This is a genomic window from Sphingopyxis sp. Soil_C_28 (assembly GCF_057657055.1).
Genome location: NZ_JBDGJE010000002.1, coordinates 590,257 through 701,464, shown reverse-complemented (window position 1 = coordinate 701,464; position 111,208 = coordinate 590,257). Strand labels below are relative to the sequence as shown.

Here is a 111,208-nt window from a genome sequence, read left to right as displayed (position 1 = left end):
GGCCTTCTGGGCCGGCGAGTTTGTGAACTCCTACGTCCTCGCGCGGATGAAAATGGCGACGGGCGGCCGCTTCCTGTGGATGCGCACGATCGGATCGACGATCGTCGGACAAGGCATCGACAGCCTGATCTTCTATCCCATCGCCTTTCTCGGCATCTGGGAAACCGATCAGGTTCTGCTCGTCCTGACGACAAACTGGGCCATGAAGGTCGCATGGGAAGCGGCGCTGACGCCGGCAACCTATCTGGCGGTGGGGGCGTTAAAGCGGCGCGAAGGTGTCGATGTGTTCGACGAAGGCACCGATTTCAACCCGTTCGGCGCCAAGGTCTGATCGATGAAGCTGATAGAAATCGCCTCGTTGTTCGAGGCCCGAAAAATGTCGCTCATCGACGCCACCGGGCTCGATAAGGATGCGCTGCACATCTATTTCGGCCTTACGCTGTTCCTGCTCATCCGACTGACCTGGCGACGGCGCGGTGGATGGGTCTTGGCGTGGCTTGCCGTGCTGGCCATGGCGTGCGGCGGCGAGTGGCTGGATATGGCAGCGGAAATGAGCCGGTCGGCGATCCAGCCCGACGCGGCGCATTGGCACGATATCTGGAACACGATGTTCTGGCCGACGATACTGCTTCTGGTCGGCCGATGGTTACAACCCGGAGCCGACGCCCGCGCAACAGCGACTGACGCCAGAGCACCGGTGTCCCCCGACGCCGACCCGCCCACAGCCTCAATCAACGAAGCGTCCGCGTTGCGCTCAGACGAGTACGCCGAGCGCCGCCTCGAACAGGCGTAGCCCGTCGGTGCCGCCGTGCGCGCGATCGATCGCGCGTTCTGGGTGCGGCATCATGCCAAGCACATTGCCCGCGGCGCTCAGCACACCCGCGATATCGCGCGCCGATCCGTTGACGGCATCGGCATAACGGAACGCTACGCGCCCCTCGCCCTCGATCCGGTCAAGCGTCGCCGCCTCGGCGAAATAATTGCCGTCGTGATGCGCGACCGGGACGTTGATCGTCTCGCCGGCCTTATAAGCGGCCGTAAACAACGACTGGCTGTTCTCGACCTTCAGCGGCACGGTGCGGCAGACGAAGTTGAGCCCCGCGTTGCGCATCAATGCACCGGGCAGCAATTGCGCCTCGGTCAGCACCTGGAAGCCGTTGCAGACGCCGAGCACCGGAACGCCGCGCCCGGCGGCATCGGCGACGCTGCGCAGGATCGGCGAACGCGCCGCCATCGCGCCCGAGCGCAGATAATCGCCATAGGAAAAGCCGCCGGGCAGCGCGATGAAGTCGATGCCATCGGGCAATTCAGTCTCGCGGTGCCACACCATCGCCGGTGCGCGGCCGGTGACCTGTTCCAGCGCGACCGCCATGTCGCGGTCGCAGTTGGAGCCCGGAAAGACGATGACGGCGGTCTGCATGGCTCGGGTTCCCTTTACGGACGTTCGATGCGGTAGTTTTCGATCACCGTGTTGGCGAGCAGCTTGGCGCACATCGCGTCGAGGTCGGCATCGGCGACATCGTCGGCAACGTCGAGTTCGATGAAGCGGCCCGCGCGCACATCGGCGACCCCTGCAAAACCCAGTCCTTCGAGCGCATGATGGATCGCCTTGCCCTGCGGGTCGAGGACCCCCGGCTTGAGCGTCACATAGACATTCACTTTCATGGGGCGGACCTTCTTTTTGGACAGGCGGGTGGATGGGCGCGCCTATGCCCTCGAATCACTGTGGGGGCAAGGGGCGCACGCGCGTCGAACCAGCGAAAAATGCCGTTGTTCGGACTGCGAACCAGTCGCATCTTAACTGTTGCGAATCTCTCGCACTATCCCTACATCATTCTTGTTGAGAAGGATTCGCACATGGTCGTCTGTGTCTGCAACGCAATAAGAGAAAGCCAGCTGCGCGATGTCGCACGCGATGGCCAATTGCGGTGCGCGAAGGCCGCCTATGCGCAACTGGGTCGCAAACCCAAGTGCGGGCAGTGTCTGCCTTTCGCTCGCAATATCATCAGCGACGTCGCAGCGACCGCCTGATTTTTGTTGGTTTTCCGCCATTTTTGACCTTGGCCTGATGGGGCCGGCGCGCCTATAATGCGCCCATCCCATTTCAAGACAAAATGACAGGACTGACACCATGAAGGGCGACGAAAAGGTCATCGATTTTCTGAACGAGGCGCTCAAGAACGAGCTGACCGCGATCAATCAATATTGGCTGCATTATCGCATGCTCGACAATTGGGGAGTCGCACGCCTCGCCAAGTTCGAGCGCGAAGAGTCGATCGACGAGATGAAGCATGCCGACCAGCTCGCCGATCGCATCCTCTTCCTCGGGGGCCTCCCCAATTTCCAGATGCTCGGACGCCTGCGCGTCGGCGAGACCGTCGAGGAAGTGCTGAAAGCCGACCTCGCGCTGGAGGAAGAAGCGATCCCGCTGCTCAAGGACGCGATGGCGCACAGCGAAAGCGTGCGCGACTATGTCAGCCGCGACCTGTTCGGATCGATCCTCGAAAGCGAAGAGCATCATGTCGACGAGCTGGAAAAGCAGTTCGAGATGATCGAACGCATGGGCATCGAAAATTACATCCAGCTCCAGTCGAGGCCCGCCAGCGACGATTGATATCTGATTCGACGGCAGACCGGGCAACGCCCTAAACCGTTGATAAAAGAGGTGCTTTCGGGCGCCTCTTTTTTTGCTTGCATTTGCAAATGGTTCTCAATAGCAAGATTGGGCAGTCCCCTCCTGCCGGCCGCTGCAACTTAAAGCTGCGTTTTAAAGCGGCCGGCATCTTTTTTCGGAAACGAGGAAGCGGACAGACGGACTGCCTGGGCCGGGAGACGAGACAATCATGCAAAGCAGCGAGCTGATCCGCCAATTGACCGAACAGCCACTAGTGCGCGATTTGTCGGTCGAAGCGGCGCAGGCGGTCCTCGCATTACGCTATTGCATCCTTTGCCGCCGCGGCGAGCGCGACCCGATGCCCGAACTCGAACGACGCTGGAGCAATATCCTCGCCGCGCGGCGCTATCGCCTGGTGGTGGAGGCGATCGGCCATGTCTGGCCTGACCCCTTTGCCGTCGCGCCGCCCTGCTGCCCGCGCGTCAGCTTCGACGAGGCGCTGCTCGCTGCGGTCGTCGGCGCCGCCTCGCGCCGCGACCGCGTACATTTCGACTGGCTGACCGCCGAAATGCTCGGCGGCGACGCGCGCGAAATGCTGTTCATCGCTCTGGAGAATTTCATTCGTGCCCGGGCGCCGGGACGGGTCTAGCGCAAGGAGGCGGGTGAGCTAGTCGTCCACAACGGGCTCGGCGGTCAGAAAGCCCTGCTTGCACACCGGGCTGTCATCGCCCGCGAGGCAGTCGGACCAGCGATAGAGTCTCTCGATGCCGATCGTGGGGCCATCGGACCCGCCGCCGCCCATGCCGACATATTGCTTGCCCGTGACCTCTCCGATGATCGTGACATTGGTTTGCGTTTCCACCAGTTTTGGGTCGTAGACGCCCGATCCACAGGCGACGAAGGTCTGATAGGTCGGATCGGAGGTCCAGCGTGGTTCGCCATAATCGCCGCTCCGCGCAAAAAGGATCGTCAAGCAGCGCCCATCGATCCCGTAGACGCCGCCCGCCCAGCGCACGCGCGTGCCGATGTGCCGCGGATCGAGCGCCGCTTCGGGCGTGAGCGCCGCGACGTCGGCCGCCTTCAGCGTTTCGAGTTCCTGTAAGAGCATGGCGCGATCCTGATCGACGGTCGCCGTATCCTGTTCGCCAGCGACCGCAACCCCCGGCGCCATCGCCAAGACGAGGAACAGCAGCCCTCTATCCACGCGCGACATCCCGGTGCCCGCTCTATTTGCCCGCCTTGTCGCTGACCGCCTTGATCACCAGCGCCTTGTCATCGACCAGATAGCGCTTGGCGAGGGCCTGCAATTCAGCCGGCGTCGCCGCCTCGACCTGGCCGATCCCTTTGCGGCTGCGGTCGAGGCGATCGGCGTGGCTCGCGGCTTCTGCTACATAGTTCAGCCAATAGGCGTTCTCGCGCCGCGACTTCACCATCGCTTCGAGCAGCGGACGCCGCGCGCGATCGAGCAGGTCGGCGTCGATGGGCTTGTCGCGCAATTCCTTCGCGATCGCGAAGATCGCGCTGCGGGTCGTCGCGAGATCCTTATAATCGGCATTGCTCGCGGCGAAGAGGTGACCATATCCCGGAAACTCGTCCGACAGGCTCGCCGCCGCACCCGGGCTATAGCTTTCACCCAGCTTCTCGCGCAGTTCCTCGGTCAGCATCAACTGCATCACCCGCGACAACAGCGTGAGCTGCATCGCCTCGGCAAGGTCGCTGTCGTCGCGCGCTGGCCAATAGACGCGCAGTTCTGCCTGTTCTGCCGGACCCTTGTGGATCAACGTACGTTCGCTGCGGTCGGTCGCATACTGGCGGATGCGGGCATCGGTGCGCGGATCGAACGCGGCGCGGCGTTCGGGCAGTGCGCCGAACGTGGCCGCGATCGCATCGATTGCCGCCTGTTCGTCGATGTCGCCGACGACGCCGATCTCGATCGCACCATGCGCAAAGCTGTCGGCGATCACGGGCTTTAGCTGTGCCCAATCGAGCGCCATCATCTTTTCGAGCGGTGGGGTCTGCGAGCGCGGGTCGTTGTTGGCAAGAATGCCGCCGACATCGCGGCCGAGCACCGCCGCCGGGGTCGCATCATTCGCGGCATATTGCTGTGGCAGGACGCGGCGGATCAGCGCCAGACCATCGGGGCGATAGCCAGGGTGCGTCAGATAGGCCGCCATCAGCTTGGCCTGCAGCGCGAAATCCTCAGGCGAGGTCAGCGCGCTGCCCCCGAACGCGTCGGTGGCGTTGCCAAAGGTCGGGCTGATCGTCTTGCCCGCAAGGATCGAGCGCAAGTCGTCGAGGCTGTGCGCTTCGAGCCCGCCGAGCATCAGCGAGCCCGCAAGCGACACCTTCGTGGGGTCGTCGCGGGTCGCGAGCAGGTTGCCGCCGTCGACGCGGAGCGACAGCATGACCTTGTCCTTCTGGAAATCGGTCATCTTGATGTTGAGCATGACATTGTTGGCGAACCGGATGCGGCGAATGCCCAAATCCTCGACGCGTTCGTCGCTGATGATTTTGCCCGGTGTCCCGAAGCTGTCGTAGGCAAAGGCGGCATTCGCAGCCTCGGTCGGCGCGGCGACGGCGACCTGTGTCGACTCGCGCAGCGCCGCGAGGATCGCGTCGGTGCCACCATCGACAGGTTTTTTCGCGGTGACACGCGCAAGCGGCGCACTGAAACCCTCCATACGCTTGCGGAATGCGGCGGTCACCGCGGCGGCGGTCAGCGAGGGCGCCGTCGTCTCGAACAAAGCCTGTGAGGTTTCAGGGCGGACAAATACGAAATCGCCGTCAGCGGCCGCGATCAGCGTATCGGCAAGACCGTCGCTGCGCCGCGTCGTGACCCCGGCAACAGCATTTTTCAGCGCGGTGCGGCGGTTCGCCAACTGCTCGTCGACCTCGGCCTGGGTAAAGCCGTGCAGCGCCGCGCGGCGCTGTTCCTGTTCGACGAGTGCGAGCGCGTCCTTCCACGCCCCCTCCTTCGCCACCGCGCCAACCGTGATCTGGTCGAACTTCTTCCAGCCCTCCGCATCGCTGAAATAGCCGGTCAGGATCGGCGAATCTTCATTGAGTGCAATCTTTGCGAGCCGGCGGCTGACGATCGCCTCGCCGATATCCTCGGCGAGACTCCGGGCCCGTTTCGCCTTGGTATCGGGTTCGAGAGTCCATGGCTTGAAGCTCGCGATCGTCACCGAATCCTGAATCGCCGGATCGACGAAATCGTCGGCAGCGGCCGCGCGCTTGTAATCGACATCGCCGATTTCGGGGTCGGCGCCCGCTGGGCCGCGGCCCTTCCAGTCCGCAAAGCGCGCCTTGATCTTCGCCTCGATCGCCGCGGGGTCGAAATCGCCGACCATCACCAGCGTCGCGCGCTCGGGACGGTAATAGCGATCGTAAAGGTCGCGCAGGCGCGCCGCGGGCGCGGTCTTGATCACTTCTTCGGTGCCGACCGGGATGCGGTTCGCGACATTCATCCCCTTCATCTGGAAATCGAGCTGGTCGATCAGGCTGCGCAATTGATAGGTATCGCGCGCGCGGCGTTCGGACAGGATGATACCGCGCTCGCGGTCGACCGCAGCGGGAGCGATCATCAGCTCGCCGCCCGTCTCGCGCATCAGCATCAACCCGGTGTCGATCAAATCATCCGATGCGTTCGGCAGATCGAGCTTGTAGATCGTCTCGTCGAACCCGGTCGACGCATTGGTATCGGCGCCGAACGCCAGCCCCTTGCGCTCGAGCAGCTTGATCATCTCGCCCTCGGGCACATTGGTCGATCCGTTGAACGCCATATGTTCGAGGAAATGCGCCAGGCCGCGCTGGTCTTCGGCTTCAGCAAAGCTGCCGACCGCGAAGCGCATGCGCAGGACGACGCTGTCCTTCGGCGTGCTGTTTTTCAGCAGCGCATATTTCATCCCGTTGGGTAGCACGCCAAAAATGATGTTCGGATCGACCGGCACGTCGCTGGGCGCGAAGTTCCATGCCTTGGCCGCTTCGCTCTGCGGATTGACGGCGGCGGTCGCGGTCGCCGCGACCTTGGCAGGTGCTTCTTTGGCGTAGGCAGGCGCGGCGCTGACGGCGAGGAGGATCAAGGGCGACAGCGCGGTCGAAGCACGCCGGACAAAGGATTTGGTCATTCTCAACGATGTGGCCACCGCCCTTCGGGCGGTCAAGCCATCTTCACGCGACCCGGCCGATGCTTTCGACAGACGACGTCTGGCCGCGCTCGGCCGCTTTTGCGGCGTAGAGCGCGCGGTCGGCGACTTCGAGGAGATCGCGCGCGCTGTCGCCATGCTCGGGCCAGGTGGCAGTGCCGATGCCCGCCCCGACCGCAATCGACCGCCCGTCGATGCGATAGGGCGCGGCGAGCGAGGCGAGAACATGGTCGGCGAGCGCGGTTTCGAGCAGCGGCGAGCGGGCAGGCACGAGGATCGCAAATTCGTCGCCGCCCTGGCGCGCGACGACGGCATGGTCGCCGCATGCACGGCGCAGCCGCTTGGCAAGTTCGCACAGCACACCATCGCCGATCGCGTGGCCGTGCTGGTCGTTGACCGGCTTGAACCCGTTGAGGTCGAGCAGCGCGATGGCGAACGGGCTGGTGCTGTCGGCCTTGGCAATCTCTTCGTCGAGCCGCATGTCGAACTCACGGCGATTGGCAAGGCCAGTCAGCGGATCGGTGTGTGCCAGGTCGCGCATCTGGTGCTGGAGCTGGAGCAGGTCGATCAGTTGGTCATGCTGTTGCAGGATCATGCGCAGCAGAAAGATCGTCGCGACGACAAGGCTGGTGCCCGCGGCAATTTCGGGGGCGATGCCCGATGTCAGCATAAGGATCGATATCGGCATCAGTCCGATGAGCAGGTTCACAAAGGTCGCAAAGCGGATCGACGACAGGCAGTAGGCGGTCGCGAGCGAGCCCATCGCCATGATCATCGCGTAATAGCTGTGCGTCGCAGTCGGCGCCGCGAGCCAGTTGACCACCGTCCAGACGCTGCACATCGCGCCAGTGACGCCCGAAAGCCAGGTCGATTCGACGATCATCCGCCGCGCGCGACGCACGCTCATCCGCCGTCCGCGGTTGTGGATCAGGAAGGCGAACCCAAGCAGGCCGATAACGGCGAGCGTCAGCGGGAAGCCGATGCGGATCACCGGATGCACCGACGGCACCCCGGCGTAAATCGCGGTCGGCGTGGTCGCCGCCAGCATCAGGAACAGCATCGGGGTCAGCGTTTCGACGCGATTTGCGCGCAGCAAGGCAACATCATCCCGAATCGCGTCCGGAATCGGCGGAAAAAAGCGCGTGCGCAGCCAGTGATAGACCCCCGTCATAGAGGGGGGATAGCAAGCGCGGGTAAAGCAGGGGTTAAGGATCGAAACCTTGCCTTATCACCCACCTAAGGGCTGCTCACAGGCGGATGGCTTGCGAAATATTAACCATGTTCAGGAACAAGCACAGCCGAATTTCATGTGCCCGACAGGAGCCACGCCATGTCCTATCCGATGCCGCCACCGACCTCGCCCACCGCTGCGCACACCGCGCCGATGCCGTCGGCCGATCCGACCCTGCCGCAGAACGATACGCCCGCGGTGCAGGCCGCACGCACGGCGCAGCTCATCGCGACGCAGGCGGTTTATACTTGGGACACCGACGTGCCCTCGCTGCCCGGCGTGCCGCTCGCGACCGACGTGCCAAAGAATGACGAGCCGACGATCGCCTGGTTCGTGATCCTGATCGGCGTCGGGCTCGACATTGTACGCAACGCGCTGACCGTGAAGCTCGGCGGGGTCGACAAGGGCGAACTCGACAGCCCGCGCGCGCAATATGAAGCCGCGCTGGTCGAGTGCGATGCGATCGAAGCCGCGGCGGCAAAGATCGCGTCCGAGCATGGCGTTCACACCGGCGGCAACATCTTCGAACGCATGATCGGCGACGTCGAAAATGCCGTTGCCGCCGCCGAGCGGGATGCACATGTCGCGTTGCTCAAGCGCTACAAAGACCGCCTCGAACAGCTGATGAAGGTCGAGGACGCCGACGGGCTCGGCAGCAAGACACCGCGCAGCATCGAGGCGTATCGCGCCCTGTTTGCGACGCTGCCGGTTCCGGGCATCAGCTATATGTTTCAGGACGACAGCGAATTTGCGCGACTGCGTGTGCAGGGTCCGAACTGCATGCTGATTACCGCGGTCGGCGACACGCTGCCCGCCAACTTCCCGCTGAGCCCCGCGAAATACAGCGCCGTCGTCAATGGCGACACACTGGCCGCCGCGCTCGCCGACGGGCGCCTTTTCCTGCTCGATTACAAGCCGCTCGAGGTCCTCGATCCCGGCACCTATGGCACGATGGCGAAATATGTCTGGCAGCCGATGGCGCTTTTCGCGGTCCCGCCGGGAGGATCGTCGCTGATTCCTGTTGCGATCCAGTGCGGACAGGACCCGATCGACTATGCGATCTTCACCCCCTCGCCTGTCGCTGACAAGATATGGGGATGGGAAATGGCGAAGTTCGTCGTGCAGGTCGCCGACGGCAATTTTCACGAGCTGTTCGCCCACCTCGCGCGCACGCATCTGGTGATCGAGGCCTTCGCCGTCGCGACGCATCGTCATCTGGCCGAGGTGCATCCGATCTGGGCGCTGCTCGTTCCGCATTTCGAGGGCACCCTGTTCATCAACGAGCAGGCGGCGACCTCGCTGATCGCCGCAGGCGGTCCGATCGACCATATTTTCGCGGGCACGATCACATCGAGCCAGCTCGCCGCAGTCGATGCCCGGCTGGCGTTCGATTTCCATGGCAAGATGCTGCCGGCCGATCTCGCGGCGCGCGGCGTCGGCGTCGATTCAACGCTCGAAGATTATCCGTACCGCGACGATGCGCTGCTCGTGTGGAACGTGATCCACGAATGGGCGCGGCAATATGTCGACCTTTATTACGCGCACGATGCCGATGTCGTCGCCGATACCGAGCTTGCCGCATGGGCGACGTGCCTTGCGGGCGAAGCGAAGATCAAAGGTTTTGGGCCCGTCACGACGCGCGCGCAGCTCACCGAAATCTGCACGATGGTGATATTCACCGCGAGCGCGCAGCATGCCGCGGTGAACTTTCCGCAAAAGGATATCATGGCGTTCGCGCCCGCCGTCACCGGCGCGGGCTGGCAGGCGGCACCCAACGGACAGCGCGGCCACGACAAGACGGGCTGGCTCGCGATGATGCCGCCGATGGCGCTCGCACTCGAACAGCTCAATGTGCTCGAACTGCTGGGATCGGTGCATTACCGGCCGCTCGGAGATTACCGCAGCAACGCCTTTCCCTATCCTTTGTGGTTCCAGGACCCGCGCGTGACCGAGACCGAAGGACCGCTGGCGTGGTTTCAGGCGGCCCTTGCCGACGTCGAGGCAGAAATCGCGGCACGCAATGCCGAGCGGATGCAGCCTTATCCGTATCTGCAGCCGAGTCTGATCCCGACCAGCATCAATATTTGAGGCGTCAAAAATGAGAACCCCGGCAAAAGCCGGGGTTCGTTTTTCGAGAGGCTGGTCCGGCGCGCGCCGGGATCAGCTGCCCTTTTTCTTCCGGTGGCTTTCGAGATCGAGCACGGCATTCTCGCCGCCCTCGGGCAGCAGGCCCAGACGGCGCGCGACTTCCTGATAGGCTTCGACTTCACCGCCGAGATCGCGGCGGAAACGATCCTTGTCGAGCTTTTCATTCGTCGTCATGTCCCACAAACGGCAGCCGTCGGGGCTGATCTCGTCGGCGAGGATGATGCGGCTGAAGTCGCCTTCATAGAGTCGGCCGAATTCGAGCTTGAAATCGACCAGACGAATGCCGACCGCGGCGAACATGCCCGACATGAAGTCGTTGATGCGGATCGCCATGTCCTGAATGTCGTGCAGCTCATCCTGACTGCACCAGCTGAAGCAGGCAATATGCTCTTCTGCGACGAGCGGATCGCCGAGCGCGTCATCCTTGTAGCAATATTCGATGAGCGTGCGGGGAAGCTGCGTTCCCTCTTCGATGCCGAGGCGCTTCGACAGCGTGCCCGCGGCAACATTACGCACGATGACTTCGATCGGCACGATCTCGACCTGGCGGATCAACTGCTCGCGCATGTTGAGACGGCGGATGAAATGGTGCGGCACGCCGATATTGCCGAGCAGCGTGAATACATGCTCCGAAATCCGGTTGTTGAGTACGCCCTTGCCGCTGATCGTGCCCTTTTTCTGGGCGTTGAACGCGGTCGCATCATCCTTGAAATACTGGATCAGCGTGCCCGGTTCGGGGCCTTCGTACAGGATCTTCGCTTTGCCTTCGTAAATCTGGCGGCGACGGGACATGGCGTGCAAACTTTCTGTCGGAACCAAATGAATGACCCCGGCAAAGCGACTCAGACGGAGGCGCAGCGCCGGGGCGATGGGGCGCCTATAGCGGCAAAGGTCGGGCGCGTCATCCCTGCCGTCGCCACCACATGCCTTACGTTTACGTCAACTAGAGCTTGCGCTCCCGCGAATCGCTTGCGACGATGGACGCAACCAAGGGAGAGACAGATGAGCTTCGACCAGATTCGCCTCGACAAGCATGAAAGCATAGCGCTGCTGACGCTGCACCGCCCCGACCGGATGAACGCCTTTACCACCCAGATGATGATCGAGATCGTCGCCGCGCTCGACGAGTGCGACGCCGACGACGGCGTGCGCGCGGTGATCTTTACCGGATCGGGCGACCGCGCCTATTGCGCCGGCGCCGACCTCGGTCAGGGCGCCGCGACCTTCGATTATGACAAGCGGACCGACAAGGCGGCGCTCCTGCCCGGCGGCATGGCGGCAAGCCCAGTCGCCGAGGACGGCACAATCGACTGGTCGCACCCGCTGATCCGCGATTCGGGCGGGCGCGTGTCGATGCGCATCTTCGACTGCAAAAAACCCGTATTGGGAGCGATCAACGGCGCCGCGGTCGGGATCGGCGCGACGATGACGCTGTCGATGGACGCGCGGCTGGCGAGCGAGACCGCGCGTTACGGCTTCGTCTTCGCGCGGCGCGGGATCGTGCCCGAGGCGGCGTCGAGCTGGTTCCTGCCGCGGCTGGTCGGCATCCAGAATGCCGTTGACTGGTGCTATTCGGGGCGGCTGATCGATGCCGCCGAAGCGCATGAAAAGGGGCTGGTGCAGTCGGTCCACAAACCCGGCGAACTGGTCGATGCCGCGATCGCGAAAGCGCGCGAGCTGACCGATCACAGCGCGCCGGTGTCGGTCGCGCTGACCCGCCATATGCTGTGGCGGATGCTCGGCGCGCCGCACCCGATGAGCGCGCACCGCTGGGACAGCCGCGCGATCTTCGCGCGCGGGCGCAGCGCCGATGCCGCCGAGGGCGTGTCGAGCTTTCTCGAAAAGCGCCCCGCGAACTTCACCGTCAGCGTCGCGAACGACTATCCCTGGTTCGCCGAGTTCGAGGACACGCCGCCCTATTGATCAGGCGGCGTCATATTTCCGCCGCCCGCGCGCCGCGCCCATGCTGTGCGTTTCCTTGAGCGCCGGGGTGTGGGTGCGGATCGTTTCGAGATTGTGCCAGTTCGCGGTCACCCGCTCGCGCGTCAGCTGCACCGATACATAGCCGCGGTCCTGCGTGTTCGCCCACACAAGCTGCGGCGAGGATGCGCGCAGCGCCGATACGCGCGCCGCGTCGGAAATGCCCGTCGTATAGGCTTCATACCCCGGCGAGGTGACGCTGTGCCCGCCAACCTCGATCCCGGCCGGGCGACCATCATGCGACAGGTCGAACGCCCAGGCATTGTGGCTGTCGCCCGACAGCGTGACGAGATCGGCGTCGGCCTTTTGCGCCGCCGCGAGCAGGCGCGAACGCGCGGCGGGATAGCCATCCCAGCTGTCCATGTTCAGCGGCAGGCCGGCTTCTGACGCGAGCTGCGACACCTCGACGCGGCGTTTTACATATTCGGGCTGATCGGCGCCGAACCAATTGCGCGATTCGGGCGGAGTGAACAGCGACCCCATCACGATCTGCTGCGCGCAAACCTGCCAGCGGGTGCCTGTCTTCACCGAATGGCCGAGGCCGTCGAACAGCCATTTTTCCTGTTCGGCACCCATCAGCTGCCGCGCGGGGTCGCGATAATCAGTCTCGGCAAATTGCTTCAGCATCGCGGCGACGTCGCGCTTGCCTTCCAGTATCTCTCCCAGCTCGAACGGCCGGTCGCGCGCGGTGATCCGCGTTTCGGGCAGGAATATCGTCGCCAGGTCCCCCGCCTGGTACTGGCGCCAGCGCGCGTCGGCGACGGGCATCCATTCGCCATGCGCGCGCTCGGCCGCCGCTTCGCGCGCGCGCCATTCGCCCTCGCCTTCATCGTGATTTTCGGCGCCGCCTTTCCAGACGTCGTTCGCGAACTCATGATCATCCCATTGCGCGATCACCGGGAACAGCTGGTGCAGCCGCTGCAGATCGGGGTCGCTGCGATAGGCGGCATAGCGCAGGCGGTAATCGGCGAGCGCGACAATCTCCTGCGTCGGCTGGATATCGCGGCCGGGCAGCGCGTCCTTCAGCGCGGGATAGTCGCCGACTTTATATTCGTAGAGATAGTCGCCGACGTGCGCCACGAGGTCGATGTCGTTCCGCGCCGCGGCATGGGCATAAGCGTTGAACCAGCCGAACGGCAGGTTCGAGCAGGAAAAAAGCGCGATCGTGAAGGCGCTGGTCGGGCCAGCGGGCAGCGTGCGGGTGCGCCCCGTGACCGACTTTGTCCCGTCGGGCGCAACAAAACGATAGAAATACCAGCGACCTGATTTGAGCCCGTCGACTGTGATCTTTGCCGTATGATCGCGCTCGCCTTTGGCGGTGACACTACCGCCACCGGCGATGCGTCCAAAGTCGGCGCTTTCGGATAGTTCGACAGTCAGCGCGCTTTCGTTCGCTGCGGCATAGCGCGTCCACAGCAGCACCGAATTCGCGCTGGGTTCGCCGCTCGCGACGCCGTGGGTAAAGCCCTGCGCCATGTTCGCCAGCGCCGCGCCGGGCAGCGACAAGGCCGCCAGCCCCGCCGTGCCGAGCTTAATCAGCAGACGTCGGTCCATTTCGCCCCAAAGCTGGTGCATCGCGTCTTCTCCCTCTTCGTCCGGCCGCGTCTTTGCCCGGCCTTTGTTACGATTCGGCGCGGCTATCCCATCACGCCAAGCGCGAGCAGCAGCAGCATGAACATGACGACCGCATACAGGCTGAAAAAGAGCAGCAATGTCGCGCGAACGAGGGCGCCGAAGCGCGACGAGCGATAGGCCCCACGTAGCTGGCGATACATATGAAAGGGAACATAAAGCATCGCGAAGGCGGTCGCGACGTCGCCGAATATCGTCAGGTTGAGCAGGCGCACGACGACGAACAGGATCAGCATGAAGCTGATCGAATAGGTGACGAAGACGAAATGGTCGTAGGTGTGAAAACGTCGGCTGAACGGAAAGAGCAGCCACATGAAGGGCAGCGACAGCGGGATCAGCGCCCAAGCGAATTTATAGGCGTTCGCCTGTAATTTATAAAAGACGAGCGCGGGGTTGGCGATCGCCTTTTCAAGGCCGTGGTCGATGAACGGAACGCCGGTGTTGACCTTGGTGCGCGAGATGAACTCGACGCTGGTCATCATCTGCTTGGTGGGATCATCGACGACGGCGGGCCCCTTGTCGCGCTCTTCCTTGCTGAGACTGCGCGCAACGCCGAGATAGTCGGCGCTTTTCTGCAGCGTTTCGCGCTCGTCGACGAGCAGCTTCCGCTCCGCGGGCTTCAGATCCTTTGCCGCAAGGCTGGTGTCGACGCGCTTGACCTCCTCCTCGAAACTTTCCTTGAGCGCGTTGGAGCGTGTCTGCTCGGCCGCCGCTTTCGCGATCCCCTCGCCAACCCCGCCGCCGCTGCCGACGATGGCAAGCACCGCATAGGTCAGGAACACCGCGAACAGGAACAGGGCAAGCGGCGAAATGAAACGCGCGCGCTCGCCATGGATATAGCGGCGCGTCAAATCGCCCGGCCGCCATGCCAGCAGCGGCAAGGTGTTCCAGATCTTGCCTTCAAAATGGAATATCGCATGGACGAGGTCGTGCCCGATCGCGCCGAAGCTACGGTGCACGTCGGCGCGCTGGCCGCAATAATGACAATGCGACCCCGCGAGGCTGGTGCCGCAGTTCAGACAGCGCGCGCCGGCGTCCGGAGTGCCCGTGCCCCCGTGCCGCGGCTCCACCGCATGCCCCGCCAACCCGGCGGTCACCGCCGCCCCAATGCCTTCGATATCCCCGCTCATGACGCCCTGCCTAAAGGGGCGCGGGGGATGGCGCAACGGGACTTTCAGGCGCAATGCAAAACGTGATAGTGGCGGCGCCATGAACGCCGAAGCCCTCACTGCCCCGCCGATGCCCGGCGATGCCGCCGCCCTGATCGCCGACATGGGCGCGCGCGCGCGCGCCGCGTCGAAAGCGCTCGCGCTGGCGCCGACCGCGAACAAGGCCGCCGGACTGGTTGCCGCTGCCGCGCAAATTCGCGCGCGGGCGATCGATATCCTTGCCGCCAATGCCGAAGATATGGCGGCGGGACAGAAGAACGGCCTGTCGGGCGCGATGCTCGACCGGCTACGGCTCGACGAAGGCCGGCTCGCCGCGATCGCCGACGCGATCGACGCTGTTGCCGCGCTGCCCGATCCGTCGGGCGCCGAAATCGACCGCGTGACGCGGCCCAACGGGCTGGTGCTCAGCCGCGTGCGCGTGCCGCTCGGTGTCGTCGGCATCATCTATGAAAGCCGCCCGAATGTGACCGCTGATGCGGCGGCGCTCGGGTTGATGTCGGGCAATGCGGTGATCCTGCGCGGCGGCAGCGAGGCGGTGCATTCGAACCGCGCGATCCACGCGGCGTTCGCGGCGGGGCTCGTCGAGGCTGGGCTGCCCGCCGATGCGGTGCAACTTATGCCGACGCAGGACCGCGCCGCGGTCGGCGCGATGCTGCGCGCGCAGGGACTGATTGACATCATCATCCCGCGTGGCGGCAAGGGCCTCGTCGCACGCGTGCAGGACGAGGCGCGCGTGCCCGTTCTCGCGCATCTCGACGGGATCAATCACCTTTATATCGACGGCGCTGCCGATCCCGGAAAAGCCGTGGAACTCGCCGTTAACGCCAAGATGCGTCGCACCGGCGTGTGCGGCGCGACCGAGACGATCCTGATCGACCGCGCCTATCCCGCAACGCTCGCCATCGTCGAAGCGCTGGTCAAGGCAGGCTGCGAAGTGCGCGGCGACAAGGCGGTTGCAGCGCTCAGCCCGCATGTCGATCCGGCCTCGGCGGGCGACTGGGACACCGAATATCTCGACGCGATCGTGTCGATTGCTATGGTCGATGGCCTCGAGGGTGCGCTCGCGCATATCGACGCGCATTCGAGCCGCCACACCGACGCGATCGTCACCGAGGATGCCGCGACCGCCGAACGCTTCCTGTCGGGCGTCGACAGCGCGATCGTCATGCACAACGCCTCGACGCAGTTCGCCGACGGCGGCGAATTCGGCCTTGGCGCCGAAATCGGCATCGCCACTGGCCGCCTCCACGCGCGCGGCCCCGTCGCGCTCGAAGGGCTCACGACCTATAAATGGTTGGTGCGCGGCACGGGACAGGTCCGGCCCTGACGCGCCAGATCCCCACCGGCCTCCTCGGCGGCAGCTTCAATCCGGCGCATGGCGGGCATCGCGCGATCAGCCTGAATGCCATCGAGGCGCTGAATCTCGACGAGCTGTGGTGGCTGGTGTCGCCGGGCAATCCACTGAAGCCCAAAGCCGGCATGGCCTCGCTGCCCGCACGGCTCGGTTCGGCGCAGCATGCGGCGCGGCGTTCGCCGATTCGCGCGACCGCTATCGAGGCGGAACTGGGCACGCGCTACACGATCGATACGCTCAAAAAACTCGTCCGCCGATACCCGAACAGACAGTTTATCTGGATCATGGGGGCCGATAATCTGGTCCAATTGCCCCAATGGCGCGACTGGCGGGGGATCGCCCGACTCATGCCGATTGCGGTTATCGCGCGTCCGGGCTATAATGACCGCGCCCACGCAAGACGTGCGATGGGTTGGCTTCGGCGCTTCGTCCGGCCCGCGGACCAGAAATTACATTGGACGGACTGGAGACCGCCCGCCCTCGTGTTCCTGCGTTTTTCGCCCGATGTGCGATCCGCAACTGCGATACGGCAGGCCAACCCCCGCTGGTTCGAACGCTATGAAGGTCGCGCCTTGCGCGATCCGCTGACGCGTTCGCGGCTTGTGGGCACGAACAGGAAAGGACGCATTTGATCTCCGCCACCCAGGATGCCGCCGCAGGCGCCGCATCCGCAAATGACAGCGTGGAATCGCTCCACGCACTGATCCTCCACCAGCTGGATGAGGACCAGGCCCAGGAAACCATTTCCATCCCGCTTGCCGGAAAAAGCAGCATCGCCGATCATATGGTGATCGCGAGCGGCCGATCGACGCGCCATGTCTCGGCCATCGCCGAGAAACTGGCACAGCGGATCAAGCAAGAAGCGGGCCGCCAGGTTCGCGTCGAGGGACTGCCCAATGCCGATTGGGTGCTGCTCGATGCGGGCGACGTCATCGTCCACCTGTTCCGTCCCGAGGTGCGTAGCTTCTACAACCTCGAGCGTATGTGGTCGTTCGGCGACGCGCCGCCGGTTGTCGCTGCAAATTGACGTCCCTGCCCTGCCAAGGGTAGGCGGGGCGTCATGTTGTTGCACATCATCGCGCGCGGGCGCATCGGGCGCGGGCCTGAGGCTGAGCTGGTCGAGCGCTATATGAAGCGCGTGACCTGGGCGCAGAAGATTTCGGAGCTTCCGGATACGGGCGGGCGCATGCCCGCGGCAGCCGATAACAGCAGAACCATCCTGCTTGACGAGGGCGGCGACCAGATGTCGTCGCTCGAATTTGCCAAATTGCTCGAAAAATGGCGCGACGGCGGAGTGCGCGAGACGCGATTCTGCCTTGGCGCCGCCGACGGCTTTACGCCCGAAGAACGCAAGGGCGCCGACAAGGTCATCGCGTTCGGCCGCGCGACCTGGCCGCATCTGATGGCGCGCGCGATGCTCGCCGAACAATTGTGGCGCGCCACCAGCATCGTCGCCAACCACCCCTATCACCGCGAGGGTCGCCAGTGAGGCGCGCGCTTGCCGCGCTGGCGATTGCCGCCGTCTTTGCGGGCGGCGCACTCGCGCTGGCACAGAGCGACATCTTCGATCCAACCGCGATCGCCGCGCGCGAGCGCGATCAATTGCTCAGCGCCAAGCAGCAATCGGCGGCAGCGATGGCGCGCAGCACCTTGCTCGAAAAGCAGGCCCTGGCCGCGAGCAGCGAGGCCGACCGGCTGAAAAAGCACAGCGCAGCGCTCGCCGCGCGCATCCAGTCGGCCGAGGCCGATATCAGCGCCGGCGAAGCCCGCGTCGCGCTCGTAAGCCGCCGCCTGTCTGCACAGCGCACGCGGCTGGCGCGGCAACAACAACCCCTGCTCGAACTCGCCGCCTCGCTTCAACAATTGAGCCGCCAGCCGCCAGTCAGCGTGCTCGCGCAGCCGGGATCGCTCACCGACATGGTCCACGCCCGCGCGGTGATCGACGCCGCGATGCCGGTGATCGAACGCCGCACCGCCGGAGCGCGGCGCGAACTTGCAGCGCTACAGCGGGTGCGGCAGCAACAGGCGCTCGCACTGAAGGCGCTGTCTGCCAGCAAGGCGCAGCTTGCGCTCCGCCGCGACGCGTTGACGCGGCTCGAGAATGAAGGGCGCCTGCGTTCGCGCGAGTTGATGAGCAGCGCCCAGCTCGAAGCCGACCGGGCGCTCGGGCTCGGCGAAAAAGCGCGCGATATCGTCGACCTGATGGATTCGCTCGAAACCGACGGTGCTGTGCGCGCCGAACTCGCGCAGCTCGCGGGTCCGTTGCGTCGCCCGCGCAATCCCGAGGGGGGTGTCACCAGCACCGCGCCGCCCGCGGCACCCGAACCCGAAATGACCCAAGGCGCCTACCGCCTGCCCGTCGTCGGCCGGATCGTCGCGGGGCTCGGCGAGGTCAATGAAAGCGGGGTGCGGTCACGCGGCGTCACGATTGCGGCGCGGCCGGGCGGCCAGGTCGTCGCCCCTGCCCCCGGCCGCGTCGGCTTTGCGGGCGATTATCGCGGTTATGGCAAGATCGTGATCATCGATCATGGCGGCGGCTGGGTCTCGTTGCTCACCGGCATGATTGCGCTGTCGGTCGGCGTCGGCGACACGCTCGACGCCGGCGCGCCCGTTGGCCGTGCAGGGTCCGACGACAGCCGCATCACTATCGAACTTCGCCGTGGCGGACGCCCGGTCGATATCGTCGCGATGATCGGCTGATCCTGACCGGTTAATCGCCCGTTACGCTGGCGCTCCGTATCGGGATGCACCGCTTGACGCCCGCAGATTTGCGTAGGAGGATGGCGCACCGGGGATTATAAGGCGGGATTGCTCTCGCGTGATTGAAAGACGCCCATGACCGACTCGACCAAGATCGCTGCCTCTCCGAAGCGCCGCTTTGCCTTGTGGCAGGGCGCAGCCGCGCTCTCGACGCTGGCGCTCGTCCCGCTCGCGACCGGCGCGATGGCAACGGTCGACAGCAAGACGCAGGAAGAAATTTCGCGTTTCATGGACGTCTATCTCGAAGTGAAGTCGAACTATGTCGAGCAGGTTGACGATTCGAAACTGATCGAAGGCGCGATCAACGGCATGCTCGCCAGCCTCGATCCGCATTCGGGCTATCTCGACGCACGCGGCTTTTCGAACCTGCGCACCCAGACCGACGGCGAATATGGCGGCCTCGGCCTGTCGGTGACGATGGAAGACGGCGTCGTGAAGGTGATCGCGCCGACCGCCGACACGCCGGCCGCCAAGGCGGGGATCAAGGCTGGCGATTATATCACCCACATCAACAAGGAATTGATTTTCGGCCTGACCCTCGATGAAGCGGTCGAACAAATGCGCGGCAAGCCCGGGACCAAGATCGACGTCACCGTCGTTCGCGAAGGCCAGGACAAGCCGATCGAAATGTCGCTGACGCGTGAAATCATCGACCTGAAGCCCGTAAAATGGGAAGTCAGCGGCGATGTCGGCGTGCTCACCGTCGCCAGCTTCTCTGCCGACGCGACGACGGACCTCAAGGCCGCGATGATGGCGGTCGAAAAGTCGCTGGGTCGGAAACCGCGCGGCTGGATCCTCGACCTGCGCTCGAACCCCGGCGGATTGCTAGACGAAGCCGTCGGGATCAGCGATCTGTTCCTCGAACGCGGCGAGATCGTTTCGCAGCGCGGCCGTAAGAAGGGCGATATCGAACGCTATTTCGCCGAACCGGGCGATCTCGCCGGTGGCGCCCCCGTCGTCGTGCTGATCGACTCGGGATCGGCCTCGGCCTCTGAAATCGTCGCGGGCGCCTTGCAGGACCAGCATCGTGCGGTCGTGATGGGCGAACGCAGCTTCGGCAAGGGATCGGTGCAGACCGTCCTGCCGCTGACCGACACCACCGCGCTTCGCCTGACCACCGCGCGTTACTACACCCCGTCGGGCCGTAGCGTGCAGGAAGGCGGGATCGAGCCCGATATCCGCGTGCCGCAGATCTCGGATCCCGACTATGCCTCGCGGCCGAAATTCCGCGAAAGCGACCTGCGCCGTCACCTCGTCAACGAAAAGAAGGTCGACAATGGCCTGCTCGAAAAGGACGAAAAACTCGATCCGCGCTTCACCGCGACCGCGGCCGACCTGAAGGCCAAGGGCATCGACGATTTCCAGCTGCATTATGCACTGCAGACGATCGGGCGGATCAACCCGATGGCACCGCGGATGGCGCAGGGCGGCAAGCTGCCGGCAAAGCCGGCGGCCAAGCCGACTGCACGCAACTAAGGGCGGCTCAGAGATGCTGAAATCGCGGCTTTCCGCGCCCATCGTCGCGTTCCTCGCGCCGCTGCTGCTTTATGGCGGCGCGCTCGTGTCGCAATTCGGCTTTGGCCTGCACCCGTGCGAGATGTGTTATTGGCAGCGCTGGCCGCACCAGGCGGCGATCATATTGGCGCTGCTCGCGCTGATACTTCGCGGCAATGACAAGGCGATGCGCGCGCTTACTTTGCTCGCCGCCGTCGCGATTGCGATCAGCGGCGTGATCGGCATTTTCCACGCCGGGGTCGAATATGGCTTCTGGGAAGGCATCACGACCTGCGCGACCGGCGGCAGCGGTCCGGTGTCGCTCGACGCAATCATGAACGCGCCGCTGATCCGCTGCGACACCGCGCAGTGGACGCTGCTGGGCGTCTCGCTCGCGGGGTTCAACGCGATCTTCTCATTGGGCGCCGCCGCGCTTGTCTTGACCTTGCTGCGCGGCAAGAGCACATCGGCAGCATGACACAAAACACGTCCGGCAAGCGCACCGCATCGATGATCCGCGTCGATCAGGCGGGCGAATATGGCGCGACGCGCATCTACGCCGGCCAGCTCGCGGTGATGGGCGACCGTCACCCGATGGCGCGCGAGATTGCGCACATGGCCGAGCAGGAAGAGCGGCACCGCAAATTCTTCGACGACATGATCGCCAGGCGCGGCGTGCGTCCGACCGCGCTGCAACCCTTCTGGAACGTCGCCGGTTTTGCGTTGGGCGCGGTGACCGCCGCGATGGGACCGCGCGCCGCGATGGCATGCACCGCCGCAGTCGAGACCGAAATCGACCGCCATTATAGCGACCAGCTGGACGAACTGGGCGACAGCGATCCCGAACTCAGCGCCGCGGTCGCCGATTTTCGCGCCGAGGAGCTCGAGCATAAGGAAACCGCGCTCGCGGCAGGCGCCGAAAGCGCGCCCGGCTATCCGATCCTCAGCCTCGCCATTCGCGCGGGTTGCCGTGCAGCCATCGCGCTGTCGAAACGTATCTGATACAGAAAAGGCCCGCGCCGTTCATGACGGATGCAGGGTCGCGGTGCCAAGCCGCACCAAAGTTTAAAAAGGAAGATCGAGATGACCCGCCTCCCCCTGTTCGCGCTGATCCTCGCCGGCAGCGCCGCCGCCCTGCCCGCCACGGCGCAGCAGCAGACAGTCGTCGAGGGCGAAAAGGTCAATCAGGTCGTCGTCTATGGCTCCGATCAATGCCCGAAAGGGGCGCCCGACGAAATATTGGTCTGCGCGAAACTTCCCGAAACCGAACGCTATCGCGTTCCCGAAATGCTGCGCGGCAACCCACTCGACGTGCGCAACGAAGCTTGGGCGAACAAGGTCGTCGCGGTCGAGCGCATCGGACGTTTCGGCACCGACAGCTGCTCGCCGACCGGCCTAGGCGGCTTCACCGGCTGTACACAGGCACTCGTAGCCGGCGCGAAAGCCGAGCGACAGGCCGCCAACAAGACCGACTGGCAGGCGATGATCGCCGACGAACGCGCCAAGCGCATCGCCGGGATCGATGAGGCATCGGACGAAGTCGAAGCTGCGGTCGTCGCCGAAGAGCGCGCGCTCGCCGAGCGTCAGAAAGCCGCCGAGGAACTCGAACGGCAGGCCAGCGGTCAGGGCCCGGCTCCTGCAGTACCCGACGAAGCCGACGCCGCGCCGCTGCCCACGCCGCCGCGGAACTGAGCCCCACGGCGGCGGTACAGGCCGTCAATTCAGCAGATATTGCTTCCAGAAGAGAAGCGACGCCCAGAAATTATAGTCGGCATTTTCCTTCTTGGCGAAGCCATGCCCTTCGTTCGTCCCGACAAGGTGCCACGCGGTGCCACCATTTTTCCGCACCGCGGCGACGATCTGGTCGGCCTCGGACGAGGGCACGCGCGGGTCGTTGGCTCCGGTAACGACGAACAGCGGCTTTTTGATTTCGGCCACGCGCGTGAGCGGCGAGATTTCCATCAGTTTCTTGCGCTGTTCGGGCACGCGTTCGTCGCCATATTCGACGCGCCGCAGGTCGCGCCGATATTCCTGCGTATTCTCGAGGAAGGTGACGAAGTTGGAGATGGCGACGGTACACAGGTTGGCGCGCAATTTATCGGCATAATGGATTGCCGCAGCGTAGCACATATAGCCGCCATAGCTGCCGCCGGTCAGGCCGAACCGTGCTGCATCGAGCGCCTTGTCCTTCGCCAGCGCCCCCAGGAAAGCACCCATGTCCTTGACGCTGTCCTCGCGCTTGAACGGCCCGTTGTCGAGGCTGACGAAGGTTTTGCCATAGCCCGTCGAGCCGCGGACGTTGGGATAGAAGAGCGCAATTCCCATTTCATTGAGCAGATAGTTGCTGCGGCCCATGAAGCCCGGGCGCGACTGCCCCTCTGGCCCGCCATGGACGCTCATGATCAACGGACGCTTGCCGGGGAATTTCGCCGGATCGGGGCGATAGAGGAAGCCCGATACCTCGAGGCCGTCGAAGCTTTTCACCTTCACCAGTTCGGGTTCGACATTCTTGCTGACATCGAGTCCGCCGGTCTCGCCCTCGGTCCAGCGTGTGACCGCGAGCGTCCGCGGATCGACGCTCAACGCATCGCTCGCGCTGCGCGCCGATGTGAAGCTGATCCCGATGTCACCCCAGGGCGCGATTTCGACACCCCCGACGATCCCCGCCGGCAGGGCATCGACGGTGCGCACCGCGCCGCTCTTCGGATCGAAAACCCGCAGCTTGCTCGTCCCCGCCTCGTTGACGGTATAGGCGATAAAGCTGCCATCTTCGGCGATGTCGAAACCGCTGACGTCCCATTTTTCGGCCGGTCCCCGGGCCGTAAACTTGCCGGTACGGGGGTCGAGAGTGCCGAGCCGTTCGAATTCGGCACCTTCGTCACTGGTGACCCATATCTGACCGTCGGGAGCAAAAAGCCCGCCATTGTGCGAAACCGTCTTGCTGTGGTCGCCGATCGGGGTCAGCGCCCCACTTGCCAGGTCGAGCCGGAAGAAGTCCGATTTCTGTACCGATGTATATTGGCCAACGAGCGCCCAGCTCTTGTCGGGTGCGAAATCAAGGACCGCCCAGCCCCCGCCCTTGACCTCGGCGACCATGCGGTTGCCGGCCGGGTTGCGCGGGTCCATGACATAGATGTCGCTGTCACGGCCGTTGCGGCGGGTCGAGGTGTAGGCGATCAGGCTGCCGTCTGCGCTCCACGCATTGAAGCCGTTGCGACTCTTGCCGTCCGTCAGTAGTTCCAGCCGGCCATTTTTCATCGCATAAAGCTGATAGAATTCATTGCCGCCGATATCCTTCTGCACCAGCATGATGTCGGCCGTCTTCGGCGACCAGATGCCCGACACCACCGGCTCGGCTTCGAAGGTCAGCTGCTTGCGCGCGCCCATCGGCATCGCGACGCGGTGGATCTGGTTCGTGTTGGCAAAGCGCGTGGCAATCAGCATCGATTTATCGACGGGATGCCAGCCGACGAAGCTGGCGCCGCGGCTTTCCATATAGGGCCGCGTCGCTGCGGTCAGTTCGGCGGGAACCTCCGGCATGCCGTCGGCGATCAGCGCAGCGGGCTTGGGCTCGATGGCGGGTTTTTCGGCGTCCGCCGCATGGGCGGGAGCGAGCGGCAAGGCCAGGGCGGCCAGAAAGGCGAGAGTGCGCATGAAATTCCCCGTTTTGCATGAAGCAGATGGACACAGGGTAAACGCTATCAAGGAGCCGGTTGGATGCAAGGCTTCGACAAACCGAAGCCTCGTTTCGACCATCGGCAAAAACACGCCCGGCTGCGCTCTGAGGACGCCAATACGGCCAATCCTGCAGCGAAATTGCGGCTTGGCGCGATTTGGTTGCGAATCCGGGGTGAGTTGAACACAAAAATTAACGAATCGCTGGCAAGCTGTCTTGACTTGGGAATTTTTGGGGCAAATCGTGCGGTTCTGGGAATCGCCAGCCTAAGGGGGCTGTAACATGGCATCAGCATTTGGACCGCGCCTGTGGAGGCGCACGGCAGTCAGTGTGCCGCCGGCACGGAGTCTGGGTCGCCGAATGACGTGGCACGCCGCCGCCGCCCTCCTCGCCTTTGCCGCCCTCCAGATCTGGCTTGTTATGAGCGCGATGGCAGCCGGGGCGCCGTCCGCCTTCATCGTCGTTGCGCTGGTCATGCTGCTCGCGCTCGCGCTGCCCGTCGCCCGTTCGACCGAACGCCACTGGTATCGCCTCAGCCGTCAGGCGCTTGCCAGCTGGGGGCTTCACGCGCGGTTCCGCCGCGACGTTCGCCGCCTGTGGGTCGCCGCGCTGACGCTACCCTTTCTGTGGATCAGCGGCGCGATGGCAGCCACCGACGCGATCGCAGCGATCGCCAACTAATCCCGCGTACCCAAGTTTGACGCTGGCCCGCCCGCCGTATAGGGCGCGGGCATGCTGACCGTTTCCGAAGCTCTCGATCGTGCGCAGATGCTGTGCGATGCCGCCGCAAAGGCCGGCGCCGATGCCGCCGACGCGCTTTACTATTGCAACGCCGCCACCTCGGTTTCGATGCGGCTTGGCGCGCTCGAGGATGTCGAGCGGTCCGAGGGGCAGGATATCTCGCTGCGCGTGTTCGTCGGCCAGCGGAGCGCGAGCGTGTCGACCGCCGACATGGATGCGGGCGAACTCGCCAAGCTTGTCGAACGCTGCGTAGCGATGGCGCGCGAGGCGCCCGAGGATCCCTATTCTGGTCTCGCTCCCGAGGAGCTGCTGTTCAAGGGGACCGCGCCCGATTTCGATCTCGACGACGGCAGCGAAGCCGACCCTGCGGCGCTGCGCAGCGCCGCGCTTGCCGCCGAGGACGCGGCACGCGCCGTCGAGGGCGTGACCAACAGCGAAGGCGGTAGCGCCAGCCACAGCCGTACTCGCTTCGCGCTCGCGACCAGCCACGGCTTTGCCGGCGGTTACGGATCGAGCGGGCACAGCCTGTCGGCGAGCGTCATCGCAGGCGAAGGCGCCAATATGCAGCGCGACTATGGCTGGCACAGCGCGCATCACCTGTCCGATCTCGAAAGCGCGGCCGATATCGGCGCCCGTGCCGGCACCCGCGCGATCGCGCGGCTCAATCCAGGCAAGGCGCCGAACGGCAAGCTGCCCGTGCTGCTCGACCCGCGGGTCAGCGGCGGCATCGTAGGCCACCTGCTCGGTGCGATCGCCGGTCCCGCGATCGCCCGCGGCACCAGCTTCCTGCTCGGCAAGGACGACCAGATGCTGTTCGACAGCAGCATCGTCATTCGCGATGAACCGCACCGCATGCGCGGACTGCGCAGCCGCGCTTTCGACGGTGAAGGCCTGCCTACCGCCGCGCGCAATCTGGTCGCCGGCGGCAAGATTACGGGCTGGCTGCTCGACACGGCGTCGGCAAAGCAGCTCGGCCTGACTCCCACCGGCCACGCCAGCCGCGGTGGGGGGGCATCGGGCGTCGGTGCGAGCAATCTGAATCTTGCGCCGGGCAGCGCCACGCCAGCCGCGTTGATGGACGGCATTGCCGACGGGGTCTATATCACCGAACTGATCGGCCACGGCGTCAACCCCGTCACCGGCGATTACAGCCGCGGCGCATCGGGTTTCCTGATCAAGGACGGCGCACTCGCCGGACCGATCGCCGAATTCACCATCGCGGGCAATCTGATCGACATGTTCGCGGCGTTGATCCCCGCGAACGACCTTGAACTCCGCCATGGCATCAACGCGCCGACGCTGCGCATCGACGGCATGACCGTCGCCAGTAGCTGATGCCGGGCCGCAACCTCGAAGCCGCGATCGCTGCGACCCGCGAGGTCGGCGATATGGCGATGGCGCGCTGGCGCGGCGAGGGGCAAGCGGTCAACGTCTGGAACAAGTCGCACGACAATCCGGTCAGCGACGTCGACCTCGCGGTCGATGCGCGGCTGAAGGCGGTGCTCGGCGCGATGGTACCCGAGGCGGGCTGGCTGTCCGAAGAAACCGCCGACAACGCCGACCGCCTGTCGTGCCGCGCGATGTGGTGCGTCGATCCGATCGACGGCACGCGCGACTTCATCCGCGGTCGCCCCGGGTGGTGCGTGTCGGTTGCGCTGGTTATCGACGGCGCCCCGGAGTTCGGCATCCTCTATGCCCCCGCGCTCGACGAATTGTGGGTGGCGCAAAAGGGCCAGGGCGCGCATCTCAACGGCGAAACATTGCACGCCAGCCAGCGCACGCAGTTCGCGGGATCGCGCGTCCCCGCCGACGCGCTGCCCAAGATCGACAGCGATCTGGTCATCGTGACCAAACCGAACAGCATCGCGTTACGTATGGCGCTGGTTGCCGACGACCGCGCCGACCTGGTCGCGACGTTGCGCTGGGGCTTTGAATGGGATGTTGCCGCCGCCGCGCTGATCGCAACCGAGGCTGGCGCGACGGTGACCGACGCATTCGGTGCACCCTTACGCTTCAACACACCGCGCGCGCAGGCGTTCGGTGTCATCGCCTGCGCCTCCGGAATCCATGACGCGGTCGTCGACCGCTTGCATGATCGCGCGGTCGCTCTTACATCCGGATCCTGACCGCCAATAACCGGCGCCAGTCACCGCACTTCGCTTGACAATCGGGCCGACTCACCTTAGTTGCGCGTCCATTCCGACAGCCTGACCGGACGGCGAAGCGCCCTGTGCGCATCGTGGTCCGTTTTTTGCGTTGGAAATCAGACGCTTTGAGATGGGACCGAATGCCAACGGTCCTGTGGAGCAGGAGAAAGTATCCAATGGCACGTATTGCGGGCGTCAATTTGCCCACCAACAAGCGCGTAATCATCGCACTCACCTATATCCACGGCATCGGTCGCAAGAGCGCTGTCGATATCGCCGACAAGCTGGGCATCGATCACGCGCGTCGCATTCAGGATCTCTCGGACGCTGAAATCCTGCAGATCCGTGAAACGCTTGACGCCGACCACACGGTCGAGGGTGATCTTCGCCGCAACACGGCGATGAACATCAAGCGCCTGATGGACCTCGCCTGCTACCGCGGGCTGCGTCATCGCAAGGGCCTCCCGGTCCGTGGCCAGCGCACGCACACCAATGCGCGCACCCGCAAGGGCAAGGCCAAGGCGATCGCCGGCAAGAAGAAGTAAGGTTTGAGCGCGTCCGCCCGGGCGCGCTTCCTTACTTTCCGCCGACGGCTGCCGAAAGGCACCGACGGCAGCTTCGAAGATTTAGGATTTAGGATAGCAACATGGCTCGTGAACCGCAGCGCCTTCGTCGGCGCGAACGCAAGAACATCTCGTCGGGCGTCGCCCACGTCAACGCGACCTTCAACAACACGATGATCACCATCACCGACGCACAGGGCAATGCCATTGCCTGGTCGAGCGCCGGCATGATGGGCTTCAAGGGAAGCCGCAAGTCGACCCCGTATGCGGCGCAGGTTTGCGCCGAAGACGCCGGCAAGAAGGCCGCCGAACATGGCGTCCGTACGCTGGAAGTCGAAGTCAAGGGCCCCGGCGCTGGCCGCGAATCGGCGCTTCGTGCGCTGCAGGCGGTCGGTTTCCACATCACGTCGATCCGCGACGTGACGCCGATCCCGCACAATGGCGTCCGCCCGGCAAAGCGCCGCCGCGTCTGACGTCTTTCGGGCGCGCTCCGCCGGAGCGCCGCCCGTACCAAATCCTCGCTGGACTGGTGGTCGACCCCCGCCCGTCCCGCCCAAAGCAAAGGGAAATCCATGACTGTCAATATCCGGAACTGGCAGGAATTGAAGAAGCCCAGCAACCTGGAAATCAAGGCTGGCAGCGACGGCAAGCGCAAGGCGACCTTCGTCGCCGAACCGCTCGAGCGGGGCTTTGGCCTGACGCTTGGCAACGCGCTGCGCCGCGTGCTGCTCTCGTCGCTCCAGGGTGCGGCTATCACGTCGATCAAGATCGAGAACGTGCTGCACGAATTCTCGAGCCTCGCCGGCGTGCGCGAAGATGTCACCGACATCGTCCTCAACGTGAAGCAGATCGCGCTCAAGATGGAAGGCGAAGGCCCGAAGCGTCTTCAGCTTTCGGCCACCGGTCCCGCGACCGTCAAGGCCGGCGACATCATGGTGTCGGGCGACATCAAGGTGATGAACCCGAACCATGTCATCTGCCACCTCGACGAGGGTGCCACGCTGAACATGGAACTCGTTGCCGACACCGGCAAGGGTTACGTCCCCGCGACCGCCAACCGTCCGATCGATGCGCCGATCGGCCTGATCCCGGTCGACTCGCTCTACTCGCCGGTGCGCCAGGTCGCCTACAAGGTCGACAATGCCCGCATCGGTCAGGAACTGGACTATGACAAGCTGAACCTGACCGTCGAAACCGACGGCACGATCACCCCGGAAGACGCCGTCGCTTACGCCGCGCGCATTCTCCAGGACCAGCTTCAGGTCTTCGTCCACTTCGAAGAAGCGATGAACGACAGCGGCATGATCGGCATGGCGGCTTCGCCGACTACCGCCGATGAGTCCGACGTCAACCAGCTCAACCGCTTCCTTCTCAAGAAGGTCGACGAGCTTGAACTGTCGGTCCGTTCGGCGAACTGCCTCAAGAACGACAACATCATCTACATCGGTGACCTCGTTCAGAAGACCGAAGCCGAAATGCTTCGCACGCCGAACTTCGGCCGCAAGTCCTTGAACGAAATCAAGGAAGTGCTGTCGTCGATGGGCCTGCGCCTTGGCATGGACATCCCCGGCTGGCCGCCGGAAAACATCGAAGAAATGGCCAAGAAGCTCGAACAAGAGCTGCTCGGTTAATCGAGATAGCGCCCCGGTTCGCCGGGGCGTCATCACAACGGGAATGGGTCGGCCCGCAATCGACCTGGCTTGGGGTACCTTGAACGGCCCCTCTGACAAACGAAGGAATAGATTATGCGTCATAGATCTGGTGGCCGGAAGCTGCAGCGCACGAGCGCGCACCGCACGGCCCTGTTCCGCAACATGTCGGCTTCGCTCATCAAGCATGAGCAGATCACGACGACCGTCGCCAAGGCAAAGGAACTGCGCCCCTATGTCGAAAAGCTGGTGACGCTCGCCAAGCGCGGTGGCCTTGCCAACCGTCGCCTCGCACAGAGCCGCCTGCTCGACGAAACGCAGCTCAAGAAGCTGTTCGATGTCCTCGCCGAGCGTTACAAGGACCGCAACGGCGGGTACGCCCGCGTGATCAAGGCCGGTATCCGTGCTTCGGATGCGGCGCCGATGGCGATCATCGAATTCGTCGACCGCGACGTGGATGCCAAGGGTCAGGATTCGGGCCCCGTCGAGCAGTATGACGACGAGGCGGAAGCCGCATAAAGCGCGCTTTCATCGACACGAGAAAACAAGGGCGGCCCTCCGAAAGGATGGCCGCCCTTTTTTCATGGCTGCGCGCCGATACCGATCTCAGCGGCGTACCCGCGCCCGCGTTTCGAGGTCGGCGATGCGGCGCTCGAGATAGGCTTTGTCGTCGCTGCTCGGTGTCGCGCGCGAATAGGCCGCGTCGAGACGCGTCAGGTCGCCCAGTTCCACACGCAGCTGCGTCTGCGCGGCAGCGTTGAGGCCGCTGGTGCCGAGCGCGCGGTCGACGTTGGACAAGCGGGTGCGGTTATCGAGCACCGCCGAACCGCCGCCATAAGCGGTATCGCCGACCCGGGTATCAAGCGCATCGAGGCGTGCATCGAGATCCTCCCGCTCGCGGCGACTGATCCCGTCGCGGGCATATGTGGCTTCGGTCTGGATCAAAGCCGCATAATCGCTCTTGACCCGGGTCGCTTCTGTCCGGCTCAGGCGGCGCGCCGCCACCGCTGCATCGACGCGCCGGTGGAATTCGGTGCGGCCGTCGGCGACCGACAAGGTGTCCGAATCCTCGTCCTCATCGGCATAACCGCCTTCGGTGAGCGCTTGCGTCAGCGCGCCGTAGCGGTCGCTGAGTTCGGTGCGCTCCGCCGTCGTGAAGCGGTTGTCGGCGCCGTAGCGGGCTTCGAGCGCAACGAGTTCCTCATAGTCTGCCTTCACGCGGGTTCCGTTACGGGCGGTCAACGCCCCCGAGCGAACATCGGCGTCGATCCGCGCGATAAACTGCGTCCGCTGGGTCGCGAGGGGCTTACGGCCAGCCGCCCATTGCCGCTCGACCGAGGTCGACACGCCAAGCCGGTCGCCGAACAAGGTTCCGAGGATGGCGCCCACACGATCCTCCTGTGCTCCGCCCGACGGCTCGGACGAGCCCGACTGGGCGGTCGCCACGCCGGGCGCTAGGATCAATGCGCCGACGGCGATTGCGGTGAAGGTCCTGGTCGTAATCATGCGATTTTTTCCTTTTTTACTTCAACCCGAAACGCCCTGGCCGGGAATCTGGTTGCACGGGATGCGCACCGGCCCTTTGCGCGCAAGGCCCCTTGACTCTCAGTCTCTTTCGTCTGATATTTCTGTTATGACAGAAATATCAGAACAAGTTGCGAAACTGTCCCCGGCGGCGACCGAGTTCATTCTGCACTGGGGAAATCTCGGCGGTCAGTGGGGCGTCAACCGCTCGGTGGCGCAGATCCACGCGCTGTTGTTCGTGTCCGACCGCCCGCTCAATGCCGAAGAGATTGCCGAAATGCTCGGCCTCGCGCGCTCGAACGTGTCGAATTCGATCAAGGAACTGCTCGGCTGGCGGTTGATCGATCGCGTGCCACTGCTCGGCGACCGTCGCGACCATTTCAGCGCCGAAACCGATATCTGGGAGATGGTCACGCGGATCGCGGCAGGCCGCAAGGCGCGCGAAGTCGACCCCGCCGAGGCGGCGCTGAAAGCCTGCGTCGCGCGCGCCGCGAACGATCCCGAACTCAGCGCGGGCGCCAAGGCGCGCCTCGCCGACATGCTCGATTTCGTTACGACTATGAGCCGCTGGCACGACGAAATGCTCAACGTGCCCAAGCCGGCGCTGATGCGCCTGATCAAGCTGGGTGCGGGGGTGACGAAGCTGATCAACTGGCGCCCCGGTCGCGGCAAAGATGGCGGCAAAGACGCACGGTAGGAGGGCGACATGCTGAGTGAACCGAAACGGCAGGTCCAAACATCCGCCATGGATGTGCCCGATGCGGACAACGCATTGACCGACGATCGCTTCCGCCGTCTCGTGCCCCTCACCGCCTGGAACGACCTGCCCGATGACGTCCGCCGCCGCTTTTCAAAGCGCCTGTCGGGAACGATGGTCGCGACCTATAGCGGCGAGATCGTCTGGACGCGCCTGTCGCGCGCCGGCTGGCTGCTTGCGCAGCTCTGCCGCCTGATCGGTGCGCCCTTACCGACGAACGCCAGCGGACCCGCCCCCGCCGCCGTTGCGGTAAGCGAGGACAGCGCAAGTGGTGGCCAGTGCTGGACGCGCCTGTACGGCCGCGTTCGCCGTTATCCGCAGGTGATCCATAGCGCGAAGCGTTTTGCCGGTCCCACCGGGCTCGAAGAGCATATCGGCGGCGGCTTCGGCATGGCGCTCATCGTGCGCGCGGAGGCCGACGCGCTGATTTTCGCGTCCGATCATTATTTCTGGCAGCGCGCGAAACTCCGCCTCCGCGTCCCCCGCTGGCTCGCCCCCGGCGCGACGGTCGTGACGCATCAGCATCTCGGGAGCGGCCGCTTCGCCTTCGACCTCAACGTGACGCATCCCTTGTTCGGCGAATTGCTGAGCCAGCACGGGCTCTTCCGCGATGGCTGATGGCCCGATCATCCTGTTCGACGCCGAATGCATACTCTGTTCGGCGAACGCGCAGTTCGTGCTGCGGCGCGACAAGGCCGCACGGTTTCGCCTCGCGTCGATGCAGGGTGCCGCGGGCGCTGCGCTATGCCGCGAACACGGCCTCGATCCGGACGATCCGACGAGCATTCTGGTCGTCGACGGCGCGAGCGTGCGGCGCGACAGCGATGCCGTGCTCGCGATCTACGAAGGGCTCGGCTGGCCGTGGCGAGGGCTTGCGCTTCTTCGCCTTGTCCCCGCTCTGCTCCGCGATCCCGTTTACCGGTGGATCGCGCGCAATCGTTACCGCCTGTTCGGAAAGCGCGCGACCTGCTGGGTGGCGCCGCCCGAATTTCAGAACCGGATTTTGACATGAAGATATTGATCCTCGGCGGCTATGGCGTGTTCGGCGGGCGGCTCGCCGAACTTCTCGCCGACGTCCCCGACCTCGACCTGTTGATCTGCGGCCGCGACCTGGGCCGCGCGACGCGCTTCTGCGCCGCCTATCAGGGTGCCGCGCGCGTTTATCCGCATGCGCTCGACCGGCGCGATATCGCGGCAGCGCTGGACAGCCTCGGACCCGACCTCGTCGTCGATGCGTCGGGACCGTTCCAGGACTATGGCGCCGACGGCTATCGAGTGGTCGCGGCCTGCATCGCGGCAAGAGTCGACTATCTCGATTTCGCTGACGGCGCAGACTTCGTCTTCGGCATCGACCGCTTCGATGCAGCAGCGAAAGCGGCGGGAGTTTTCATCCTGTCGGGAGTCAGCAGCTTTCCGGCGCTGACCGGTGCGGTGCTGCGCGAAATGGCGAAGACGATGGACATCCAAAGCGTCGAGGGCGGGATCGCGCCGTCGCCCTTTGCCGGCATCGGGCTCAACGTCATGCGCGCGGTCGTCGGCTATGCTGGCGCGCCGGTGAAGCTACGGCGCGGCGGCAAGGACGCGCACGGCATCGGGCTCGCCGAAAGCCTGCGCTATACCGTCGCGGTTCCAGGCCGCCTGCCGCTGCGGAACATCCATTTCTCGCTCGTCGATGTCCCCGACCTCCAACTCATCCCGCGCGCTTATCCGGCGCTCGGCGATATCTGGATGGGCGCGGGGCCGGTCCCCGAAGTTTTGCACCGGATATTGAACCTGCTCGCCAAAGTTCGCGCGCGCTTTCGCCTGCCGTCGTTCGAACCCTTTTCACGCCTCTTCTACGCGGTGCTCAACCGCATGCGTTTCGGCGAACATCGCGGCGGCATGTTCCTTCGCGTGCGCGGCGTCGCCGGCGGGGGAGCGGCCGAGCGCAGCTGGCACCTTCTGGCCGAGGGCGACGATGGTCCCTATATTCCGTCGATGGCGATCGAGGCGATCGTCCGCAAATTGCGTGCCGGCGACCGCCCCGCCGCTGGCGCGCGATCGAGCGTCGATGCGCTCACCCTCGCCGATTATGACGCGCTGTTCAAAGGCCGCTCGATCCATACCGGATTCCGCGACGAGCAGCGCGAGGCCCCGCTCTATCGCCAGATCCTCGGGACCGCCTTCGACACGCTGCCGCCGAAGCTTCAACTATTGCACGGAAGCAAAGCCGAGCGCCGGTGGCAGGGGCATGCCGACGTCCGCCGCGGCACCGGCCTTCTGTCGCGCATCGTCGCCGCGATCGTCGGTTTTCCGAAGGCTGCGGCGCATGTGCCCGTCACGGTCGCATTCACGCCCCAAAAGAACGGCGAGCGCTGGACTCGCGATTTTGGCGGCAAACGATTCGCATCACTGCAATCATGCGGAAACGGGCGGAACGACTATCTGCTCGTCGAGCGCTTTGGCCCGCTGTCCTTCGCGATGGCGCTCGTGATCGAGCGCGACCGCCTCCATCTCGTCCCGCGTCGCTGGTCGGCCTTTGGCATCGCAATGCCGCGCCGGCTGATGCCGCGCGGCATCGGTGTCGAGACCGAGGCCGGCGGCCAATTCCGCTTCGATGTTGAAATCGCCGCGCCGATCATCGGACTGATCGTCGCCTATCGCGGGTCGCTCGATCCCGCCTGAACGACATCGAATCCCCTTGCCCGCCCCTTTTCCATCCTTACATATCGGCGCACGATAATTTCCCCAAGACAATGAGGATCGCCTTGCCATGTCCCGTAAAGCCCTGTCCGCGCCGCTGGCGCTGGTTGCCCTGACAATGATCCCGGGCGCAGCACAGGCGGCCGATGCCGCCGCGACTACATCGGCAACGGCCAAGACCCCCGCCTACCCCGACACAGCGCGCGGCAACACGGTCGATCCGCAGTTCGGCGTCGATGTCGCCGACCCCTATCGCTGGCTGGAAGATGATGTGCGCGTCAATCCGAAGGTCGCGGACTGGGTTGCGGCGCAGAACAAGGTCACCGACACCTATCTCGAAACGCTGCCCGGCCGCGACACGTTCAAGAAGCGGATGACCGAACTTTATAATTACGAGCGCTTCGGCCTCCCGACCAAGGCAGGCACGCGCTATTTCTACAGCCGCAACGACGGGCTTCAGCCGCAGTCGGTGCTCTATGTGCGCGAGGGGCTGAAGGGCGAGGGCCGCGTGCTGATCGATCCCAACACCTGGGCCAAGGACGGCGCGACGGCGCTTGGCGAATGGAACCCGTCGGAAGACGGCAAGCACCTCCTCTATTCGGTACAGGACGGCGGCACCGACTGGCGGATCGTCCGCGTCAAGGATGTCGCGACCGGCCAGGATCTGCCCGACGAGGTCCGCTGGGTCAAATTTTCCGCGCTCGCCTGGGCGAAGGACGGCAGCGGCTTTTACTATTCGCGCTTCCCCGAGCCGGCCAAGGGCGAAGCCTTTCAGTCGCTCAATGAAAATCACAGCGTCTATTTCCACAAGCTCGGCGCACCGCAAAGCGCCGACGTGCTGATCCACGCAACCCCCGACCGGCCCAAGCTCAACAACAGCGCGGTCGTCACCGACGATGGCAAATATCTGCTCGTCGTCTCGTCCGAAGGCACTGACGAACGCTTTGGCCTGACCCTGCATCCGACGGGCAAACCCGGCGCAAAGCCGATCGTGCTGGTCGACGATTATGCGAACAACTGGGAATATGTGACCAACGAGGGCACTCGCTTTACGTTCGTCACCAACAAGGGCGCGCCGCGCGGGCGCATCGTGTCGATGGACATTCGCAAGCCAGCCGAACTCGCCCAGCTGGTCGGCGAGAATGAGGCGACGCTCGTCGGCGCCTCGCGCGTCGGCAGCCGATTGATCCTTTCCTACCTCGGCGACGCGAAGTCGGAGGCGCGGATGGTCGCGCTCGACGGCAAGCCGATCGCCAACATCCGGCTCGCCGACATCGGCGCGGCAAAGGGCTTTGGCGGCAAGTCGAGCGACCCCGAAACCTTCTACGAATTTTCGAGCTATGCCCGGCCGACGACGATCTACCGCTTCGACACCCAGACGGGGAAGAGCGAGATTTTCGCCGAGCCGAAGTTGACCTTCAAACCATCGGATTTCAGCGTCGAACAGCGCTTCTACAAATCGAAGGACGGCACCGAGGTGCCGATGTTCGTCGTGATGAAAAAGGGCCTCGACCGCAGCAAGGGATCGCCGACATTGCTCTATGGCTATGGCGGCTTCAACGTTTCGATGACCCCAGGCTTTTCGCCGACCAAGCTTGCGTGGGTCGACAAGGGCGGTGTGCTCGCGATCGCGAACCTGCGCGGCGGCGGCGAATATGGCAAAGCGTGGCACGACGCCGGTCGCCTCGACAAGAAACAGAATGTCTTCGACGACTTCATCGCCGCAGGCGAATATCTGATCGCCGAAGGCATCGCGGGCAAGGGCCAGATCGCGATTGAGGGCGGGTCGAACGGCGGTCTGCTCGTCGGTGCAGTGACCAACCAGCGCCCCGACCTGTTCGCCGCGGCGCTGCCCGCTGTCGGCGTGATGGACATGCTGCGCTTCGACCGCTTCACGGCCGGGCGCTATTGGGTCGACGATTATGGCTATCCGTCGAAGGAAGGCGATTTCAAGAATCTGCTCGCCTACTCGCCCTACCACAACATCAAGGACGGGACCGTCTATCCGGCGGTGCTGGTGACGACCGCCGACACCGACGACCGCGTCGTGCCGGGGCACAGCTTCAAATATACCGCCGCGCTTCAGCATGCGAAGGCCGGCGACAAGCCGCATCTGATCCGCGTTGAAACCCGCGCGGGCCACGGCTCGGGCAAGCCAACCGACAAGATCATCGCCGAGGCGGCGGACAAATATGCCTTTGCGGCGAAGTGGACCGGACTGAACGTCGAATAATGTCCTATGCCCTTTCCTTCTCCGCGACCGATCCCGCTGAACTCTGGGCCGAGGCGGGCGATGCCGCCGCCGCGCTCGTCGCGGGCGAGCCCGACGGCATCGCCAATATGGCGAATGTCGCGGCGCTGATCTGGCAGGCGATCCCCGACCTCAATTGGGCGGGCTTCTATCGCTTCGACGGCACCGAGCTTGTGCTGGGCCCGTTCCAGGGCAAGGCGGCATGCATCCGCATTCCGCTCGACAAGGGCGTATGCGGCGCCGCTGCGCGCCTTCGTGCGACGCAGCGGGTCGAGGATGTCCACGCCTTCCCCGGCCATATTGCGTGCGATGCCGACAGCCGTAGTGAACTGGTCGTGCCGGTGATCGCGAACGGGCTGGTCGGGGTGCTCGACCTCGACAGCCCGCGGCCCGCGCGCTTCACCGCCGCCGATCAGGCAGGCGCCGAGGCGCTTGTCGCGCGCATCGCATCGGCGCTGGCACCCTGAAATTCGCCCCAAATCGGGACAGATTCTTCACGGTTAACGGATTCGCGGAAAGACGCCAATTTTGCTAACAAGCTGTTAACCAATCGGTTCGGGCCGAGGGAACAGGGAGTTTAGCATGCGTACGATCGTGTTGTTGGGAATGGCCGCAGGGTCGTTGTTGCTGGCAGGGCGCGCCAGCGCCGAAACGCCGCTGACCGACGTGCGCGCAGCGACCAATCTGTCGGGCAGCGCCGCGTTCGGCCACGACCCGCGCCCGTCGCTCGATTATGGCAATCCCGACGATCCCGACGCCCGTGTCTATACCGGCTATCCCGATCGCGTGCCGAGCGAAGTCGAATATCGCCGCGTCTCGGGCTATGACGCCGAGGGCCGCTGGACGGGAACCTGGGACGGCACCTATGAAACATCCGACGGTCGCCGGTACGAGGGCCGTTATGAAGGCACGGTCGAGGGCCATGGCGCCGGTTATCCGCCGCCGCCCGCTTATGATCCCTATTATGGTGGCGGGTATGACGCACGCCACGACGAAGATATGCAACGCCGCTGTGGCCGGGGGGGCACAGTGGGCGGCGCGGTTGTCGGCGGGCTCGTGGGGGGCATCGCCGGCAACCGCATAGCCGGACGCGGCGACCGCACCGCGGGCACGCTGATCGGCGGCGGGCTGGGCGCTCTTGCCGGCTCGGCGATCGGCAATGCGTCGGACAAGAAGAAATGCGAAGCCTGGTGGTCGAGCCGCGGCGCGCATTATCAGGGCGGCTATTATCCCGGCGGCACCACCAGCTACCAGCATGGCGGCTATGGCTACGGCTATTACACCCCCGGCGTCGTCGTCACGACGATTATCACGAACGGCGCGCCGGTCGTGACCGAAACGGTCGAGACGAGCACGCGCACCTATTATGAAAATGTGCCGGTGCGGAAACGCTATGTCGCAAAGAAAAAGTGGAAACCGAAACCCAAGCCGCGCTGCGTCTGCTGATATTCACCCGAATAGGTCTGGTCACCTATACTGGTCCCAGGGCCCGTCATCCGCAGGATGGCGGGCCTTTTCCATATCGCGCGCTCGGCCCGCCGCGCGGTGGCCACGGTTCAGCGGCGCGAAAGCATCGCACGCCTACACCGGCGGGATTGCGGGCTGGACCATCCTGAGCCCGCGCCAAGGGGGTGTTCCTTGATGCGTAAATTGACCAGCCTCACCACCGCCGCGGCGATCGTCCTGACCTCGGTCGGCCTCAGCGCCGTTCCTGCCGAGGCGCGCGGGCGCCATCATGGCGGCTGGGGCTATCGCCATCACGACCGCATCAGCACCGGCGATGTCCTCGGCGGCCTGCTCATCATCGGCACGATCGCCGCGATCGCTGGTTCGGTGAGCAAGGACAAGCGCGACCGCGCACCCGATTATCGCTACGACCCGCCGTATCGCGGCGACGACCGGCAACAGGTACCGCGCTATGAGCCCGACGCACCGAACGATGCCGCCCCCGCTGCCTATGGCCGCGGCGAGGTCGAATCGCGCGCCGCCGACGCGTGCAGCTGGGCGGTCGAGGGCGAAATGGGTAACGACGCCCGCGTCGACGACATCACCGGCACCGAACCCAACAATGGCGGCTGGTACGTCACCGGCACGGCCTCGCGTGCCGATGGCGAAGCGAGAAGCTTTGGCTGCAGCTACCGGGGCGGCCGCGTCGTCGACGTCAGTTTCGGCTGACACCATCCGGCATCGAAAATGAGCCTCTCGCCCCTGCGGCGAGGGGCCTTTTCTTTATGAACGCCGGAAAAACCAAGTCTGAACCCCAGATAAGCAAGGGGTTCAGCACCGTGTCACAGCCGAATCGGTAAACCGTCTCCAACAGGCCGCGAAGATGCCGCCTGCGCTCAAGGAGACCGAACCATGGCTATCAAGACCAACCTGACCAAGGCCGCAATTGGTGCGGCAACCGCCGGCGCGATGCTGATCGGCGCCACGCCCGCGATGGCGCGCGACCGCTATGACCGCGACGGGATCGGCGCGGGTGAAATCATCGCCGGCGCTGTCGTACTTGGCGGCCTCGCCGCCATCCTGTCGAGCGGCGACAACGACCGCTATGATCGTTACGACCGCGACGGCCGTTACGACGACCGCAACCGCGGCCGCTACTACGATGCGCGTTACGGCTATGGCTATGACTATAATCGCTATGGCAACAGCCGCAGCGCCGTCAGCCAGTGCGTGAACTCGGTCGAACGCGGCAGCCGTCGCTACGGCCGTACCGACGTGACCGAAGTCACCAGCATCGACCGCAAGCGCGACGGTTACCGGGTCAAGGGCCGCGTCGTCGTCCGCGACGGCTACGGCGGTCGCTGGGGTCGCGGCGGATCGTACGACAAGGGTAAGTTCACCTGCGAGATCCGTTATGGCCGCGTCCAGGACATCCGTTTCTCGGGCCTCGGCTAACCGGCTTGAACGCCTGACCAATCGGCCCGCCCGTGCCCCGGCACGCGGCGGGCCTTTTGTTGCGCGGCGTCACCGCTACGCCGCCTTGCATCCGCCCGGACCGCAGCGCATGAAGCGGCATGATCAAACGCGCCCTGCTCGCCGTCCTGCTCCTCACCGCGCCGGTCGCCGCTTTCGCCAAGGACGAAACCCCCGCCGCCGATCCCGCGCGGCTGAAAGCCTCGGTCGAGAAACTCGTCTCCTTCGGCACGCGCCATACCTTGTCGTCCGCGACCGATCCGAAACGCGGTATCGGCGCGGCTCGCAATTGGGGCGCGAGCGAATTCGCGCGGATATCGAAAGCCTGCGGCGGATGCCTGACGGTCGATCGCATCGCCGACCGCTTCGAAGGACCGCGTGCACCGGCAGGCGTGATCGTCGAAAATGTCCTCGCGATCCAGAAGGGTAGCGGCGATCCGGCGCATGTCATCATGATCGCGGGCCACATTGACAGCCGCGTCACCGATCCAATGAACTTCACCAGCGACGCTCCCGGCGCCAACGACGATGCCTCGGGCACCGCGCTGGTGATCGAGGCGGCACGCCTGCTGTCGAAGCAGAAGCACCGCGCAACGATCGTCTATGCATTGCTGTCGGGCGAGGAACAGGGACTGTGGGGCGGCAAGCTTTTGGCAAAGCATGCGAAAGACCAGAATTGGCAGGTCGCGGCGATGCTCAACAACGATATCGTCGGCGGCACGCACGGCACCGACGGATCGATCGTCGACAATCGTGTCCGCGTGTTCAGCGAAGGCATTCGCGCCTCCGAAGATCTGGCGGCGCAGCTCGCGCGGCGCGGCATCGGCGGCGAGGATGACGGCCCGTCGCGCGCGCTGGCAAAAGCCGCGATCCGCGCCGGGACAAGCCATCCCGCGATCGGCCTCGAAGTGCTCGCGGTCCGCCGCCCCGACCGCTTTCGCCGCGGCGGCGACCATTTGCCCTCGCTCGAACTCGGCTATCCCGCGATCCGCTTCACCGTCGGGGTCGAGGATTATGATCACCAGCATCAGGATCTGCGCAGCGAAAATGGCCGCAAATATGGCGACACGGTCGACGAGATGGATTTCCCCTATCTGGCGCGCGTGACCGCGCTCAACGTCGCGCTCGCGGGCGAACTCGCCGACGCGCCCCCCGCGCCCGCCAGCGTCAGCATCGACGGCGCGGTCAGTTCGAACACGACGGTGGAATGGACGCCCGTCGCGGGCGCCGTGGCCTATCGCGTCTACTGGCGCCGCGCCGACCGCAGCGACTGGACGAACAGCCGCGTCGTTCTCGGCAATGCCCCCGACACGCTGCTCGAGGGCATCCAGATCGACGATCATTTCTTCGGCGTTGCGGCGGTCGCTGTGGACGGGGAGGAAAGCATCGTCACCTTCGGGGGCCTGCCACCTGCCAAATAATTCGTGGATATTATCAAACACGATAGACGAAAATTTACCTTCCTCCTTTAGAACTGGCATCGGGACCAATCAGATAACCGTCCGAGGTGGGAATCGGACGGCAGTTGCTGAGTCGCGCATGTTGAATCCCGAGGCCAATCCCGCCTCACCGGCCCCAGATGAAAAGCGCCAGCCGCGGCAGTCCCGGCTGGTCAAGGCGGCGCTCGCCTGTCAGCGCCTCGGCCAATTCGACGTCACCATCCGCAATGTTTCGCTGACCGGTGTCGGGGGCCAAGGGCCGCATGTCATGCAGATCGGCGAGCGAATCACGGTCTTTTTGCCCGGCCACGAGGCAATGCTGGGCACGGTTCGCTGGGTCGCCGGCAATCGCTTCGGGATCGAGACCGACAAGCCGGTTGAAACGGCACGCTTGCGCGCCGCGCACGGTGACGGTCTCATCACCACCGACAGCAAAGTCGATTTCCAGATCGTCCCCGCCCCGCGTATCGACACCTGGCGCCCGGGCCTGACCCGCGCTACCAGCCTGCCGGGGCAGTTTGGTCGGAGGCGCTGAACGCGCCGCGACTTGGGGTGGGGCGCTGCCGCCTTTGCCTCATTTCTCTTCGCCACCCCCCCCCCCTTGATCCGGGGTGACGAGCGTTGAGAGTCCGCAATTGGTCCAGTTCTGGCCCTTTCGGTTATATCGAAACGGTCGCAGGCAGGCCCGCTTGGGAACGCACCCGCCCAAAAGAAAACCGGCGCGGATTGCTCCGCGCCGGGTTCCCTCGGTAATATATTGCGATGCGCGATGCGTCAGGCGACGCGGCGCACCTCATTGCCTTCGTCGTCGATGTCGCGAAGGACATAACCGCGGCCCCAGACCGTCTCGATATAATTTTCACCGTTGCACGCGAGCGAGAGCTTCTTGCGCAGCTTGCAAATGAAGACGTCGATGATCTTCAGTTCGGGCTCGTCCATGCCGCCATACAGGTGGTTCAGGAACATTTCCTTGGTCAGCGTCGTGCCCTTGCGCAGCGAGAGCAGCTCGAGCATCTGATATTCCTTGCCGGTCAGATGCACGCGGGTCGTGTCGACCTCTACCGTCTTGGTATCCAGATTGACCTGCAACTTGCCGGTCTTGATGACGCTCTGGCTGTGGCCCTTCGAACGGCGGACGACCGCATGAATGCGGGCGACCAGCTCGTCGCGGTGGAATGGCTTGGTGACATAATCGTCGGCGCCAAAGCCGAACGAGCGCACCTTCGAATCCATTTCGGAAATACCCGACAGGATCAGCACCGGCGTCTGCACCTTGGCGGTGCGGAGCTTTTTCAGCACGTCATAGCCGTGCATGTCGGGCAGATTCAGGTCGAGCAGGATGATATCGTAATCATAGAGCTTACCCAGGTCCAAGCCTTCCTCACCCAAATCGGTGGTATAGACATTGAAGCCTTCGGTCGTGAGCATCGTGTCGATCGCTTTCGCGGTCGTCGGCTCGTCCTCGATCAGCAGTACGCGCATTGGGCACCCCTTTTTCCCACGATAATCCCGCGAACCGATCGCGTGACCACCAAGGATGTCACCGACCAACCCCCGTTGCAGGACTGCCGGAACATTAACCACGAAACTAATGAAGGGAAAAGGTTAATTTTGATTTAACCCGCAGAAGTCCGCGAGTCGCGGCCTATTTGCAACACTGGTTTATCTGGTTTTCATCCTGTTTGGGGCGCCAGATATCGCTAGTGCGCTCCAGTACACGAGATCTTTAGGGTCTCGACCAGATGGTCTGAAAGCGCCCGCACACGCGCCGGACGCAGCCGTGACGGCGGCGACAACAGATGCAGATGCGCTTGCGGCATCGACCAGTCGGCCAGGATCGGCACCACCGCCCCCGACGCCAGTTCGTCGGCGGCGATGAAGTCGGGCAACACCGCGATCCCGACGCCCGCGACGACCAGCGGCACCGCGATGTCGCCATTGTTCGCAAACAGCGGCCCCGTCGGCAGCACCGTCGCCTCCTCGCCCTTGCGATGGAAATGCAGCGGCATCGCGCGCTGGCGATGGCCGTATCCAATCAGCCGGTGGCCTGCGAGTTCGAGCGGGTGCTTCGGCGTGCCATGCTTTTCCAAATAGGCGGGGCTCGCGATCACCGATGCCGCGACCGGAGCGATCGTCCGCGCGAGCAGGCTCGAATCGGCGAGCGGTGAAATGCGCAATGTCAGGTCGATCCCCTCGGCGACCGGATCGTTGCGCGCGTCGCTCAGCAGCACTTCGATCTCGACCGCCGGGTGTTGCTCGAGAAAGGTCGCGAGCGGCGGGCCCAGCACCTTGATCCCGAAACTCATCGGCGCGCCAAGCTTGATCGGCCCGGCCAGATCGACCCGGTCGCCGCGCGCGGCCTCGGTCGCCGCGGTCGCCGACGCCACCATCGCGCGCGCCTCGTCGAGCAGCCCCGCGCCCGCGGTCGACACCGCCACGACGCGCGAACTGCGATGGAGCAGGGTGATGCCCAGCGACGTCTCGAGCCGCGTCACAGCCTTCGACACACTCGCCTTCGACAGGCCGAGCGAGGCCGCCGCCGCGGTGAAACCGCCGCTGTCGGCGACCGCGACGAAGCAGGCCCAGCCTTCATAATCGGGAAGCGCCATGCGAATTTACCCCTTATTCGGAAACGATGAGTTTCTATCTATGCTATTTTAGAAACGATCCCAATGACTATCTTGGCCTCAACAAATGAGCGTTTCCCGGCATCGATGTTCCAATGACGGAGCCAGCCCGAAGCGCAATGAAAGGACAAGGCCATGATCGACATTCGTAAATTCGACAGTTTGGGCCATGCCGACCACGGTTGGCTCGACGCCCGCCACCATTTCTCGTTCGCGAACTATCACGATCCAAAACGGATGGGCTGGGGCGCGCTGCGTGTGTGGAACGACGATGCCATCGCGGCGCAGTCGGGCTTTCCCCCGCACCCGCACCGCGACATGGAAATCATCACCTATGTTCGCACCGGCGCGATCAGCCACCGTGACAGCATGGGCAATGCCGGCCGCACCGCGGCGGGCGACGTCCAGGTAATGAGTGCCGGGACCGGCGTCACGCACAGCGAGTTCAACCTCGAGGACGAAGAAACGACGCTGTTCCAGATCTGGATCATGCCCGACCGGGAAGGCGGCAATCCCGGCTGGGGCGCCCGCCAGTTTCCGCAGGCCGACCGTTCGGGTCAGTTTGTGACACTGGCGAGCGGGATCGAGGGTGATGACGCACTGCCGATCCGCGCCAATGCCCGCGTTGCAGCGGCCACGGTGAACGCAGGTGAGAGCATCTCCTATGAGCTCGAAGCCGGGCGCCACGCCTATCTCGTCGCCGCCAAGGGCCGCATCCGCGTCAATGGCGAGGGGGCCGATCCCCGCGACGGCATCGCGCTCCGCGATGTCGGCACGATCAAGGTCGAAGCTCTCGACGACGCCGAACTGGTGCTCGTGGACAGCCTTTAAGAAGCCTCCGGGCCGCCGACGTCCCCCTCCCTGACGGCGGCCCACCCGGTGCCGCGAGTCTCCCCGGCTCGCGGCACCCCCTCTTCCCCATGACAACCCAAGGAGTAGTTCGATGACCAACATTCTTCGTATCGATGCCAGTGCCCGTAACAACGGGTCGACGACCCGCCAGCTGGCCGACAAGCTGGTGAACCACCTGATCGAACAGGGCTATGGCGCCGGTGTCGTTCACCGCGACCTCGCGCTCACCCCGCCCGCACTGCTGACCGAAGGCTGGGTCGGCGCCAATTTCACCGACGACGCCGATCGCAGCGACGAACAAAAAGCGCTGCTCGCCAGTTCGGACGAGCTCATCGCCGAACTCGAAGCCGCCGACACGATCGTCATCGGTGTGCCCGTCTATAATTTCGCAATTCCCGCGTCGCTCAAGGCCTGGGTCGATCTGATCGCCCGCGCCCGCCGCACCTTCCGTTACACCGAAGCCGGCCCCGAAGGGCTGCTCAAGGGTAAGAAGGCGTATCTGGTGGTCGCATCGGGTGGCGTTCCCGTCGGCAGCGACTATGATTTCGCGACCGGTTATCTGCGCCACGTCCTCGGCTTCGTCGGCATCACCGATGTCACGATCATCGCGGCAGACCAGCAGATGATGGATGGCGAAGCGATCAACCGCGCCACCTCGGCGATCAGCGAACTGAAGCAGGCTGCCTGAACGATGCGCCGTCTCCCGAGCCTATTCCTTTCGCATGGCTCGCCGATGATGGCGCTCGAGCCCAGCCCGGCGCGGACCTTCCTCGCCGGGCTGGGTGCCCAATTCGCACGCCCGCGCGCGATCCTTGTCGTGTCGGCGCATCATGATGCGGCGTATCAGGGCGGCCGCGCGACGGTTACTGCCTCGTCCGCACCGCCGACGATCCACGACTTCGGCGGCTTTCCCGACGAACTGTTCGCGATGCGTTACCCTGCGCCGGGCGATCCATTGCTCGCGGCGCGCGTGGTCGAGCTACTCGCCGATCACGGCCTCGCCCTCACGGCGGATCCCGACCGCGGTCTCGACCATGGCGCGTGGGTGCCGCTGTCACTGATCTATCCCGACGCCGATATTCCGGTCGTCCAGCTTTCGATTGCCTCGAACGCCTCGCCCGAATGGCATTATGCGCTCGGACGGGCGCTCGCGCCGCTGCGCGACGACGATGTGCTGATCATCGGATCGGGCAGCATCACCCATAATCTGCGCGCGCTTTTCTCTGTCCGCCTGCCGATCGACGCCCCCGCGCCTTCATGGGTCACCGACTTCACCGACTGGATCGCCGATCGCATGAGCGCCGGGACGATCGACGATGTGCTGCACAGCGTCGAACGCGCGCCGCACGGTCGCAACAATCATCCCACGCCCGACCATATCCTGCCGCTGTTTGTGGCGATGGGCGCAGGCCGCGAGCCGTTCACCGCCGAGCGGCTGCACCACAGCATTACCTATGGTCTGCTCGCGATGGACGTTTACGCTTTCGGCTGACCAACGGGGCGCCTATAGCGCGCCATGCTCCTTTCAGACCGTGTTCTTTTCCTCGATGGCGAGGCCCTCGTCATCGACAAACCCGCTGGCCTGCCCGTCGACGCCCCGCGCGACGGCAGCATCAGCCTCGAGAATCATCTCGACCTCCTGAAGTTCGGCTTCAAGCGCTGGCCACTCGCGGTCCACCGGCTCGACCGCGACACCTCGGGCTGCCTGCTTCTCGCGCGCAATCCGAAGGCGCATGGGCGTTTCACACGCGCGTTCGAGGATCGCGAGGTCGAAAAGCAATATCTCGCAATCGTCGAGGGGGTGCCCGAAGGCGACAGCGGCACGATTAGCCTGCCGCTTTTGAAGGTTTCGACCGCCGAAGAAGGTTGGCGAATGGTTGGCGATCCGAAAGGCAAACCATCGATATCGCATTGGGAAAAGCTTGCCGTGGTCGGTGACCGCAGTCTGCTGCGTTTCCGCCCCGAAACCGGCCGCACCCATCAGATTCGCGTCCACGCGCTCGAAGGGCTCGGCTTCGCGCTCGTCGGCGATCCGGTTTACGGGCGCGGCGGCACCAAGACCCGCACGCTTCTTCACGCCGAACGGCTGGTCGTAAAACGTGACGTCAAGCCGTCGGTAATTGCCGAGGCGCCCTTCCCCGAGAGTTTCATCGCGCTGGGCTTTGCCGCTCCGGAGGGAGCCGAACCGACCCGTGGCTGAGATACCGGAAAGCGCGATATCGGAAAAATTTCTAGCCGGCACCGGACCCGGCGGACAGAATGTCAACAAGGTCGCGACGGCGTGCCAATTGCGCGTCAACGTCTATGCCCTCGGCCTGACGCCCGATGCGTTCAAACGACTGAAGACCCTCGCGGGCAGCCGGATGACGACCGAGGGCGAACTGATCATCCTCGCGCGCCGCTATCGAACGCAGGAAGCGAACCGCGCCGACGCGCGCGAACGCCTGTCCGACCTGATCGACGCCGCGCTGGTGCGCCCCGAACGCCGTATCAAAACCAAGCCGAGCAAGGCCGCCAAAGCGCGCCGCGTCGACAGCAAGAAAGCGCGCAGTTCGGTCAAGGCCGGGCGCGGGCGGGTGCGCGGGACCGACTAGGCTCTGCGATGACGAATCTTTACCGCCTCGACGCCGCCGCCAGCACGATTGCCGCGGCTTTTGGCGCCGAAGCCGGCGATGACCCATGGACCGGTGACTATGTCGCCCCCGGCCGTCCCGCCCCGACGATCGTCAGCGACGGCCGCGGCGGATCGCGCCGTTATCTGCGTCCGAAACTCTGGGGCGTCCCGCCCCCGCCGCTGGGCGAGCGGCCGGTCACGAATGTCCGCAACCTGCAAAGCCCCTTCTGGATTGGAACGCTGCGCCATGCCGAATTGCGGTGCCTGATCCCCGCGACTGCCTTTGCCTATTGGTCGGGGCCCGAAGGGGCGCGGCGCCAGCACTGGTTTTCGGTGCCGTCGCGGCGGGTATTCGCCTTTGCCGGCATCCATCGTCAGGGCGACGACTGGCCGTGCTTCGCGATCCTGACGACCGACCCCAACCGGCTGGTTGCGCAGCATCAGCCAAAAGGCATGCCGGTGATCCTGGACCCGGAGGATTATGGCACCTGGCTGAGCGGCGAATGGCGCGCCGCGGTCGCGCTCGCAGCCCCCTATCCCGGCCAGTTGATGACGGTCGGCGAGGCCCCGCCGGTATAGCCGATTTTCACCATATAACTTCACTTTGAGGTAACCAACGGTGTCCTAGAAGCGGGCGAATCAAAAAGTAACCGCTGGGACCAAAGCCGTGTTGGGGAATCACACCACCGAAGCCAAAAAGGCGACCACTGCCGGGCGCGGCGCCGAGCGGGTGCCGGTGACTGCGCGCGCGCGCTTTCGCGAACCGGGACTGAACCCGTTCGACGTCGAATTGTTCGACTTGTCGTCGACCGGCTTTCGTATGGTGACCTTCTTCCGGCCGGAGATCGGCAAGCATATCTGGGTGAACCTGCCGGGGCTGCAGCCCTTGGAGGCGATCGTCCGCCGTGCCGATGGCAATAATTATGGCTGCGAGTTCGTCCATCCGCTCCACCCGTCGGTGGCGAAGCATCTTCAGATAAAGCTCCGCTAGACGGTCAAAATCTTCCCTGACGCGAAGCGATGGGGAAGATTTTGACCTCAGCCTTCCGGCTTCTCCGACTTTTTCAGGATATGCTTCCATTCGTCGGGCTGCACGCGCCCGACCGACAGCCGCGACTGGCGGATCAGGTCCATGTCCGCCAGCTTCGGATCGGCCTTGATCGCCGCCAGCGTCACCGGATTGGCGAGCGCACGGACCGGCGCGACGCGCACCACCACCCACGGCGATCCCTCGTCGGCAGTCGGATCGGGAAAGGCGGTTTCGGTGACCGTCATGATCCCCACGCATTCCTTGCCGATATTGCTGTGATAAAACAGCGCTTCATCGCCGACCTGCATCGCTTTCAGGTTGAGCTTCGCCGTGTGATTGCGCACACCGTCCCAAATGCCCGTGCCATCCTTGACGAGTTGCTCCCACGCATAGGCGTCGGGTTCTGATTTCATCAGCCAATATGATTTTGCCATGCCGCTCTCTTAGCAAGCATCGCCGGTTTGAAAAGAGCGAGCCTCTTTCCCTGATACGCCGACGGTCCTACATGCAGGAACAGAGTCGCGGAGGCCCGAGCCTGCGCCCAATATGGATGATATGATGACTGCCGCTGTTCCGACCATTTCGATGTCGCTTCCCGCCGATCAGTTCGCGAAAGACTTTGGCGCCTCTTTCGAACGCTTCGGCTTTGCCATGATCACCGACCATGGCATCGACCCCGCGCTGATCGACGAGGCGTGGGACAAGGCAAAAGCCTTTTTCGCGCTCCCTGAGGAAACAAAGCGAGCCTATCATATCGCCGGCGGCGGCGGCGCGCGCGGCTATACCCCTTTCGGGACCGAAATCGCCAAGGGTGCAAAGGCGGTCGACCTCAAGGAGTTCTGGCACGTCGGCCGCGACCTGCCCGTCGGCCACCGCCTCGCCGCGCAGCAGCCGAACAATGTCTGGCCCGCCGAGGTCGAGGGGTTTCGCACCGCCTATGACAAATTGTTCGCCGAATTCGACCGCGTCGGCGGCCGGCTGCTGTCGGGAATCGCACGTTACCTCGGCCTCGCGCCCGATTTCTTCGACGACACCGTCGCCGATGGCAACAGCGTGATGCGCCTGCTCCACTATCCGCCCGTCGAAGCCCCTGCGAAGGGCATCCGCGCCGAAGCGCATGAGGATATCAACACGATCACCTTGCTGCTCGGCGCCGAAGAGGCCGGGCTCGAAATCCTCGATAAGGACGGCAGCTGGCTTCCGGTCAGCCCGCCGCCGGGCGCGATGGCGGTCAATGTCGGCGACATGCTGCAACGACTGACCAACAACAAACTACCCTCAACCACCCACCGCGTCCGCAACCCCGACGCCGGCCGCGCCAGCGTCGCGCGTTATTCGATGCCCTTCTTCCTGCATTTCCGCTCGGATTATCCGATCGAGACGCTCGAAAGCTGCATCGATGCATCGCACCCGAACCTGTATCCGACGCCGATCACGGCGGATGACTATTTGCAGGAACGGCTGCGCGAGATCGGGTTGATTAAATAGGGCGAACTTACGCTCATCGTCATCCCGGACTCGATCCGGGATGACGAGAAGTAGGACACCGCCTTCCCTTCGATCGTGATCACCGCCCGTCCCAATAATCGAACGCCAGTTGTTGCTGCTCGCGGATAAACCGCGCTGCCGCCGCGCCCACCCACGGTCCGTCATACCCCCGCAAAAAAGCCGTGCCGCCGACCCACCAGCCCTGCCCCGGCAATCGGTCGCTCTCGCGCACCAAGAGCACCGCAAGGTCGGGCTCACCATCCATCGCGCACAGGCGGCCGACTTCCTCCAGCGTCTTGCACACCGCGCGCATCTTGGGCCGGGTGAAGCGGAAGCCGAGGTCGCCGAGCAATTCGGAATAGCTGACGCTGCGCCCTTCGCGTGCGGCGGCGGTCAGGATCGCACGGATGCGCGGTGCGTCGCCGAGCGCGCTGACGTCGGCGGCGGTCGCCTCGTCACCTAACCCCTGGTCTTTGGCGGCCACGGGATGAATCCGGACGTGCGCGCGACATAGCCGGCATAGGCGGGCCGCGTCTTGTGCAGCCCCTTTTCGAGGAGCGCCTTGCCCGACCATTTGGTGAGGGTGAAGGTCAGGAAGACCGGGCCGATCACGCTGGCGAGCGCCGGGGCCCAGCCGAGGTCGGCGACCACCAGCCAGATGCCCCACCAAGTCAGCGCATCGCCGAAATAATTGGGATGGCGCGTATAACGCCACAGGCCGGTATCGAGCACCTTGCCCTTGTTCGCCGGGTCTTTCCGGAAACGATCGAGCTGCGCGTCGCCGATGGTCTCGAACGCAATGCCGATCAACGCCGCGGCCACGCCGATCCAGCCGATGATCCCCACCGCCGACGGATGACCCGCACTCGCCCAGATACCGATCTGTGCAGGCAAGCAGGTGAGGAACAGCAACGGCGCCTGCGTCAGGAAGACAGTGAGCAGCGCCGCCTTGCCCCAGCTCCATTTTTTCGTTTCCATCGTCTTGGCGAGGATCTTCGTATAGCGCGGGTCTTCGCCATGCGTTGCCCAGCGGACCCCGAGATGGATCGCGAGCCGCAGCCCCCAAAGCGACGTGAGGCCCAGCAGCAGCTTGGCGTGCGGCACGTCCGTGCCGACCTGCCACGCCGTTCCCCATGCGAGCAGCACCATCCCGAACGCCCAGAAGGCATCGATGAACGACACGTCGCGGATCGTGACCGCGATGCCCCACAGCAGCAGGATCACCGCGACCAGTCCCGCGAAATTGATCGCCAGCAGCAAAAGGACCTCATTCATGCGCGCATGTCCGATATCTCATCCGCGCCGACGATATCATCGATCGAGCGCGCCTGCCGCTCGGGGAATCGGGCGGTATGGTTCTTATATACCTCAAAAACCTTCATCATGTCGGCGCGAAAGTCGCCGGTCGGCCAGATCATCGGGCCGAGCCCGCCGGTCTTGGTGCCATAATCCATGAACCCGACAACGAGCGGCACCTTCGCCGCCAACGCGATCTGATAGAAACCCGTACGCCATTTCGCCGCCTTGCCGCGCGTTCCTTCGGGCGCGACGGTCAGCATGAATTCGGCGCGGCGCGCGAATTCCTCGACCGTCTGCTGCACCACATTGCCGCCGCCGCGGCGATCGACCGGCACCCCGCCCATCTGGCGAATGAAGCCGCCGATCGGCCAGCGGAACAGCGACAGTTTCGCCATGAAAAAGGGGCGGATCTTGAGGTCCGCGGTCAAGCCGAGGAAGTTCACGAAATCCCAATTGCTCGTGTGCGGCGCCGCGATCAGGATGAAGCGCCGCGGTTCGGGCACCTCGCCGACAGCCTTCCATCCGCGCATCCGGTACAAGAGCAGCAGCAGTCGGCGCACCGCACGCGCCACCAGCCCCGGCGGGTCGTCATCTATTCTCGTCACGCTTGGTCCTCTCCCCTTGACCCCGGATTGCGCGAAAGCCCGGCGCGACGCAAGAGGGCTGCGCATCGCGGGGGTTGCGGCCGCCCGGCCTTTCTGCTCCCTTCCCACGCGACGAAATGGGGGAAATATCGATGAAGATGCTGTCCGCGCTGCTGACGTCCGCCTTGCTGCTCGCAGCACCCGCGATCGCCGCCGAAGCGCAGCCGCGCCCCGATCAGCTGGCGTTTCGCGACCTTTACAAGGAGTTGGTCGAGACGAACACGACGCTGTCGTCGGGCAGCTGCACGCTCGCCGCCGAGCGAATGGCGGTGCGGCTGAAGGCAGCGGGCATCCCTGAAAGCCAGCTCACATTGTTCGCGACGCCTGAGAACCCCAAAGAAGGCGGCCTCGTCGCGGTCTATCCGGGCACAAGCAAGACAGCGAAGCCGATCCTGCTTGTCGCGCATATCGACGTCGTCGAAGCCAAACGCGCCGATTGGGAACGCGATCCGTTCGTCATGGTCGAGGAAAATGGCTATTTCTATGGCCGCGGCACCGCCGACGACAAGGCGCAGGCCGCGGTGTGGGTCGATACGCTGATCCGCTTCAAACAAGCGGGCTACAAGCCCAAGCGCAGCGTCAAGGTCGCCCTGACCTGCGGCGAGGAAACCAACGGCGCGTTCAACGGGGTCGAATGGCTCGCCGCGAACAAGCGCGACCTGATCGACGCCGAATTCGCGCTGAACGAAGGCGGCGGCGGCGACAGTGACGGAAAGGGCAAGGTGCTCGGCCAGTCGGTGCAGGTCGGCGAAAAGACCTTCGCCAATTTCCGCCTCGAAACCCGCAACCCCGGCGGCCACAGCTCGGCGCCCGTGCCCGCCAACGCAATCTATCAGCTCTCCCGCGCGCTCACCAAGGTCGCGGACTATGATTTCCCGGTCGAGATGACTGACACGACACGACGCTTCTTTGCCGAAGCCGGTGCCGCGCGCGGCGACGAGACTGGCAACGCGATGGTCGCACTGGCGAAGAACCCGGCCTACAAAGCCGCCGAGGCGATCGTCAACAAGGACCCCTTCCTCCACAGTAACCTGCGCACCACTTGCGTCGCGACGTTGCTCGACGGCGGACATGCACCGAACGCGCTGCCGCAACGCGCCGGGGCGAACATCAACTGCCGCATCTTTCCCGGCCACAGCATCGAATCGATCAAGGACGAGCTGGCCAAGGTGATCGGCGATCCCGGCGTTACGATTACCCAATTGCCGCCCAAACGCCCCGCCCCGCCCGCGCCGCCGCTCGACCCGAAAATCATCGGGCCAATGCAGACGCTGGTGACCAAATATTGGCCAGGGCTGAAGGTCATCCCGTCGATGGCGAACGGCTATACCGACGCGACCTTTCTCGGCGCGGTCGGCATCCCGACCTATGGCATCCCCGGCATGTGGGGCGACCCCGACGGCAATGGCGCGCATGGGCTGAACGAACGCATGGAAGTCAAATCAGTCTATGTCGGGCGCGATTATATGTTCGACCTGGTGAAAGCCTACGCCGACAAGCCTTGACGGGATCTGGCCTTAGCCAACAAACGCGCGCTCGATGACAAAGTCGCCGGGCGCGGCGTTCGATCCTTCCTTGAACCCCAGCGCCTCGAAGCGCGTTTCGAGATCGCGGATCATCGCCATGCTGCCGCACATCATGATGCGGTCGGTCGCGGGGTCGAAATGCGCGGGACCGGTGAGCGGGTGGCCGAACAGGCCGCCGCTGTCGATCAGCGCGTCAATACGCCCCTCGGTCCGGAACGGCTGGCGCGTCACCGTCGGCAGATAATGGAATTGCAGCAGCGCCTGATCCTGCACCAGCGGATCGCCGGCGAGCTGGCTTTCGAGTTCATCGCGGAACGCCAGGTCGCTGACCTGCCGCACGCAATGGACGAGCTGGATCTGGCTGAAACGTTCATAGATATCGGGATCGCGCGCAAGGCTGAGGAAGGGCGCAAGGCCTGTGCCGGTAGAGAGCAGGAACAATCGCTGTCCCGGAAGCAGCGCGTCGGCGACGAGCGTCCCCGTCGGCTTGCGGCCGAGATAAACCGGATCGCCCGGCTGAATTTTCTGGAGGCGCGACGTCAGCGCGCCGTCGGGCACCTTGATCGACAGGAACTCCAGCTCGTCGGCATAAGCCGGGCTGGCGATCGAATAAGCGCGCAGCAGCGGGCGCCCCTCGCCCGGAAGACCGATCATCACGAACTCGCCCGAGCGGAAGCGAAAGCTCGGCGGCCGCGTGATCGTGAAGCTGAACAGATGCTCGTTCCAGTGGCGCACCGAACGCACCGCCTCGACGGTCAGCGAGGCGGAGGGGGCCAGCTTGGCGGCTTCGGCAATACGGTCACTCATCACTTTGAACTTTCCTGATGTGTCATGGCGCCGGCCGCGAGGGCCGACATATCGAATCCCGCCGCGACCAGCCGGTCGAGCGCCGCGCCCATCGCGTTGGCGATCGGACCGACGCTGTCTCCCTCGGCCAGCAAGGCCAGCACCCTGCGGGCATTGGCGGCATCCCCAAGCGAAATATCGCGCCAGAGTCCAAGCAGAATTGCTTCATCCTCTGAAATCTGGAGGCACGGCATGGGCGCGAGGAACAGTGTTTCGACGGCGTCGCTACCGACCAGAGCCATCGCGACATGGAAGTCGGGGAGCGCGCCCGCGGCGTTTACGGCAGCAAAGCCCCGGTGAAGCATCTGAGGCGGACACTGGCCGCGTTCGGCGGCTGAAACCCATCCGCGCATCGCCCAGAGCAGGAAGCGCCCGCCGTTGCAGAGGCTTTCTACCGGCTGATCGACAAAGGCGTACATGGGGCTTCCCTTCCAGCGCGCGCACGATGCGGCGCCGGCGGGCTTATATGTTATTGCGAGTCATTTGCAATTCAAGATTTTCTATTGATACCGTCTGAGGCGCTTTCGAGAATGGCGGCTTTCGACCAATTGCGGACATAGGATCCTCCCTGTGGCGAAGCCATGGGGAGGTGGCAGCGCGAAGCGCTGACGGAGGGGCGATGAAGCCGACGTTGCCGCCCCTCCACCATCCGCTTCGCGGACGGTCCCCCTCCCCATCGCTGCGCGACAGGGAGGATGAAAAGGTCCGCTTCCCACCCCAAAACCGACCTCCGCGCAGTACAACGACAAGCAGCCACTGAAATATTATTGCGCCCGGCCCGGCACTGCGCGACAAGCCCGTCATTCCAATAGGAGAATGTGATGCGCTTTGCCGTTGCCCTGATGCTGCTCCCCGTCCTGCCGCTCGCTCCGATGACTGCGCCCGCCTTCGCACAGGCGGCCCCGCAGGCCGGCGCGCAGGACCAGGCCCTGCTCGACTTCCTCGATCAGGCGTTCGACGAACGGCTGGGCCTCAGCCCCGAATCGCAAACCCAGCTCGGGCTCAAGACCAATTACGACAAGCTCGACGACTATACCGACGCGGCATCGGTCCGCGACCAGGAGCTGGCCGAACGCCAGCTCAAGGACATGCGCGCGCGTTTCAAGCCCGACCAGCTCGGCGAGAGCGCGCGGGTGAGCTACCGATTGTTCGAATATGAAGTCGAGCGCGGCCGCGAATCGCTCCGCTTCCGCAACCTGCGCTTCCCCGTCTCGACGAACGGCAGCCCCGCCGGCGCGATCCCGGTGCTGCTCATCAACAATCACAAGATCGACAGCGTCGCCGACGCCGAGGCCTATATCGCCCGCCTGCGCGACACCGACCGCGTGATGCGCGAGGTCGCGGCGACGATGCGCGAACAGGCGGCGGCCGGGATCATCCCCAACAAGGTCAATTTCGCCCCCGCACGCGCCGACGCGCTGAAAGTGATCGCGGGCGCGCCCTTTGATGGCGGTGCCGATTCGACGCTGATGGCCGACTTCCGCAAAAAGATCGACGCGCTGGACGCCCCCGCGGCGACCAAGGCAAAGCTGCTCGCCGACGCAAGCGCCGCGCTGACCGGGCCGTTCAAGCAAGGCTATGACACACTCATCGCCGCGATCGACGAGATCGAGCCCCAGTCGAAAGGCAATTTCGGCGCGTGGAACCTGCCCGATGGCGCGGCCTATTACGCCGACCGGCTGAAAAGCTCGACCACCACCAGCCTCACCGCCGACCAGATTCACGACCTCGGGCTCGCTCAGGTCGCGGCGATCCGCGGCGAGATGGAGGCGATCAGGCGCGAGGTCGGCTTCAAAGGCACGCTCGAACAATTTTTCGACCACATCCGCACCGATCCGCAGTTCAAATATCCGAATACCGAGGCCGGCCGCGAAACCTATCTCGCCGACGCGCGCGCGGTGATCGCATCGGTGATGGCCGTCGCGCCGCGCTATTTCCGCGTCCTCCCCAAGGCGGCGCTCGAGGTGCGCGCGGTCGAGAAATGGCGCGAGGGGACCGCATCGACCGCCTTCTACAACCCGCCCTCGGCCGACGGATCGCGCCCCGGCATCTATTACGTCAACCTCGTCGACATGAACCAGACGCAAAAGGTGCAGGTCGCCGGCATCGCCGCGCACGAAGGCGCGCCGGGCCATCATTTCCAGATCGCGCGCCAGCAGGAACTCGCGGGCATCCCCAAATTCCGCAAGTTCGGCGGTTACGGCGCCTATATGGAGGGCTGGGGGCTCTATTCGGAACGGCTCGCGAACGAGATGGGCGTCTACAAGACCCCCTATGACCGCTTCGGCATGCTCTCGCTCCAGGTGTGGCGCGCGATCCGCCTCGTGCTCGACACCGGCATCCATTCGAAGCGCTGGACGCGCGAACAGGCGATCGCTTATTTCAAGGCGAACAGCTCGGTGTCGGACACCGACATCGCGCGCGAGGTCGACCGCTATTTCAACTGGCCGGGACAGGCGACCAGCTACATGGTCGGCCAGCTCAAGATCGCCGAACTGCGCAAACGCGCCGAAAGCGAACTCGGCCCGCGCTTCGACATCCGCGATTTCCACGAAGCCGTGCTGAGCGAAGGCGCGCTGCCGCTCGATATTCTCGAAGAGCAAGTCACGCGCTACATCGCGGCCAGGAAGAAGTAGGATCGGCGGACCCGGGACATGAGCGGCGAAAAAATCTTCATCAGCGCGAACGACCTGCTCGCCGACTCCTTCCGGCTCGGCATGCAGGTGCTCGATAGCGGTTTCCAGCCGACGCACCTCGTCGGGATCTGGCGCGGCGGCGCGCCGGTCGGCATCGCGGTGCAGGAATTGCTCGACTATCACGGCCAGCATTGCGACCATATCGCGATCCGCACCTCGTCCTACCACGGCATCGACAAGCAGGATGCGCACGTCAAAGTCTTCGCGCTGGGCTATCTGATCGACACGCTGAACCCCGAGGACCGGCTGCTCATCATCGACGATGTCTTTGACAGCGGGCGCAGTATCCGCGCCTTCCTCGCCGAGTTACAGGCGCGTTGCCGCCACAATATGCCGCGCGACGTCCGCATCGCGACCGTCTGGTACAAGCCGGGCCGCAACGTCACCGACCTCAAACCCGACTTCTTCGTCCATAAAACCGAACAATGGCTGATCTTCCCGCACGAGGTCGACGGGCTGACGGTCGAGGAAATCCGCCGGCACAAGCCCGAGGCGGCGATCATCCTGCGCGAGGAAGGCCAATCCGATGCCTGATGGTTTTGCGTCGAGCGCCGCGCGCGCCGCCTTCATCGCCGCGCTGCCCAAGGCCGAGCTCCACCTCCATATCGAAGGCTCGCTCGAACCCGAACTGATGTTCGCGCTCGCGCAGCGCAACAAGGTCGCCATCCCCTTCGCCAGCGTCGACGAAGTCCGCGCCGCCTACGCCTTCTCGAACCTCCAGGATTTCCTCGACATCTATTATCAGGGCATGGGCGTGCTCATGACCGAGCAGGACTTCTACGACCTCACCGCCGCCTATCTGGCGCGCGCCCACGCCGACGCTGTCCGCCACGTCGAAATCTTCTTCGATCCCCAGGGCCATACCGAGCGCGGCGTCGCGTTCGAAACCGTCATCGCCGGCATCACGCGCGCCCTCGACGAGGCGCGGACCAGCTATGGCATCAGCTCGAAACTCATCCTGTGTTTCCTCCGCCACCTCAGCGAAGCCGAAGCAGAGGCAACCCTCGACGAGGCATTGCCTTACCTCGATCGCATCGACGGCGTCGGCCTCGATTCCTCCGAAGTCGGCCACCCGCCCGCGAAGTTCGAACGCGTCTTCGCCCGCGCGCGCAGCCTCGGCCTGAAAATCGTCGCGCACGCCGGCGAAGAGGGCCCGCCCGCCTATGTCCACGAAGCGCTCGACCTGCTCAAAGTCGACCGCATCGACCATGGCAACCGCAGCCTCGAAGACCCCGCGCTCGTCGCGCGCCTCGCGGCCGAAGGCATGTGCCTTACCGTCTGCCCGCTCTCGAACCTGAAACTGTGCGTCGTCGAGCGTCTGGAGGACCATCCGCTCCGCACGATGCTCGATGCCGGCCTCCTCGCCACGGTGAACAGCGACGATCCCAGCTATTTCGGCGGTTATGTGAACGCCAATTATCTGGCGGTCGCCGACGCGCTCGATCTGTCGAAGGACGAGCTGCTCACGCTGGCGCGCAACAGCTTCACCGGATCGTTCCTCGACGATGCCGGCAAGGCACGGCATCTCGCGGCGATCGACGCCTACGCCTGATCCCGATCAGGACGCGATCAGCACGCCGTGATAGGCGGGATCCTCGAACGCACGCCCGGCGCCCATCGCGACACAGGTCAGCGCATCCTCGGCGACGACGACCGGCAGCCCGGTGGCATGCGCGATCGCATCGTCCATGCGGCGCAGCAACGCCCCGCCGCCGGTCAGCGTAATGCCTTCGTCGATGATGTCGGCCGACAATTCGGGCGGCGTCTGTTCCAGCGCGGCGCGCACCGCGCTGACGATCTGTCCGACGGGCTCGATCAGCGCCTCGGCAATTTCCGCCTCGGTGACGCGAACCTCGGCCGGGCGGCCGTTGACTAGATCGCGGCCCTTGACGCCCATGATGATCCCCTCGCCGTCGGGCGGAGTCGCACAGCCGATCGCCAGCTTGACGCGCTCGGCGGTCATTTCGCCGATCATCAGATTATGTTTGCGGCGGATAAAGGACGAGATCATCTCGTCCATCTTGTCGCCGCCGACGCGCACCGAATTGCTGTACGCGATCCCGCTCAGCGACAGCACGGCGACCTCGGTCGTGCCGCCGCCGATATCGACGACCATTGCCCCTCTTGGTTCGGTGACATGCAGTCCGGCGCCGATCGCGGCAGCCAGCGATTCCTCGATCAGCTGCACCGATACCGCGCCGGCGTTGGTGGCGGCGTCGCGGATCGCGCGGCGTTCGACCATCGTCGATCCCGCCGGGACACAGATCACGACATTGCTGCGCCGGGCAAAACGGCTTGCCCCGCCCTGCGCCTTGTCCATGAAATGCTTCAGCATCTGTTCGGCGACGTCGATGTCGGCGATCACGCCATCTCTCAAAGGGCGGATCGCCTGGATATTGTCGGGGGTCTTGCCCATCATCGGCTTGGCTTCGTTGCCCACGACCTTGACGCGGCGAACGCCGTCGCGCGTCTCCAGCGCAACGACCGACGGTTCGTTGAGAACGATGCCCTTGTCCCGCAAATAAACGACGGTGTTCACGGTACCCAGGTCGATAGCCATGTCGTGCGCGGTCGACGCAAACCGATTAAAAAACTTCATATGCGGGGCAAATGCCTTCGGGAATAGATGGAAGAATCAGGCGAGGCCGGCCCTTTTGCGCCCCCAACGTCTGTCATAATCGACTGCGTCGAAGGGGGGCATGACGTCAACCACGACCGCCGCGCTTGCTGCCAGAACGGTAGTTTCTCAGGTCCGGCCGATCCGCCCGCCCCCGAAATTTCTAGTCGTGCGCGCCGGGAACGAGGAATTTCAGACCCTGCAATCTGACGACCGTGTCACCCGCACAAACGGGCGCCGCGATCAATCGCATCCAGCGGCGCGGGGCCTGCGTCGGCTCGATTTCGACATCGAGGGTAAAGCCGCGCCGATGCCTGATCGCATAGGCGCGAAGCTTTTCCATCACGGCCCGCGACCCTTCGCAATAGACGGCGGCGCTCTCGTCGCGTGTGACGGCCGCACCGCGCGGAAAGCCGAAAATATCATAGACCTCGTCCGACCAGCTCAGCCGGTTGTTGTCGGTAAGGTCGCATTCCCACTGACCCAGCCGCGCGGGACGGACCGGCGCCACGACATCGACCATGTCCGGAACCGGGTCCAGCGTATCGACCCCGTGCATCTGCCCCAGCTCGAAAAAGCGGTCGCGCTCATACAGCGGCCAGCTGTGGTGGACCGGCAAGGGATAGGTCTGCTTCAAAATGCTGGTCTTCCGCTGTGTCGCCCAAGGATAGGCGAGCGGCGCTTAACAAGTTGTGATCCCGATTAACAGCCCGCAGCCGCGCTATCGCCCCCTCGCCAGCGCGATTCCCGCCAGATTCTGCGTGCGCTTGATATGACGCACGCTCGGCATCGGGCCATCGCCGATGAGCGCGCGAAACGTGGAAAGATGGTCCACCGCCCCACCGCGGGCAGGCACGGCGCCGTTCGCCTGCGCCACAACCGCAGCCGCATCGCCGAGCAGGACAAAATTCGTCAGCCCGAGGTTCTGCGCCAGCCGCAGCGCCGCGATCAGCGCCAGCCACTCGGCATCCATGCTGCTGCCGATCCCCGCGTCGCGGACGACCGTCGCCGCCCCCCCGGTCACCACGGCGGTTTCCATCTTCCCCGGATTGGGCCGGCACCCGCCGTCGAAATAGATCTTGATGCGGCGCGCCATCATCCCGCCCTCCTAGCGGGTCAGAACGTCCCGCGCACCGAAAAGGAAAAGATCGGGCCGATCAGCCGGTCGCGCTGCTCGACAAAGGCGATCGGGCTTTCGCCGCGCACCCCCGTATAAACGGTCCGATCGCGCTTCGATCGCGCATTGGCGATATTGCGGACCTGCGCCCGGACGGTCAGCCCCATCACATTCTTATGCTCGACAAAAACCGACGCCCACACCGGGCCCTCCCAGACCTTGTCGGTCTGGTTGCGGCGATAATTGGGCTGATAGTGCAAATATTCGACTTCGCCGCCCCATGCCCAGTCGGCGCCCGCGACATCGTGGCGCAGGCCAAGGCTGACATAAGTGTCGTTGAGTCCGCTATATTCCCGTTTTTCGCCGGTGAAAGGATCGCGCAGCGAGGTTTTCTGGAGCAGCACCCGTGTGTCGACCTTGACGCCTTTCAGCCCTGCGGGATCAAGATTGATCGTCGAGGTCCAGTCGATCGCGTCCACTTTGGCTTTCGCGATATTGCCGACCGCTTCGCCGTCCGCGCCGATCGGGATCACGTCGACCCGGTCCTCAACCTCACGATGGATCAGGATCAGCTTGGTCGAACCCCATGCGCCGAACTTCCGGTTCGCCTCCAGCTCGTAACTCCAGTCCTGCTGCGGGCGCAGGTCGTTGTTGCTTTCGTTCTGATTGCCGTCGTTCAGGAACGCGCGCGCGAGAAAGTCATAGAAGGACAATTGCAAGACGCGCCGCCGCATCTTTACCGACACATCGAAATCGGCGGTTGGCGTCCAGGCGAGCGAAATCGAGCCCTTGGGCCGGAAGAAGCTGCGTGTCAGACCGTTCATGCCCGTCTGGGTAATCGTCGAATGTTCGGCCCCGGCGACAATCTGAAAATTCAGCTTGTCGGTCAGCTTGCGCCCGAAGCTGAGCAGCCCCTCATAACGGTCCTCGCTCACCCCGCCGGTGCCGCCCTCGAAAGGCTGGTCGACCCACGCTCCCGTCGGATCAAGCACCGCGATCGACGCGACATTGTCGAGCGTATTAAATGCCGCCTCACCCGACAGCTGCCAGTCGCCGCCGAACATCTTCCACTGATATTCGCCGCGCCCGATCGTCTCGCCGACGTCGCCGATCTGCGCAAAGCGGTCGCCGGTTGCGACGCCGCCATCCGGGGTCGTGACGATTTCTTGGGTGGAAGGTTCGTGGCTGAACCGCCGCAGCCCGATCAGCTTCAGCTTGCCCGGCCCGAAACCGAACTGGTAATCGCCGCTGACCTCGTAGTTCCATCCGTCTTCATTTTGGCGAACCGTGCGCAGGCGGTCGGTCAGGCCGGGCCCGGTCCGAACGCCATCCTCGTAATAGCGGTCATATTTTCGCTGATAATGACCGCCCAAATTGGCGACGGTGTCGCCCGCCGGGTCCCAGGTGATCCGCCCCGACAGCTTCGGCGTGTCATAATGCGTATTCCACACGTCGCGCCGCCGCTCGATGTTCGTCCCCGCGCCGTCATAGATGAGCGTCGGTCCGCCCGCGCCGCTACGCCGCGCATCATCGTTGTTGAACGCCACTTCATACTCGACGTCGCCCGACCGCCCGCGCACCGACACGTCGCCGCGCGTGAACAGCGGATCGGTGTAATGCGCTCGAAATTCGGGCTTCCACGAAAACTGCCCGGAAAACGCGTCGGCGCGATAAATGATATTGGCGACCTGCCCTGACAGGCCGGGGAGATCGAGGGTCGCGCCGTCGACGATCTCGATCCGCTCGACATTGCCGGCCGGAATGCGCGACAACTGGGTGTACATGTCGTCACCCTTGTTCGACGGCCGCTCGCCGTTGAACAGCACATTGCCCGTCGCCTGCCCCAGCCCGCGCAGATTTTCATTGTCGCGGATCTGGAAACTGGGGACCTGGTTCAGCATGTCAAAGGCGTTGTTTGGCGCGTAGCGCGTGAAATCGGCGGGCACATACACCTGCCGTGCCGCGCTGCTGATCCCGCCCGCGGGCACCTCGGTCGGCGCGGGCGGCGGCGTATCGCCGGTCGGTGCCGCCTCCTGCGCCATGGCCGGGACGGCCGACAGCGCGGCAGCGACCGCCACCAGACTGACAAGGCGCATCACTTTGCATTCCCTCCGATCGCGCGGTTCATCGCCAGCGCATAGTCGCCCGTCACGCCCATCGCCTTCATGCCGACGACCTCGTCGGCGCTGAGTTTCGTATATCCCGCGGCGGCGAGGCTGCGCACATAGGCGCCGTCGACGCCCAGCGCCTTGCATGCGATCGCGTCCTCGATTTCCGTCAGCGCCAGCGCCTCGGACTTGAGGTCGCGAACATATTCCGGCCGCACCTCGAGCGCTGCCGCCGCGATCAGGTCGTCGGCATCCTTCGGTCGCACCCCCTCGTGCGTCAGCCCGTCGGCCAGCTCGATCGTCGCATCGACCATCAGCATCGCGAGCAGCGTCGACCGATGATCGGGCACCAGCCCACGCTCGCTCAACCGCCGCTCGAAAGCGGGATCCGAGGTAAAGCGGCATGCCCCCTCGCCCTCGAACGCGCGCGTCAGCGTGCCGGTACAGGACAGCGTTCCCGCAGCATGCGTCACGCTAAAGGTTACGGGCCCCGGCGTTCCCCTGCCGAGTGCCGCCTGCGCCGCAGCGAAATAGGCGCGCGATCCGTCGAGCGTCTGATCGCTGTTCGACCGTTTGTGCTGGATGCGCACGCGCGGCGCGCCCTGCTTTCCGCCCGCCGGCTCGGCAACCCAGCGAACATCGCTCAGGACGTACGGGTCGGCGGCGGCGGTCGGCGCCGAACAGGCAAGGATCGACAGCAAAGCGGCGCTGCCGGCAAAAAACATGGCATTCATGGGGGGACTCCTCCTCCGTGCGCCGGACGAGCGTCATCGCTCGCCCCCGCAGCGGCGTTTCAAAACAGGGTTTCGATCAGTCGTCGGTGGTTACGGACGAATGTCCGGGCGTCAGTCGCGGACTGGCGGCTCGGGGGGGTCGGGGGTGACGGGGATTTCGATCCGCGCGGTCCGGCCGTCGGCCCGGCGCGCCTCGATCACGCCGCGTTCCATGTCGACGACGGCAACATCGCCGCCGCGCACGGCCCTCGCGACCGGCCGCGGCGTCGCGGCGGTGCGGGGCTTCGCCACGGGCCGGAACCCGCTCAACGCGCGCCGTTCGATGGCGTCGTCGGCATTGCGTAACTTCACCCCCGACTTTTGCATGTCGGTGACGAAGTCGCAGTCGATCCCCATCGCCTTCAGCGCGATCAGGTCATCGACCCCGACGTCGGGGAAATGCGTTTTCATGTCGCGGGCAAAGGTCGCGTTGACGCCGACATGCCGCGCACCGACCAGTTCGTCGAAATCGGCGCCGGGAATGACGCTGCGCATCTGCCGGATATAGGCGGGATCGATCCCGCTCGCCTTCGCCGAAATGATATCGTCGGCGTCCAGCGAACCCCCGCTTTCGCGCATTTCGGCAACATATTCGGGGGTCACGCCCACGGCGCGCATGCTCACCAGGTCCTCGGCGCTCAGCGTCTTCGCAGTCGCCCCGGCCGCGGCGGCGTTATCGACCGCAGCGTCCTTTGCGACGACAGCCGACTGCGACGTCACCGTCGTCGTTTCCGCAGTCGTCGAGGCGACGGCGGCGTGGACGTCCGCCGCCGCCTTATGTTCGGCGGTCGCCGAAAAGGCCGCCAGCGGCGCGGTCACGCCCGCCAGCACGACCAGGCTCATCAGGATCCAGCTCGCGCTCGCCGGGCCGCGCTTCAGGCTGCCGTCGAGGACGCGGGTGATGCGGCGCTTCAGACTGTCCTTGCCCGGTGCGACGCCATGCGCTGCAAGCAGCGCGCCCTGATTGTCGTGCCGCGCCGCGCCGACCAGCAGGGTCGCGTAATCGGGGCCGTTGATGTCGGCCATCAGCACCGCATCGTCGGCGGCTTCCTCGCGGAGCTGATGGCTCTCACGCGCCAGCATCCATACCAGCGGATTGAACCAGAAGACCGCGCAGGCAACGCGCGCGCCGAGCAGTTTCGCCCAGTCGAGCCGCGCGACATGCGCCAGTTCGTGCGCGATGATCGCCTCGGCCTCACCCGATGCGGCGACCGCCTTCGGGCTCAGCACGATCGTCGGGCGCAGCACGCCCCAGCTGATCGGCGAACGCAGTTCGTTGCTCACCAGCAACGCGGTGCCATGCTTGAACCCCATGCGCCGCTGCGCCTCTGCCAGCGCCGAGAGCCACGACCGCTCGACGAGGATCTCGGCGCGCCCGCGCATCGCGAACAGCCGCACCACCGCCAGCGTCATCATTCCAGATAACAGCAGGAGCGGGACAAGATAGAGAAAGGGGGCAAGGTCGCTCCACACAAAAGCAACCGGCGTCGATCCGGCACTTTCCACCACGACAGGGACTGAGGCCGTGGCGGGGGCCGGATCGATCGCCGATCCCCCTGTTGTTTCCATCTGAACCGCTGGCGCGGCGAACCAGCTCGCGGGCATCGGCGCCCATTGCGGCAGCAACAGCATCGCGGCGGGCAGCGCCAGCAACGCCATCAGCCCGGCGTGCGCGACCATCGATCGCTCGCCGGCCGAACGCCACCGCACCAACCGCAGCAAGCCCAATGTCAGCGCCGCGATGACGACGGATTTCCAGGCGAGGCCCAGCAACATGGCAGTGGTCAGCATCACGCTCTCCCTTCGCGCGCCCGCGCGATCATCTGTTCAAGTTCATCGAGTTCGTCGGGGCTCATTTTGTCCTGCATGCCCAGCAGCGCGGCGGCGGCGCTCGTCGCCGATCCGTTGAAGAAGACCCGCACGACCTGGCTCAGCGCCGACTTGCGCGCGGTCTTGTCCGACACGCTCGGCGCATAGACGAAACCATGGTCGGACTGTTCGCGCACGACAAAGCCCTTGGTCTCCAGCCGCTTCAGCATCGCGCGGATCGCCGAACCCGACAATTCGTCGGCCAGCGCCTCGCCAATCTCGATCACGGTCGACGCACCGCGCTCGTAAAGGACATCGACGATTTCGCGTTCCCGCGGCGGCAAACTGGACAACATACGACTCACCTCATGCGCTACATTTGTAGCGTGCTACATTTGTAGCGCATGCTTGGCAAGGGGTTTTATTCGAACAACACACAGAGGGCGCGACACACCCCGCGCAGTCCGTACAATACCCCGAAATGCCGGCTGCACGCCAACGCAAAGGCGCAAAATCGCCCCGATTCGGCCCCGTCTGCATCGACTCGCCGCACAATCCGCTCGAATTACCGGCAGAACAAATCAACGGCCTTGCGGGGAATATGCATGTGCCAGAAAGGGCGATCTGACACGCGGGGGCGGCTCATCGAAGGAGTAAGATCATGCGTGCCGTTTCCAAAAGCCCAAAAATTCTGTTGCTGGCGGCGATGCTGGCCGGGACAGCAACGGTCGGCCTCGCGGCCCAGCCGCAGGAACAACCGCAAGACCAGTCGCAAGACACATCCAATGGCGACGTCATGGCGACCGTATATGGGACGATTCCGCCCGCGTCGGAAATGACCAAGGGCCCCGAGGTCGAAGGCATCATCTCGGCGCGCAGCGACGGCCGGATGCAGGTCACGACCGCCGACGGCAACAACACGATCATCGCCCTCAACGACGCCACGCGGATCAAGTCCAGCGGCGGCTTTTTGGGCCTCAACCGCGACAAGCTCGCTGCGAATTCGCTGCTTAACGGCCTGCCGGTCAGCGTCGAGACGCTGCAGTGGAGCGGCGGCCTCGTCGCAAGCCAGGTCGAACTGAAGAAAAAGGACCTCCGCACCGCGTCGATGATCCACACCGGGACCAACCAGCGCTTCGCCGAACAGACCGCGGCAACCGACGCGCTGCGCAGCCGCGTTGGCGACATCGACCAATATAATGTCAAAAGCACGACGAACGTGAACTTCGACACCGGCAAGGCCGTGCTGTCGGCGCAGGCGCAAGCCGATCTCTGTGCCACGGCGTCCTCGGCCGAGGCGACGGACAATGCTCTGCTGCTGGTCGTCGGCTACACCGATTCGACGGGAAGCCAGGAGCTGAATCAGGAATTGAGCGAAAAGCGCGCCAGCCGCGTCGTCAATCATCTCCAGCAGGCTTGTGGCTGGAAACCCTATCGGATGCTGACCCCCACCGGAATGGCCGAAGCCGATCCGGCGGCCGACAACACCACCCCCGAAGGCAAGGCACAGAACCGCCGCGTCGCGGTGAATATCCTCGTCAGCAAGGGTCTCGACGGGCTGTAAGATGCACGGGGCGGGCGTTGGCCCGCCCCGCAATTTCCGGCGGGAAACGGCAAGGATTGCACGCCGCCGCCCCGCGCCCTACATCGACCGCTCAACCGCACCGGAGACATTCGTCATGGATCACACCCTGCCCGCAACGCCGCTCCGCCTTGCCGCCAGGAAAGTCCATGTACATGCCCTCGATCACCATCTCGAATCTCGGTTGGTCCACGCCTGACGGCCACGCCGTCCTTTCGGACCTCGACCTCAATTTCCAACCCGAACGCACCGGCATCGTCGGGCGCAACGGCGTCGGCAAATCGACGCTGCTGCGCCTGCTGACCGGCGACATCGTCCCCACCACCGGCCATATCGCGATCGACGGCAGCATCGCGATGCTGCGCCAGACGGTACAGGTCGGCGCGGGCGAAACGATCGCCGACCTGTTCGGGGTCGCCCCCGCGCTCGCGCTGCTCCGCAAGGCCGAGGCGGGCGCGGCGACGGTCGACGAAATCGCCGAAGCCGACTGGACACTCGAGGCGCGGCTCGACGAGGGGCTCGCCAATGTCGGCCTGCCCGTGTCGCCCGAAACCCCGCTGACGACGCTGTCGGGCGGCCAGCGCACCCGCGCCGCGCTGGCCGGTGCGATGTTCGCCGCGCCCGACTTTCTGCTGCTCGACGAACCCACCAACAATCTCGACCGCGAGGGCCGCGACGCGGTGCGCGCCATGCTCGCCGGCTGGCGCGGCGGCGCGATCATCGTCAGCCATGACCGCGAACTGCTCAAGGAAATGGACGCGATCGTCGAACTCACCGCGCGCGGCGCCGCGCGCTACGGCGGCGGATGGAGCGCCTATCGCGACCGGAAGGATATCGAACAGGCCGCGGCCGCGGCCGAGCTCGCGGGCGCTGAAAAGCGCGTCGACGCGGCGCAGCGGCAGGCTCAGGCCGCCATCGAACGGCAGGATCGACGCGATTCACGCGGGCGCGGCAAAGCCGATCGCGGCGGCATGCCCAAAATCCTCCTCGGCGCGCAGAAACGCCGCGCCGAGGAAACCCGCGCCGCCGGCAGCCGCCTCGCCGAACGCCAGCGCGGCGATGCCAGCGAGCAACTGTCGACCGCGCGCGCCAAGATCGAGGTCGTCGACCCGCTGTCGGTCGGCCTGCCCTCCACGCGCCTGCCCGCGTCGCGCACGGTGCTCACGCTCGACCATGTCACCGCGGGCTATGCCGGGGGCCGGCCGGTGATCGAAAATCTGTCGCTGACCATCACCGGTCCCGAACGCGTTGCGATCACCGGCCCCAACGGATCGGGCAAATCGACCCTGCTCGCGCTGATCGCCGGCACGCTCGTGCCCTGGTCGGGCGACGTCCGCGTCGGGGTCCCCTTCGCGCTTTTCGACCAGCGCGTCGGCCTGCTCGATCCCGCGCGCTCGATCGCCGGCAATTTCCTCGCGCTCAATCCGGGGACGACGAACAACCAGTGCCGCGCCGCGCTCGCGCGCTTCCGCTTTCGCGCCGACGCCGCCGACCAGATCGTCGGCACGCTCAGCGGCGGCCAGATGCTCCGTGCCGGGCTTGCCTGCGTCCTCGGCGCGCCGCTGCCGCCACAGCTTCTGATCCTCGACGAACCCGGCAACCATCTCGACATCGAGTCGCTGACCGCCGTTGAAACCGGCCTCGCCGCCTATGACGGCGCGCTGCTCGTCGTCAGCCACGACACCGCGTTTCTGAACGCCATCGGTGTGAAGCGGAGGATCGAGCTGAGCTCGACTTAGCATCGGACGGGATGGCCGCTTTGGGGAAGGAAGGCGCCCTTCCTTCGTCATCCCGGGCTTGACCCGGGATCCTCGGCGGCTGCGAAGTCATGGACCACGGATCAAGTCCGGGGTGACGAGTATGAAAAATCCTCCCTGCTCGCGCAGGACGTTTCGCGCCGCCGCGCCATCTTTCGGTGCCCGCGCTAACCTTCTTTTAACCAGCGGACACCAACAACCACCTATGCCAATTTTCGGACATTTTCTTCCATCGGCGCCCAGCGCCGACAAACGGCATGACGCGCGCCGAAAACTCAGCCTTCTTGCCCGGGGCTTGCAGCATGATGGCACCGGCATCGCCGTACAGATCCACAATATATCCGGAACGGGCCTGCTGTTCGAAAGCGATATCAAACTGGCGACCGGCGACCGGATCGAAATCGAGCTTCCGCATGCCGGCGACATCATGGCGGTCGTCATCTGGGCCAGCGGACGGCTTTTCGGATGCCAGTTCGAAGGCCCGGTATCGCCGGCCACGCTGAGCGCCGTCGAACTCAAGAGCGCCGTCGCCCCGGCGCCGGAGCTCATCGATGCCATCACCCCGACGCCCGGCGTCGACGAAGATCATGCCGAACCGGAAATTGACGAAGCCTTCGGCGCGCGCCTGGTGCGGCTCCGCGCCCGCGCCGGGCTCAGTCAGGCCGACGTCGCCAAACGCATGGGCGTCAGCGCGCCGTCGGTTTCGAGCTGGGAAAAGGGCCGCGCGCGCCCCAAGCGTGGCCGCATGGCAAAGCTCGCCGCCATTCTCGGTGTCCAGACCTCCGACCTCCTCGATGACGCGGCGCCCGAGGATTTTCAGGAATTGATCGACCGCAGCCGCGAACAGATCGCGCGCGCCGTCGGAATCAGTGCCGACAGGGTCCGGATCATCGTCGAATTCTAGCCTGGAAAGCCAGGCGCCAGCCTTCAGGCCGCCATCACCCGCGCGATCAGCCGCTCTTCCTTTTCGATCCACGGCGCCATGCTCGGCCGCCCCAATATCGCCTCGCTCCACGCCGCGATCTTCGGATGGACGGCCGCATCGACGCACGCGCCGCAGTGGCGGAGGTTCATCAGCGGCGAAGCGACCGCAAGGTCAGCGAGAGTCAACCGGTCGCCGACGAGAAAACCCGACGCCGGGATCGCGCCTTCCAGATAGGCGAGCAGCTTGGGCAGTTCCTCGCCTTCGGCCTGCGCCGCGGCGGCCAGATCGCCTTCGCGCCCCAGAAATTTCGGCGCGACGATACGATTGAAGAACATCTTTCCGCTGCACGCCGCGAACACGGTATCGCCAAACTCTTCCCACCAGATCGTCCGGCCGCGCTCCTGCGGGTCGGCGGGGATCAGCGCGGGCTCGGGATGCTTTGCCTCGAGATATTGGATAATCGCGCTCGAATCGGCGAGCAGGAAGCCGTCGTCGTCCATCGCCGGCATCTTGCCCAGCGGCGAGGCGGCGCGGAACCCCGGATCGGGATCGCCGATCCCGACGCCCTTCAGCTCGAAATCGATCCCCTTTTCGCCCAGAAAGCCCAGCAATTTCCGGACGAACGGCGACACCAGCGACCCATAGATAATCATCCTGCATTCTCCCTGTATTTTGCCCCAGCATAGGCCAAAGGTTGCGCATCGCAACCCGTCCTGCGGCGGCGCCGCGGCGCGAAATAAACTTGCTATCGACCGCTTGCCATGGAACATCCGGCGACAGAGGGGGGCGCTGCTACGGCAGCCATCAGCAGGATAATCATAATGCGCCCTTCGTCATGGGCAGATCGGCTGTTGGCGCTGCTGGTCCGGTTTGTCGGCTTGGTCATCCTGCTGGCAACCATTGCTGCCGCCGTCGCCAGCTTTTTCTACAATCAGTCCGAAGAGGCCGATCAGGCCGAGCTGGTCGCGGCACAGGTCAACATGCGGCTGCGCGACCATCTCGCGGTGCTCGAAGGGGTGCGTGCGCTCTATCAGTCGGATAGCGCCGCCAGCGGCCCCGCCATCCGCGCCTATCTCGCGGCGCTCAGGCCGCAAATCCAGGCGCCGGGCATGGAAGGCGTCGGCATCGCCGCTGCGATGCGCGCCGCAACCCCGGCGGCGATCGAGGCAAAGCTGCGCGAAAATTACGGCGAGGATATCAAGATCCGGCCCGCCACCGACCAGCCGATCGGCTTTCCCGTCATTCTCGTCGAGCCTTATACGCCGCGCCGCCACGCCGCACTCGGGTTCGACATGTACAGCGAGCCGATCCGGCGCGCGGCGATGCGCCGTGCCTGGCAAACCGGGCACCCGGCCGCGAGCGGCATTGTCCGCCTCCAGCAGGAACAAGGCGTTCGGGTCAAACAGCCGGGCTTTCTGATCTATCTTCCCGTCTATGCGCGCGCCCGCGCCGGTGCCAATGCCGAAACGCTTGCCACCGCCCCCGGGGTCCGGCCGGTCGAAGCCTTCGTCTATGCGCCTTTCCGGACGCGCGACATGATGACCGCCGTGCTCGGATCGCAGCTCGAAGGCATCGACGGGATCGAAGTCTATGCCGGCGAAGGACCGTCGGCACCGCTCGTCTTTTCCAGGGGAACGATGGGATGGGACGCGCAGGAACAGAAATTGCGCGTTGCCGACCGGATCTGGACGATGCGTATTTCCTATGGCCGCTCGTTCGAACGGCTCGGGCGTCCACTCGCCATCTTCATCTTCGGCGTCGCGCTGGCGTTGCTCGCGACGCAGCTCCACCGCGTTCAGCGCCGCCGCATCAATGCCTTTCAGGCGCTCGCCGCGCAAAAGGCACGCCATGCCGAGGATCGCGAACTGATGATCGGCGAGATGGCGCACCGGATGAAAAACGCCTTCGCGCGCATCGGCGCCCTCGCGCGCATCACGCTGCGCGAATCGACCAGCCTCGAGGATTTCGAGGCGAAGTTCGACGGCCGCATGCGCGCGCTGTCCGACGCGAAGCAGATGCTGGTTACCGGCGCGGTCGACAGCGTCGAACTCGGCCGTATCATCCACCGCGAACTCGAACTCGCCGGCCGCTCGCCGCAGCAGCTTGCCGCGGTCACCGGCCCCGACGTTCGCCTCGATGACGAGGGCGCGCAGGCGCTGTCGCTCGCGATCCACGAATTCGTCACCAACAGCATCAAATATGGCGCGCTCGCGGGACAGGGCGACCTCGCCGTCGGCTGGCGCCGCGCCGGCGACGATATCGAACTCAGCTGGGTCGAAAGCGGTCTGGCCGAAACCCCGCATATCGACACCGAAAGCTTCGGCACCCAATTCATCCGCACCTTGATCGAACGGCAATTGAAGGGCAGTTGGGATCGCAGTGCCGCCGACCATCGCCTCACCATCATCATCCGCTGGCCCGACCGCGATGCCCCCGCATCCTGACTCTCGCTGGCAGATCTGGATCGACCGCGGCGGCACCTTCACCGATGTCGTTGCGCGGCGCCCCGATGGTGCCGTCGTCACCACCAAATATCTCAGCGAAGACCCCGCGCGCCCGGGCGATGCGGCGGTTGGCGCAATCCGCGACCTCACCGGCGCGGGCACCGGCCCGCTGCCGCCGCTCGCGATCCGCATGGGATCGACCGTCGCGACCAACGCGCTCCTCGAACGCAAGGGCGAGCCGACCCTGCTCGCGATCACGCGCGGCTTCGGCGATGCCCTCACCATCGGCTATCAGGACCGCCCCGACCTGTTTGCGCGCCGTCTCGACCGTATCCCCCCGCCGCATGCCGAGGTTGCCGAGATCGCCGAACGTGTCGGCCCCGACGGCGATGTGCGGATGCCGCTCGACGAAGAGGCCGCCCGGGCTGCGCTGCAAGCCGCGCGCGACCGCGGCCTGACCAGTATCGCGATCGTGCTGGTCCACGGCTATCGCTACCCCGCGCACGAACGGCGCCTCGCCGAAATCGCGGCCGAAACCGGCTTCACCCAAATCTCGACCAGCCACGACGTCAGCGCGCTGATCAAGCTCATCGGCCGCGGCGACACGACGCTCGCCGACGCCTATCTCTCACCCGTCCTCCACCATTATGTCCGCCAGTTCGTCGCGCAGCTGGGGGACGGCATCGACCCGCAATTCATGAAAAGCTCGGGCGGCCTCGCCTCGGCAAACGCCTTCCACGGCCGCGACGCGATTCTTTCGGGCCCCGCGGGAGGCATCGTCGGCATGGTCGGCAGCGCCGCGCCGCTCGGCAAGGACCGCCTGATCGGCTTCGACATGGGCGGCACCTCGACCGACGTCAGCCATTATGCCGGCCGCCTCGAACGCGACAACGAGACGATCGTCGCGGGCACGCGCATCCGCGCGCCGATGCTGCGCATCCACACCGTCGCGGCGGGCGGCGGCTCGATCTGCCGGTGGGACGGGGCGCGGCTGCTCGTCGGCCCCGAAAGCGCCGGCGCGAACCCCGGCCCCGCCGCCTATGGCCGCGGCGGGCCGCTGACCGTGACCGACTGCAACGTCCTGCTCGGCAAGATCCAGCCCGCGCATTTCCCCAGACTGTTCGGCCCGAACGGCGACCAGCCGCTCGACCGCGATGTGGTGGTTCAAAAATTCGCCGCGATGGCTGCCGAGGTCGGCAACATCACTCCCGAGGCGCTCGCCGAAGGCCTGCTCGCGATCGCGGTCCAGCAGATGGCGAACGCGATCAAGCGCATCACCATCGCGCGCGGCCACGATGTATCGCAGGGTTACAGCCTCGTCGGTTTCGGCGGCGCGGCAGGCCAGCATGTCTGCCTCGTTGCCGACGCGCTCGGCGTCGACGAAATCCTGCTCCACCCGCTTGCGGGCGTGCTCTCGGCCTATGGCATGGGCCTCGCAAAACCGTCGGCGATTCGCGAACGGACGCTGGCCATCAAACTCGACGCCGATTGCGCCGCCGCCCTCGCCGCAGTCGAAACCGAACTGTCGGATCAAGCCCGCGCCGACCTCGCCCAAGGCGCCGACACCTCCCGCGAAACCCTGCTCTTCGTCCGCCTCGCCGACAGCGACAATGCGATCGAACTCGCGCTCGCGCCGCCCGCCGAGGTCGCCGCCGCCTTTGCCGCGGCCTTCCGCCAGCGCTTCGGCTACGCCCCCCACGCCAACCTCGTTGTCGACCGCATCCGCGTCGAACTGACCGAGGCGGGCGATGCGCCCGCGGCCCTGCCACCACCGTCAGCGATCGCCGAAGCCGCCCCCGAGACCGTCACCGCCTGGCTCGCCGGCGCGGCGCACGATGTCCTGCTCCACCAACGCGGCGCCCTCGCCCCCGGCCGCACCGTCGCGGGCCCCGCGATCATCATCGACGCGCTTTCGACCACCATCGTCGAACCCGGCTGGCGCGCCGAGGTCCAGCACGAAGGCACGCTCCTTCTCGCCCGCACCCGCGACGCCGAAACGCACGCCGCAGCAACCGACGACCTCTCGCAACCCGACCCGATCCGCCTCGAAATCTTCAACAGCCTGTTCATGGCGATCGCCGAGGAAATGGGCGGCGCGCTCCAGCACAGCGCCTCGTCGATCAACATCCGCGAACGGCTCGACTTCTCGTGCGCGATCTTCGACGGCGAGGGCCGCCTCGTCGCCAACGCCCCGCATATGCCGGTGCATCTCGGCTCGATGGGCGAAAGCGTCCGCACCATCCTGCGCCAGCGCCGCACGGACGGCCGCGGGATCCGCCGCGGCGATGCCTATGCCCTCAACGCCCCCTATGACGGCGGCACCCACCTTCCCGACATCACCGTCATCATGCCGGTGTTTGTCGCCAAAGAAGATGATGAGGGCGACACCCCCAGCTTCTTCGTCGCCGCGCGCGGCCACCACGCCGACCTCGGCGGCATCGCGCCCGGATCGATGCCGCCCGACAGCAAAAGCATCAAGGACGAGGGCATCCTCTTCGACAATATATTGATCGTCGACGACGGCCATTTCCGCGACGCCGCTGTCGCATCGCATCTCGCGGGCAGCGACTGGCCCGCGCGCAACCCCGCGCTCAACATCGCCGATCTGAAGGCGCAGGTCGCCGCCTGCCAGCGCGGCGCGAGCGCGCTCGCCGACCTTTCTGCCGCCCACGGCACCGCCACCGTCGCCGCCTATATGGCGCACGGCCAGCGTCAGGCCGAAGCCGCGGTCCGCCAGCTTATCGCCCGCCTCGACGACGGTGCTTTCCGATACGCGATGGACAATGGCGCCGAGGTCGTCGTCGCGGTGAAGGTCGACCGCGAAGCGCGACATGTCACGATCGACTTCACCGGCTCGTCGGCGACGCTCCCCGACAATTTCAACGCGCCAGCGCCCGTCGTCCGCGCCGCCGTCCTCTATGTCCTGCGCACGATGCTCGACGATCCGATCCCGATGAACGAAGGCTGCCTCGCCCCCGTCACGCTGATCGTTCCCGCAGACTCGATGCTCAGCCCCGCCTATCCCGCCGCGGTCGTCGCCGGCAATGTAGAGACCAGCCAGGTCATCACCGACGCGCTGTTCGCCGCCTTCAATGCGATGGCCCCCGCACAGGGGACGATGAACAATTTCACCTTCGGCAACGAAGCGTACCAATATTATGAAACGATCGCCGGCGGCTCGGGCGCCGGTCCGGGCTTTAACGGCACCAGCGTCATCCAGACGCATATGACCAACAGCCGCATGACCGACCCCGAAGTGATGGAAACACGCTTTCCCGTGATCGTCGAGGAGTTCTCGATCCGCAAAGGCTCGGGCGGCGCGGGTCAATGGACGGGCGGCGACGGCGCCACGCGCCGCATCCGTTTCCGCGAGCCCATGGCGGCAAACATTCTCGCGAACCGCCGCCAGATCGCGCCAAAGGGTCTAGCCGGAGGCCAGGACGCCGCACCGGGCCGCAACTGGGTCGAACGCGCCGACGGCCGCGTCGAGATGCTCGCCGCGACAGGCAGCGCGAACCTTGCGGCGGGCGACGCCTTCGTGATCGAAACCCCCGGCGGCGGCGGTTATGGGGAAGCAGAGGAGGATGAAGGATGACGGGATCGGGACGAGCCCTCCTTCCCCCTCGATGGGGAAAGGATACGAAGCCTTGTCGCGAAGCGATTAGGCGCAGTTGGATGAGGGTGATGCCGCGTCATCGCACCGTCGCGTCAGGCCGAAACCGCACCCTCACCGCTGCAACCAGGAAGCAAGCCTCCAAGTCTCCCTGCCTCCCCCATCAAGGGGGAGGGAAATAGTCATGCTCGTCCTGATCGGCATCCTCATCATCATCGCGGGCTTCGTGCTCCGCTTCAATCCGCTGCTCGTGATCATGGCCTCGGCGCTCGCGACGGGGCTTGCCGCGGGGCTCGATGTCGCCGCGATCGTCGCCGCCTTTGGCAAGGCGTTCAACGACACGCGCTATGTCTCGATCGTCTGGATCGTGCTTCCCGTCATCGGCCTGCTCGAAGCCTATGGCCTGCAACAGCATGCGCGCAGCCTGATCGGCCGGATGAAGGGCGCGACGCTCGGCCGTCTGCTCGCCTCTTATCTGCTGCTTCGTCAGGCGATGGCGGCGGTCGGGCTTACCTCGGTCGCGGGTCATGCCCAGACCGTCCGCCCGCTCGTCGCCCCGATGGCCGAGGCGGCGGCCGAGGCGCAGAATGATGCGCTCACCGACGACCAGCGCGAAGAGGTGAAAGCCTTCTCCGCGGCGACCGACAATGTCGGCCTCTTCTTCGGCGAAGATATCTTCCTCGCGATCGGCTCGATCCTGCTGATGAAGGGCGTGCTCGAAGGCTATGGCTATCAGATCGAGCCTTTGCACTTCTCGCTCTGGGCGATCCCCACCGCGATCGCCGCCTTCCTGATCCACGGCTTCCGCCTCCGCCGCCTCGAACAGCGGATGAAGAAGCAGGGGGCGAGCGCATGATCACGCTTGGCCTCGTCTACCTCCTCACCGGGATCACCTTCGCGCTTTTCGCGCTGCTCGGCCTCTACGACCGCAGCAACCCCAAACGCTTCGGCAACGCCGCCTTCTGGGGTCTGATGGCGGCTTCGATGCTGCTCGGCGACTATCTCGGCGATTTCGGCAATGGCCTGCTCGTGCTCGCGCTCGTCGCGATTGCCGGAACCGGCCAGATCGGCCGCGCCCCCGGCGGCGACGTGCCCGCCGATGTGCAGGCGACACGCGCCGCGCGTCACGGCCCCTTCCTGCTCCTCGTCGCGCTGATCATCCCCGCGGTCGCGCTCGCGGGCACCTTTCTCTTCAAATGGGTGCCCGGGCTTGCCGATCCCAAGCAAGCGACGCTGATCTCGCTCGCGCTCGGCGTGCTGATCGCACTCGCCGTCGGCATGGTACGCCTGAAGCCGCCGCCGCTCCTCCCGCTCCAGCAGGGCCGGCGCCTGCTCGACGCCGTCGGCTGGGCGGCGATCCTGCCGCAGATGCTCGCCAGCCTCGGCGCCGTCTTCGCGCTCGCCGGGGTCGGCGAGGTCGTCGGCGACCTCATCGGTACCGCGATCCCCGAAGGCAGCCTGTTCGGCGCGACGCTCGCCTTCGGGCTCGGCATGGCGCTGTTCACCATGGTGATGGGCAATGCGTTCGCGGCGTTCCCGGTGATGCTCGCCGCGGTCGGCATGCCTTTGCTCATCAGGCAATATGACGGCGACCCCGCGGTCGTCGCGGCGATCGGCATGCTCGCGGGCTTCTGCGGCACGCTGATGACCCCGATGGCGGCGAACTTCAACCTCGTCCCCGCGGCCTTGCTCGAACTCAAAAACCCCTATGGCGTGATCAAGGCACAGATCGGTACTGCGCTGCCGCTGCTCGCGGTGAACATCGTCTTCATTTACCTCTTCGCCTTCTAAATCCTCGCCGTGGCGAAGCCATGGGGAGGGGGACCGCGCCGGCAGGGCGTGGTGGAGAGGCCGCGACCTCGCACCACTGGCCCCTCCGTCAGCGCTCCGCGCTGCCACCTCCCCATCGCTGCGCGACAGGGAGGATCATCTTGGTTAGGACAATAGCCATGACCCTCACCCCCGCACACGCCGCCCGCTTCGCGACCGCGACCCTGTCGCACCTCGGCCGCGAATATCCGTACAAGATGGACCTCGTCCTGAACGGTCCCGAGGATGCGAAACCGCCGCGCGAGCATCATCCGATCTTCCACGGCAGCTTCGACTGGCACAGCTGTGTCCACGGCTGGTGGCAGATCCTCCGCCTCGCGCGCCGCTTCCCCGATTTGCCCGTGGCGGCCGAAATACGCGCGCGCGCCGACGACATGCTCGTCGCCGAAAAGGTCGCGGGCGAACGCGCCTTCCTCGATCGCCCCTATGCCGCGGCTTTCGAGCGCCCCTATGGCTGGGCATGGCTGCTCGCGCTCCATGCCGAGGCCGAGCGTCACGACGCCCCCTGGGCGGCCGCGCTCGAACCGCTCGCCGCCGCCTTCGCCGCGCGCTTCCACGGCTTCCTGCCCAAGCTCACCTACCCGCTGCGCGTCGGCACGCATTTCAACATCGCCTTCGCTTTGCTTCTCACCCGCGACTGGGCCGAAACCCGCGATCTCGCGCTGGTCCGCCTGATCGACGCCCGCGCCCGCGACTGGTTCGCCGCCGACCGCGACTGTCAGGCGTGGGAACCCGGCGGCGACGAATTCCTCTCCTCGGCGCTGACCGAAGCGCATCTGATGGCGGCCGTGCTCGGCGATGATTTCCCCGCCTGGTTCGATGCCTTCCTGCCCCGCGCCGAACAGCAACAGCCCGCGACGCTCTTTACCCCCGCGACGGTCTCCGACCGCAGCGACGGCAAGATCGCGCATCTCGACGGGCTCAATCTCAGCCGCGCATGGTGCTGGCGCGCGATCGCCGCCGCGCTCGGCCCCACCCACCCCGTCGCGCCGGTCGCCGAAGCCGCCGCGCAGCGCCACCTCGACGCCGCGATGCCGCACGTCACCGGCGACTATATGGGCGAACATTGGCTCGCGAGCTTCGCGCTATTGGCTTTGGATGGGCTCTAAACCGTCATCCCGGACTTGATCCGGGACCCGCCTGTTCTTCGGGACAAGGCAGGCCCCGGATCAAGTCCGGGGTGACGAGGAAGGAAACGCACGCCGCACGCGGATTGACAAGCCACCCCCTCGCGGCGAGAGACGGCGCAAGGGGAGAGAGGCCAAGGTGAACGGAAAGATGCTGCGTCCCACATCGTTCGATGTTGCCGAGCGCGCCGGCGTGTCGCAATCGACCGTTTCGCGTGCGCTGCGCAACAGCCCCGGCGTCAATGCCGAAACGCGCGCGCGCGTCTCCGCGGCGGCACGCGAGCTTGGCTATGTCGTCGACCGCCACGCCTCGTCGCTACGCCTGAAAAGCAGCGAGACGATCGCGCTCGTCACCATCTGCCGCCCCGGCGAGGATCGCAGCGCGATCAACCCCTTCTATTTCGCGCTGCTCGGCAGCATCGCCGCCGCGACCTCGGCGCGCGGGTTCAACCTGCTCGTCTCCTTCCAGGAAAATCCCGACAATTTCCGCGCCGACTTCGTCGCCTCGGGGCTTGCCGACGCGATGATCGTCATTGGCACCACCAGCAACCGCCCGGCGTGGGACTATTTCGCCGCGGCACAGGCGTCGGGGCTCGATTTCGTCTGCTGGGGCAGCCCCGGCAGCCCGTTCCACTGGATGCGCAGCGAGAATGATATCGGCGGACAGCTCGCCGCCGAACATTTCGTGAAGAATGGTCGCCGCCGCATCGCCTTCGTCGGGCCGCAGCAATCGCCGCAGCGCCAGTTCGACGAGCGCCGCGACGGCTTTGCGGCGGCGCTTGCCGCGCACGGCCTGACCGCGATCGTCGCCGAGCCGCCCGCCGCCGCCGACCGCCACGCACAGGGCGTCGCCGCGGTGCAGGCGCTGCTCGAAGCGCATCCCGACACCGACGCAATCTTCGCCGCGAGCGACATGCTCGCACTCGGCGTGCTGCAGGGGCTCAAGGATGCGGGACGCCGCGTGCCCGAGGATGTCGCGCTGATCGGTTTTGACGGCATCCGCGCCGGCACCCTCGCCGATCCCGCGCTCACGACGCTCGAACCCGACCTCGACGCCGCGGGCGAGGCGCTTGTCGCGATGGCGCTCGAGGATGATGAACGCACGCGCAGCGGAACCCGCATCCCCGTCCATCTGGTCGTACGCGGGACGGCGTGAAACCCGAAGCTTCGGGCGTTACCGTGACTTAACTCCCCGAAAAGTAACAATTCGTTATCCCCCGCATTGCTACCCTGCGGGGGCGGGGGCAGAAAGCGGTAGTGTGAACGGACAATTTTTCATCTCGCTGCTCAATCCGGGCATCGGCCTGCTGTTCGCCACTGCCTTTTTCCTGCTGTGGCTGAATCGCCGCGAACGCTATGTCGCCTATGCGGCGGGCGCCTATACCGCGTCGGCGATCGCCTTCCTGATCCAGGACGTCGGCCCCGTGCTGCCGATGGAATTGCAGCGGCTGCCCGCGAATCTGGCCTTCCTGCTCACCGGGATGCTGTTCGCTGCGGCGATCATCAAACGCTACGCCCTGCCCGTGCCGTGGCGCACGATGGCGATAACGACCATGATCTCGATCACCGTCTTTCTGTGGTTCCTGCTCGTCCAGCCCAGCATCGCCGCGCGTATCCTCGCGATCAGCATCGGCGCCGGCATCATCGCGGCGATGGTCGTGAAATCGCTCTGGCCGATCGACAAACCTTATCTGATCGACCGCCTGCTCTTCTGGGTCGCGGCGCTCGCGGCGCTCAACCTCATCATCCGCCCCGTCGTCCTGCTCTCGCTCGGCGGCGGCTTCGACAATTATGTCGGGTTCCAGCAGTCGGTGTACTGGACCACGGTGCAGTTCAGCCAGGCGATGATATCGATCGTCGCGGCGATCAGCCTGATGGTCGCGGTCGCGATCGACCAGATCGCCGAACTGCGCCGCCAGGTCGACGACGACAATCTCTCGGGCCTGCTCAACCGCCGCGGGTTCGAAGCCAAAGCGGGCGCCGCGCTGCGCCGCTGCCTCGACGAGGACCGGCCCGTCGCGCTGCTGATCGCCGATCTCGACCAGTTCAAATCGATCAACGACAATCACGGCCACGCCGTCGGCGACGCGATCATCGCGGCGTTCGGCGCCCACGTCCGGCTGATCGGCCCGCCCGAAATGGTCGCGGGCCGCATCGGCGGCGAAGAATTTGCGCTGCTCGTCCCGGGCGCCGGAATCGAAACGGGGCGCCAGCTGGCCGAAGCCGTGCGCACCGGGCTCGAAGGCGCCTGCGCCGGCCGCATCCCGGCGACGCTCTGCCCGACGACCAGCATCGGCCTCACCATCGGCGCGCCCGGCACGACGCTCTCGGCCTTGATGCAGGAGGCCGACCAGGCGCTCTATGAAGCGAAGCGCACGGGCCGCAACCGCGTCCGCGCCTTCACGCCCAAGCCGGTCCGCCTCGCCGCCGGGGGATGATCGAACATGTGACGGCCGTCACCGCAATCGCGCCGCGCCTGCGCAATAGAGGCGCAGACCCGAACCGAAAGGACGAACCAGCGTGCGCCATCTGCTCGCGGCCGCCGCCGCCACCCTGCTTCTCGCGCCCGCCGCCGCCGACGCGCGCCTCCCGCCCCCACCCGGATCGGCGCCGGGCACCCCGCCGCCGTTCCGCGAAAGCTATCGCTACCGCTGCGACGTCGAACAGACACTCAGGCACGGCACGGTCTCGCTGACCCGCCTCTACACCGACGCGGGCGAGCGCGACGCCGGCGACTTCATGCGCTGGAACCCCTCGGGCTACGATCCCTCGCGTCCGCGCCGCCCGCTCGAACTCGAACTGTCCTATATCTGGGACGAGGCACGCCAGCCCGCGATCGAGCCGCGCAAGATCGAGATCAAACTGCGCGTCGGGCTCGACGCCGACCTGCCCGAAGTCGCGCTGATCCATATGCAGCGCCCCTTCCCCGTCGAACCCCATGGCATCGTCGGCAGCACCGCGCTGTCGACGCAGATCTTTCCCTATGCCCCGCACGACCTGCGGAACGGCCATGGCGATCTCCCGCTCGGCGACCTGCTCGCTTATGCCGAGGGCTATGACACGCTCGGCTGGACGTTGATCCGCCCGTCCGACCGCCTCGGCGGCGACAAGGAGCTTGCCCGCGGCACGCTCGACATCGCGGCGATGCGCGAGGCGGTCGCCGCGCTTCCGTCGCTGCGCAAGGCGCTCGCGGTCAAGACCGCCGCGCCGCTGACGCGGTGCGAACGCGTCCTGTGGCCCGAACATATCCTCTATTGATCGCGCGCGAAACGGCGCCACGCAAAAGCAACCCCGCCGCCCCGCCGGAATGGCGATGATTTCATAAGCTGTTCAGCGCGTTAAGCCTTTTCCTCAACGCGCATCCCATCCCCGCCCCCTATCGCGAGCAGGGGACCGGGACGAAGCGAAGGACGAGCAAGCATGCGGGCACGAAAGCTTCTGGAGGATCAAAAGGGCGCGACGGCGATCGAATATGGCCTGCTCGCCGCGCTGATCGCGCTCGCGTGCATCATCGCGTTCCAGACGCTCGGCCTCAACCTCGCGACGATCTTCAACACGATCAACGCCGCGCTGAACCGCTAGCCGCCGGCGCGCGCCGCAAAGTCAGTCCATCGGCTGCGCGGGGCGGTGGTCGATCGCGCGGCGCGGGGTATCCCACACCGGCGCGCGCGGCGGCACCGCCTGCGCGGCCTTGGCCTCCAACCGCTCGCGCGCGTCCTCGCCAACCGGCTGCCCGCAGGTCCGGCAACAATCTTCCGCCAGATCCTCCCCGCTGCGCTCGCGTTCGATGATCGCAATGCGCCGCAGGATTTCGGCATCGGTTTCGGCGGGCGTCGGACGCTGGCATTTGCCGACGTCGCGGCGATTGTCGAAGGTGATGCCGCTGAAAAACTCCTCGCGCGACAGAAAGCGGTGCCGCACCGCCTCGGGCAGTTCATAGGCTTCGGCCTCTTCGGGCGTCAGCGCGCGCCCGCCCGCCCCCGACAGGTCGCCGCGCTTCAGCAGCAACGCGAGCAGCGAGTCCGACGGCACGATCCGCCGCTCGACCTCCTTGCCATCGCGCAGGATCACGATCTCGCGCCCCTCGACCGCGCGCTGATACGCCACCGCCTCCAGCCCGCGCAGCGCGTTCGCCAGCGCCTCGGCGCACGCCCGGTCAAAGGCTGCGAACAATTTGCGCGATCGATTGACCGACGTCCGGCTGACCCCCGCGATACGCGCCGCATCGGTCACGCACCCCGTCTGCGCCAGCAAAGCCAGAAACACCCGCGTCCGCGCCACCGTCCACCCATCCTCACGAATGCGCAGCCCGGGCATGAAGGGATTGGCCGCAGCCGCTTCTGGCCTCCCCTCCCGGAAGCGGGAGGGGGTGCGAGACTTGCCAGCTTGCTGGCCAGTCGCCGCGGGGAGGGCATGATCACCGCCGCCCGACACCACCACCGATTTCCCCCGCGAAACCCGCTTCACCTTACGCGCCATAGCTCCATCTCCCGAATCACTGGCAATTATATACGTGACAAAGCAGCGGCCGATTCCTATAGGTTTTCCTGACAGGCCGGTGCGTTCATGGTATAAGGAGATACGGGGTTAGTGGAGAAAGGCGGCTTAGGCTGCACGAGTAACCGCGGCAGGCATGGTTGATGCTATCACCGTTTGGCGTGAAGCGGACATGACTTGCTCGTCATTGCGACTGCCCCGTTATACCCGTTTCATCCAGCTAAATTGCGGGTCGTGATAAAGGCGCTCCGCCTCTTTTGGCCAAAATTTGTAGCCGTAGCCGAATGCGCTTGAGCCGGTCGGGTTTTTCAAGATTTTTTCGCCGAGCACTCGCGCATACCTATCATCGAACTGGCCGAATTTGGTTTTCTGTGCCGCAAGTCCAAGGGCGCTGGCGTGGTAGTCCGCAAGCAGCAAGCCAAGATCGGATTTGAACGGGCGATCCTCGACTAATTCGGGCGAGACGTGCTGCCATTTGATTGACGTCGCGATCCTCTCCCTTTGAGCCGACAGCAGCGACAGATATTCTCGGAATAGCTTGTAGCTGCGAGAGAGGTCTTGCGAGAAAACGATACGACATGTCCCGTCGCCACCTGCGAGGGGGTGATATTGAGCATCGCAAATCCATGAGATGCGCTCGACGAGCAATTTCGACGCATAGCGGTAAAGGCGGTTGCGGTCTTTGCGCAGCTTTTCGTCTTTGATCGATGGCTTGTGAATGAGGACATGGGCCGCGTTGAACATGACTTCGGTCATGCGCTCACAAACAACCCATTGAACGGCCCCATTAGCCTTCTCGAACTTGGGGATTTGCCAGTCTTTGGATTTGCGCTCGTCACCTGATAAGATGGCATCGCGCGCGAAGTTTAGTTGCATCCTGAGATCGTTTTCAAAGATGTCCACGCCGACCGCCGCCGACAAGATCAGGAAGTCGGAGCTGCCTTTCCCGAAGGCGTCTCCATCGCACCCGCTTTCATCAACGAAGGCAACAAACGTAGGGTTAGGCATGTCAGACACCGATCAAAAAGAGCTGGAGACGCTTCGCCGGATGCTGGCGACGCCGCACAAAAAACACGGGCCTACAACCGAACGTGGAACGGCTCGACGAAAGCGAAAGGCCGAGCAGGATGAAGCTCATAAAGACGAATAGCGGCTTTGTTGTTGAGCCTTACACAAATAGAGAAATGGCGGCCCTCGAAGCTCTCTCAGGCCGCCATGTAGAGTTTAATAAGTCAGCTTGTCGTCAAGCCAGTCGATCACTTTCTGCGATCCCTGCCCGAAATACGGCAGCTTCAATGTGATCGCAAAGAGGCTGTCATTGTCGTCCAGCATCGGCGTCATGTAATTGTAAACCGTCTGCGGATCGTCATCAGTTTCGATTGCGTAGCTGGATTCGGATAGCTTCGCCCAAGTCCCATATCCTGCCTTCAGGTGTTTGGTGATATTGGGTCGCTTGTCCTCATCATTGAGGTCATAGGTTACAATGCAAACTGCCATTTCAGGCCTCCATACCTAATGGCGGGCCTTGCAAAACGGCAGAAAATGTGGCATCCCAAAATTGCAACGGTTCGGAACAACACCTGTTTCAACCACTTTGGGATTGGCGGCCCGACCAAGGAAATTGCCAATCTCGAATAAGGCGGTCCGCAAGGACCGCCTTAACTCTTTTGCCTATCAGAAAACCGACGTTTTGTCGAATCTGTTCTCATCTGGAGCGGAAAGAACGATTCGCGCCCATATCAGGAACGCGACCAGCGCTTTCGGCGCTCTCCAATGACCCGCGGCGCCTGATACCAATCAGGCGGCGATTGCGTCAGTCCGCCGATAGGTCAGGCGCTTGCCGCCGATGCGAGCGAGAGAGGCGTCAGCGCGTTCGCCATCGCTCATAAGGCGGGTGTTATAACGAAAATCGAACTCGGCGGTATAGCGGGCAAGGTGCGCCTCGCTCATGTGGTGATAGGTGCCGATCACGCCGCGCTTGAAGATGGAGAAGAAGTTTTCGGCGGTGTTGCTGTGCGAAAGCCCTTGGTGGCGGACATACTGCTTCTTGCCGTGATGAACAGCGGTGTGGGCGCGCATTTCGAGGCCGACCTGCTTATACATGCTGCTCTCGTCGGTCATTAGGTGGGCCTTGCGGTCCACGTTGGTGACGATCAGGGCGCGAATGTCTTTCGCGTTGAGATTGGCGATATGGAAGCTGCGAACGTGGCCTTCGCGCTCCACCAGCGAGACGACAATCTTCTTATCGGGGATTTTGCCCCAAGCGCGGTTCTTTGCCTTGCCGCCGACATAGGTTTCATCGGCTTCAACGATACGCGAAGGGGTGTTGCCGCCGAGCGGACCATCGGTGCCGTCTGCCTTCATGGCCTCGCGGATGCGATGGCACATGAACCAAGCGGTTTTGTAGGTGACGCCGAGCATGCGTTCGATCTGCTTCGCGCTCATGCCCTTCTTGGACGCGCAAAGCAGGTGATTGCAGAGCAGCCACTTGTGAAGGGGAACCTTGGAACGCTCGAACACGGTGCCGACGGTGACGGTGTATTGTTCGCGGCAGTCGTTGCACTGGATCAGGCCCGCGCGGTGCTTCTTGCCCTCAAGGCGGGTCGCAGCGAACGAACCACAGTGCGGGCAGAACGGACCTTCAGGCCAACGGATCGCTTCAAGATGTTCGCGGGCTTTGGTTTCGTCGTGAAAGTGCGGGGCGGTGATGTTCGTCATGCCCTATTCTATGCCGTCTCATGAGCTGCTTTGTCAAGTATATAATTGCCGAATCACTTGGAATGAATCGGAACGATTTTGAACCTATTTGGATAATTTAGGAAAGCGGAAAATCCCGACCCCACATAATTTGTCACCCCGGACTTGATCCGGGGTCCATGGCAGGCCCTGATATCCCGGACCTAGCGAGCGTATTTAAAACTGTCACAGCAATCCACCTTGATCTCCACACCGCCTGTGGGTTCGTGTACCCAAACGACCCAAATTCTATGTGCCCGCTGCTGGTACAGGATTCTGAACGGCCTCAGGCCCGCTTAGCATTACCGAGATTCGTTGAATTAGCTCAACAAGGGTAACGGAAACATGCCCCATTTCTTGGGCACGGACCAAGGTAAGAAACATGATTTCTGGTATTTTCTGAGTATCCTTACTCGGAATAACGCCGAGCGGCTCGCATGTCTCATTAAGACAATGATCAAGAACCTCCTCGGTTATCTCTGTTTTGAGTATACGTTCGAGATTTGTTTCAAAATGCGCGTAATTGTTTCCAACGTACGTGGCGGACGGCGCCGCCAAATCAGATTCATCTAGGTTACAAAGACGAAGTAATGCCAAATCTTTCTCTGGCGCATGATCGCTTGTCCCGATATCACAATCCCAAACAGCAAATACTGGAATACCAAGTTCACTAAATATCGCCAAAGGTCGGTCTATATTCATCTTACCTTCTGCGGATAGAACTGCGATACCCAATGATTCTAAGCTTATTTCTAACAATCTAGAAACTGCTGATATTGCTGCTTTATCGCTTCGGCCTTCTACCACGACTACACCGTTTGCAAAAAAACCTTCGGCTAATTCTACGCCTAAAATATGCAACCTAGGCACCAAAGTGGCGGCAGTAAAAGTACCTGGCTCCTTTCCCGACGCCGCCCCCAGTCTTTCAGCGACTACGTTCAGATCGAGAGCACGGAGTTCACATTGTTTGAAATCGCTCCCATCACAAACGGAACGCCGCACCAAGCGAATTTCATCCGCCTTGGAAAGAGATACAAACATCGGCGAATGCGAAGCAAACATGACTTGTGTCGGACCCGCTTGTCCGGGGAGGGTTCCGCTACTCAAAGCCCTCAAAACCTCGGCGAAATGTCGCTGCTTGGTTGGGTGCTGGTAAAGTTCTGGCTCCTCAATCGCCAAAATCAAGCTAGGCGCCTCTGGCTCCTGCTGCGGCGCTTCGGGTTGAGCGTCGACCGGTTCAACAGCTGTTGAAACCGACGCCGAGGTGCGAGCCAAATGCTGAAGAAGGGTAATGATGAATGCTCGTTGCAATCCATGCCCCTGCCTATCGACCGGGCCTTCAAATCCGTCATCGCTTAACGAAACTTCTGCCACCGGTAGCGGCACGGGAAATTCCTCAACCACTTTCCATGCGAGGCCAACCGCCGCGTCCTGATACAAACCCCTGATATCACTCGTAAGCCGATCTGCGAGATGTCCAAGTTCCGGCATGTTTTCAGGCGTCACCAGCGCCTGATAACGCTCTGTCATTTCCAATTTAAAATCTATTATGTCTTGTCGTTGCAAAATAGCGCTACGAACAATTAGCTCAAGCAAACGAGCAATTGGGCTCGCTTTATTATCTGAGGCATCGACTAATGCGTCACGAACAGCCGGGATGAACACAAAGGTGGTGAACCTCTGCAAAGCTCCTCGACTGGCATTCTGAAACCCGAAAAACTGCCCATCATCCCGACAAAGCACCAAATCGTCAGGATGATTCGCTTCCCATTCTAGAAGTGCTGCATCCACGGCCGCGGCGCTCGTGGCAGCGGGCAGCCCCGCATATGCTGCGTTCTGCTCTCTGAGAACCTTATAATTTTCCCGTTTGGGGATCGCCGTCGTTTGCGCGCGAATTTCACTAAAGTCGGGATTTTGAAGAACGGATCCGTAGTAACGACCACTCGATGCAGACGTGTCAAATACTCTCGTGACCACTAGCTTGCCATCTCGAACCCTGCTCTCAAATGTCTCAAGCGCAGCTGGGCTCAAGCTGTCAAAAGTGACTTCAATTTCAACAGCCTGAGACTGATCTCTCCCAAAGTGATCATCGACGCTTATGGATTTTAAAGTTGAATAGAAAAGGTCTATAGCCTTCAATATGCTAGATTTTCCTGCTCCATTTCCGCCAATTAGGGCGGTATGGTCGCCAAAATTTATAGAAATGTCTTTAAGGGAACGAAAATTTACAACTCGGAGATGCCTTAGCTGCATTGTCAATCATTCCCTCTACAATCGAAAGGCTCGTCAATGACGCATGGCTTAATTGTAAATGCGATCGAACAAAAACGGATTCTGCGGTTCCTGTACAAGGGCTCGCTTCGTCAGGTTGAACCTCACACTTTTGGCACACAAACAAATGGACGAGAGGCATTGAGTGCTTGGCAGTTATCTGGCGGTAGTCAGGAAGATTTTCGACTATTCCTAATAGGGGATATGACCAACGTTGAAACTCTAAACGAAACGTTTCAGGTGCCTCGACCGGGTTATCGACGTGGCGATGCGAGATTCGGCAGCATCTATTCCGAAGTTTGAGTTTTCTAGAACGTCCCCACCCCCCCCACCCCCTTGCATTTCCCCACCCCCGGCGTAAGGCGGCGCCAACATAAACCCGCGCGTGCGACTCCCTTCTGCCCCGCTCTCCCGCTTGGCTTTCGGACAGTCATTCCCCGCCGCGCCAACATGGGGACTGCAATCCTATGACGACCACGGGCAACGACACGCTTGGAACCCGCTCGACGCTGAGCGTCGGCGGCAAGAATTACGCTTATTATTCGCTCGACAAGGCCGCGGCCAAGCTGGGCGACGTCTCGCGCCTGCCGTTCAGCATGAAGGTGCTGCTCGAAAATCTGCTGCGCTTCGAAGATGGCGGTTTCACCGTGTCGACCGATGACGTGAAGGCGATCGTCGACTGGCAGAAGGACCCGCATTCGAACCAGGAAATCCAGTATCGCCCCGCGCGCGTGCTGCTGCAGGATTTCACCGGCGTTCCGTGCGTCGTCGACCTTGCCGCGATGCGCGATGCGATTGCCAGGCTCGGCGGCGACACGACGAAGATCAACCCGCTCGTCCCCGTCCACCTCGTCATCGACCACTCGGTGATGGTCGACGAATTCGGTCATCCGAAGGCGTTCGAGCAGAATGTCGAAATCGAATATTATCGCAACGGCGAACGCTACGACTTCCTGAAATGGGGATCGAAGAGCCTCGACAATTTCAAGGCGGTGCCCCCGGGCACCGGCATCTGCCACCAGGTCAATCTGGAACATATCGCGCAGGCGGTGTGGTCGAGCGAGGATGGGTCGGGTGAAACCGTCGCCTATCCCGACACCTGCGTCGGCACCGACAGCCACACGACGATGATCAACGGGCTCGGCGTGCTCGGCTGGGGCGTCGGCGGGATCGAGGCCGAGGCCGCGATGCTCGGCCAGCCCGTGTCGATGCTCATCCCCGAAGTTGTCGGCTTCAAATTCACCGGCAAGCTGAAGGAAGGCGTCACCGCGACCGACCTCGTGCTCACCGCGACGCAGATGCTGCGCGCCAAGGGCGTCGTCGGCCGCTTCGTCGAATATTTCGGCCCCGGCCTCGCCTCGCTGTCGCTCGCCGACCGCGCGACGCTCGCCAATATGGCGCCCGAATATGGCGCGACCTGCGGCTTCTTCGGCGTCGACGACAAGACGCTCGATTATATGCGCCTGACCGGGCGCAGCGACGAAAATATCGCGCTGGTCGAAGCCTATGCCAAGGCGCAGGGCCTCTGGATCGTCGAGGGCGCCGCGGACCCGATTTTCACCGACACGCTCGAACTCGACCTTGGCACCGTCGTGCCGTCGCTCGCGGGGCCGAAGCGTCCGCAGGACCGCGTCATCCTCGATCAGGTCGACGAAGTGTTCAACGCCGACCTCGCGTCGGTGTACAAGCATGACGGGATCAAGCGCGTCGCGGTCGACGGCAAGGATCATGACATCGGCGACGGCGACGTCGTCATCGCCGCGATCACCAGCTGCACCAACACGTCGAACCCCGGCGTGATGGTCGCCGCGGGCCTCGTCGCGCGCAAGGCGAACGCTTTGGGCCTGAAGCCGAAGCCGTGGGTCAAGACCTCGCTGGCACCGGGATCGCAGGTCGTCACCGACTATTTCGATCGTGCCGGCCTCACCGCCGACCTCGATGCGATCGGCTTCAACCTCGTCGGTTATGGCTGCACCACCTGCATCGGCAATTCGGGGCCGCTCGCGGGGCCGATTTCGGAGGCGATCAACGGCAACGACATCGTCGCCGCGTCGGTCATCTCGGGCAACCGCAACTTCGAAGGCCGCGTGTCGCCCGACGTGCGCGCGAACTTCCTCGCCTCGCCGCCGCTGGTCGTCGCTTATGCGCTCAAGGGCACGGTGACCGAGAATTTCACCACCACGCCGATCGGGCAGGATCAGGCGGGCAACGACGTATTCCTGAAAGACATCTGGCCGACGAACCAGGAAGTCGCCGACACGATGGCGGGCGCGGTCGACCGCGACATGTTCGTCGCGCGCTATCAGCATGTCTACAAGGGCGACGAGCATTGGCAGAAGATCGACGTCGAAGGTTCGGACACCTATCAGTGGCGCGCCGGATCGACCTATGTCGCCAACCCACCCTATTTCGAGGGCATGAGCATGACCCCGGCGCCGGTGAAGGACATCATCGACGCCAAGCCGCTCGCGATCCTCGGCGACAGCATCACGACCGATCACATCTCGCCCGCGGGTTCGATCAAGGCGGACAGCCCGGCCGGAAAATGGCTTATGGAACATCAGGTTAACAAGGCCGACTTCAACAGCTACGGCGCCCGCCGCGGCCACCACGACGTCATGATGCGCGGCACCTTCGCCAACATCCGCATCAAAAACGAAATGGTCCCCGGCATCGAAGGCGGCATGTCGCGCTACGGCAGCGAAGTCATGCCGATCTACGACGCCGCGATGCGTCACAAGGCCGACGGCACTCCGCTGGTCGTGATCGCGGGCAAGGAATATGGCACCGGCTCGTCGCGCGACTGGGCGGCGAAGGGCACCAACCTGCTCGGCGTTCGCGCCGTGATCGTCGAGAGTTTCGAGCGCATCCACCGCTCGAACCTCGTCGGCATGGGCGTGCTGCCGCTGCAGTTCCAGGACGGCGACACGCGCGAGACGCTCGGCCTGACCGGCGACGACATCTTCACCATCACCGGCGTCGCGGATCTCAAGCCGCGCCAGACGGTGACGGTGAACGTCACCCGCCCCGACGGATCGACCTTCAGCTTCGACACGCTCTGCCGCATCGATACGGCGAACGAGGTCGAATATTATATGAACGGCGGCATCCTGCATTACGTGCTGCGCAAGCTCGCGGCGTAAACGGGCGCGCGGACGACCATGGGCAAGCTGCTTTTCCTCGTCCTCGGCCTGCTGATCGGGCTTTTCATTGCCAAATATCTGCGCGGACGGGGGCGCGGCGATCTCACCGCGCCCCCGCCGTCGCGACCGATGCCGCGCGCGTCTGCACCGGCGCCGATGATCCGGATCGGCGACGAGCGGATCGACGAAGACGAAGTGCGCGAACTGATCCGTCAGAATCGCAAGATCGAGGCGATCAAGCGCGTCCGCGACCGCACCGGGCTCGGGCTTGCCGAGGCAAAGGACGCGGTGGACGCCATCGAACAGGCGATGCACTGAACCCGGCAGCCTCGACCGCGCGCGCCGTCACACGAAAGGGACAAAGCAGATGGGCGCGCCTCAGATCGCTATCGAAGTCATCGGCTGGCTGGCTGCGGCGATCATCCTCGCCAGCTATGTCCTGCTCTCGTTGGGGCGGATCGAAGCGCGCGGATATCTTTATCAGTGGATGAATGTGATCGGCGCGAGCGGCTTTGTGCTCAACTCGGGCTATAATGGCGCGCTGCCCTCGGCGGGGCTGAATGTCGTCTGGGCCGCAATGGGGGTCTTTACCCTGCTGAATGTCTGGCGCGCACGGCAGGCCGCGCGCGCTGTCATCCCTTAGGGCTTCGCGGCCTCGGCATTCCAAGCCGCGACCCTGGCTTTCGTCTCGGCGAGTATCGTGTCGAGCGCGCCGCGGTCGTGCACCTGCCCGCGCATCACCACAGCATCGATCGCGCGCGTCGCCGCGATGTCTTCGAGCGGATTTTTGGTCAGCAGGACCAGGTCGGCCGCCATGCCGGGCTTGATCGCCCCGTAACGATCGAGCCATCCGAACCACGCCGGCCCGGCGCGGGTCGCCGACGCAAGCGCCTGCGCCGGGGTCAGCCCTTTTTCGACGAACAGGCCGATCTCGTCATGCAGGCCAAAGCCCGGATAGTTGAAGCTGTTGAGGAAGCCCGCGTCGGTCCCGGCGATGATCGGAACGCCCGCTTCGGCGAGCATCGGCAGGATCGTCGCCACATCCTCGATCTGCTGGTGCCGCGCCGCAACCGCTGCGGCATCGGCCTTCGCCGCGCGCTCGACGCGCCAGTTATAGGTCTTGCGCAGCTTTGGTCCGATATAGGCGAGCCCAGCGTCCTTCGAATGATCGTCGCGGTCGAGATAGGCGATAATACGGCTGCCGTTGAGCGTCGGCGTAACGAACACGCCCTTGGCGGCGAAGCGGCGATAGGCGGCCATCGCCGTGTCACGGTCGAACCCGGCATCAAGCCGGCGGTTGGCCTCGGCACGGTCGATACGTTTCGCGGCGAAATCGGCGGCGATCGCCGCTTCGTCCTTCGCCCCGGCGTTATAGGCATAGTCGAGGTGCTCGATCGAACTGATCCCCGCATCGACCGCCTGATCGGTGGTCAGCGCCATCGGGATATGGCCCGATGTCTTGATGCCGAGCGCCTTCGCCTGGCGGAGCGCAAAGAGGAACAATTCGGGTTTCAGCGTGCTGTCGGTGATCTTGACGAAGTCGACCTTGTCGCGATCCTTGAGCCGCGCGAGCGCCGCATCGACGTCGGCCTCGCTGCCGACCTCGATCGTGCCTTTCCAGAGCGGCGCTATGCCCTCGATCTTGGCGCCCGAACTCAACAGGCGGGGGCCAAAGAGGCGGCCGGCCGCGATCTCGCCGCGCCACGCCAGAACCTGTTCGGGCAAATCGCCCGAGGCGTCGCGGATCGTCGTGATGCCGTTCGCGACATAAAGCGGCAGCAGCGCCTTATTCTCTTCGATCAGGTCGGGCCCGCCGCCGAAATGGACGTGCATGTCCCACAGGCCGGGGATGAGGTAACGCCCCCCGCCTTCGACCGTGCGTCCGGCGCGCCAATCCTTCGAAATAGAGGCATCCGTCCCGACCGCGACGATATCGTCGCCCTTCAACACCACGGCCTGCCCCGCGACCGTCTTCGCCGCTTCGACATCGACGATGGTGACGTGGCGGACGATGACATCGGCCTGTTTCGGCGCCGCGAATGCCGGCGACGCGAGCAGGAGCAACGATGATACGAGAGTGGCGAGCAGATGTTTCATGAGCGACCTTTCCAGACTGGGAAAAGCCTTAGCGCCGTCACGGCCTGTCCAACAAGGGGAGGAATGGTGGGCGATGACGGGCTCGAACCGCCGACATTCTCGGTGTAAACGAGACGCTCTACCAACTGAGCTAATCGCCCCTGCATGTCGCCATGCTCAGGAAGCGCGCCCCTGCCATAAGCAGCCGCCGCTGGCAAGCGATGCGTCGCTGGCGTCAGAGCCAGCCAATATGCTTGAAGCGCCAGAAGACCAACCCCGACCCGCCAAAGATCAGCGCGAGCGCGAACGGATAGCCAAGGCCCCAGTCGAGTTCGGGCATGAATTTGAAGTTCATGCCATAGATGCCGGCAATCGCGGTCGGCACCGCGAGGATCGCGGCCCATGCGGCGAGCTGTCGCGTGATAACGCCCTGGCGCTGCTGTTCCAGCATGCCGTTGGTCTCGATCACCGACGCCGCAATGTCGCGCAGCCCGGTGAGGCGGAATTCGGCGCGCTGGACATGGTCCCAGATGTCGCGAAAAAAGGGACGCACGGCGGGGTCGATATTCGGCAGATCGTCCTCGGTCGCAAGGCGGCCGGCGACCTCCTTCATCATTCCGACGAAACGCTGGAAGCGGATGATCTCGTGCCGCTGGGCATAAAGATGGCGAATCTCAGCCGCGTCGAGCGGGGTATCCATCACGCTGTCCTCGACCGCCAGCATCCGGTCCTCGATCGCATCAACGACAGGGAAATAGCCGTCGACGATGAAATCGAGCACCGCATAAAGAACATAATCGGGGCCGTGCGCCAGCTTGGCGGGCAGCGTTTCGAGCCGCGCCCGGATGTCGGTGTGCGTGCGCGCCGACCCGTGCCGAACGCTGACGAAGAAATGCGGCCCGAGGAAGAACGCGGTTTCGCCGGGATGAATGATGTCGGCGTCGAGGTTGGCGGTGCGCGTGATCACGAACAACTGGTCGCCATAGGCCTCGACCTTCGGCAACTGGTTCGCCTTCAGCGCATCCTCGACCGCGAGCGGATGCAAGCCGAAACGTTTGGCGATGCCCGCCAGTTCGGCAGACGTCGGCTCATACAGCCCAAGCCAGAAGAAATCGCCATCGGCGCAATCCTCCGGAATCGCCTCGTCGGGGCCGAGATCGCGGACGAGCTTGCCGTCATGATAGACGCGGGCGGCCATGATCGGCATGCGGCGGAAACTCCCTTGATGTGCGGCGCCTACATAGTGCGCGTGGCGCCGAAGGGAAATGCGCTCCTTCGTTCAGTCATCGCGATTGGCGATATTGGTGAAGGCAGCCCACGCAGCGGGATGCGACCAACCGGCTTTCCACCCGGCAATTGCGGCCCCGTCGGCGCGCTTGCCGGTGCGCACCGCCTTCATCCCCAACTGCAGCGCCTGCGCGCGCGACAGGTCAGGATTCGCGCGGCGTGCCGTCAGCACTTCAACCGTCAACATCGCGGTTGCCTCGTCCGATACACGCCAATGGCTCGCAAGCAGCGCATCGGCCCCCGCATAGAGAAAGCCGCGGGCGAGCGCAGAGAGGCTGTCGCCGCCTCCCGAATTTTCTGCCGACGCGGTGTTGCATGCCGACAGGATCACCCAGTCGGCCGACAGCGTCAACCGGGCGGCCTCGGTCGCGGTCAGGAGGCCGTCGTCGGTGTCGCTCGGCGCGGCGGGCGGCGTCATCACGAGACCCGGTTCGCCAAAGCCAAGCGCCGGATCGGGGAGCAGGCCGTGCGTCGCTATCGCGATGATACTGCTCGTCGATAACTCCGTATCTTGCCGCAATGCGGCTTCGGTCGCCTTTCCATCGAGCGTCAGACTGTCGGATGCGTTGCCGAAAAGATCGGCCATCGCCGCCAGCTCGACCTTGGTCCCCGGCAGCGGCGCAAGTTTCCGGAGCGCATCAGGGTCGGCAAGCGGCGAACCCGCGACGGAGACGCCATCGAAAACCCCGATGCCCGCGGCGGCGCGCGACCCCGTGTCGCCGCCCAGCAGTACCGGAGCGCCATAGCCGCGAAAACTCTTGTCGCGCCGCGCGGGGCGCGCTTCGCGGGTCAGCGTTAACGCGGCGACCGACGGCAGGCTGGTAAAGGCGTAGCGGTCGGCAAGCCAGCCCGCGCGGGCGAGCGTGTCGGGATCGGCAAGGTCGGCGCCTTCGGGCAGCGGCGTTGCCGACAGCATCGCAAGCGGCAGGTCGCCAAGCTTTCCGGAACTGGCGACATAGAGCCGGGACGTGCCCTTCAAGAGCGGTTCGATCGGCTCGATCAACTCCTTGTAGAGCGCATGCGCGGTGTCGAGGTCGAAGCGTTGATACCCTTCCTGTTCCTTCGTCGATGTCGGAATGGCGTCGAGCTCGGCCTTGCGCGCCCCCGAGCAGGTTGCAAAATCGACGTCGCAGCGCAGGTCCGAAATCTGTTTCAGAATGACGTCTATTTCCTTCCCCGGCCGGCTCCAGCCGACGGCCGTGGGGGTGACGACAAAGAGATGAAAGGTGTTCGCCGCCTCGGTCATCAGCAACAGCGCCTCGCCGGGCCGCAACGCCTTCTGCGCCTCGGCCAGGCCGATCGAGCGCGGCGACACCAGTTGACGGTAGGACGGATATTTCTTGTCGATCAGCGCGCTGAGGTCGGCAAGCTCGGCCTGAACACTGTCGAGCTCGCCGCGCAACCGCGCGGCTTCGATGGACTTTTGTGCGCCGAGCGCGCGCAACAGATTCTTGTCGATCAGGTTCGCCCGCGCCGCAAGATCCTGTTCCGCACGGACCGCTTCGGCCATCTGCGGCGTCTTCGCCGCACCGCGCGCCGCGGTCTGGAGCACCGCACGTCCCGACGCCGAGCTGACCGCATCCTGTGCGGCGCGGAAGGCGCGGTCCTGGATTTGCGACTGCTCGGCCGCCCCCGGCGTGTCGCTCATCAACCCGAAGGCAGCGTTCATATAGGTGGTAAAGACGCCCCGATCGGGGTTCGCCTGTTGCCGGTCGAGTCCCGACAGCGTGACGGCATTGCCTCGCGCCGCGGTCTGATCGTTCAGCCGCCGGACAATTGCCACCGCTTTGGCCGCGGCTTTCTCGGCCTCGGCCACCTTGCCCTGCCGCAGCAGGTTCGAAGCAAGATTGTCATAGGCATGCGCGGTGTCGATATGCGCTTCGCCGACGCTGTGCTGCAGGATCGCGAGCGACTGGCGGAAATAGGGCTCGGCGGCCTTGTCGCCACCACTGCCGCCGCCGCGGATCAGCGCAGCGCCGACGCCGTTATAGGAAACCGCCGTGAGCGGGTGATTTTCGCCAAGGAGGCGCCGCCGGATTTCGAGTGCCTTGAGCGTCATCTCGGCCTCTTCCGCGTGGCGACCGATATCACCGAGCGCCGATCCGAGGCTGGCATAGGCCCATGCCGTCTCAGGGTTGTCGTCGCCAAACTTGGCCCGGAATATACCGAGCGCCTGACGCATCAGCGGCTCGGCCTGGGCGGAACGACCGTCGTCGCGCATATTTTGCCCAAGGTTGACCAGCTGCGTCGCATAGGAAGGATGCGCTGTGCCGGTCAGCCGCTCCTGAAGCTCGAGAGAGCGGCGATACATGGGTTCGGCCTCGGTATAGCGGCCCTGCTGGTTCAGATTGTGCGCGACATTGGCGTACATCGTCGCCGAGCGCTGGCTGTTTTCGCCCAGCGCGGATCGCGTGATATCCAGCGCCTTGCGGATCAGCGGCTCGATGACACTGGGCGGCGCGCCGCTGCTTTCCATATTGACCGCAAGATTATTATAGGCCTCGCCGGTCAGCGGATGGGTTTCGCCGAGCGATTTGATGCGAATGGCGAGTGCCTTGCGATAGGCGGTATCGGCTTCGCCGAACCGTCCCTCGAGCGCGAGAGTATAGGCAACCGCCGTATAGCCGAGCGCCGCCTGCGTGCTGTCGTCACCCTTGGCGGCGCGCGCCAGGTCGAGCGACGTGTTCGCCGCCGCCGATGCCTCGGCATAGCGCCCCATGTCGCCGAAGTTCACCGCACTGTTATAATAACGCAGCGAAAGGTCGGCGCCGCTTGTCTCCGGCAACGCCTCGTCGATCGCGCGCGCCTTTTCGAGCAGCGGCCCGGCCTCGTCGTAGCGCGCAAGGTCACGCAGTACGACGGCCAGATTGGCATAACCCGATGCCGTTTCGCGGTGTTTTTCGCCGTGGACGGCCAGGCTGCTCTCCAGCGCCTTGCGATACAGCGCCTCGGCGCCTTTCAAGTCCCCGAGTTCGGACAGGACCGATGCGAGATTGCTCGTTGCGACGATCGTCTTGGCATCGCGCTCGCCCTTGCTCGCGGCCCGCGCAGCGAGGATCGTGCGGCGCAGCGGCAGCGCATCGGCAGGCCGGCCCTGCTTGATATAGTTGGACGAAAGGAACCCATAGGCCGTCAGCGTTTCATCGTCCGTCTCGCCCATCACTGTGCGGTTGATGTCGAGCAGGCGCTTCCAATAACTCTCCGCCTCCTTCAGCTGGTTCTGGCCCTCGAGATTACCGGCGAGCAGGCGATATCCGAGACTGGTGATCAGACCGTCGGCGCCATAGCGCTTCGTCGCCTCACCGATCCAGCGGCGATAAACCTCGCCGGCCTCACGTGTCTTGCCGGCACTGTCAAAGGCCATGCCGCTGTTGAGAAGGTCGAGCATTTTTTGCTGGTCGTCGTTAAGCGCGCTGGACGGCGCATCCTGCGCGAAAGCCACGGGAACGACAGTCCATAACGGTGCCGCAAGAACGAGAGCCAGAATGCGGTATCGACAGCTAGCCATAAAGCGGCATCCCCCTGTTTTGGACCAACATACAGAATATATTGGGATATTGTCATCTGCGAACCGTTAAAGCGGAATACGCATCCGCGATGTGACAAGCGTCACTCTGATCGGTCGGCGACGACATTCTTGCCAACCCGCCAGCGCGCCCTATCATTTCCGCGTCGCTCAAGGAGTCGACCGTTCTTCAGGAGGATTGCCATGACCCGGACGCGTATATTTGCCGCATTGTCGCTATTCGCCGTAGCGCTGTCGCCCGTGTCCGCCATCGCGGTCGATCCCGAAACGGACGGCGCGCTGAACCTCGTCTGTTTTGGCGTCGGCGAAAAGATGACGAGCCAGACGACGCGCGAACTGGTGTGGGACAAATATGACCATCGCTATCGTTCGCGCGACGGCATCACCACGGGGATGCAGCAGATCGACACCGCGGTGACGATCCAGATCTTTGGCACCGACGGGCGCATCCGGCTTCCCAAGACGCTGATTCCACCGATCAATTCGGGCGGCGACGACCAGCATTGGTGGCAACTCCACGATGTCCAGACGACGTCCGGCCAGATCGCTGCGAGCTACAAACTCAACGGGCTCAACCATCCCAAGGTCAAGATCGACCGCACGACGGGCGAAATCGCGATCAAGGGGACAGGACAGGATTTCCACGGCCGCTGCGATCCGGTCGACGCCGGACAACGGCGGTTCTGACCGGAGCGCCGCTAGATATCGCGGCTGTCATAAGCCCAATGAAGCAGCGCCTGCCTTTGTTTCGGCCGACAAAAGGGATCACCCGGCTCGCAATTCTTGCGGACCTGCGCCGCATGGCGTCGGAACGCGCGCCATCGTGCGATCTGTCGGCGGTCTTCGCCGGGCATGCGCCGGCCTGAATAATAGCGACAATACCATTGAAACCAGCCACGCGGATCGTCGGGATGGATCCAGCCCTTCGCGATCCACTCCCGAAGCGGAACACTCGCCCGGATACCGAAATAGTTGAGCGAGCAATCGGGGCGCGCGGCCGCGAACTTTGCATGCTCGAACCAGCTCGCCGGAAACTCGGCGGTGCAATCGGTCATGTATTTTCCGCAGAAGACGCCGAGTTCCAGCATTTCGGCGGGGGTAAGTTCGGGCTCGAAATCGGGATCGAACCCCGCACCCATCGGCGCGGTGCGCGTGTAGCGATATCCCCGCTGCATCCGGTCGTTCACGACCACTTGGACGATTTCGTTCATGCGCAGAGCCTAGCCACGCCGCCCCCACGAGACCAAGACTATTCGTCGAGCGCCTCGAAATAGCGGCCAAGGGCATCGCACGCGCCCTCGGCAAGCGCGATGAAGATGCGGCGGCCATCGTCCGGGTCATCCTTGCGCAGAAAGAGCCCTGCGTCGGTCATCGTCTTGATCCAACGCAACGCGGTCGTCGCGGGCACCGCGGCGGCAATGCACAGGCTCGACACCGACACCGGCTGTCGCTCGAGCCGTGCGGCATAGAGATCGAGCAGCATATCCCATGCCGGATCGGCGAACAGGTCCGCCGGGAAATATTGCTCGCGCATTCGACGCTGACGCAGCATCCGGCGCACTGATTTCGCGCGCTGCCGGTCGAGCGCGCGCTCTTCGGGAACGAAGCTGCGCGGGATCGCCGCAAAGTCGCGCGACGGCGCCCGCACCTGCCCCGAATAATCCGCCAACTCGTCACCGCGCGAAACATAGCCCGTTGGCGTGCCGGGGAGCCCCCCGCTTTGCCCCGCAAGGTCGCCGAGCAGGCGCGAGATGCGCGCGACCTCTTCCTGCAACCGGTCGATCCGTTCGATCGCGTCGTCGCGCGCGATATCGTGGAGCACCCCGTGCCGCGTACGCCGCGCGCCTGCCAGCGCAACGATCCGGTCGACCGGATCGGGATCGACGAGGAATTGCGCCGAAAGCGCCGCCGGAATCGCTGCAACGACCCGGTCGAGCATCGGCAGCGCGGTTTCGCAAATGAGATTGGCGCCCTGCTCACCCACTGCCGCGCATATGTCGGCCAGCATGGCGTCGTCGATCGCACCCGCTGCGTCCAGCCAGACGATATCGAGCGTGGCGGTTTGCCGAATATGGCTCGCGGCGCCGGACGGGGGAATCGCCCTGGCAAGCCGCACGCCGGCGAACGAAGCCGAGTCGAGCCAATCTTGCCGCGGCCCCACAAACAAAAGGGGCGATGCGACGCCCTCGAAGATCGGGGCGCCGATCGCCTCGGGAGGTTTCACCTCTCCTGCACGGAATCCTTCCCGCGGGAATGTCGATGCGTCCAAAGCCTGTGCCTGTAGGTCCATCATGCTGCCTGTCCCCGTTCCATCGCTCCACCTTGGCGTAACCATGCCGTCATTTCGGCGATATTCACCTTTTGTTCGTTCCTGTTTGCCGCCAATCCGGACCCAGGCAAGATATCTGCATGGGCCGACGCGGGTCAGCCGGAACGGAATAGGTCCATTTTGGACATGATTTGTTCTCGTCGTCAACCCTTAGTTCACGCTTGCCAAGCTGGCGACATCGAGTCAGGCGGGACATCATGGTTTCAGGCCCCTCCTCGCTTGCGCGGCTTCGCTGGCGGCGGCGTTTCCGGTCGCTGCTGGCGCTTCTTCTGCTCGCCGGCCTGGCATGCGCGGCGTGGGTCTGGTTGCCGCCGTCCACCGTCACGCTGCCTCCGGTCCATGTGATCGACGGCGACAGCCTGACGGTAAGGCAGGATGATGCGCCGCTGACGATCCGGCTCACACATATCGATGCGGTCGAGTATCGGCAGGATTGCACACGCACCGGCGTCGCATGGCGCTGCGGGCGCGACGCGCGAACGGCGTTGGAACGGCTTGTCGGTCGCAGGCCGCTCCATTGCGAGATCGCCGCAAAGGACCGTTATGGCCGCACGCTCGCGGCATGCCGTACCGCCGCCTTTCCGGACGGCATCGACCTCGGCGCCGAGATGGTCCGGCTCGGCTGGGCCGTGGCGAGCGACGAGGCCTATATGGTCGAGGAAGCCGAAGCGCAGGCCGGGCGGCGCGGCATCTGGCAAGGCAGCTTCACCCGGCCCGCCGACTGGCGCGCGGTGCATGAACGCCCGGCCGCCGCACTGGCCCTGCCCGACGCCTGACACCGCGCCCGCAACCACCCGCTATGCCTCGGCGCCGTTTCCGGCTAGGGCGAGCGTCATGAACAGCCTGTTTCCCGTCATGATTGGCGGCGCGATCGGCGCCGGGGCCCGCCATCTGGTCGGTCAGGCGATGCTCGCGCGGCTCGGCCCCGGCTTCCCCTGGTGGACGTTGTCGATCAATATCTTCGGCGGCCTCTTGATGGGGCTGCTCGTCGGCGCGCTCGCGCGCGGCGACGGCGGCGACACCGCGCGCCTGTTCGTTGGCGTCGGAATCCTCGGCGGCTTCACCACCTTTTCCTCTTTCAGCATGGAATTCTGGATGCTTTTCGAACGCGGCCAAAACGCTCAGGCGGCCGCCTATGTCCTCGCGTCGGTTATCGGCGCGATCGCCGCCTGCGGGCTCGGCTTGTTTATCGTGCGGCAGGTGCCGGCATGAGCGAGTCCAAAAACCAGCTCGACGGCGCGACGATCGCCGAGGAAGACGACGGCATCCGGCTCGACCGCTGGTTCAAACGCCATCGCGAGGGAACCCCGCACGCGCTGCTTGCGCGCTGGGCGCGATCGGGTCAGCTGACGCTCGACGGCAAGAAGGCCGATGTGTCGGACCGTATCGCGACAGGTCAGAAGCTCGTCATGCCGAGCCCGCCTGTCGAGACCGTCGCGCGTCCCGCCCGCAAAGGTCGTCCGCTGACCGACGCCGATGTCGAGTTGGCGACCGGAATGCTGATCCATCGCGACGCAAGCGCGATCGTGCTCAACAAGCCGCCGGGCCTTGCGACGCAGGGCGGCACCAAGACCGAGCAACATGTCGACGGCCTGCTCGATGCGCTGAAATTCGACGGCCCGACCCGGCCGAAGCTCGTCCACCGGCTCGACAAGGATACATCGGGTGCGTTGCTGATCGCGCGCACGCCAAAGGCCGCGGCCTATTTTGCCAAAAGCTTTTCGAACCGCAGCGCGAAAAAGACCTATTGGGCGCTGATCGTTGGCGTACCCGACATCCAGCAGGGCGAAATCGACCTTCCGCTCGCCAAGCAGCCGGGATCGGGCGGCGAAAAAATGCACGTCCATGACGACGGCCTGCCGTCGAAGACGCGCTACCGCGTGATCGAACGCGCCGGCAACAGCGCGGCGTGGGTCGAACTCCAGCCGCTCACCGGTCGCACCCACCAGCTGCGCGTCCATATGGCGGCGATCGGCCACCCGATCGTCGGCGACGGCAAATATGGCGGCAAGGGCGCCTTCCTGACCGGGACGATCAGCCGCAAGATGCACCTGCACAGCCGCCGGCTGCGCATCGACCATCCCGATGGCGGCACGATCGATATCAGCGCCGATCTCCCCGCGCATTTCGCGGCGAGTATCGACGATCTGGGCTTCGATATGTTGCTCGGCGATATCGGGCTTGATGCGGGTGATAAAGGCCCGCCGCCGAAATCGGCGTTGAAGGCGCAGGCCAAGGCGCACAGCAAACAGATTCGCAAGGCGCGGCGCGGCGAGCGACGCGGACGCACCGCCGAAGGCAAGCCCACCGACTTTGTCGGCAAGCCAAAGCCCAAACCCAAGGCGGGCAAGCTGGACAAGGCAGGCAAACCCGGCAAGCCCGCACCGAAAAAGCCCGCGGGCAAGAAACCGAGCGCAAAAAAGCATCCGGCGCGGCCAACCAACGCAAGCTGATGCACCCGAATTCCGCCTTCCGTCCCAGCCCGCGACAGGACGATCTTGCCGAGTTGCTCGTGCGCGAGATCGGCTTTGCCGCGATCTTCGCGAGCACGCCCGACGGACCGCGCGTTGCGCATGCGCCGGTGGTGCTGAGCGAAGACCGGGCGACGCTGCAATTCCACCTTGCGCGCGGCAATTCCCTCACCCGCCATCTCGAAGGCGCGAGCACGCTGGCTGTCGTGCAGGGTCCCGATTCCTATGTCAGCGCAAGCTGGTATGCCGACGCCGACCAGGTGCCGACGTGGAATTATGTCGCGATCGAAATGGAAGGCGTGGCGCGCAAGCTCGACGACGCGGCATTGATCGCGCAGCTCGACACGCTGTCGGCCAGCCACGAAGCGCGTATCGGCGCAAACCCGCCATGGACACGCGACAAGATGAACCCCGCGCTGTTCAGCAAGATGACCGGGGCGATTATCGGCTTTGAAATGCGCATCACGGCTTGGCGCCCGACGATCAAACTGTCGCAGAATAAATCCCACGACGAGCGCGAGCGCGTCATCAAGGGGGTCGAGACGACCGGGCACGGCGCGCTCGCCCAGTTGATGCGCCACATCGGCGGCGATAGGGAAGGCGCATGACCCAAACCAACGACGCGCTCGCCAAAAAACGCTTCTTCGCTATCACCGCGATGCGGCTGATGGGCGCTTTTTTCGTGCTGATCGGCTTTGTGCTGATCCGGGGTGGATGGGCGCTTGCGGGCCAGCCTACCGACCGCTGGATCGGCGTTGCCGTCGTGCTGATCGGCGTGTTCGATTTTGCCGTCATGCCCTTGCTGCTCGCGCGCCGCTGGCGTTCGCCCAAAGACCTGTGACCAACCGGTGAAGCGGTTCTGGAAAGACGCCGCAGCTGTCCGGCAGGATGGCGGCTGGAGCATCGCGCTCGACGGGCGCCCCATGCGTACGCCGCAGCGCGCCCCGCTGATCGTTGCGAGCGCGGCGCTGGCCGAAACGATCGCTGCCGAATGGCAGGATCAAGGCGACACGGTCGACCCCGCCGCGATGCCGATAACCGGCCTCACCAACGCAGCAATTGATCTGGCCTTACCCGATCCGGTCGGCTTTGCCGAACCCATCGCCGCCTATGCCGCCACCGACCTCTTCTGTTACCGCGACGACCGCGATGCGCTGCTGCAGGCCGAACAGGCGGCGACGTGGAACCCGCTCCTTTCTTGGGCAGAGGCGCGGTTCGGGATCGAATTTGTCATCACGCAGGGAATCCTGCCCGTGGATCAGCCACCCGCAACGACCGCGACGCTGCGCGCGGCGACATTCACGGTCGACCCGTGGCGGATGGCGCCGCTCACCCCGCTCGTCACCATCGGCGGATCGCTCGTCGCCGGGCTGTCGCTGCTCGAGCGCGCGTTCGACGCCGAAGCCTTGTGGGAGGCGGTCAGCCTTGACGTGCTTTATCAGGAACGCCGCTGGGGCGCCGACAGCGAAGCCCAAAAGGCGCGCGCCGCGCACAAACGCGACTGGGACAATGCGGTGCGCTTCTTGGGGTTGCTCTGATTTTTATCCTCCCTGTCGCGAAGCGATGGGGAGGTGGCAGCGCGGAGCGCTGACGGAGGGGCTTTTGCGCTGCCGTCGCGGCCCTTCCACCACCGCTTCGCGGCAGGGAGGATCTTTAATCCGTAAAATTCGGCTTCCGCTTCTGCATCCCGGCCATCACCGCTTCCATCTGGTTCGGGGTGCGAATGACCTTCACCTGCTCGTCGCTTTCGGCCTGCAATATTTCGGCATCGCTCGCATCGGCGAGCATGTTGCACAATCGCTTGGCGCCACGGATCGCGTGCGGATTCTTGTCTGCGATCACCGCCGCGAGCTCCATCGCTCTCGCCAGCGGCTCGTCCGACACATGCGTCGCGAAACCCAGCAGCTTCGCCTCCGATCCGTTGAACTCGCGATTGGTATAGATCATTTCGCGCAGCACATCGTCGGCGACCTGCGTGCGCCACAGCGCCATGCCCGCGACATCGGGAACGAGGCCCCAGCGCATTTCCATGATGGCAATGCGCGTGTCGGGATGCACGACACGGATGTCGGCGGCGGCCATGATCTGGCTGCCCGCGCCGAACGCTACGCCGTGCACCGCTGCGATTACCGGCACCGGGATTTCGCGCCAGCCCCATGCGGCATATTGCGCGTTGTTCACGATCCCGCGGGTCCGGTCAGACAGCGTGCCGCCGGCGCTGCTCGCGCCCGGATCGCGATCGTTGCTCAAACTGGAAAGGTCGAGCCCGGCGCAGAAGGCGCGCCCTTCGCCCGACAGCACGACGACGCGGAGGCCCGCGGTCGCCTTGAGCTGGTCGACGGCTTCCGCCAGCGCTTCCCACATCGCGGTATCGAGCGCGTTCATCTTGTCGGCGCGAATCAGCCGGACGTCGGCGATGCCGCCTTCGAGCATGGTGATCGAAATACGGTCTTTCATGGGAGAATCCTCTTCAGCGCGGCTTCGACGAGCGCAAGCTGGTCGTTGCCGAAATACATATCGTCGGTGTCGACAAAGATCGTCGGCGAACCATAGCCGCCGCGCGCGATGACTTCATCGGTATTCGCGCGCAGCCGCGCCTTGACCGCGTCGCTGCCCGCCGCCGCGGTAAGCCCTGCGCCGTCCAGCCCTTCGGCATTGGCGACCGCCGCGAGCACGGCGGGATCGTCGAGATTCTCCTGCCGGTCGAAATAGCTCGCGAACGCGCCGCGCGCGAAGCGTGCGAGCGCAGCCTGATCGTCCTCCAGCGCGCAGCAGAAGCGCATCGCGGCGATGCTTTTCGCCGGATGCCACTCGGACGGGAAATTCATCGGTACGCCCGCCAGCCGCGCCCAGTCCTTCAAAATTTTCCAGCTATGCTGAAGCCGCCGGTTATCGGCCTGCTCACGCGCCGCGTAAACGGCGGGGTTTACCGCGTTGAACACACCGCCGACGAGGATCGGGCGGTAGGTGGCGGCAGCGCCCGTCCGTTCGAGCACGCCCGGCAGATTGTGAAACGCGAGGCAGGTCCAGGGCGAAGAGAGGTCAAAGAAGAATTCGACACGCGCGGTCATGCGGTCAGGCCTCCGTCTTCGCCTTTTCCCAATATTGGTCGCGCAGCAGGCGCTTGTAGAGCTTGCCCGTGTCGTGGCGCGGTAGGGCTTCGAGGAAGTCGATGCGGCGCGGGATCTTCACGCCCGACAGTTTCTCGCGCGCATAGGCGATCAATTCGTCGCGGAACGCCTCGGTCGCGTCGGCCATGTCGGCGGGCTGGATCACCGCGATCACCTCTTCGCCCATTTCGTCGTGCGGGCCGCCGACGACCGCGACATCGGCGACTCGGGGATGGGTGACGAGGTGGTTTTCGATTTCCTGCGGATAGATGTTCACGCCGCCCGAGATGATCATGAAGCTCTTGCGGTCGGTCAGATAGAGGAAGCCATCTTCATCAACTTTGCCCACATCGCCAAGGGTCGACCAGCCCTTCGAATTGCGGCTCGACGCCGTTTTCTCGTTATCACCATGATATTCGAAGACATTTTCACTTTCGAAGAAAACCGCGCCTTCTTCGTTCGCGCCCAGCTCGGTTTCATTGTCCTCACCCATGATGTGGATCGCGCCGAGGATCGGGCGGCCCACCGAGCCCTTGTGCGTCAGCCAGTCGGGGCTGGAGATGAAGGTCATGCCATTGCCTTCGGACCCGGCATAATATTCGAACAACACCGGTCCCCACCAGTCGATCATCGCCTGCTTGACCGGCACCGGGCACGGCGCCGCGGCGTGGATAGCGACCTTGAGCGACGAGGTGTCGTAGCGGCTGCGCGCATCCTCGGGCAGCTTTAGCATGCGAACGAAATGCGTCGGCACCCACTGGCTGGCGTTCACGCGATATTTTTCGATGTACGACAGCGCCGCTTCGGGATCGAATTTCTTCATCAGGACGACGGTGCCGCCAAGGCGGTGGATTGTCATCGACCAGCGCAACGGCGCGGCGTGATAGAGCGGCGCGGGCGACAGATAGATGCTGTCGGCATTGATCTGAAACACCGCCGAGGCCAGCATGACGAGACTGTTGGTGGCATCGATCGCGGGATCATCGGGAAGCGGCACACGCACGCCCTTGGGCCGGCCGGTGGTGCCCGACGAATAGAGCATGTCGACCCCGGCGCGCTCGTCGGCGACGGGCGTCGCGGGCATCGCGCCGACGGCATTCTCCCAGCTTGCATAGCCGGGGATGTCGCCGCCCATCGCAAAGCGCTTGATGCCCGTCGTGAGCTGCTGCGCCGCACCGGCGAGGCTGGCCGACACCACAAGGATCTGCGCCCCCGAATTTTCGAGGATATAGTCGGTCTCGTCCTGCGTCAGCCGCGACGAGATGCAGACATAGCGCAGCCCCGCACGCTGCGCGCCCCAGGTCAGCCCGTAATAATGCGGGGTGTTGTCGAGCATGAAGGCGACGACATCTTCATGCCCCAATCCATGCGAGCGAAAAAGCTGCGCGGCGCGATTCGACGCGGCGTCGAGTTCGCCATAGCTGATCGCCTCCCCGGTTTCGGCGACGATGATCGCGGGCTTGTCGGGGTTGCTGCGGGCGTGAACTGAGGGGTGCATCGGGCGTCTCTCCGGGAATCATTGCTTTCTTTATGTCGAAGATCAGTAGCAACCTGAAACTTTCGGTCAAGCAAGCTGGGACCGATGACGGGTTCGCAATCAAGAAGCGGCAAATTGCGGCGCAAAATCGGAAGAGGCCAGCTTAATCCGGTCGCGAGCGCAGCGTATAACCCATTCCCTTCACCGTCTGCAGCATCGGCCAGTCGAAGCCCCGGTCGACCTTCGCGCGCAGCCGCGACATATGCACTTCGACGCGATTGGTGCCGGGGTCGAAATCGAGCCGCCACACCGCGCGGAGGAGCGCATCGCGCGACAGCGGCCGGTCGGGCACCCGCGCGAGGTTGGCGAGCAGGTCGAATTCGCGCAGCGGTAAACGAATGAGCTGGCCCGCACGCTCGACCCGCCGGTCGATCAGGTCGATGCGCAGTTCGCCCTCCCAGAGTTGGCCGGTAGCGATCCGGCTGCGGCGCAGCAGGCTGGCGATCCGCGCGAGCACTTCGGGGAGATTGCCGGTCCACCCGACCGCATCATCGGCGCCGGCGCCAAGCGCCACCATCCGGTCGTCGAGCGAATCGCGATCGGAAAGCGCAATCAGCGGTCGGCGCCCGATGGCCAACCGCGCCAGCCGGACGAATTCGAAAGGCTCCTGCCAGCCGAGGAACGGGTTGACGATCAGCAGGTCGAAACAGCTGTCGATCCAGGGGCGAAGACCGTTCACATGCGGTGGCAGAAACCGCACCCCCATACCCGCCGCCTCAACCGCCGCACCGAGCATATCGGCTCGCGCGGCCACGGGGTGATAGATGGCAATGAGCAACTTCCTGTCGCCCGCTCCCGCAATATCCGATGACGCCATCCACATCCCCCGTCGTCGACGCAACATCTTGTCGCCTCGCCGCCCCACGGCATTGCACCGCCTTTTGGCTGTGCTAACGCAGAGGCATGACCAGTATCGAAATGCTTGACGGCGACTTCGCCACCCTGCCCGACCTTGTCCGTGCCCATGCTGCGGAACGTCCCGATGCCGTAGCGGCTGCCGACGCACATCGGCGGCTGAGCTGGTCCGAACTGGATCAATTGACCGACCGAATCGCCGCGCGCCTGCAGCAGGACGGATTCGCAAAAGGAGAGCGCACCGCGATTGCGGGGCTCAACAGCGTCGAGCAGATGGCGGTAATCCTCGGCACGCTGCGCGCTGGCGGCATCGCGGGCCTCGTCACGAACAGCGCGACCGGCGAACAGATGGCGGCGATGATCGCCGACACCGGCGCCCGCCACCTGTTCCTCGACAGCGCGGCGAAGGCGAGCCTCGAAACGCAGGTCATCACCGCGAGCGACCTGATCGCGATGGACGGCAGCGACGCCGGAACCCCGCTGGGTGCCTGGCTATCGCTCGCGGGCGCGAAGCCGGCGCCGGTCGAAATCCTGCCCACGGACGGCTTCAACATCATCTATTCGTCGGGCACCACCGGCACGCCCAAGGGCATTATCCACAGCCACGCGATGCGGTGGCAGCATATCATTCGCGGCGCCCCCGCTTATGGCCCCAATGCCGTGACGATCCTGTCGACGCCGCTCTATTCGAACACGACGATGGCGAGCTTCATGCCCACCGTCGGGTCGGGCGGGCAGACCGTGCTGATGAAGAAATTCGACGCACGCGGCTTCCTCGAACTCGCCGCGCGCGAACGCGCGACGAACACGATGCTGGTCCCGGTGCAGTACCGCCGGATCATGGCGCTCGAGGATTTCGGCAGCTTCGATCTCTCCAGCTTCGTGGTGAAATATTGCACTTCGGCGCCCTTCCCCGCGGCGCTGAAGGCCGACGTGCTGCAACGCTGGCCGGGCGGTCTTGTCGAGATTTACGGCATGACCGAGGGCGGCGCCGCGTTCATCCTCGAAGCGCATCAATTCCCCGACAAATTGCACACGGTCGGCAGGCCAGCACCCGGCCATATCGCCAAAGTAATCGACGAGGACGGCAATGAATTGCCACAGGGTTCGGTCGGCGAGGTCGTCGGCCGAAGCCCTGCGATGATGACCGGCTACAACAATCGCCCCGACGCGACCAAGGCGATGCACTGGCACGATTCCGAGGGAAATCTCTTCTATCGCCACGGCGATATCGGCCGGATCGACGAGGACGGGTTCCTGACGCTGATGGACCGCGCGAAGGACATGATCATTTCGGGCGGCTTCAACATTTTCCCGAGCGACCTCGAAACGATCCTGATCGCCGACGACCGCGTCGTCGAAGCGGCCGTCGTCGGCATGCCGAGCGAGGAATGGGGCGAGACCCCCGTCGCGTTCGCGGTGCTGAAACCCGGCGCCGATGCCGAGAGTGTGCGCGCCGACTGCAACGCGAAGGTCGGCAAGACGCAGCGGCTGAGTGCGATCACCATCGTCGAGGAACTACCGCGCAGTCCGATCGGCAAGGTATTAAAGCGCGAGTTGCGGGATGCCTACGCCAGATAGCTTCGGACTTTCGACTAACGGGAAGCGGCCTTCTCTTTCGTGGTCACCCCAAAGCGCGCCCTCGCGCGCAGCATATCCCGTCAGCCCAACCCCGCCGCCTCAATCGCCGCCAGCGCACTCTGCAGCCGCGCGTCGCCCTCGCCCTCGACCCACGCCCATTTGAGCCGCCGCCGGTCGAGCTCGCCGATCGCGACCTCCATGAACTGCATCCGCGCCAGCTCGCTGCCGAACAGGCGCGTGCCATCCTCCTGCCAGGGCAGGTCCATCGCCGGGACCAGATAAAGGTCGGCGACATCGTCCCACAGGTCGATCTCGGGCAGGCGGCGACCGAGCAGCATGATCGCCCACGCCTGCGTCATCAGCGGGTCGGTGTCGGATATCAGCCATGCGGGCCGCTGCACGAGCGCTTCGCGCGTCGCCGCCAGATGCCCGTCGAAGATCGCGAGCAGGTCGACCTCGTCAAGGTCGGTTCCGTTCGCTTCGGCATAGGTGCGGCCATATTCGGGAACGACGAGCCCGCCGAGCTGGAGCGCCAGGCGCGGGGCAAGCGTCGATTTGCCGGTGCTTTCGGCGCCGTGGAGGCAGATATGGTGCGTCAAATGGCGACCCGCCCTGTCGCCGCTGCGCGCCGCCATTGCAGAAGGCCGTCGATCGACAGGCCGAGGAGCACGACATAGACCGCGCTGGTTGCGTAGAGCCCGCGCCAGGCGAAAAGCGGCACTGCAATCAGGTCGACGAGGATCCAGAGGTACCAGCTTTCAACCCGGCGCCGCGCCAGCAACCATTGCGCCGTAATGCTGAGCATGGCGATTGCGCCATCGACCCACGGCGCGATCGCGTCTGTGTAGCGATCCATCGCAAAACTCCATCCGACCCACGCGACGATGGTGGCCAGCACCCAATATTGCCGCGCCGTCACGCTCATCCACCCGACGGGTATGCCGCTCTCGTCGCGCGAGCGGATCCATGCCGCCCATCCATAGAGATTGAGCGCAAAGAAAAAGCCCTGGAGCAGCATGTCGCTGTACAGCTTCGCTTCGAAAAAGACGAAACCGTAGAGCGTGACCGCGACGAGGGCGAAAGGGTAGTTCCAGACGCTGCGCAGCGCGACGAGCGCGACATTGGTCAGCACGAAAGCCGCCGCGATCCATTCGATGTAGCTCACGCCCGGACCTCAGGTCCCGGATCAATGGACCGGGGCCGCGTCCAGAGGCCGTCCCTGCTGATCCGCCGCTGCGGCGGGCGGCGCAGCACCGACCAGCCCGCACGGGCGACCCAGCCGAGCTTGGCGAAGCGCGATGTACCCGCACGATGGTCCCACGCATGGTCGCCGCGCGCGCGGACTTCGCGCGCGATATCGCCATAGATGCCCGCGGCCGCGAGCACCGCCCAGCGGCTGCGCGGCGCCAGCTTGCGCGCGCCCCAGCGCGCCGACGCTTCATATTCCTCGGCCATTTCGGACAGCCATTTCGCCATCACCGTCAGGCGCCCGCGAAAGGCGGGGTGCATATGCTGGCCGGGCGGGATGTCGAGTTCGACCATCCAGTCCATCGGCAGGTAACAGCGGTCGGCGGCGGCATCCTCGGCCAC

At 64.5% G+C, this 111,208-nt stretch carries 113 protein-coding genes and 1 tRNA gene (2 of these 114 running past the window's edge); 70 read left to right on the top strand and 44 right to left on the bottom strand.

Going from position 1 to position 111,208, the window contains the following annotated elements; translation table 11 throughout:
- A protein-coding gene (locus tag AC3A43_RS11525; RefSeq protein ID WP_487792673.1) for a queuosine precursor transporter crosses the window boundary here: on the top strand, positions 1-331 show its end. 458 nt of this gene lie to the left of the window's left edge; 331 of the gene's 789 nt are visible here — the last part of the coding sequence; its start codon lies beyond the left edge, outside the window; it ends in the stop codon at positions 329-331.
- A gap of 3 nt (positions 332-334) precedes the next feature.
- Positions 335-793, top strand: coding sequence for a hypothetical protein (locus AC3A43_RS11520; RefSeq protein WP_487792672.1), 459 nt, complete (start codon positions 335-337; stop codon positions 791-793).
- On the opposite strand, the gene purQ is transcribed toward AC3A43_RS11520, so the two are convergent.
- Together purQ and purS are read right to left on the bottom strand one after the other, a co-directional pair.
- Entirely contained in the window at positions 755-1,420 is a 666-nt protein-coding gene (gene purQ / locus AC3A43_RS11515; RefSeq protein WP_487792671.1) for a phosphoribosylformylglycinamidine synthase subunit PurQ, read from the bottom strand. The genes AC3A43_RS11520 and purQ overlap by 39 nt on opposite strands.
- 14 nt (positions 1,421-1,434) lie before the next feature.
- On the bottom strand, positions 1,435-1,665 hold the full coding sequence (gene purS / locus AC3A43_RS11510; RefSeq protein WP_439569334.1) for a phosphoribosylformylglycinamidine synthase subunit PurS: 231 nt from the start codon (positions 1,663-1,665) through the stop codon (positions 1,435-1,437).
- Between the two features lie 192 nt (positions 1,666-1,857).
- On the opposite strand from purS, the gene AC3A43_RS11505 reads away from it, so the two are divergent.
- The 3 genes from AC3A43_RS11505 to AC3A43_RS11495 all read left to right on the top strand — a co-directional run bounded on the left by AC3A43_RS11505 (position 1,858) and on the right by AC3A43_RS11495 (position 3,263).
- Entirely contained in the window at positions 1,858-2,031 is a 174-nt protein-coding gene (locus AC3A43_RS11505) for a (2Fe-2S)-binding protein (protein ID WP_037513974.1), read from the top strand.
- Between the two features lie 100 nt (positions 2,032-2,131).
- Positions 2,132-2,614, top strand: a complete 483-nt coding sequence (gene bfr, locus AC3A43_RS11500; RefSeq protein ID WP_487792670.1) for a bacterioferritin — start codon at positions 2,132-2,134, stop codon at positions 2,612-2,614.
- 229 nt (positions 2,615-2,843) lie between these two features.
- Positions 2,844-3,263: an addiction module antidote protein gene (locus tag AC3A43_RS11495; protein ID WP_487792669.1), complete on the top strand. Its 420-nt coding sequence runs from the start codon at positions 2,844-2,846 to the stop codon at positions 3,261-3,263.
- An 18-nt stretch (positions 3,264-3,281) separates the two neighbouring features.
- Here the strand turns inward: AC3A43_RS11495 and AC3A43_RS11490 are convergent, their stop codons facing one another.
- From AC3A43_RS11490 to AC3A43_RS11480, 3 genes are read right to left on the bottom strand one after another with little or no spacing between them, the layout of a single operon-like run.
- Complete coding sequence (locus AC3A43_RS11490) at positions 3,282-3,818, bottom strand: Slp family lipoprotein (RefSeq protein ID WP_487792668.1); 537 nt, start codon at positions 3,816-3,818, stop codon at positions 3,282-3,284.
- A gap of 22 nt (positions 3,819-3,840) precedes the next feature.
- Entirely contained in the window at positions 3,841-6,741 is a 2,901-nt protein-coding gene (locus tag AC3A43_RS11485) for a M16 family metallopeptidase (RefSeq protein ID WP_487792667.1), read from the bottom strand.
- Between the two features lie 43 nt (positions 6,742-6,784).
- Complete coding sequence (locus tag AC3A43_RS11480; protein WP_487792666.1) at positions 6,785-7,855, bottom strand: GGDEF domain-containing protein; 1,071 nt, start codon at positions 7,853-7,855, stop codon at positions 6,785-6,787.
- 234 nt (positions 7,856-8,089) lie between these two features.
- Here AC3A43_RS11480 and AC3A43_RS11475 point away from each other — a divergent pair, with 234 nt between their 5' ends.
- Complete coding sequence (locus AC3A43_RS11475; RefSeq protein ID WP_487792665.1) at positions 8,090-10,078, top strand: lipoxygenase family protein; 1,989 nt, start codon at positions 8,090-8,092, stop codon at positions 10,076-10,078.
- Between the two features lie 72 nt (positions 10,079-10,150).
- On the opposite strand, the gene purC is transcribed toward AC3A43_RS11475, so the two are convergent.
- Positions 10,151-10,930, bottom strand: a complete 780-nt coding sequence (gene purC / locus AC3A43_RS11470) for a phosphoribosylaminoimidazolesuccinocarboxamide synthase (RefSeq protein ID WP_487792664.1) — start codon at positions 10,928-10,930, stop codon at positions 10,151-10,153.
- Between the two features lie 210 nt (positions 10,931-11,140).
- On the opposite strand from purC, the gene AC3A43_RS11465 reads away from it, so the two are divergent.
- Positions 11,141-12,061: a crotonase/enoyl-CoA hydratase family protein gene (locus AC3A43_RS11465; RefSeq protein WP_487792663.1), complete on the top strand. Its 921-nt coding sequence runs from the start codon at positions 11,141-11,143 to the stop codon at positions 12,059-12,061.
- On the opposite strand, the gene AC3A43_RS11460 is transcribed toward AC3A43_RS11465, so the two are convergent.
- On the bottom strand, positions 12,062-13,693 hold the full coding sequence (locus AC3A43_RS11460; protein ID WP_487792662.1) for an alkaline phosphatase D family protein: 1,632 nt from the start codon (positions 13,691-13,693) through the stop codon (positions 12,062-12,064).
- 62 nt (positions 13,694-13,755) lie between these two features.
- A complete protein-coding gene (locus AC3A43_RS11455; RefSeq protein WP_487792661.1) occupies positions 13,756-14,880 on the bottom strand; it encodes a DUF3667 domain-containing protein in 1,125 nt (374 codons plus the stop codon).
- A gap of 79 nt (positions 14,881-14,959) precedes the next feature.
- On the opposite strand from AC3A43_RS11455, the gene AC3A43_RS11450 reads away from it, so the two are divergent.
- The 9 genes from AC3A43_RS11450 (at position 14,960) to AC3A43_RS11410 (ending at position 22,219) form a co-directional block, all read left to right on the top strand.
- The gene (locus tag AC3A43_RS11450; protein WP_487792660.1) at positions 14,960-16,246 is read left to right on the top strand and encodes a glutamate-5-semialdehyde dehydrogenase; all 1,287 of its coding nucleotides are present in this window, start codon (positions 14,960-14,962) and stop codon (positions 16,244-16,246) included.
- The gene (locus AC3A43_RS11445; protein WP_487792659.1) at positions 16,210-16,905 is read left to right on the top strand and encodes a nicotinate-nucleotide adenylyltransferase; all 696 of its coding nucleotides are present in this window, start codon (positions 16,210-16,212) and stop codon (positions 16,903-16,905) included. The genes AC3A43_RS11450 and AC3A43_RS11445 overlap by 37 nt, the downstream gene beginning before the upstream one ends.
- Positions 16,902-17,300 carry a ribosome silencing factor gene (gene rsfS / locus AC3A43_RS11440; protein ID WP_487792658.1) on the top strand — a complete coding sequence of 133 codons (399 nt, stop codon included), beginning with the start codon at positions 16,902-16,904 and terminating at the stop codon, positions 17,298-17,300. Before AC3A43_RS11445 ends, rsfS begins: the two co-directional genes overlap by 4 nt.
- Before the next feature lie 33 nt (positions 17,301-17,333).
- Positions 17,334-17,762 (top strand): 23S rRNA (pseudouridine(1915)-N(3))-methyltransferase RlmH, encoded by a 429-nt coding sequence (locus AC3A43_RS11435; RefSeq protein ID WP_487792657.1) that lies wholly within the window; start codon positions 17,334-17,336, stop codon positions 17,760-17,762.
- On the top strand, positions 17,759-18,973 hold the full coding sequence (locus AC3A43_RS11430) for a murein hydrolase activator EnvC family protein (protein ID WP_487792656.1): 1,215 nt from the start codon (positions 17,759-17,761) through the stop codon (positions 18,971-18,973). Before AC3A43_RS11435 ends, AC3A43_RS11430 begins: the two co-directional genes overlap by 4 nt.
- A gap of 135 nt (positions 18,974-19,108) precedes the next feature.
- Positions 19,109-20,509, top strand: a complete 1,401-nt coding sequence (locus AC3A43_RS11425; protein WP_487792655.1) for a S41 family peptidase — start codon at positions 19,109-19,111, stop codon at positions 20,507-20,509.
- Positions 20,510-20,522: 13 nt separating this feature from the next.
- Entirely contained in the window at positions 20,523-21,005 is a 483-nt protein-coding gene (locus AC3A43_RS11420) for a disulfide bond formation protein B (protein WP_487792654.1), read from the top strand.
- Positions 21,002-21,529, top strand: a complete 528-nt coding sequence (locus AC3A43_RS11415) for a demethoxyubiquinone hydroxylase family protein (protein WP_487792653.1) — start codon at positions 21,002-21,004, stop codon at positions 21,527-21,529. The genes AC3A43_RS11420 and AC3A43_RS11415 overlap by 4 nt, the downstream gene beginning before the upstream one ends.
- 81 nt (positions 21,530-21,610) lie before the next feature.
- A complete protein-coding gene (locus AC3A43_RS11410; RefSeq protein WP_487792652.1) occupies positions 21,611-22,219 on the top strand; it encodes a hypothetical protein in 609 nt (202 codons plus the stop codon).
- Positions 22,220-22,243: 24 nt separating this feature from the next.
- Here AC3A43_RS11410 and AC3A43_RS11405 read toward each other — a convergent pair whose 3' ends face one another.
- Positions 22,244-24,181, bottom strand: coding sequence for a S9 family peptidase (locus tag AC3A43_RS11405; protein WP_487792651.1), 1,938 nt, complete (start codon positions 24,179-24,181; stop codon positions 22,244-22,246).
- 63 nt (positions 24,182-24,244) lie between these two features.
- Between AC3A43_RS11405 and AC3A43_RS11400 the strand changes: the two genes are divergently transcribed.
- From AC3A43_RS11400 to rplQ, 8 genes are all read left to right on the top strand, one after another.
- A complete protein-coding gene (locus AC3A43_RS11400; RefSeq protein ID WP_487792650.1) occupies positions 24,245-24,484 on the top strand; it encodes a hypothetical protein in 240 nt (79 codons plus the stop codon).
- 79 nt (positions 24,485-24,563) lie between these two features.
- Positions 24,564-24,884, top strand: coding sequence for a hypothetical protein (locus AC3A43_RS11395; RefSeq protein WP_487792649.1), 321 nt, complete (start codon positions 24,564-24,566; stop codon positions 24,882-24,884).
- A 51-nt stretch (positions 24,885-24,935) separates the two neighbouring features.
- On the top strand, positions 24,936-26,279 hold the full coding sequence (locus AC3A43_RS11390) for a TldD/PmbA family protein (RefSeq protein WP_487792648.1): 1,344 nt from the start codon (positions 24,936-24,938) through the stop codon (positions 26,277-26,279).
- Positions 26,279-27,070 carry a 3'(2'),5'-bisphosphate nucleotidase CysQ gene (locus tag AC3A43_RS11385; protein WP_487792647.1) on the top strand — a complete coding sequence of 264 codons (792 nt, stop codon included), beginning with the start codon at positions 26,279-26,281 and terminating at the stop codon, positions 27,068-27,070. Before AC3A43_RS11390 ends, AC3A43_RS11385 begins: the two co-directional genes overlap by 1 nt.
- 197 nt (positions 27,071-27,267) lie before the next feature.
- Positions 27,268-27,636 carry a 30S ribosomal protein S13 gene (rpsM, locus tag AC3A43_RS11380; protein WP_487792646.1) on the top strand — a complete coding sequence of 123 codons (369 nt, stop codon included), beginning with the start codon at positions 27,268-27,270 and terminating at the stop codon, positions 27,634-27,636.
- A gap of 101 nt (positions 27,637-27,737) precedes the next feature.
- Entirely contained in the window at positions 27,738-28,127 is a 390-nt protein-coding gene (gene rpsK, locus AC3A43_RS11375; RefSeq protein ID WP_003040416.1) for a 30S ribosomal protein S11, read from the top strand.
- Positions 28,128-28,226: 99 nt separating this feature from the next.
- Positions 28,227-29,285: a DNA-directed RNA polymerase subunit alpha gene (locus AC3A43_RS11370; RefSeq protein WP_487792645.1), complete on the top strand. Its 1,059-nt coding sequence runs from the start codon at positions 28,227-28,229 to the stop codon at positions 29,283-29,285.
- Between the two features lie 114 nt (positions 29,286-29,399).
- Positions 29,400-29,822, top strand: a complete 423-nt coding sequence (gene rplQ / locus AC3A43_RS11365) for a 50S ribosomal protein L17 (protein ID WP_487792644.1) — start codon at positions 29,400-29,402, stop codon at positions 29,820-29,822.
- Positions 29,823-29,909: 87 nt separating this feature from the next.
- Here rplQ and AC3A43_RS11360 read toward each other — a convergent pair whose 3' ends face one another.
- Positions 29,910-30,809, bottom strand: coding sequence for a hypothetical protein (locus AC3A43_RS11360; protein WP_487792643.1), 900 nt, complete (start codon positions 30,807-30,809; stop codon positions 29,910-29,912).
- Positions 30,810-30,936: 127 nt separating this feature from the next.
- On the opposite strand from AC3A43_RS11360, the gene AC3A43_RS11355 reads away from it, so the two are divergent.
- The 11 genes from AC3A43_RS11355 (at position 30,937) to AC3A43_RS11305 (ending at position 41,410) form a co-directional block, all read left to right on the top strand.
- Positions 30,937-31,524, top strand: coding sequence for a GbsR/MarR family transcriptional regulator (locus AC3A43_RS11355; protein WP_487792642.1), 588 nt, complete (start codon positions 30,937-30,939; stop codon positions 31,522-31,524).
- A 9-nt stretch (positions 31,525-31,533) separates the two neighbouring features.
- The gene (locus AC3A43_RS11350) at positions 31,534-32,202 is read left to right on the top strand and encodes a DUF4166 domain-containing protein (RefSeq protein ID WP_487792641.1); all 669 of its coding nucleotides are present in this window, start codon (positions 31,534-31,536) and stop codon (positions 32,200-32,202) included.
- Entirely contained in the window at positions 32,195-32,596 is a 402-nt protein-coding gene (locus AC3A43_RS11345; protein WP_487792640.1) for a thiol-disulfide oxidoreductase DCC family protein, read from the top strand. Before AC3A43_RS11350 ends, AC3A43_RS11345 begins: the two co-directional genes overlap by 8 nt.
- A complete protein-coding gene (locus tag AC3A43_RS11340; RefSeq protein WP_487792639.1) occupies positions 32,593-34,248 on the top strand; it encodes a saccharopine dehydrogenase family protein in 1,656 nt (551 codons plus the stop codon). The genes AC3A43_RS11345 and AC3A43_RS11340 overlap by 4 nt, the downstream gene beginning before the upstream one ends.
- 88 nt (positions 34,249-34,336) lie before the next feature.
- The gene (locus AC3A43_RS11335; protein WP_487792638.1) at positions 34,337-36,499 is read left to right on the top strand and encodes a prolyl oligopeptidase family serine peptidase; all 2,163 of its coding nucleotides are present in this window, start codon (positions 34,337-34,339) and stop codon (positions 36,497-36,499) included.
- Positions 36,499-36,984 (top strand): GAF domain-containing protein, encoded by a 486-nt coding sequence (locus AC3A43_RS11330; protein ID WP_487792637.1) that lies wholly within the window; start codon positions 36,499-36,501, stop codon positions 36,982-36,984. The genes AC3A43_RS11335 and AC3A43_RS11330 overlap by 1 nt, the downstream gene beginning before the upstream one ends.
- A gap of 115 nt (positions 36,985-37,099) precedes the next feature.
- A complete protein-coding gene (locus AC3A43_RS11325; protein WP_487792636.1) occupies positions 37,100-37,963 on the top strand; it encodes a glycine zipper 2TM domain-containing protein in 864 nt (287 codons plus the stop codon).
- Between the two features lie 195 nt (positions 37,964-38,158).
- The gene (locus AC3A43_RS11320) at positions 38,159-38,692 is read left to right on the top strand and encodes a hypothetical protein (protein WP_487792635.1); all 534 of its coding nucleotides are present in this window, start codon (positions 38,159-38,161) and stop codon (positions 38,690-38,692) included.
- 183 nt (positions 38,693-38,875) lie between these two features.
- The gene (locus AC3A43_RS11315; protein WP_487792634.1) at positions 38,876-39,418 is read left to right on the top strand and encodes a hypothetical protein; all 543 of its coding nucleotides are present in this window, start codon (positions 38,876-38,878) and stop codon (positions 39,416-39,418) included.
- A gap of 122 nt (positions 39,419-39,540) precedes the next feature.
- A complete protein-coding gene (locus AC3A43_RS11310; RefSeq protein ID WP_487793042.1) occupies positions 39,541-40,857 on the top strand; it encodes a M20/M25/M40 family metallo-hydrolase in 1,317 nt (438 codons plus the stop codon).
- Positions 40,858-40,975: 118 nt separating this feature from the next.
- Positions 40,976-41,410 (top strand): PilZ domain-containing protein, encoded by a 435-nt coding sequence (locus AC3A43_RS11305; protein ID WP_487792633.1) that lies wholly within the window; start codon positions 40,976-40,978, stop codon positions 41,408-41,410.
- A 239-nt stretch (positions 41,411-41,649) separates the two neighbouring features.
- On the opposite strand, the gene ctrA is transcribed toward AC3A43_RS11305, so the two are convergent.
- Positions 41,650-42,357: a response regulator transcription factor CtrA gene (gene ctrA / locus AC3A43_RS11300; protein WP_487792632.1), complete on the bottom strand. Its 708-nt coding sequence runs from the start codon at positions 42,355-42,357 to the stop codon at positions 41,650-41,652.
- 218 nt (positions 42,358-42,575) lie between these two features.
- Positions 42,576-43,484, bottom strand: coding sequence for a LysR family transcriptional regulator (locus tag AC3A43_RS11295; RefSeq protein WP_487792631.1), 909 nt, complete (start codon positions 43,482-43,484; stop codon positions 42,576-42,578).
- A gap of 153 nt (positions 43,485-43,637) precedes the next feature.
- On the opposite strand from AC3A43_RS11295, the gene AC3A43_RS11290 reads away from it, so the two are divergent.
- From AC3A43_RS11290 to AC3A43_RS11260, 7 genes are all read left to right on the top strand, one after another.
- Positions 43,638-44,333, top strand: a complete 696-nt coding sequence (locus AC3A43_RS11290; protein ID WP_487792630.1) for a pirin family protein — start codon at positions 43,638-43,640, stop codon at positions 44,331-44,333.
- A gap of 112 nt (positions 44,334-44,445) precedes the next feature.
- Entirely contained in the window at positions 44,446-45,042 is a 597-nt protein-coding gene (locus AC3A43_RS11285; protein WP_487792629.1) for an FMN-dependent NADH-azoreductase, read from the top strand.
- A 45-nt stretch (positions 45,043-45,087) separates the two neighbouring features.
- On the top strand, positions 45,088-45,846 hold the full coding sequence (locus tag AC3A43_RS11280) for a DODA-type extradiol aromatic ring-opening family dioxygenase (protein ID WP_487792628.1): 759 nt from the start codon (positions 45,088-45,090) through the stop codon (positions 45,844-45,846).
- 24 nt (positions 45,847-45,870) lie between these two features.
- Positions 45,871-46,554: an RluA family pseudouridine synthase gene (locus AC3A43_RS11275; RefSeq protein ID WP_487792627.1), complete on the top strand. Its 684-nt coding sequence runs from the start codon at positions 45,871-45,873 to the stop codon at positions 46,552-46,554.
- Complete coding sequence (gene arfB / locus AC3A43_RS11270) at positions 46,547-46,948, top strand: alternative ribosome rescue aminoacyl-tRNA hydrolase ArfB (RefSeq protein WP_487792626.1); 402 nt, start codon at positions 46,547-46,549, stop codon at positions 46,946-46,948. The genes AC3A43_RS11275 and arfB overlap by 8 nt, the downstream gene beginning before the upstream one ends.
- Before the next feature lie 8 nt (positions 46,949-46,956).
- Entirely contained in the window at positions 46,957-47,547 is a 591-nt protein-coding gene (locus tag AC3A43_RS11265; RefSeq protein ID WP_487792625.1) for an SOS response-associated peptidase family protein, read from the top strand.
- 88 nt (positions 47,548-47,635) lie between these two features.
- Positions 47,636-47,959, top strand: coding sequence for a PilZ domain-containing protein (locus tag AC3A43_RS11260; protein WP_487792624.1), 324 nt, complete (start codon positions 47,636-47,638; stop codon positions 47,957-47,959).
- 47 nt (positions 47,960-48,006) lie between these two features.
- On the opposite strand, the gene AC3A43_RS11255 is transcribed toward AC3A43_RS11260, so the two are convergent.
- Positions 48,007-48,432, bottom strand: a complete 426-nt coding sequence (locus AC3A43_RS11255; RefSeq protein WP_487792623.1) for an EVE domain-containing protein — start codon at positions 48,430-48,432, stop codon at positions 48,007-48,009.
- 124 nt (positions 48,433-48,556) lie between these two features.
- Between AC3A43_RS11255 and AC3A43_RS11250 the strand changes: the two genes are divergently transcribed.
- On the top strand, positions 48,557-49,486 hold the full coding sequence (locus AC3A43_RS11250) for an isopenicillin N synthase family dioxygenase (RefSeq protein WP_487792622.1): 930 nt from the start codon (positions 48,557-48,559) through the stop codon (positions 49,484-49,486).
- Positions 49,487-49,565: 79 nt separating this feature from the next.
- On the opposite strand, the gene AC3A43_RS11245 is transcribed toward AC3A43_RS11250, so the two are convergent.
- The 3 genes from AC3A43_RS11245 to AC3A43_RS11235 are packed head-to-tail and all read right to left on the bottom strand — an operon-like array spanning position 49,566 to position 51,390.
- Entirely contained in the window at positions 49,566-49,970 is a 405-nt protein-coding gene (locus AC3A43_RS11245) for a ribose-phosphate pyrophosphokinase (protein ID WP_487792621.1), read from the bottom strand.
- Positions 49,946-50,761 (bottom strand): DUF1295 domain-containing protein, encoded by an 816-nt coding sequence (locus tag AC3A43_RS11240; RefSeq protein WP_487792620.1) that lies wholly within the window; start codon positions 50,759-50,761, stop codon positions 49,946-49,948. Before AC3A43_RS11240 ends, AC3A43_RS11245 begins: the two co-directional genes overlap by 25 nt.
- Positions 50,758-51,390, bottom strand: coding sequence for a lysophospholipid acyltransferase family protein (locus AC3A43_RS11235; RefSeq protein ID WP_487792619.1), 633 nt, complete (start codon positions 51,388-51,390; stop codon positions 50,758-50,760). The genes AC3A43_RS11240 and AC3A43_RS11235 overlap by 4 nt, the downstream gene beginning before the upstream one ends.
- Before the next feature lie 131 nt (positions 51,391-51,521).
- On the opposite strand from AC3A43_RS11235, the gene AC3A43_RS11230 reads away from it, so the two are divergent.
- Positions 51,522-52,934 carry a M20/M25/M40 family metallo-hydrolase gene (locus AC3A43_RS11230; protein ID WP_487792618.1) on the top strand — a complete coding sequence of 471 codons (1,413 nt, stop codon included), beginning with the start codon at positions 51,522-51,524 and terminating at the stop codon, positions 52,932-52,934.
- A 12-nt stretch (positions 52,935-52,946) separates the two neighbouring features.
- On the opposite strand, the gene AC3A43_RS11225 is transcribed toward AC3A43_RS11230, so the two are convergent.
- The gene (locus tag AC3A43_RS11225) at positions 52,947-53,762 is read right to left on the bottom strand and encodes a ferredoxin--NADP reductase (protein WP_487792617.1); all 816 of its coding nucleotides are present in this window, start codon (positions 53,760-53,762) and stop codon (positions 52,947-52,949) included.
- Positions 53,762-54,220 carry a hypothetical protein gene (locus AC3A43_RS11220; protein WP_487792616.1) on the bottom strand — a complete coding sequence of 153 codons (459 nt, stop codon included), beginning with the start codon at positions 54,218-54,220 and terminating at the stop codon, positions 53,762-53,764. The genes AC3A43_RS11225 and AC3A43_RS11220 overlap by 1 nt, the downstream gene beginning before the upstream one ends.
- A 402-nt stretch (positions 54,221-54,622) precedes the next feature.
- On the opposite strand from AC3A43_RS11220, the gene AC3A43_RS11215 reads away from it, so the two are divergent.
- From AC3A43_RS11215 to AC3A43_RS11205, 3 genes are read left to right on the top strand one after another with little or no spacing between them, the layout of a single operon-like run.
- On the top strand, positions 54,623-56,437 hold the full coding sequence (locus AC3A43_RS11215; RefSeq protein WP_487792615.1) for a DUF885 domain-containing protein: 1,815 nt from the start codon (positions 54,623-54,625) through the stop codon (positions 56,435-56,437).
- A gap of 18 nt (positions 56,438-56,455) precedes the next feature.
- On the top strand, positions 56,456-57,031 hold the full coding sequence (locus AC3A43_RS11210; protein ID WP_487792614.1) for a phosphoribosyltransferase: 576 nt from the start codon (positions 56,456-56,458) through the stop codon (positions 57,029-57,031).
- Positions 57,024-58,049, top strand: a complete 1,026-nt coding sequence (locus AC3A43_RS11205) for an adenosine deaminase (RefSeq protein ID WP_487792613.1) — start codon at positions 57,024-57,026, stop codon at positions 58,047-58,049. The genes AC3A43_RS11210 and AC3A43_RS11205 overlap by 8 nt, the downstream gene beginning before the upstream one ends.
- Positions 58,050-58,055: 6 nt before the next feature.
- On the opposite strand, the gene mreB is transcribed toward AC3A43_RS11205, so the two are convergent.
- The 7 genes from mreB to AC3A43_RS11170 all read right to left on the bottom strand — a co-directional run bounded on the left by mreB (position 58,056) and on the right by AC3A43_RS11170 (position 65,277).
- Positions 58,056-59,096: a rod shape-determining protein MreB gene (gene mreB / locus AC3A43_RS11200; protein ID WP_487792612.1), complete on the bottom strand. Its 1,041-nt coding sequence runs from the start codon at positions 59,094-59,096 to the stop codon at positions 58,056-58,058.
- Positions 59,097-59,277: 181 nt separating this feature from the next.
- The gene (locus AC3A43_RS11195) at positions 59,278-59,751 is read right to left on the bottom strand and encodes a hypothetical protein (protein WP_487792611.1); all 474 of its coding nucleotides are present in this window, start codon (positions 59,749-59,751) and stop codon (positions 59,278-59,280) included.
- Between the two features lie 84 nt (positions 59,752-59,835).
- Positions 59,836-60,213 (bottom strand): reverse transcriptase-like protein, encoded by a 378-nt coding sequence (locus tag AC3A43_RS11190; protein WP_487792610.1) that lies wholly within the window; start codon positions 60,211-60,213, stop codon positions 59,836-59,838.
- Positions 60,214-60,230: 17 nt separating this feature from the next.
- On the bottom strand, positions 60,231-62,327 hold the full coding sequence (locus AC3A43_RS11185; RefSeq protein ID WP_487793041.1) for a TonB-dependent receptor plug domain-containing protein: 2,097 nt from the start codon (positions 62,325-62,327) through the stop codon (positions 60,231-60,233).
- Positions 62,327-63,073 carry a hypothetical protein gene (locus AC3A43_RS11180; RefSeq protein ID WP_487792609.1) on the bottom strand — a complete coding sequence of 249 codons (747 nt, stop codon included), beginning with the start codon at positions 63,071-63,073 and terminating at the stop codon, positions 62,327-62,329. Before AC3A43_RS11180 ends, AC3A43_RS11185 begins: the two co-directional genes overlap by 1 nt.
- A 111-nt stretch (positions 63,074-63,184) precedes the next feature.
- Complete coding sequence (locus AC3A43_RS11175; RefSeq protein ID WP_487792608.1) at positions 63,185-64,903, bottom strand: M56 family metallopeptidase; 1,719 nt, start codon at positions 64,901-64,903, stop codon at positions 63,185-63,187.
- On the bottom strand, positions 64,903-65,277 hold the full coding sequence (locus AC3A43_RS11170) for a BlaI/MecI/CopY family transcriptional regulator (RefSeq protein WP_487792607.1): 375 nt from the start codon (positions 65,275-65,277) through the stop codon (positions 64,903-64,905). Before AC3A43_RS11170 ends, AC3A43_RS11175 begins: the two co-directional genes overlap by 1 nt.
- Before the next feature lie 305 nt (positions 65,278-65,582).
- On the opposite strand from AC3A43_RS11170, the gene AC3A43_RS11165 reads away from it, so the two are divergent.
- The 3 genes from AC3A43_RS11165 (at position 65,583) to AC3A43_RS11155 (ending at position 69,164) form a co-directional block, all read left to right on the top strand.
- A complete protein-coding gene (locus AC3A43_RS11165) occupies positions 65,583-66,485 on the top strand; it encodes an OmpA family protein (protein ID WP_487792606.1) in 903 nt (300 codons plus the stop codon).
- A 167-nt stretch (positions 66,486-66,652) separates the two neighbouring features.
- A complete protein-coding gene (locus AC3A43_RS11160) occupies positions 66,653-68,242 on the top strand; it encodes an ABC-F family ATP-binding cassette domain-containing protein (protein WP_487792605.1) in 1,590 nt (529 codons plus the stop codon).
- A 223-nt stretch (positions 68,243-68,465) separates the two neighbouring features.
- Positions 68,466-69,164, top strand: coding sequence for a helix-turn-helix domain-containing protein (locus tag AC3A43_RS11155; protein ID WP_487792604.1), 699 nt, complete (start codon positions 68,466-68,468; stop codon positions 69,162-69,164).
- 23 nt (positions 69,165-69,187) lie between these two features.
- Here the strand turns inward: AC3A43_RS11155 and AC3A43_RS11150 are convergent, their stop codons facing one another.
- Entirely contained in the window at positions 69,188-69,838 is a 651-nt protein-coding gene (locus tag AC3A43_RS11150; RefSeq protein WP_487792603.1) for a glutathione S-transferase family protein, read from the bottom strand.
- A 168-nt stretch (positions 69,839-70,006) separates the two neighbouring features.
- On the opposite strand from AC3A43_RS11150, the gene AC3A43_RS11145 reads away from it, so the two are divergent.
- The 9 genes from AC3A43_RS11145 to AC3A43_RS11105 all read left to right on the top strand — a co-directional run bounded on the left by AC3A43_RS11145 (position 70,007) and on the right by AC3A43_RS11105 (position 81,781).
- Positions 70,007-71,629, top strand: coding sequence for a CHASE domain-containing protein (locus AC3A43_RS11145; RefSeq protein ID WP_487792602.1), 1,623 nt, complete (start codon positions 70,007-70,009; stop codon positions 71,627-71,629).
- Positions 71,613-75,224 (top strand): hydantoinase B/oxoprolinase family protein, encoded by a 3,612-nt coding sequence (locus tag AC3A43_RS11140; protein ID WP_487792601.1) that lies wholly within the window; start codon positions 71,613-71,615, stop codon positions 75,222-75,224. Before AC3A43_RS11145 ends, AC3A43_RS11140 begins: the two co-directional genes overlap by 17 nt.
- 202 nt (positions 75,225-75,426) lie before the next feature.
- Positions 75,427-76,098 (top strand): DUF969 domain-containing protein, encoded by a 672-nt coding sequence (locus AC3A43_RS11135; RefSeq protein WP_487792600.1) that lies wholly within the window; start codon positions 75,427-75,429, stop codon positions 76,096-76,098.
- Positions 76,095-77,033 carry a DUF979 domain-containing protein gene (locus AC3A43_RS11130; RefSeq protein WP_487792599.1) on the top strand — a complete coding sequence of 313 codons (939 nt, stop codon included), beginning with the start codon at positions 76,095-76,097 and terminating at the stop codon, positions 77,031-77,033. The genes AC3A43_RS11135 and AC3A43_RS11130 overlap by 4 nt, the downstream gene beginning before the upstream one ends.
- A gap of 158 nt (positions 77,034-77,191) precedes the next feature.
- Positions 77,192-78,181: a DUF2891 domain-containing protein gene (locus AC3A43_RS11125; protein ID WP_487792598.1), complete on the top strand. Its 990-nt coding sequence runs from the start codon at positions 77,192-77,194 to the stop codon at positions 78,179-78,181.
- Positions 78,182-78,350: 169 nt separating this feature from the next.
- On the top strand, positions 78,351-79,355 hold the full coding sequence (locus AC3A43_RS11120) for a LacI family DNA-binding transcriptional regulator (RefSeq protein ID WP_487792597.1): 1,005 nt from the start codon (positions 78,351-78,353) through the stop codon (positions 79,353-79,355).
- Between the two features lie 103 nt (positions 79,356-79,458).
- Positions 79,459-80,637, top strand: a complete 1,179-nt coding sequence (locus tag AC3A43_RS11115; protein ID WP_487792596.1) for a GGDEF domain-containing protein — start codon at positions 79,459-79,461, stop codon at positions 80,635-80,637.
- Between the two features lie 82 nt (positions 80,638-80,719).
- Positions 80,720-81,457, top strand: coding sequence for a hypothetical protein (locus AC3A43_RS11110; protein WP_487792595.1), 738 nt, complete (start codon positions 80,720-80,722; stop codon positions 81,455-81,457).
- Positions 81,458-81,619: 162 nt separating this feature from the next.
- Positions 81,620-81,781 (top strand): Flp family type IVb pilin, encoded by a 162-nt coding sequence (locus AC3A43_RS11105; protein WP_487792594.1) that lies wholly within the window; start codon positions 81,620-81,622, stop codon positions 81,779-81,781.
- A 21-nt stretch (positions 81,782-81,802) separates the two neighbouring features.
- Here the strand turns inward: AC3A43_RS11105 and AC3A43_RS11100 are convergent, their stop codons facing one another.
- The 5 genes from AC3A43_RS11100 to AC3A43_RS11080 form a co-directional block, all read right to left on the bottom strand.
- The gene (locus AC3A43_RS11100; protein WP_487792593.1) at positions 81,803-82,666 is read right to left on the bottom strand and encodes a hypothetical protein; all 864 of its coding nucleotides are present in this window, start codon (positions 82,664-82,666) and stop codon (positions 81,803-81,805) included.
- Positions 82,667-82,897: 231 nt separating this feature from the next.
- Complete coding sequence (locus tag AC3A43_RS11095) at positions 82,898-83,704, bottom strand: DUF3800 domain-containing protein (RefSeq protein WP_487792592.1); 807 nt, start codon at positions 83,702-83,704, stop codon at positions 82,898-82,900.
- A gap of 216 nt (positions 83,705-83,920) precedes the next feature.
- Entirely contained in the window at positions 83,921-84,193 is a 273-nt protein-coding gene (locus AC3A43_RS11090; RefSeq protein ID WP_487792591.1) for a hypothetical protein, read from the bottom strand.
- 300 nt (positions 84,194-84,493) lie between these two features.
- The gene (locus tag AC3A43_RS11085) at positions 84,494-85,414 is read right to left on the bottom strand and encodes an IS1595 family transposase (RefSeq protein ID WP_487792590.1); all 921 of its coding nucleotides are present in this window, start codon (positions 85,412-85,414) and stop codon (positions 84,494-84,496) included.
- A gap of 267 nt (positions 85,415-85,681) precedes the next feature.
- The gene (locus tag AC3A43_RS11080; RefSeq protein ID WP_487792589.1) at positions 85,682-87,685 is read right to left on the bottom strand and encodes an ATP-dependent nuclease; all 2,004 of its coding nucleotides are present in this window, start codon (positions 87,683-87,685) and stop codon (positions 85,682-85,684) included.
- Positions 87,686-88,170: 485 nt separating this feature from the next.
- Between AC3A43_RS11080 and acnA the strand changes: the two genes are divergently transcribed.
- From acnA to AC3A43_RS11065, 3 genes are read left to right on the top strand one after another with little or no spacing between them, the layout of a single operon-like run.
- Positions 88,171-90,846 carry an aconitate hydratase AcnA gene (gene acnA / locus AC3A43_RS11075; protein ID WP_487792588.1) on the top strand — a complete coding sequence of 892 codons (2,676 nt, stop codon included), beginning with the start codon at positions 88,171-88,173 and terminating at the stop codon, positions 90,844-90,846.
- 18 nt (positions 90,847-90,864) lie between these two features.
- Entirely contained in the window at positions 90,865-91,164 is a 300-nt protein-coding gene (locus tag AC3A43_RS11070; protein ID WP_487792587.1) for a ribosomal protein L7/L12, read from the top strand.
- A gap of 49 nt (positions 91,165-91,213) precedes the next feature.
- The gene (locus AC3A43_RS11065; protein WP_487792586.1) at positions 91,214-91,489 is read left to right on the top strand and encodes a CBU_0592 family membrane protein; all 276 of its coding nucleotides are present in this window, start codon (positions 91,214-91,216) and stop codon (positions 91,487-91,489) included.
- Here AC3A43_RS11065 and AC3A43_RS11060 read toward each other — a convergent pair.
- From AC3A43_RS11060 to AC3A43_RS11045, 4 genes are all read right to left on the bottom strand, one after another.
- Entirely contained in the window at positions 91,486-92,943 is a 1,458-nt protein-coding gene (locus AC3A43_RS11060; protein ID WP_487792585.1) for an amidohydrolase family protein, read from the bottom strand. The genes AC3A43_RS11065 and AC3A43_RS11060 overlap by 4 nt on opposite strands.
- A gap of 64 nt (positions 92,944-93,007) precedes the next feature.
- Positions 93,008-93,083 (bottom strand) — tRNA-Val (locus tag AC3A43_RS11055).
- 74 nt (positions 93,084-93,157) lie between these two features.
- Positions 93,158-94,129, bottom strand: coding sequence for a magnesium and cobalt transport protein CorA (locus AC3A43_RS11050; RefSeq protein WP_487792584.1), 972 nt, complete (start codon positions 94,127-94,129; stop codon positions 93,158-93,160).
- Between the two features lie 72 nt (positions 94,130-94,201).
- A complete protein-coding gene (locus AC3A43_RS11045) occupies positions 94,202-97,717 on the bottom strand; it encodes a CHAT domain-containing tetratricopeptide repeat protein (protein ID WP_487792583.1) in 3,516 nt (1,171 codons plus the stop codon).
- A gap of 201 nt (positions 97,718-97,918) precedes the next feature.
- Between AC3A43_RS11045 and AC3A43_RS11040 the strand changes: the two genes are divergently transcribed.
- Positions 97,919-98,422 carry a hypothetical protein gene (locus tag AC3A43_RS11040; protein WP_487792582.1) on the top strand — a complete coding sequence of 168 codons (504 nt, stop codon included), beginning with the start codon at positions 97,919-97,921 and terminating at the stop codon, positions 98,420-98,422.
- 11 nt (positions 98,423-98,433) lie between these two features.
- On the opposite strand, the gene AC3A43_RS11035 is transcribed toward AC3A43_RS11040, so the two are convergent.
- Together AC3A43_RS11035 and AC3A43_RS11030 are read right to left on the bottom strand one after the other, a co-directional pair.
- Positions 98,434-98,946 carry a hypothetical protein gene (locus AC3A43_RS11035; protein ID WP_487792581.1) on the bottom strand — a complete coding sequence of 171 codons (513 nt, stop codon included), beginning with the start codon at positions 98,944-98,946 and terminating at the stop codon, positions 98,434-98,436.
- Between the two features lie 38 nt (positions 98,947-98,984).
- Positions 98,985-99,959, bottom strand: a complete 975-nt coding sequence (locus AC3A43_RS11030) for a MarR family transcriptional regulator (RefSeq protein ID WP_487792580.1) — start codon at positions 99,957-99,959, stop codon at positions 98,985-98,987.
- A 302-nt stretch (positions 99,960-100,261) separates the two neighbouring features.
- Here AC3A43_RS11030 and AC3A43_RS11025 point away from each other — a divergent pair, with 302 nt between their 5' ends.
- The 6 genes from AC3A43_RS11025 to AC3A43_RS11000 are packed head-to-tail and all read left to right on the top strand — an operon-like array spanning position 100,262 to position 104,073.
- Positions 100,262-100,840, top strand: a complete 579-nt coding sequence (locus AC3A43_RS11025) for a thermonuclease family protein (RefSeq protein ID WP_487792579.1) — start codon at positions 100,262-100,264, stop codon at positions 100,838-100,840.
- 58 nt (positions 100,841-100,898) lie between these two features.
- Entirely contained in the window at positions 100,899-101,276 is a 378-nt protein-coding gene (locus AC3A43_RS11020) for a fluoride efflux transporter FluC (RefSeq protein ID WP_487792578.1), read from the top strand.
- On the top strand, positions 101,273-102,517 hold the full coding sequence (locus AC3A43_RS11015; RefSeq protein WP_487792577.1) for an RluA family pseudouridine synthase: 1,245 nt from the start codon (positions 101,273-101,275) through the stop codon (positions 102,515-102,517). Before AC3A43_RS11020 ends, AC3A43_RS11015 begins: the two co-directional genes overlap by 4 nt.
- Complete coding sequence (locus AC3A43_RS11010) at positions 102,517-103,143, top strand: FMN-binding negative transcriptional regulator (protein WP_487792576.1); 627 nt, start codon at positions 102,517-102,519, stop codon at positions 103,141-103,143. The genes AC3A43_RS11015 and AC3A43_RS11010 overlap by 1 nt, the downstream gene beginning before the upstream one ends.
- Complete coding sequence (locus AC3A43_RS11005; protein ID WP_487792575.1) at positions 103,140-103,376, top strand: hypothetical protein; 237 nt, start codon at positions 103,140-103,142, stop codon at positions 103,374-103,376. Before AC3A43_RS11010 ends, AC3A43_RS11005 begins: the two co-directional genes overlap by 4 nt.
- Positions 103,377-103,383: 7 nt before the next feature.
- A complete protein-coding gene (locus AC3A43_RS11000; RefSeq protein ID WP_487792574.1) occupies positions 103,384-104,073 on the top strand; it encodes an ATP12 family chaperone protein in 690 nt (229 codons plus the stop codon).
- A gap of 115 nt (positions 104,074-104,188) precedes the next feature.
- Here the strand turns inward: AC3A43_RS11000 and AC3A43_RS10995 are convergent, their stop codons facing one another.
- The 4 genes from AC3A43_RS10995 to AC3A43_RS10980 form a co-directional block, all read right to left on the bottom strand.
- Positions 104,189-104,992: a crotonase/enoyl-CoA hydratase family protein gene (locus AC3A43_RS10995; RefSeq protein WP_487792573.1), complete on the bottom strand. Its 804-nt coding sequence runs from the start codon at positions 104,990-104,992 to the stop codon at positions 104,189-104,191.
- Positions 104,989-105,606: a DsbA family protein gene (locus AC3A43_RS10990; RefSeq protein WP_487792572.1), complete on the bottom strand. Its 618-nt coding sequence runs from the start codon at positions 105,604-105,606 to the stop codon at positions 104,989-104,991. The genes AC3A43_RS10995 and AC3A43_RS10990 overlap by 4 nt, the downstream gene beginning before the upstream one ends.
- Before the next feature lie 4 nt (positions 105,607-105,610).
- Positions 105,611-107,143: an acyl-CoA synthetase gene (locus tag AC3A43_RS10985; protein ID WP_487792571.1), complete on the bottom strand. Its 1,533-nt coding sequence runs from the start codon at positions 107,141-107,143 to the stop codon at positions 105,611-105,613.
- Between the two features lie 142 nt (positions 107,144-107,285).
- Entirely contained in the window at positions 107,286-107,999 is a 714-nt protein-coding gene (locus AC3A43_RS10980; RefSeq protein ID WP_487792570.1) for a winged helix-turn-helix domain-containing protein, read from the bottom strand.
- A gap of 86 nt (positions 108,000-108,085) precedes the next feature.
- Between AC3A43_RS10980 and AC3A43_RS10975 the strand changes: the two genes are divergently transcribed.
- On the top strand, positions 108,086-109,618 hold the full coding sequence (locus tag AC3A43_RS10975) for a class I adenylate-forming enzyme family protein (RefSeq protein WP_487792569.1): 1,533 nt from the start codon (positions 108,086-108,088) through the stop codon (positions 109,616-109,618).
- An 80-nt stretch (positions 109,619-109,698) separates the two neighbouring features.
- Here AC3A43_RS10975 and AC3A43_RS10970 read toward each other — a convergent pair whose 3' ends face one another.
- The 3 genes in view from AC3A43_RS10970 to AC3A43_RS10960 are tightly spaced (each overlapping or abutting the next) and all read right to left on the bottom strand, a layout consistent with a single transcriptional unit that may run on beyond the window.
- Entirely contained in the window at positions 109,699-110,217 is a 519-nt protein-coding gene (locus tag AC3A43_RS10970) for an AAA family ATPase (protein WP_487792568.1), read from the bottom strand.
- Positions 110,214-110,783: a nicotinamide riboside transporter PnuC gene (gene pnuC, locus AC3A43_RS10965; protein ID WP_487792567.1), complete on the bottom strand. Its 570-nt coding sequence runs from the start codon at positions 110,781-110,783 to the stop codon at positions 110,214-110,216. Before pnuC ends, AC3A43_RS10970 begins: the two co-directional genes overlap by 4 nt.
- Positions 110,780-111,208, bottom strand: the final stretch of a protein-coding gene (locus AC3A43_RS10960) for a phytoene/squalene synthase family protein (RefSeq protein WP_487792566.1). The gene runs 546 nt beyond the window's last position; only the last 429 of its 975 coding nucleotides appear in the window; its start codon lies off the right edge, out of view; its stop codon occupies positions 110,780-110,782. Before AC3A43_RS10960 ends, pnuC begins: the two co-directional genes overlap by 4 nt.

Excerpts from the sequence above, each read along its gene's own strand:
- AC3A43_RS11180 (WP_487792609.1), bottom strand. The coding sequence starts at position 63,073 with ATGAATGCCATGTTTTTTGCCGGCAGCGCCGCTTTGCTGTCGATCCTT.
- AC3A43_RS11015 (WP_487792577.1), top strand. The coding sequence starts at position 101,273 with ATGAGCGAGTCCAAAAACCAGCTCGACGGCGCGACGATCGCCGAGGAA.
- AC3A43_RS11330 (WP_487792637.1), top strand. The coding sequence starts at position 36,499 with ATGTCCTATGCCCTTTCCTTCTCCGCGACCGATCCCGCTGAACTCTGG.
- AC3A43_RS11455 (WP_487792661.1), bottom strand. The coding sequence starts at position 14,880 with ATGAGCGGGGATATCGAAGGCATTGGGGCGGCGGTGACCGCCGGGTTG.
- AC3A43_RS11215 (WP_487792615.1), top strand. The coding sequence starts at position 54,623 with ATGCGCTTTGCCGTTGCCCTGATGCTGCTCCCCGTCCTGCCGCTCGCT.
- AC3A43_RS11475 (WP_487792665.1), top strand. The coding sequence starts at position 8,090 with ATGTCCTATCCGATGCCGCCACCGACCTCGCCCACCGCTGCGCACACC.
- AC3A43_RS11425 (WP_487792655.1), top strand. The coding sequence starts at position 19,109 with ATGACCGACTCGACCAAGATCGCTGCCTCTCCGAAGCGCCGCTTTGCC.
- AC3A43_RS11265 (WP_487792625.1), top strand. The coding sequence starts at position 46,957 with ATGACGAATCTTTACCGCCTCGACGCCGCCGCCAGCACGATTGCCGCG.
- AC3A43_RS11410 (WP_487792652.1), top strand. The coding sequence starts at position 21,611 with ATGACCCGCCTCCCCCTGTTCGCGCTGATCCTCGCCGGCAGCGCCGCC.
- AC3A43_RS11040 (WP_487792582.1), top strand. The coding sequence starts at position 97,919 with ATGACCCGGACGCGTATATTTGCCGCATTGTCGCTATTCGCCGTAGCG.
- AC3A43_RS11370 (WP_487792645.1), top strand. The coding sequence starts at position 28,227 with ATGACTGTCAATATCCGGAACTGGCAGGAATTGAAGAAGCCCAGCAAC.
- AC3A43_RS11045 (WP_487792583.1), bottom strand. The coding sequence starts at position 97,717 with ATGGCTAGCTGTCGATACCGCATTCTGGCTCTCGTTCTTGCGGCACCG.
- AC3A43_RS11450 (WP_487792660.1), top strand. The coding sequence starts at position 14,960 with ATGAACGCCGAAGCCCTCACTGCCCCGCCGATGCCCGGCGATGCCGCC.
- bfr (WP_487792670.1), top strand. The coding sequence starts at position 2,132 with ATGAAGGGCGACGAAAAGGTCATCGATTTTCTGAACGAGGCGCTCAAG.
- purS (WP_439569334.1), bottom strand. The coding sequence starts at position 1,665 with ATGAAAGTGAATGTCTATGTGACGCTCAAGCCGGGGGTCCTCGACCCG.
- AC3A43_RS11280 (WP_487792628.1), top strand. The coding sequence starts at position 45,088 with ATGATGGCGCTCGAGCCCAGCCCGGCGCGGACCTTCCTCGCCGGGCTG.
- AC3A43_RS11335 (WP_487792638.1), top strand. The coding sequence starts at position 34,337 with ATGTCCCGTAAAGCCCTGTCCGCGCCGCTGGCGCTGGTTGCCCTGACA.
- AC3A43_RS11005 (WP_487792575.1), top strand. The coding sequence starts at position 103,140 with ATGACCCAAACCAACGACGCGCTCGCCAAAAAACGCTTCTTCGCTATC.
- AC3A43_RS11165 (WP_487792606.1), top strand. The coding sequence starts at position 65,583 with ATGCGTGCCGTTTCCAAAAGCCCAAAAATTCTGTTGCTGGCGGCGATG.
- AC3A43_RS11350 (WP_487792641.1), top strand. The coding sequence starts at position 31,534 with ATGCTGAGTGAACCGAAACGGCAGGTCCAAACATCCGCCATGGATGTG.
- rpsM (WP_487792646.1), top strand. The coding sequence starts at position 27,268 with ATGGCACGTATTGCGGGCGTCAATTTGCCCACCAACAAGCGCGTAATC.
- AC3A43_RS11360 (WP_487792643.1), bottom strand. The coding sequence starts at position 30,809 with ATGATTACGACCAGGACCTTCACCGCAATCGCCGTCGGCGCATTGATC.
- AC3A43_RS11390 (WP_487792648.1), top strand. The coding sequence starts at position 24,936 with ATGCTGACCGTTTCCGAAGCTCTCGATCGTGCGCAGATGCTGTGCGAT.
- AC3A43_RS11505 (WP_037513974.1), top strand. The coding sequence starts at position 1,858 with ATGGTCGTCTGTGTCTGCAACGCAATAAGAGAAAGCCAGCTGCGCGAT.
- AC3A43_RS11230 (WP_487792618.1), top strand. The coding sequence starts at position 51,522 with ATGAAGATGCTGTCCGCGCTGCTGACGTCCGCCTTGCTGCTCGCAGCA.
- AC3A43_RS11305 (WP_487792633.1), top strand. The coding sequence starts at position 40,976 with ATGTTGAATCCCGAGGCCAATCCCGCCTCACCGGCCCCAGATGAAAAG.
- AC3A43_RS11445 (WP_487792659.1), top strand. The coding sequence starts at position 16,210 with ATGGTTGGTGCGCGGCACGGGACAGGTCCGGCCCTGACGCGCCAGATC.
- AC3A43_RS11085 (WP_487792590.1), bottom strand. The coding sequence starts at position 85,414 with ATGACGAACATCACCGCCCCGCACTTTCACGACGAAACCAAAGCCCGC.
- AC3A43_RS11130 (WP_487792599.1), top strand. The coding sequence starts at position 76,095 with ATGATCACGCTTGGCCTCGTCTACCTCCTCACCGGGATCACCTTCGCG.
- AC3A43_RS10985 (WP_487792571.1), bottom strand. The coding sequence starts at position 107,143 with ATGCACCCCTCAGTTCACGCCCGCAGCAACCCCGACAAGCCCGCGATC.
- AC3A43_RS11060 (WP_487792585.1), bottom strand. The coding sequence starts at position 92,943 with ATGAAACATCTGCTCGCCACTCTCGTATCATCGTTGCTCCTGCTCGCG.
- rplQ (WP_487792644.1), top strand. The coding sequence starts at position 29,400 with ATGCGTCATAGATCTGGTGGCCGGAAGCTGCAGCGCACGAGCGCGCAC.
- AC3A43_RS11170 (WP_487792607.1), bottom strand. The coding sequence starts at position 65,277 with ATGTTGTCCAGTTTGCCGCCGCGGGAACGCGAAATCGTCGATGTCCTT.
- rpsK (WP_003040416.1), top strand. The coding sequence starts at position 27,738 with ATGGCTCGTGAACCGCAGCGCCTTCGTCGGCGCGAACGCAAGAACATC.
- AC3A43_RS11225 (WP_487792617.1), bottom strand. The coding sequence starts at position 53,762 with ATGAGTGACCGTATTGCCGAAGCCGCCAAGCTGGCCCCCTCCGCCTCG.
- AC3A43_RS11495 (WP_487792669.1), top strand. The coding sequence starts at position 2,844 with ATGCAAAGCAGCGAGCTGATCCGCCAATTGACCGAACAGCCACTAGTG.
- AC3A43_RS11485 (WP_487792667.1), bottom strand. The coding sequence starts at position 6,741 with ATGACCAAATCCTTTGTCCGGCGTGCTTCGACCGCGCTGTCGCCCTTG.
- AC3A43_RS10995 (WP_487792573.1), bottom strand. The coding sequence starts at position 104,992 with ATGAAAGACCGTATTTCGATCACCATGCTCGAAGGCGGCATCGCCGAC.
- AC3A43_RS11070 (WP_487792587.1), top strand. The coding sequence starts at position 90,865 with ATGGGCAAGCTGCTTTTCCTCGTCCTCGGCCTGCTGATCGGGCTTTTC.
- AC3A43_RS11105 (WP_487792594.1), top strand. The coding sequence starts at position 81,620 with ATGCGGGCACGAAAGCTTCTGGAGGATCAAAAGGGCGCGACGGCGATC.
- AC3A43_RS11400 (WP_487792650.1), top strand. The coding sequence starts at position 24,245 with ATGCAAGGCTTCGACAAACCGAAGCCTCGTTTCGACCATCGGCAAAAA.
- ctrA (WP_487792632.1), bottom strand. The coding sequence starts at position 42,357 with ATGCGCGTACTGCTGATCGAGGACGAGCCGACGACCGCGAAAGCGATC.
- AC3A43_RS11255 (WP_487792623.1), bottom strand. The coding sequence starts at position 48,432 with ATGGCAAAATCATATTGGCTGATGAAATCAGAACCCGACGCCTATGCG.
- AC3A43_RS11345 (WP_487792640.1), top strand. The coding sequence starts at position 32,195 with ATGGCTGATGGCCCGATCATCCTGTTCGACGCCGAATGCATACTCTGT.
- AC3A43_RS11315 (WP_487792634.1), top strand. The coding sequence starts at position 38,876 with ATGGCTATCAAGACCAACCTGACCAAGGCCGCAATTGGTGCGGCAACC.
- AC3A43_RS11435 (WP_487792657.1), top strand. The coding sequence starts at position 17,334 with ATGTTGTTGCACATCATCGCGCGCGGGCGCATCGGGCGCGGGCCTGAG.
- AC3A43_RS11205 (WP_487792613.1), top strand. The coding sequence starts at position 57,024 with ATGCCTGATGGTTTTGCGTCGAGCGCCGCGCGCGCCGCCTTCATCGCC.
- AC3A43_RS10990 (WP_487792572.1), bottom strand. The coding sequence starts at position 105,606 with ATGACCGCGCGTGTCGAATTCTTCTTTGACCTCTCTTCGCCCTGGACC.
- AC3A43_RS11460 (WP_487792662.1), bottom strand. The coding sequence starts at position 13,693 with ATGCACCAGCTTTGGGGCGAAATGGACCGACGTCTGCTGATTAAGCTC.
- AC3A43_RS11090 (WP_487792591.1), bottom strand. The coding sequence starts at position 84,193 with ATGGCAGTTTGCATTGTAACCTATGACCTCAATGATGAGGACAAGCGA.
- AC3A43_RS11065 (WP_487792586.1), top strand. The coding sequence starts at position 91,214 with ATGGGCGCGCCTCAGATCGCTATCGAAGTCATCGGCTGGCTGGCTGCG.
- AC3A43_RS11405 (WP_487792651.1), bottom strand. The coding sequence starts at position 24,181 with ATGCGCACTCTCGCCTTTCTGGCCGCCCTGGCCTTGCCGCTCGCTCCC.
- AC3A43_RS11415 (WP_487792653.1), top strand. The coding sequence starts at position 21,002 with ATGACACAAAACACGTCCGGCAAGCGCACCGCATCGATGATCCGCGTC.
- AC3A43_RS11275 (WP_487792627.1), top strand. The coding sequence starts at position 45,871 with ATGCTCCTTTCAGACCGTGTTCTTTTCCTCGATGGCGAGGCCCTCGTC.
- AC3A43_RS11120 (WP_487792597.1), top strand. The coding sequence starts at position 78,351 with ATGCTGCGTCCCACATCGTTCGATGTTGCCGAGCGCGCCGGCGTGTCG.
- AC3A43_RS11220 (WP_487792616.1), bottom strand. The coding sequence starts at position 54,220 with ATGTACGCCTTTGTCGATCAGCCGGTAGAAAGCCTCTGCAACGGCGGG.
- AC3A43_RS11145 (WP_487792602.1), top strand. The coding sequence starts at position 70,007 with ATGCGCCCTTCGTCATGGGCAGATCGGCTGTTGGCGCTGCTGGTCCGG.
- purQ (WP_487792671.1), bottom strand. The coding sequence starts at position 1,420 with ATGCAGACCGCCGTCATCGTCTTTCCGGGCTCCAACTGCGACCGCGAC.
- AC3A43_RS11080 (WP_487792589.1), bottom strand. The coding sequence starts at position 87,685 with ATGCAGCTAAGGCATCTCCGAGTTGTAAATTTTCGTTCCCTTAAAGAC.
- AC3A43_RS11420 (WP_487792654.1), top strand. The coding sequence starts at position 20,523 with ATGCTGAAATCGCGGCTTTCCGCGCCCATCGTCGCGTTCCTCGCGCCG.
- AC3A43_RS11175 (WP_487792608.1), bottom strand. The coding sequence starts at position 64,903 with ATGCTGACCACTGCCATGTTGCTGGGCCTCGCCTGGAAATCCGTCGTC.
- purC (WP_487792664.1), bottom strand. The coding sequence starts at position 10,930 with ATGTCCCGTCGCCGCCAGATTTACGAAGGCAAAGCGAAGATCCTGTAC.
- AC3A43_RS11520 (WP_487792672.1), top strand. The coding sequence starts at position 335 with ATGAAGCTGATAGAAATCGCCTCGTTGTTCGAGGCCCGAAAAATGTCG.
- AC3A43_RS11325 (WP_487792636.1), top strand. The coding sequence starts at position 37,100 with ATGCGTACGATCGTGTTGTTGGGAATGGCCGCAGGGTCGTTGTTGCTG.
- AC3A43_RS10980 (WP_487792570.1), bottom strand. The coding sequence starts at position 107,999 with ATGGCGTCATCGGATATTGCGGGAGCGGGCGACAGGAAGTTGCTCATT.
- AC3A43_RS11340 (WP_487792639.1), top strand. The coding sequence starts at position 32,593 with ATGAAGATATTGATCCTCGGCGGCTATGGCGTGTTCGGCGGGCGGCTC.
- AC3A43_RS11140 (WP_487792601.1), top strand. The coding sequence starts at position 71,613 with ATGCCCCCGCATCCTGACTCTCGCTGGCAGATCTGGATCGACCGCGGC.
- AC3A43_RS11320 (WP_487792635.1), top strand. The coding sequence starts at position 38,159 with ATGCGTAAATTGACCAGCCTCACCACCGCCGCGGCGATCGTCCTGACC.
- AC3A43_RS11190 (WP_487792610.1), bottom strand. The coding sequence starts at position 60,213 with ATGATGGCGCGCCGCATCAAGATCTATTTCGACGGCGGGTGCCGGCCC.
- AC3A43_RS11290 (WP_487792630.1), top strand. The coding sequence starts at position 43,638 with ATGATCGACATTCGTAAATTCGACAGTTTGGGCCATGCCGACCACGGT.
- AC3A43_RS11385 (WP_487792647.1), top strand. The coding sequence starts at position 26,279 with ATGCCGGGCCGCAACCTCGAAGCCGCGATCGCTGCGACCCGCGAGGTC.
- acnA (WP_487792588.1), top strand. The coding sequence starts at position 88,171 with ATGACGACCACGGGCAACGACACGCTTGGAACCCGCTCGACGCTGAGC.
- AC3A43_RS11150 (WP_487792603.1), bottom strand. The coding sequence starts at position 69,838 with ATGATTATCTATGGGTCGCTGGTGTCGCCGTTCGTCCGGAAATTGCTG.
- AC3A43_RS11160 (WP_487792605.1), top strand. The coding sequence starts at position 66,653 with ATGTACATGCCCTCGATCACCATCTCGAATCTCGGTTGGTCCACGCCT.
- AC3A43_RS11465 (WP_487792663.1), top strand. The coding sequence starts at position 11,141 with ATGAGCTTCGACCAGATTCGCCTCGACAAGCATGAAAGCATAGCGCTG.
- AC3A43_RS11010 (WP_487792576.1), top strand. The coding sequence starts at position 102,517 with ATGCACCCGAATTCCGCCTTCCGTCCCAGCCCGCGACAGGACGATCTT.
- AC3A43_RS11285 (WP_487792629.1), top strand. The coding sequence starts at position 44,446 with ATGACCAACATTCTTCGTATCGATGCCAGTGCCCGTAACAACGGGTCG.
- mreB (WP_487792612.1), bottom strand. The coding sequence starts at position 59,096 with ATGAAGTTTTTTAATCGGTTTGCGTCGACCGCGCACGACATGGCTATC.
- AC3A43_RS11355 (WP_487792642.1), top strand. The coding sequence starts at position 30,937 with ATGACAGAAATATCAGAACAAGTTGCGAAACTGTCCCCGGCGGCGACC.
- AC3A43_RS11395 (WP_487792649.1), top strand. The coding sequence starts at position 24,564 with ATGACGTGGCACGCCGCCGCCGCCCTCCTCGCCTTTGCCGCCCTCCAG.
- AC3A43_RS11250 (WP_487792622.1), top strand. The coding sequence starts at position 48,557 with ATGACTGCCGCTGTTCCGACCATTTCGATGTCGCTTCCCGCCGATCAG.
- AC3A43_RS11135 (WP_487792600.1), top strand. The coding sequence starts at position 75,427 with ATGCTCGTCCTGATCGGCATCCTCATCATCATCGCGGGCTTCGTGCTC.
- AC3A43_RS11240 (WP_487792620.1), bottom strand. The coding sequence starts at position 50,761 with ATGAATGAGGTCCTTTTGCTGCTGGCGATCAATTTCGCGGGACTGGTC.
- AC3A43_RS11210 (WP_487792614.1), top strand. The coding sequence starts at position 56,456 with ATGAGCGGCGAAAAAATCTTCATCAGCGCGAACGACCTGCTCGCCGAC.
- AC3A43_RS11095 (WP_487792592.1), bottom strand. The coding sequence starts at position 83,704 with ATGCCTAACCCTACGTTTGTTGCCTTCGTTGATGAAAGCGGGTGCGAT.
- AC3A43_RS11125 (WP_487792598.1), top strand. The coding sequence starts at position 77,192 with ATGACCCTCACCCCCGCACACGCCGCCCGCTTCGCGACCGCGACCCTG.
- AC3A43_RS10975 (WP_487792569.1), top strand. The coding sequence starts at position 108,086 with ATGACCAGTATCGAAATGCTTGACGGCGACTTCGCCACCCTGCCCGAC.
- AC3A43_RS11155 (WP_487792604.1), top strand. The coding sequence starts at position 68,466 with ATGCCAATTTTCGGACATTTTCTTCCATCGGCGCCCAGCGCCGACAAA.
- AC3A43_RS11025 (WP_487792579.1), top strand. The coding sequence starts at position 100,262 with ATGGTTTCAGGCCCCTCCTCGCTTGCGCGGCTTCGCTGGCGGCGGCGT.
- AC3A43_RS11020 (WP_487792578.1), top strand. The coding sequence starts at position 100,899 with ATGAACAGCCTGTTTCCCGTCATGATTGGCGGCGCGATCGGCGCCGGG.
- AC3A43_RS11035 (WP_487792581.1), bottom strand. The coding sequence starts at position 98,946 with ATGAACGAAATCGTCCAAGTGGTCGTGAACGACCGGATGCAGCGGGGA.
- AC3A43_RS11050 (WP_487792584.1), bottom strand. The coding sequence starts at position 94,129 with ATGCCGATCATGGCCGCCCGCGTCTATCATGACGGCAAGCTCGTCCGC.
- AC3A43_RS11295 (WP_487792631.1), bottom strand. The coding sequence starts at position 43,484 with ATGGCGCTTCCCGATTATGAAGGCTGGGCCTGCTTCGTCGCGGTCGCC.
- AC3A43_RS11185 (WP_487793041.1), bottom strand. The coding sequence starts at position 62,327 with ATGCGCCTTGTCAGTCTGGTGGCGGTCGCTGCCGCGCTGTCGGCCGTC.